This is a genomic window from Pseudarthrobacter lactosi (genome assembly GCF_055412785.1).
On record NZ_JBVAYS010000007.1, the window covers coordinates 1 to 115,343 of the forward strand.

Annotated in this window: 88 protein-coding genes and 3 pseudogenes (1 of these 91 running past the window's edge); 53 read left to right on the plus strand and 38 right to left on the minus strand. The window is 61.4% G+C overall.

Features of this window, described 5'->3' with window-relative positions; translation table 11 throughout:
* The 13 genes from ACZY0Q_RS19740 to ACZY0Q_RS19800 all read left to right on the plus strand — a co-directional run.
* On the plus strand, positions 1-915 hold a 915-nt coding region (locus ACZY0Q_RS19740), incomplete at its 5' end, for a hypothetical protein (RefSeq protein WP_463919406.1).
* Positions 912-2,018, plus strand: a complete 1,107-nt coding sequence (gene menC, locus ACZY0Q_RS19745; RefSeq protein ID WP_463919408.1) for an o-succinylbenzoate synthase — start codon at positions 912-914, stop codon at positions 2,016-2,018. The genes ACZY0Q_RS19740 and menC, both read left to right, overlap by 4 nt.
* Positions 2,019-2,121: 103 nt before the next feature.
* On the plus strand, positions 2,122-3,774 hold the full coding sequence (locus ACZY0Q_RS19750) for a PucR family transcriptional regulator (RefSeq protein ID WP_463919410.1): 1,653 nt from the start codon (positions 2,122-2,124) through the stop codon (positions 3,772-3,774).
* 301 nt (positions 3,775-4,075) lie between these two features.
* Positions 4,076-5,065, plus strand: coding sequence for an ABC transporter permease (locus ACZY0Q_RS19755; protein ID WP_463919411.1), 990 nt, complete (start codon positions 4,076-4,078; stop codon positions 5,063-5,065).
* Between the two features lie 2 nt (positions 5,066-5,067).
* Positions 5,068-6,996, plus strand: a complete 1,929-nt coding sequence (locus tag ACZY0Q_RS19760) for a dipeptide/oligopeptide/nickel ABC transporter permease/ATP-binding protein (protein ID WP_463919414.1) — start codon at positions 5,068-5,070, stop codon at positions 6,994-6,996.
* Positions 6,993-7,757 carry an ABC transporter ATP-binding protein gene (locus tag ACZY0Q_RS19765; protein ID WP_463919415.1) on the plus strand — a complete coding sequence of 255 codons (765 nt, stop codon included), beginning with the start codon at positions 6,993-6,995 and terminating at the stop codon, positions 7,755-7,757. Before ACZY0Q_RS19760 ends, ACZY0Q_RS19765 begins: the two co-directional genes overlap by 4 nt.
* A 400-nt stretch (positions 7,758-8,157) precedes the next feature.
* A complete protein-coding gene (locus ACZY0Q_RS19770; protein ID WP_463919416.1) occupies positions 8,158-9,744 on the plus strand; it encodes an ABC transporter substrate-binding protein in 1,587 nt (528 codons plus the stop codon).
* 8 nt (positions 9,745-9,752) lie between these two features.
* Positions 9,753-11,027, plus strand: coding sequence for a type III PLP-dependent enzyme domain-containing protein (locus tag ACZY0Q_RS19775; protein ID WP_463919419.1), 1,275 nt, complete (start codon positions 9,753-9,755; stop codon positions 11,025-11,027).
* Positions 11,028-11,548: 521 nt separating this feature from the next.
* Positions 11,549-12,649 carry a histidinol-phosphate transaminase gene (hisC, locus tag ACZY0Q_RS19780; protein WP_463919421.1) on the plus strand — a complete coding sequence of 367 codons (1,101 nt, stop codon included), beginning with the start codon at positions 11,549-11,551 and terminating at the stop codon, positions 12,647-12,649.
* 1 nt (position 12,650) lies between these two features.
* On the plus strand, positions 12,651-14,306 hold the full coding sequence (locus ACZY0Q_RS19785) for a thiamine pyrophosphate-binding protein (RefSeq protein WP_463919424.1): 1,656 nt from the start codon (positions 12,651-12,653) through the stop codon (positions 14,304-14,306).
* A 67-nt stretch (positions 14,307-14,373) separates the two neighbouring features.
* Positions 14,374-14,628: a hypothetical protein gene (locus ACZY0Q_RS19790; RefSeq protein WP_463919426.1), complete on the plus strand. Its 255-nt coding sequence runs from the start codon at positions 14,374-14,376 to the stop codon at positions 14,626-14,628.
* 497 nt (positions 14,629-15,125) lie between these two features.
* Positions 15,126-16,709, plus strand: a complete 1,584-nt coding sequence (locus ACZY0Q_RS19795) for a serine hydrolase domain-containing protein (RefSeq protein WP_463919428.1) — start codon at positions 15,126-15,128, stop codon at positions 16,707-16,709.
* A gap of 517 nt (positions 16,710-17,226) precedes the next feature.
* Positions 17,227-18,738 (plus strand): amidohydrolase family protein, encoded by a 1,512-nt coding sequence (locus ACZY0Q_RS19800; protein WP_463919430.1) that lies wholly within the window; start codon positions 17,227-17,229, stop codon positions 18,736-18,738.
* 199 nt (positions 18,739-18,937) lie between these two features.
* Here ACZY0Q_RS19800 and ACZY0Q_RS19805 read toward each other — a convergent pair whose 3' ends face one another.
* Positions 18,938-19,171, minus strand: a complete 234-nt coding sequence (locus ACZY0Q_RS19805; protein WP_463919432.1) for a hypothetical protein — start codon at positions 19,169-19,171, stop codon at positions 18,938-18,940.
* Between the two features lie 182 nt (positions 19,172-19,353).
* On the opposite strand from ACZY0Q_RS19805, the gene ACZY0Q_RS19810 reads away from it, so the two are divergent.
* The 23 genes and pseudogenes from ACZY0Q_RS19810 to ACZY0Q_RS19920 all read left to right on the plus strand — a co-directional run.
* The gene (locus ACZY0Q_RS19810; protein WP_463919434.1) at positions 19,354-21,315 is read left to right on the plus strand and encodes an FAD-binding monooxygenase; all 1,962 of its coding nucleotides are present in this window, start codon (positions 19,354-19,356) and stop codon (positions 21,313-21,315) included.
* Positions 21,316-21,682: 367 nt separating this feature from the next.
* Positions 21,683-22,129 carry an SCO6880 family protein gene (locus ACZY0Q_RS19815; RefSeq protein ID WP_463919435.1) on the plus strand — a complete coding sequence of 149 codons (447 nt, stop codon included), beginning with the start codon at positions 21,683-21,685 and terminating at the stop codon, positions 22,127-22,129.
* A gap of 243 nt (positions 22,130-22,372) precedes the next feature.
* Positions 22,373-22,543: a hypothetical protein gene (locus tag ACZY0Q_RS19820; RefSeq protein ID WP_463919436.1), complete on the plus strand. Its 171-nt coding sequence runs from the start codon at positions 22,373-22,375 to the stop codon at positions 22,541-22,543.
* An 11-nt stretch (positions 22,544-22,554) separates the two neighbouring features.
* Positions 22,555-23,001, plus strand: a complete 447-nt coding sequence (locus tag ACZY0Q_RS19825) for a DUF4913 domain-containing protein (RefSeq protein WP_463919438.1) — start codon at positions 22,555-22,557, stop codon at positions 22,999-23,001.
* Positions 23,002-23,331: 330 nt separating this feature from the next.
* Positions 23,332-23,613: pseudogene (locus ACZY0Q_RS19830) on the plus strand (DUF4913 domain-containing protein); the annotation flags it as partial.
* A gap of 588 nt (positions 23,614-24,201) precedes the next feature.
* Positions 24,202-25,692 (plus strand): purine-cytosine permease family protein, encoded by a 1,491-nt coding sequence (locus ACZY0Q_RS19835; RefSeq protein WP_463919440.1) that lies wholly within the window; start codon positions 24,202-24,204, stop codon positions 25,690-25,692.
* Positions 25,693-25,805: 113 nt separating this feature from the next.
* Complete coding sequence (locus ACZY0Q_RS19840) at positions 25,806-28,457, plus strand: LuxR C-terminal-related transcriptional regulator (RefSeq protein ID WP_463919443.1); 2,652 nt, start codon at positions 25,806-25,808, stop codon at positions 28,455-28,457.
* Between the two features lie 1,129 nt (positions 28,458-29,586).
* Positions 29,587-30,612, plus strand: coding sequence for a Rieske 2Fe-2S domain-containing protein (locus ACZY0Q_RS19845; RefSeq protein WP_463919445.1), 1,026 nt, complete (start codon positions 29,587-29,589; stop codon positions 30,610-30,612).
* Between the two features lie 50 nt (positions 30,613-30,662).
* Entirely contained in the window at positions 30,663-31,688 is a 1,026-nt protein-coding gene (locus ACZY0Q_RS19850; RefSeq protein ID WP_463919447.1) for a PDR/VanB family oxidoreductase, read from the plus strand.
* 174 nt (positions 31,689-31,862) lie between these two features.
* Complete coding sequence (locus tag ACZY0Q_RS19855) at positions 31,863-33,050, plus strand: cytochrome P450 (RefSeq protein ID WP_463919449.1); 1,188 nt, start codon at positions 31,863-31,865, stop codon at positions 33,048-33,050.
* 27 nt (positions 33,051-33,077) lie between these two features.
* On the plus strand, positions 33,078-34,265 hold the full coding sequence (locus ACZY0Q_RS19860; RefSeq protein ID WP_463919451.1) for a M24 family metallopeptidase: 1,188 nt from the start codon (positions 33,078-33,080) through the stop codon (positions 34,263-34,265).
* A 5-nt stretch (positions 34,266-34,270) separates the two neighbouring features.
* Positions 34,271-35,092 (plus strand): nitrilase-related carbon-nitrogen hydrolase, encoded by an 822-nt coding sequence (locus ACZY0Q_RS19865; RefSeq protein ID WP_463919454.1) that lies wholly within the window; start codon positions 34,271-34,273, stop codon positions 35,090-35,092.
* A gap of 108 nt (positions 35,093-35,200) precedes the next feature.
* Positions 35,201-35,563, plus strand: coding sequence for a RidA family protein (locus ACZY0Q_RS19870; protein ID WP_463919456.1), 363 nt, complete (start codon positions 35,201-35,203; stop codon positions 35,561-35,563).
* Positions 35,564-35,700: 137 nt separating this feature from the next.
* The gene (hxlB, locus tag ACZY0Q_RS19875) at positions 35,701-36,303 is read left to right on the plus strand and encodes a 6-phospho-3-hexuloisomerase (protein ID WP_463919458.1); all 603 of its coding nucleotides are present in this window, start codon (positions 35,701-35,703) and stop codon (positions 36,301-36,303) included.
* 63 nt (positions 36,304-36,366) lie between these two features.
* On the plus strand, positions 36,367-36,990 hold the full coding sequence (hxlA, locus tag ACZY0Q_RS19880) for a 3-hexulose-6-phosphate synthase (RefSeq protein WP_463919460.1): 624 nt from the start codon (positions 36,367-36,369) through the stop codon (positions 36,988-36,990).
* A 305-nt stretch (positions 36,991-37,295) separates the two neighbouring features.
* Positions 37,296-37,664, plus strand: coding sequence for a hypothetical protein (locus tag ACZY0Q_RS19885; RefSeq protein WP_463919463.1), 369 nt, complete (start codon positions 37,296-37,298; stop codon positions 37,662-37,664).
* 10 nt (positions 37,665-37,674) lie between these two features.
* Complete coding sequence (locus tag ACZY0Q_RS19890) at positions 37,675-37,881, plus strand: hypothetical protein (RefSeq protein ID WP_463919466.1); 207 nt, start codon at positions 37,675-37,677, stop codon at positions 37,879-37,881.
* Positions 37,882-38,053: 172 nt separating this feature from the next.
* Positions 38,054-38,455 (plus strand): RidA family protein, encoded by a 402-nt coding sequence (locus ACZY0Q_RS19895; protein WP_463919469.1) that lies wholly within the window; start codon positions 38,054-38,056, stop codon positions 38,453-38,455.
* A 154-nt stretch (positions 38,456-38,609) separates the two neighbouring features.
* Positions 38,610-40,172: a glucose-6-phosphate dehydrogenase gene (gene zwf / locus ACZY0Q_RS19900; protein ID WP_463919471.1), complete on the plus strand. Its 1,563-nt coding sequence runs from the start codon at positions 38,610-38,612 to the stop codon at positions 40,170-40,172.
* A pseudogene (locus tag ACZY0Q_RS19905) lies at positions 40,169-41,086 on the plus strand (glucose-6-phosphate dehydrogenase assembly protein OpcA); the annotation flags it as partial. The gene zwf and the pseudogene ACZY0Q_RS19905, both read left to right, overlap by 4 nt.
* A gap of 410 nt (positions 41,087-41,496) precedes the next feature.
* Entirely contained in the window at positions 41,497-42,672 is a 1,176-nt protein-coding gene (locus tag ACZY0Q_RS19910; RefSeq protein ID WP_463919474.1) for a bifunctional 2-methylcitrate synthase/citrate synthase, read from the plus strand.
* On the plus strand, positions 42,669-43,448 hold the full coding sequence (locus ACZY0Q_RS19915; RefSeq protein ID WP_463919477.1) for an enoyl-CoA hydratase: 780 nt from the start codon (positions 42,669-42,671) through the stop codon (positions 43,446-43,448). Before ACZY0Q_RS19910 ends, ACZY0Q_RS19915 begins: the two co-directional genes overlap by 4 nt.
* Before the next feature lie 583 nt (positions 43,449-44,031).
* Positions 44,032-44,850, plus strand: a pseudogene (locus tag ACZY0Q_RS19920) (IS481 family transposase); the annotation flags it as partial.
* Between the two features lie 151 nt (positions 44,851-45,001).
* Here the strand turns inward: ACZY0Q_RS19920 and ACZY0Q_RS19925 are convergent.
* The 5 genes from ACZY0Q_RS19925 to ACZY0Q_RS19945 form a co-directional block, all read right to left on the minus strand.
* Positions 45,002-45,163 carry a hypothetical protein gene (locus tag ACZY0Q_RS19925; RefSeq protein WP_463919596.1) on the minus strand — a complete coding sequence of 54 codons (162 nt, stop codon included), beginning with the start codon at positions 45,161-45,163 and terminating at the stop codon, positions 45,002-45,004.
* Positions 45,164-45,577: 414 nt separating this feature from the next.
* The gene (locus ACZY0Q_RS19930; protein ID WP_463919478.1) at positions 45,578-46,051 is read right to left on the minus strand and encodes an Lrp/AsnC family transcriptional regulator; all 474 of its coding nucleotides are present in this window, start codon (positions 46,049-46,051) and stop codon (positions 45,578-45,580) included.
* A gap of 53 nt (positions 46,052-46,104) precedes the next feature.
* Entirely contained in the window at positions 46,105-47,439 is a 1,335-nt protein-coding gene (locus ACZY0Q_RS19935; RefSeq protein ID WP_463919479.1) for a dihydrolipoamide acetyltransferase family protein, read from the minus strand.
* Positions 47,440-47,448: 9 nt separating this feature from the next.
* Positions 47,449-48,435, minus strand: coding sequence for an alpha-ketoacid dehydrogenase subunit beta (locus ACZY0Q_RS19940; protein WP_463919481.1), 987 nt, complete (start codon positions 48,433-48,435; stop codon positions 47,449-47,451).
* Positions 48,432-49,580 carry a thiamine pyrophosphate-dependent enzyme gene (locus ACZY0Q_RS19945; RefSeq protein ID WP_463919482.1) on the minus strand — a complete coding sequence of 383 codons (1,149 nt, stop codon included), beginning with the start codon at positions 49,578-49,580 and terminating at the stop codon, positions 48,432-48,434. Before ACZY0Q_RS19945 ends, ACZY0Q_RS19940 begins: the two co-directional genes overlap by 4 nt.
* Positions 49,581-49,990: 410 nt before the next feature.
* Here ACZY0Q_RS19945 and ACZY0Q_RS19950 point away from each other — a divergent pair, with 410 nt between their 5' ends.
* The 4 genes from ACZY0Q_RS19950 to ACZY0Q_RS19965 all read left to right on the plus strand — a co-directional run bounded on the left by ACZY0Q_RS19950 (position 49,991) and on the right by ACZY0Q_RS19965 (position 54,933).
* Positions 49,991-51,490 (plus strand): CoA-acylating methylmalonate-semialdehyde dehydrogenase, encoded by a 1,500-nt coding sequence (locus ACZY0Q_RS19950; RefSeq protein WP_463919484.1) that lies wholly within the window; start codon positions 49,991-49,993, stop codon positions 51,488-51,490.
* On the plus strand, positions 51,490-52,572 hold the full coding sequence (locus ACZY0Q_RS19955) for an enoyl-CoA hydratase/isomerase family protein (RefSeq protein WP_463919486.1): 1,083 nt from the start codon (positions 51,490-51,492) through the stop codon (positions 52,570-52,572). Before ACZY0Q_RS19950 ends, ACZY0Q_RS19955 begins: the two co-directional genes overlap by 1 nt.
* Entirely contained in the window at positions 52,565-53,512 is a 948-nt protein-coding gene (gene mmsB / locus ACZY0Q_RS19960; protein WP_463919488.1) for a 3-hydroxyisobutyrate dehydrogenase, read from the plus strand. The genes ACZY0Q_RS19955 and mmsB overlap by 8 nt, the downstream gene beginning before the upstream one ends.
* Before the next feature lie 287 nt (positions 53,513-53,799).
* On the plus strand, positions 53,800-54,933 hold the full coding sequence (locus ACZY0Q_RS19965) for an acyl-CoA dehydrogenase family protein (protein ID WP_463919592.1): 1,134 nt from the start codon (positions 53,800-53,802) through the stop codon (positions 54,931-54,933).
* Between the two features lie 760 nt (positions 54,934-55,693).
* Here ACZY0Q_RS19965 and ACZY0Q_RS19970 read toward each other — a convergent pair.
* Both ACZY0Q_RS19970 and ACZY0Q_RS19975 read right to left on the minus strand, forming a co-directional pair.
* The gene (locus ACZY0Q_RS19970) at positions 55,694-56,971 is read right to left on the minus strand and encodes a Zn-dependent hydrolase (RefSeq protein WP_463919490.1); all 1,278 of its coding nucleotides are present in this window, start codon (positions 56,969-56,971) and stop codon (positions 55,694-55,696) included.
* A 33-nt stretch (positions 56,972-57,004) separates the two neighbouring features.
* Entirely contained in the window at positions 57,005-58,123 is a 1,119-nt protein-coding gene (locus ACZY0Q_RS19975; protein ID WP_463919493.1) for a diaminopropionate ammonia-lyase, read from the minus strand.
* Between the two features lie 593 nt (positions 58,124-58,716).
* Here ACZY0Q_RS19975 and ACZY0Q_RS19980 point away from each other — a divergent pair.
* Complete coding sequence (locus tag ACZY0Q_RS19980) at positions 58,717-59,511, plus strand: GntR family transcriptional regulator (RefSeq protein ID WP_463919496.1); 795 nt, start codon at positions 58,717-58,719, stop codon at positions 59,509-59,511.
* Between the two features lie 814 nt (positions 59,512-60,325).
* On the opposite strand, the gene ACZY0Q_RS19985 is transcribed toward ACZY0Q_RS19980, so the two are convergent.
* From ACZY0Q_RS19985 to ACZY0Q_RS20005, 5 genes are all read right to left on the minus strand, one after another.
* Positions 60,326-61,081 carry an SDR family NAD(P)-dependent oxidoreductase gene (locus ACZY0Q_RS19985; protein WP_463919498.1) on the minus strand — a complete coding sequence of 252 codons (756 nt, stop codon included), beginning with the start codon at positions 61,079-61,081 and terminating at the stop codon, positions 60,326-60,328.
* 104 nt (positions 61,082-61,185) lie between these two features.
* Positions 61,186-62,394 (minus strand): acyl-CoA dehydrogenase family protein, encoded by a 1,209-nt coding sequence (locus ACZY0Q_RS19990; protein ID WP_463919593.1) that lies wholly within the window; start codon positions 62,392-62,394, stop codon positions 61,186-61,188.
* A gap of 47 nt (positions 62,395-62,441) precedes the next feature.
* Entirely contained in the window at positions 62,442-63,755 is a 1,314-nt protein-coding gene (locus ACZY0Q_RS19995; protein WP_463919500.1) for a dihydrolipoamide acetyltransferase family protein, read from the minus strand.
* 12 nt (positions 63,756-63,767) lie between these two features.
* Positions 63,768-64,754 (minus strand): alpha-ketoacid dehydrogenase subunit beta, encoded by a 987-nt coding sequence (locus ACZY0Q_RS20000; protein WP_463919502.1) that lies wholly within the window; start codon positions 64,752-64,754, stop codon positions 63,768-63,770.
* Complete coding sequence (locus ACZY0Q_RS20005) at positions 64,751-65,833, minus strand: thiamine pyrophosphate-dependent dehydrogenase E1 component subunit alpha (protein ID WP_463919504.1); 1,083 nt, start codon at positions 65,831-65,833, stop codon at positions 64,751-64,753. The genes ACZY0Q_RS20000 and ACZY0Q_RS20005 overlap by 4 nt, the downstream gene beginning before the upstream one ends.
* Positions 65,834-66,049: 216 nt before the next feature.
* On the opposite strand from ACZY0Q_RS20005, the gene ACZY0Q_RS20010 reads away from it, so the two are divergent.
* From ACZY0Q_RS20010 to ACZY0Q_RS20050, 9 genes are all read left to right on the plus strand, one after another.
* Positions 66,050-66,553 (plus strand): Lrp/AsnC family transcriptional regulator, encoded by a 504-nt coding sequence (locus tag ACZY0Q_RS20010; RefSeq protein ID WP_463919507.1) that lies wholly within the window; start codon positions 66,050-66,052, stop codon positions 66,551-66,553.
* 754 nt (positions 66,554-67,307) lie between these two features.
* Positions 67,308-68,894, plus strand: a complete 1,587-nt coding sequence (locus ACZY0Q_RS20015; RefSeq protein ID WP_463919509.1) for a peptide ABC transporter substrate-binding protein — start codon at positions 67,308-67,310, stop codon at positions 68,892-68,894.
* 4 nt (positions 68,895-68,898) lie between these two features.
* Positions 68,899-70,290 (plus strand): M14 family zinc carboxypeptidase, encoded by a 1,392-nt coding sequence (locus ACZY0Q_RS20020; protein WP_463919511.1) that lies wholly within the window; start codon positions 68,899-68,901, stop codon positions 70,288-70,290.
* Positions 70,290-71,231, plus strand: coding sequence for an ABC transporter permease (locus ACZY0Q_RS20025; protein WP_463919512.1), 942 nt, complete (start codon positions 70,290-70,292; stop codon positions 71,229-71,231). Before ACZY0Q_RS20020 ends, ACZY0Q_RS20025 begins: the two co-directional genes overlap by 1 nt.
* Positions 71,228-72,094 carry an ABC transporter permease gene (locus ACZY0Q_RS20030; protein WP_463919514.1) on the plus strand — a complete coding sequence of 289 codons (867 nt, stop codon included), beginning with the start codon at positions 71,228-71,230 and terminating at the stop codon, positions 72,092-72,094. The genes ACZY0Q_RS20025 and ACZY0Q_RS20030 overlap by 4 nt, the downstream gene beginning before the upstream one ends.
* Before the next feature lie 102 nt (positions 72,095-72,196).
* Positions 72,197-72,742: a GbsR/MarR family transcriptional regulator gene (locus ACZY0Q_RS20035; protein ID WP_463919516.1), complete on the plus strand. Its 546-nt coding sequence runs from the start codon at positions 72,197-72,199 to the stop codon at positions 72,740-72,742.
* Between the two features lie 16 nt (positions 72,743-72,758).
* Positions 72,759-74,408, plus strand: coding sequence for an ABC transporter ATP-binding protein (locus tag ACZY0Q_RS20040; protein ID WP_463919518.1), 1,650 nt, complete (start codon positions 72,759-72,761; stop codon positions 74,406-74,408).
* Positions 74,409-74,832: 424 nt separating this feature from the next.
* Positions 74,833-78,207 (plus strand): serine hydrolase, encoded by a 3,375-nt coding sequence (locus ACZY0Q_RS20045; RefSeq protein ID WP_463919521.1) that lies wholly within the window; start codon positions 74,833-74,835, stop codon positions 78,205-78,207.
* 724 nt (positions 78,208-78,931) lie between these two features.
* On the plus strand, positions 78,932-79,276 hold the full coding sequence (locus ACZY0Q_RS20050) for a hypothetical protein (protein WP_463919522.1): 345 nt from the start codon (positions 78,932-78,934) through the stop codon (positions 79,274-79,276).
* A 530-nt stretch (positions 79,277-79,806) separates the two neighbouring features.
* Here the strand turns inward: ACZY0Q_RS20050 and ACZY0Q_RS20055 are convergent.
* The 7 genes from ACZY0Q_RS20055 to ACZY0Q_RS20085 form a co-directional block, all read right to left on the minus strand.
* A complete protein-coding gene (locus ACZY0Q_RS20055) occupies positions 79,807-81,072 on the minus strand; it encodes a type II restriction endonuclease (protein WP_463919525.1) in 1,266 nt (421 codons plus the stop codon).
* A gap of 3 nt (positions 81,073-81,075) precedes the next feature.
* On the minus strand, positions 81,076-82,383 hold the full coding sequence (gene dcm / locus ACZY0Q_RS20060) for a DNA (cytosine-5-)-methyltransferase (protein ID WP_463919528.1): 1,308 nt from the start codon (positions 82,381-82,383) through the stop codon (positions 81,076-81,078).
* A gap of 80 nt (positions 82,384-82,463) precedes the next feature.
* The gene (locus tag ACZY0Q_RS20065; RefSeq protein WP_463919530.1) at positions 82,464-84,101 is read right to left on the minus strand and encodes a hypothetical protein; all 1,638 of its coding nucleotides are present in this window, start codon (positions 84,099-84,101) and stop codon (positions 82,464-82,466) included.
* 97 nt (positions 84,102-84,198) lie between these two features.
* Positions 84,199-92,010, minus strand: coding sequence for a DEAD/DEAH box helicase family protein (locus tag ACZY0Q_RS20070; RefSeq protein WP_463919532.1), 7,812 nt, complete (start codon positions 92,008-92,010; stop codon positions 84,199-84,201).
* Between the two features lie 83 nt (positions 92,011-92,093).
* Complete coding sequence (locus ACZY0Q_RS20075) at positions 92,094-92,567, minus strand: hypothetical protein (RefSeq protein WP_463919535.1); 474 nt, start codon at positions 92,565-92,567, stop codon at positions 92,094-92,096.
* A gap of 234 nt (positions 92,568-92,801) precedes the next feature.
* Positions 92,802-93,266, minus strand: coding sequence for a single-stranded DNA-binding protein (locus ACZY0Q_RS20080; protein ID WP_069953159.1), 465 nt, complete (start codon positions 93,264-93,266; stop codon positions 92,802-92,804).
* A 292-nt stretch (positions 93,267-93,558) separates the two neighbouring features.
* Entirely contained in the window at positions 93,559-95,088 is a 1,530-nt protein-coding gene (locus tag ACZY0Q_RS20085; RefSeq protein WP_463919539.1) for a hypothetical protein, read from the minus strand.
* A 271-nt stretch (positions 95,089-95,359) separates the two neighbouring features.
* Here ACZY0Q_RS20085 and ACZY0Q_RS20090 point away from each other — a divergent pair, with 271 nt between their 5' ends.
* The gene (locus ACZY0Q_RS20090; RefSeq protein WP_463919540.1) at positions 95,360-95,536 is read left to right on the plus strand and encodes a hypothetical protein; all 177 of its coding nucleotides are present in this window, start codon (positions 95,360-95,362) and stop codon (positions 95,534-95,536) included.
* Positions 95,533-97,983 carry an AAA family ATPase gene (locus ACZY0Q_RS20095; protein ID WP_463919542.1) on the plus strand — a complete coding sequence of 817 codons (2,451 nt, stop codon included), beginning with the start codon at positions 95,533-95,535 and terminating at the stop codon, positions 97,981-97,983. The genes ACZY0Q_RS20090 and ACZY0Q_RS20095 overlap by 4 nt, the downstream gene beginning before the upstream one ends.
* An 88-nt stretch (positions 97,984-98,071) precedes the next feature.
* Here ACZY0Q_RS20095 and ACZY0Q_RS20100 read toward each other — a convergent pair whose 3' ends face one another.
* From ACZY0Q_RS20100 to ACZY0Q_RS20180, 17 genes are all read right to left on the minus strand, one after another.
* On the minus strand, positions 98,072-98,974 hold the full coding sequence (locus ACZY0Q_RS20100) for a hypothetical protein (RefSeq protein WP_463919543.1): 903 nt from the start codon (positions 98,972-98,974) through the stop codon (positions 98,072-98,074).
* Positions 98,971-99,261, minus strand: coding sequence for a hypothetical protein (locus ACZY0Q_RS20105; protein ID WP_078107874.1), 291 nt, complete (start codon positions 99,259-99,261; stop codon positions 98,971-98,973). The genes ACZY0Q_RS20100 and ACZY0Q_RS20105 overlap by 4 nt, the downstream gene beginning before the upstream one ends.
* The gene (locus ACZY0Q_RS20110; RefSeq protein ID WP_463919545.1) at positions 99,258-99,656 is read right to left on the minus strand and encodes a hypothetical protein; all 399 of its coding nucleotides are present in this window, start codon (positions 99,654-99,656) and stop codon (positions 99,258-99,260) included. The genes ACZY0Q_RS20105 and ACZY0Q_RS20110 overlap by 4 nt, the downstream gene beginning before the upstream one ends.
* Before the next feature lie 3 nt (positions 99,657-99,659).
* Positions 99,660-101,486, minus strand: a complete 1,827-nt coding sequence (locus tag ACZY0Q_RS20115) for a type IV secretory system conjugative DNA transfer family protein (RefSeq protein WP_463919546.1) — start codon at positions 101,484-101,486, stop codon at positions 99,660-99,662.
* The gene (locus ACZY0Q_RS20120) at positions 101,483-103,006 is read right to left on the minus strand and encodes a conjugal transfer protein TraC (RefSeq protein WP_463919549.1); all 1,524 of its coding nucleotides are present in this window, start codon (positions 103,004-103,006) and stop codon (positions 101,483-101,485) included. The genes ACZY0Q_RS20115 and ACZY0Q_RS20120 overlap by 4 nt, the downstream gene beginning before the upstream one ends.
* Positions 103,003-104,652: an SCO6880 family protein gene (locus ACZY0Q_RS20125; protein ID WP_463919550.1), complete on the minus strand. Its 1,650-nt coding sequence runs from the start codon at positions 104,650-104,652 to the stop codon at positions 103,003-103,005. Before ACZY0Q_RS20125 ends, ACZY0Q_RS20120 begins: the two co-directional genes overlap by 4 nt.
* A 40-nt stretch (positions 104,653-104,692) precedes the next feature.
* On the minus strand, positions 104,693-105,610 hold the full coding sequence (locus tag ACZY0Q_RS20130; protein ID WP_463919552.1) for a hypothetical protein: 918 nt from the start codon (positions 105,608-105,610) through the stop codon (positions 104,693-104,695).
* A 154-nt stretch (positions 105,611-105,764) separates the two neighbouring features.
* Positions 105,765-106,121 (minus strand): hypothetical protein, encoded by a 357-nt coding sequence (locus ACZY0Q_RS20135; RefSeq protein ID WP_157357194.1) that lies wholly within the window; start codon positions 106,119-106,121, stop codon positions 105,765-105,767.
* Positions 106,122-106,139: 18 nt separating this feature from the next.
* Entirely contained in the window at positions 106,140-106,805 is a 666-nt protein-coding gene (locus ACZY0Q_RS20140; RefSeq protein ID WP_069953142.1) for a hypothetical protein, read from the minus strand.
* A gap of 169 nt (positions 106,806-106,974) precedes the next feature.
* Positions 106,975-107,607 carry a hypothetical protein gene (locus ACZY0Q_RS20145; protein WP_171983507.1) on the minus strand — a complete coding sequence of 211 codons (633 nt, stop codon included), beginning with the start codon at positions 107,605-107,607 and terminating at the stop codon, positions 106,975-106,977.
* 28 nt (positions 107,608-107,635) lie between these two features.
* Positions 107,636-108,787 (minus strand): CHAP domain-containing protein, encoded by a 1,152-nt coding sequence (locus ACZY0Q_RS20150; protein ID WP_463919555.1) that lies wholly within the window; start codon positions 108,785-108,787, stop codon positions 107,636-107,638.
* Entirely contained in the window at positions 108,784-109,122 is a 339-nt protein-coding gene (locus ACZY0Q_RS20155; protein WP_463919557.1) for a hypothetical protein, read from the minus strand. Before ACZY0Q_RS20155 ends, ACZY0Q_RS20150 begins: the two co-directional genes overlap by 4 nt.
* Before the next feature lie 56 nt (positions 109,123-109,178).
* The gene (locus tag ACZY0Q_RS20160) at positions 109,179-109,976 is read right to left on the minus strand and encodes an RNA polymerase sigma factor (RefSeq protein WP_463919559.1); all 798 of its coding nucleotides are present in this window, start codon (positions 109,974-109,976) and stop codon (positions 109,179-109,181) included.
* Positions 109,977-110,008: 32 nt separating this feature from the next.
* Positions 110,009-111,184: a helix-turn-helix domain-containing protein gene (locus ACZY0Q_RS20165; RefSeq protein WP_463919562.1), complete on the minus strand. Its 1,176-nt coding sequence runs from the start codon at positions 111,182-111,184 to the stop codon at positions 110,009-110,011.
* A complete protein-coding gene (locus ACZY0Q_RS20170) occupies positions 111,099-111,497 on the minus strand; it encodes a hypothetical protein (RefSeq protein WP_463919564.1) in 399 nt (132 codons plus the stop codon). Before ACZY0Q_RS20170 ends, ACZY0Q_RS20165 begins: the two co-directional genes overlap by 86 nt.
* Complete coding sequence (locus ACZY0Q_RS20175; protein ID WP_463919567.1) at positions 111,494-112,465, minus strand: DUF2637 domain-containing protein; 972 nt, start codon at positions 112,463-112,465, stop codon at positions 111,494-111,496. The genes ACZY0Q_RS20170 and ACZY0Q_RS20175 overlap by 4 nt, the downstream gene beginning before the upstream one ends.
* Before the next feature lie 159 nt (positions 112,466-112,624).
* Complete coding sequence (locus tag ACZY0Q_RS20180) at positions 112,625-113,602, minus strand: hypothetical protein (RefSeq protein WP_463919568.1); 978 nt, start codon at positions 113,600-113,602, stop codon at positions 112,625-112,627.
* 177 nt (positions 113,603-113,779) lie between these two features.
* Between ACZY0Q_RS20180 and ACZY0Q_RS20185 the strand changes: the two genes are divergently transcribed.
* The gene (locus ACZY0Q_RS20185; protein WP_078107858.1) at positions 113,780-114,931 is read left to right on the plus strand and encodes an alpha/beta hydrolase family protein; all 1,152 of its coding nucleotides are present in this window, start codon (positions 113,780-113,782) and stop codon (positions 114,929-114,931) included.
* Here the strand turns inward: ACZY0Q_RS20185 and ACZY0Q_RS20190 are convergent.
* Positions 114,928-115,343 carry the end of a hypothetical protein gene (locus ACZY0Q_RS20190; protein ID WP_463919569.1) on the minus strand. It continues 442 nt past the right edge of the window, so the window shows 416 of its 858 coding nt (coding positions 443-858); its start codon lies beyond the right edge, outside the window; it ends in the stop codon at positions 114,928-114,930. The two genes, ACZY0Q_RS20185 and ACZY0Q_RS20190, sit on opposite strands and share 4 nt — an antisense overlap.

Genomic DNA, 115,343 nt, shown 5'->3' on the forward strand with positions numbered 1-115,343 from the left:
GACGGGAGCATCGTTGTCCGCGATGCTCGGAGAGTGACTCCAATCATTCCTAACCTCAGCGGCCGTCCGTGTGAGGATCTGTGCCGGAACGCTTCAGACAACAGCGCCGCAGCAGCAGCACGCTCCGGCGTCGTTATTCGTCAACTCACGGTTAATGCGGAACTTCGCGCGTGCGTTGATATGTTCGATGCCATTTGGCAACCCGGAGACCGCGCATCAGTCATCAGTATGGAGGTGTTGCAGGCGCTCACGACATCCGGCAGTTATGTTGCCGGAGCCTTCAGTGAAGGCCACCTGCTAGGGGCATGCGTCGGATTCTGGGGTCCGCCGGACAGCCGTACGATGTACAGCCACGTTGCGGGCGTCGCCGCTGACGCGCGCGGCCGGAATCTGGGGTTTGCCTTGAAACTCAACCAGCGCGCCTGGGCCTTGGCCCAAGGGGTAGATATGATTTCGTGGACTTTTGACCCGCTTGTGCGCAGGAACGCGCACTTCAACGTCAGCAAACTCGGTGGGCGCTCCCGGACTTACTTGGTCAACCACTATGGGTCCATGCGGGATGCGATCAACTCTGGTGACGAGTCCGACAGGCTGCTCCTTGAATGGGAGCTCTCAAGTTCGAGAACCGTCCGCTGTTGCTCGGCTCCTTCGACCGGCGTGACGAGTTCATCGATTCCTCTTGCCTTGTGGCAGGATGCGGCCGGCGGCCCGGTGGTAACAGATGTACTTGCTCCGAAAGTCGCGGTTGCCGTCCCAGCCGACATTGAGGACACGCGGCGACGAGATCCCCAGCTAGCCTCGATGTGGCGGTTCGCAGTACGGGACGTATTGGGCGGTCTGTTGGATTCCGGTGGTCGGATCGAAGGCTTTGACCGAGACAAGGGATATATCGTGAATACTGGAGAACTGTCGTGAAAATACAAAGTGTTGAGCTCGTCCGGATCCAGTTGCCGCTGGTAGCCCCCTTTCGAACATCGTTTGCCGTTCAGACTGTGCGGGACGCCTTGCTGGTGCGTGTTCGAACCCCAGAAGCCGAGGGCTGGGGCGAATGCGTTGCAATGTCTGATCCTCTTTACTCGTCGGAATACGTCGACGCAGCCGAGCATGTCCTAGCCAAGTACCTCGTGCCAGACCTGATGACCATGCAGGATGTGACTGCAAATCTTGTTGGGCCGCAACTGGCGAAATACAGGGGGCATCGCATGGCCAAGGCCGCCATCGAAATGGCGGTCATGGACGCGGAATTGCGCGGCCAGGGCGTTTCTTTCGCACAAAGCCTCGGAGCCGTGAAGGACCATGTCCTCAGCGGCGTCTCGGTGGGGATAATGGACTCGATCCCTGAACTCCTTGATACGGTCGGGCGGTATCTGGGCGAGGGCTATGCGCGAATCAAGTTGAAGATCGAGCCTGGCTGGGACATCGACCCCGTCCGCGCCGTCCGCGAGCGGTTTGGTGATGACATCCTTTTGCAGGTAGATGCAAATACGGCTTACACACTCGGGGATGCCAGCCAGCTGGCCAAGCTGGATTCGTTCGGGCTGCTCCTTATTGAGCAACCGCTGGAGGAAGAAGACCTGCTCGGGCACGCTCAGTTGGCAACCCGGATCAGAACTCCCATTTGCCTCGATGAGTCCATCGTCTCGGCCCGCTCCGCGGCGGACGCGATCACCCTCGGTGCATGCCAGATCGTGAACATTAAACCGGGCCGTGTAGGAGGTTACCTCGAAGCGCGTCGGATCCACGACGTCTGCGCGGCCCACGGTGTGCCGGTCTGGTGTGGGGGCATGCTTGAGACCGGTCTGGGCCGGGCCGCTAATCTCGCCCTTGCTGCAATGCCCGGGTTTACCCTGCCGGGAGACGTTTCGGCATCTGATCGTTTCTTCAAAACTGACATTACCGAACCATTCGTTCTCCAGAACGGCGGTCTCCGTGTGCCGTCAGGGCCGGGACTTGGGGTGACGCCCTCAGAGGAATTGCTTCGCGAAGTGGCGACGGGCTCCACGGAAGTGGGTCGCTAGCACGAAGCCCTGGGTAATACGACATATCACGTCCCGAAGATTGGTAGAATCATACCAATGGGTTTCGGCTGATTCCCGTAATCTTCAAAGGGTGCTGACTCCAATGTCGTTGAAACCTCGCGCTAGTCTGTCCCGGGTCGTCGATGACCTCGGCGATACGCTCCTGGAGGTCATCGCCGGCGACGTCGGGAAGGCGACCAACATCGCCGGCGTCGTCATCCACGACACTGCCGACGATGGCGCCATGCCATCCCAAGCCGTCGTTCTGGGTGTGGGCATTCACGATGCCGCCCGCATCAACGAGTTGCTTTTCGAGCTTGGCCGGCTTGGCGCAGCGGCGTTGATCATCCGCGCCCCAGTCGATGACACGCCTGAGGTGCTCCGAGCTGTCCGTAGGTCCGGCGTGGTCCTTCTTGCCCTCGCTAAGGGGGCCTCATGGTTGCAACTTGCAGCGATGCTTCGCAACATCCTGGCTGAGAATGATGTCGGCGACGAGGCGGCCAGCACACTTGGTGGGATGCCCTCTGGGGATCTGTTTGCTTTGGCCAACGCAATCGCGGCGCTGCTCGATGCACCGGTGACGATAGAGGACCGCAGCTTCAACGTCCTCGCCTATTCAAGTGGACAGGACGCCGCCGACGCCTCGCGCGTGGAGACAATCCTGGGCCGCCGGGTCCCCGAGCGGCTGACGAAGGCGCTGGAAAGTTCAGGCTCCATCGCAGCCCTATACAGGAGCGACCGTGAAATCTATCTTCAGCGGGAGGCGCTCGACTTCGATGAGAAGGTCATGCTCCGGGTCGCCGTGGCGGTACGGGCCGGGGATGAGATCCTAGGCTCGATTTGGGCCGCAGTCCCACAGCATCTGAATGAGGAACGTACACGCGCTTTCTTGGACGCCGCCAAACTCGTTGCCCTGCACATGCTGCGAATGCGCGCCGGTGCGGACGTCAAACGCCGGTTGCGAGCCGACCTGGTTGCAACAGCCCTCGAAGGTGGGCCCGGGTCCCCGGACGCCTTGGGCCGGCTGGGACTATTTGGACATGCGGTGGCCGTGGTCGCACTGGGTGTCCTATCCGAGAACTCTGACGCGGCGGACCCCGTTTCGCACTCTCGCTTCGTCGCTGAGCGGCAACGATTGTCAGATGCCCTCGCCGTACATCTCGGGGCAGTGGCTCCACGATCGGCCGTTACTCTGATAGGTGACGTCACCTATGGGCTTCTGCCCTTCTCCCCCGCTGTCAATGATGGGGAGGATCGCGCGAAACGCATTCTGACCAGTTTCTTCGGACGGCTTGGATCCAAGGTGCCGGCGGTCGTCGGTGTGGGGTCCGTCGCCAAGGACGCCAGCAGCCTTATCCAATCGCGCACAGGTGCCGACCGAGCACTACGTGTCATGCTCGACCGGGCAGAGCCGGGGGCGGTCGCGGCCATTCGTGAGGTCCAGATTGGAGCACTCCTCCTGGAACTCGGCGACATGGCCCTGGCCCGAGGCGACCAGCTCAGCGGACCGATCGCCAGACTCGAGGACTACGACGCTGAGCACAACGGCCGCTTGCTCGAAACACTCGAATGCTGGTTGAACGCATTCGGGGACGTCGCGGAAGCTGCGGCAGCTGCCTTCGTCCACACGAATACATTCCGATACCGGCTGAAGCGGGTCGCGGAGGTGGGCCAGATCGATCTGGCGTCCACCAACGATCGCTTCGAAGCCATGCTCCAGATCCGCCTTATGGCGAAGTCCCACGTCAAGGACTAACGCTCTCTGAAGCATCCGTGCCACCGTATCGCGCTCCTGTCCATCAGCCGGGAGCCGTTACGGACGTTTGCGGACGGCGTCATTCGTGTGGAGTCTGAGGGTCCACCTATGAGCTGGTTTGGTGATGAGCCAGGGATTCCGTGGCCAAGCCTAGTTCGCTAGGGCCGCCACGGCAGCCGGGTGTAATTGGTATAAAGGGACGAACTCTTGGCCCGGCTCCTGTTCTATCATCCAGTTCCTGACGGCCGCGGATAGTTCATGATGGGTGAGACAGTTCACACGAAGGCGATAGGAGCCTGCAATGACAGTGGTCACTTCATCATTGGGGGGGTTGCAGCGGCGGCGGGTTCCGCAGCTCGCTTTCGCCGCCCGCAGGGCCACCCGGTTCCTCGTTTCGTTGTGGGTACTGATGACGGCTGCCTTTCTGATGATCCACCTCATTCCAGGCGATCCCGTACGTCTTGCACTTGGCCGAAGCGCCCCAGCGGAAATAGTTGCATTGCGACGAGCCGAACTCGGTCTCGATGACCCTTTGCCCGTCCAGTACTTCCACTATTTTAAGAGCACCTTCTCCGGCGACTTCGGTACGTCCATGATCACCGGCTCACCGGTCTCGGACGTCATCAGCACCCGACTTCCCGCAACGCTCGCACTGGTCCTGAGTGCCTTCGTCTTGATCGTCTTAGTGACGATTCCCCTCGGAACGCTCGCGGCGATTCTGACCCGGGGCGGCCGGCGACCCCGCGTCGAATTGGGCTTCGTATCGAGCACCGTCACCATCGCCGCTGTTCCCTCGTTTCTAACGGCAACCGTTCTGATTTCGGTCTTCGCCGTGGGGCTCGGCTGGCTCCCCGCAGCCGGATGGGACGGAGTACCCTCAATGGTCTTACCCGCCATCGCGCTTGCCGCGGCGCCTATCGCCGTCCTCGCCCGCGTGCTGCGCGTCGAACTCCTGGCCGTCCTCGACAAAGACTTCATACGCACAGCCCGCGCGAAGCGTCTTCGTCAAGCGCATATCTACCTCAGACACGCACTGCCAAACGCTTGCACAGCGACTCTGACGCTTGCCGGCCTCATTTTTTCCAGCATGGTCGCAGGAACCGTGCTGATTGAAAACGTGTTCGCCTGGCCGGGGCTTGGATCAACCATCGTCTCGGCAATACAGCAGAGGGACTATCCGCTTGTCCAGGCGATAGTGCTTATGTTCGGCGGAATCGTCCTCGTTACCAACCTTGTGGTCGACGGCCTGCTGACCCTGTTGGATCCACGATCACTGATAAAAGGAGCATGAGGATGGCATCCTCAGAAGTAACCTCTTCGCCCTGGCGTTCACTCGTCCGCAGCCCGCTGGGCGCGGTTTCACTCATATTGCTGGGGGCATTCTTCATCCTGGCGGTCTTCGCCCCGGTTTGGCTTGGTGATCTTGCCGGACAGCAGGATATCGGGGCGATCCAGCAAGGCCCCTCCGCCGAGCACATCTTCGGCACCGACGCCCTCGGCCGGGATCTGTTGATGCGAACGCTTGTAGCGGCCCGCCTATCCATTTTCCTGGCGCTCCTGGCGACATTCATCGGGGTTATCTTTGGCCTGATTTTAGGCCTGGCGCCTTCGGTGCTGCCCCGCCGGTTGGGTCGCCTGATCGTTTCCTCCATAGACATCGCGGTCGCTTTTCCGCCCCTGCTTCTCGCCCTCTTCTTCGCCATTATCTTCGGCGTGGGGATGACCGGCGCGGTACTGGCGATCGCTGCGGCGATCGCGCCCGGTTTCGCGCGCCTCTCACACACTTTGGCGACATCCGTGGAGGGCCTGGATTTCGTAGCAGCAGCCAGAGTCTCCGGAGTCGGGCGCTTCGGGGCCCTTTCCCGGCATGTTCTCCCGAATATTGGTGACCCTCTGGTCGTCAACATGACAATGATCGCCGGTGACGCCTTGCTGGCGTTCGCGTCGTTGTCCTTCCTGGGAATCGGCGTCCAAGCACCCGAGTACGACTGGGGCCGGATCTTCAACGAGGGCCTGGCCCTGTTATACGTCAACCCCATGGCCGCCCTTGGGCCAGGCCTGGCCATACTTCTGGCCGGTCTTGCCTTCAACCTCCTGGGAGAAGCCGCGGCGCAGGTCATCGGGGGGCGCACCAAACGATTTACGCCTCATCCACACCGAAAGGAACTCGCGGCCCCCTCGCCCGTTGCTGCCGAACCCGACAAGAGCCTGACCGTGCGGATCTCGAATCTCCGGGTCGCGCTGCCCCAACGAGACGGGTGGCTGTGGCCAGTGCGCGGCGTAAGCTTTTCAATCCGCCAAGGTGAGTCTGTGGGACTCGTCGGCGAATCCGGATCAGGCAAGAGCATGACGGCCATGGCACTATCGCAACTGATCGAGGAACCCATTCGCGTCACGGCCGATGCTTTGGAGTTCTCGGGAACTTCGCTGAAGGATTGCAGTCCAAGGGTCCAACGGGCATTGCTGGGCACACGGCTGGCGGTCGTCTTCCAGGACCCCATGACCTCCTTCAACCCGTCCCAACGCATGGGCAAACAACTCGCGGAAGTCTCCCGCGAGCACGCTGGCCTCTCGCGCCGTAAAGCGTGGGACCGGGCCGTCAGCAGGCTCGGAGCAGTCAAGATCAATCAACCGGAAGAGCGGGCTTCGCAGTACCCGCACCAGTTCTCCGGAGGAATGCGGCAGCGCGCCATGATTGCGATGGGTCTCATGGGCGAGCCCACCACGATCGTGGCCGACGAACCCACCACTGCGCTGGATGTCACTGTCCAGCAGCAGATCCTGAATCTGCTGGAAGAGGCGAAAGCAGCACGGGAAGCCTCGCTCCTCCTGATCTCGCACGACATAGATCTAGTCGCTGGCCACTGTGATCGGGTAATGGTCATGTATGCAGGTCGCGTGATCGAAGATCTACCCGCGGCGGATCTGGCCGCCCAATCCAGGCACCCATACACCCGTGGCCTCCAGGCCTCAGTGCCGAACTTTACAACTGACAGGGAGCAGCCGCTTCCGGTTATTCCCGGCAGGCCTCCCCGCTTGACCGAAGTAGGTGCGGGCTGCGCGTTCGCCCCCCGGTGCATCAACGCCACCGAGAAGTGTTGGCAGACGGACCCGGATCTTGCCCCGATCGGGCCCCAGCACCGCGTCGCGTGCTGGAACCCCGTCGACGTCGAAAGCAGCTCCTATGAACACGACCTTGTAAGGCTGAGTGAGACCCGATGACTTCTCTTCAGTTCGAGAACGTAAGTCTCCGCTATGGCGATGCCAAGTCTAGTCCGGCCATCGTCTCCTCGACCAGTCTGACGGTGCCGTTTGGCCGGATCGTGGGACTTGTCGGTGAGTCCGGTTCGGGTAAGTCGACTCTGGCAAAAGCAGCGGTGGGCCTCGTTGAGCCGTTTGAGGGTCGAGTGACCCTCAGCGGGGTGGACATCCTGGCACTGCCCCGGGGTGCGCGACCGGTACACATGGTATTTCAAGACCCGTTCTCCTCGCTTAACCCAAGAATGAGCGTGGGGAGCTCGATCGCCGAAGCCATCCCCCGTGCGGTCAGGCAGAAGACCGAGCGAATGGTTGAGGTTCAGCGACTGCTCGAACTTGTCCAGCTGGATCCCAGGCAGGCCTACGCGCTTCCGCACGAAATGTCAGGGGGACAACGCCAACGCGTGGCCCTCGCTCGTGCACTAGCGGGCAAGCCAAACGTAATCGTGGCCGACGAAATGACATCAGCCCTTGACGTGTCCGTGCAAGGCGCGATGCTCAACCTCATCAAAGAACTGAGAGCATCCCTCGACCTCGGCATTCTGTTCATATCGCACGATCTGGCAGTCGTGCGATACGTCTGCGATGACGTGGCGGTCATGCATGAAGGCACTCTCGTCGAACACGGCGTTGTTGACGACATCATCAACAAACCCCAGCACCCCTACACACAGGCCCTGCTCGCCGCTTCCCGGCGGGGTCCCAGACCTACGGTAACCAGGTAGAGAACATGTACACAGAGATCAGGAACACGCAAACGTACGGCACCGACGCAGAGGATGGCATGACGCAGACAACGTCTCCGTCCCTGGAAAGAAGATGAAGAACTTCCTTACCAGCACCTCAAAACGCACACAAGAAAGTGAAGTCCGAAACAGTTGCTGCCGGGCCGGCCATCTCGTGCAGGCCGAACGGCCTTGCTGAGAAGAGTCGGACACTCCCATCGGCATCGAGATGGTAGCAAGTACAAGGCGGCCCGTGTGCGCCGACGCACACGATGCCGGTTGGTGGATCCAGACAAGAACCTCAACGATACGTCGGTCAAAGCGACTAAGTATCGGCACCCGGGCGGCAATAGTGTTGCGTCAATTCCCCGGAACCCAACCACAAGATTCGGAGTACCAAGTGAAGAAGATAACCGCTGTCGCGGCTATGGGCTGCATCGCCCTGCTAGCGTCTGCCTGTACCGGTCCGTCGGTAAGCAGTGAGGGCGACGCACTCTTGAATGGACAGACGTTCTCCATGGCTCTCTCGGGCGACCCAGGGACGCTTGATCCGTCCCTGTCCGTTTTGAGTGGCGCAATCCAGATGAACCGATTCCTCTACGACACTCTCACAACGATCAACGCAAGCGGCCAGGAAGAACCCTACCTCGCCGAGAAATGGGAAGCCACCACGACAAAAGCCACATTCACCCTTCGAAAAGGCATCACGTGCAGTGACGGCACGGCGCTGAAAGCTTCGACGGTGGCCAAGAACTTCGACTTCATCGGCGATGAGAAGAATGCGTCCCCGTTTCTAGGGTTAGCCGTTCAGCCCGGCACCACAGCCGTCGGAGACGACACGTCTGGAATCGTTACGGTGACCAGTGGTTCCCCTGACCCGTTCCTGGTGAGAAATCTCAGCCTGGTCGCAATCGTTTGTGACAAAGGCTTGGCCAACAGGCAATCATTGCAGGCAGGTGCGGACGGCACCGGGATGTTCACTCTGACAAAGACTGCTGCCAATGATCGCTACACGCTCACACGGCGCAGCGATTACACCTGGGGCCCGGGGGATTGGAACCCCAAGCAGGACGGACTCCCCGACACCGTCACCATACGGATCATCGAGAATGAGGGCACGGCGGCAAACCTGCTGATGTCAGGAGAGCTTAACGCGGCTCGTATCAGCGGTGCTGACTCCGCACGTCTCAATTCGGCGAAATTGTTCAAAACCACCTTTCCGTTAGAGGCCGGTCAGATGTTCTTCAACGAGGCCACGGGACGCGCTGCGCAGGACGAAGCAGTGAGAAAAGCACTCGTCGCCGGAGTCAACCTCGATGATCTTCGCAACGTGATCACCGGAGGCGCTGGCTCCCGAAGCAAGGGCCTGATCCTGGCCGAACCGCAGGTCTGCCCCGGAGACCACACGGACGGAGTTTTTCCAACCTTCAATCCCGAAACCGCGAAGGCTGAACTGGATGGCGCGGGCTGGGTCGAAAGCCCTGACAAAGTTCGGACGAAGGACGGAAAGACGCTTACTCTCAAGGTTCTCTACCCCGCCTCGGCAGGGGCCCAAATGGCGGCCGCGATGGAACTGGTACAGACCTCGTGGAAGACGCTGGGCATGGACGTACAGCTCGTTGCAGCCAGCGACGCGCAGATCGGGCAAGTTCTCGATGAGACCGGTGACTGGGACGTCTCCTTTGTCAGTCTCGGGTTGCTTGTGCCGAGTCAATGGGTTCCATTCGTCTCGGGACCGGCGAGCCCGAATGGCTTCAATAGCGGCAGCGTAGACAACGCTGACTACGTAAAATACGCCGACAGCGCCCGAAACAAGTTGGGAGCGGACGGATGTTCAGACTGGAATGAAGCAGAAAATGCTCTCTACAAACGCGTTGACGTCGTACCGTTTGCACAGAAGGACGTCCCCTGGTTCGGTAAGAAGGCCACGTTCGACTTGGAGGTTGGTCACCTTGAGCCATCGTCAATTCGGATGCGAGCAAACTGACTTCATACGTGGATAGCGATCCGGTAAACGGAGATTGGAGGTGGGCGATGGGGCCGGGTCTAACAGGAAGTACATCCTTAGAGGGAGAGAGGGTTGGGCAGCCACGCGGAAGCGGAAACGCGCTACGAGATCTCGACCTCCCAGTGATGCTCTTAAGCGACGATGCGGTGCGCTCGAACGTAGTCCTTATGGCGGAGTACTGCAGCTCACGAGGCGTCATGTTGGCTCCGCACGCCAAGACCTCGATGACGTCGTACATCTCGGACCTCCAGGTAGACGCCGGTGCCTGGGGCCTTACGGCAGCGTCGATCGTCCAGGCGCGGGGCCTCTACGCCATGGGACACCGCCGGATCCTGATGGCCAACGTTCTCGTGGAGGACCGGGGGATTAGCTGGGTCGCGGACCATTTTCTGGGTGAGACAGAAGAAGCCTCGGATTTTCTTCTCTACGTTGACTCCATGGCAGGTCTTCGCATTCTGGAGGCCCACCTTGCTGTTCGGGAGCCTGCCAAGCGGTTGGGGGTGCTCGTGGAACTCGGCTACGCCGGCGGACGTACAGGTGCCCGCTCGGTTGAGGCCGCCCGGGAGCTGGCGCGTAGGACGGCGTCCTCGCCCTGGCTTGAATTGCGGGGAGTGGCTGGCTACGAGGGACTGATGCCGCGGTGTGGAGGTTCGAAACCCCCGGGGCTGGAAAAGTACCTCAGGTCGCTACACCGAACGCTCACGGAGTTTCATCGGGAGCAGCTGTTTGATCGAGTGCCGATCATCACTGCCGGGGGAAGTTCGTTCTTCGACAGCGTGGTGGCAGAGCTGGCTCCTACGCGGTTCGGCTTTCCAGTTGAGACGATTCTTCGAAGCGGCTGCTACGCCACGCACGATCACGGGCTGTACCAGGAGACATCGCCACTCGACGGGAGGCTAAAGGACGGTGGCGACCGGTTCACGCCCGCCCTTGAACTTGTCGCTGTCGTCTGGTCGCGTCCGGAGCCAGAACTTGTCATTGCTGGTTTCGGACGCCGTGACGTACCGACCGATGAGCGCCTTCCCGTGGTCCTCGGCAGATTCTCTTCCGATGGCGTTCTTCACGTCGAGGCGGGCGCTGAGGTGATAGGAGTCAACGATCAGCACGCTTTCGTCTCGGTCAACCCTGATTCATCACTCAAGCCAGGCGACCTCATTAGTCTCGGCATTAGCCATCCATGTGGCGCCTTCGATCGATGGCGTGCGCTCCCTATTGTTGACGCGGCACGGAACATCCTCTCAACGGCCGCGCCGCAGCTCTAAGTAGATGTGATAGACGGTGCCCGTCCTGCAGCCTCCGGGCATCTAAGCTTTCATGTAATGAAAACCCCTTCCCACCGTTGCTTTCGGTGGTGGAGGCCGTCGTTCTCTATTAGAAACGCTGGGGGCTGGTCCAAGACTGTACGACAATGCGATCCGAACAACAAGCGTTCTAAAAAGGGTCGCGACGGGGCTGAGCTAGCGGTCCTCGCGCATGGCGCCAACCGAGCCAGCCTGCAGAACGTGTAGATAGTCTTCGTCCAACTCCTGCGTCCGTCTGCCCCAGAGGATGGTGCCGCCTCAGTCACTGCGTCACCTCGGACTCATTCAGAGCCGCCCACACATTTCTGCTCCAAGCCCGGTGCAGGGCTCCTTTCCAGCTCACTGCAGGGCCTTGGCAGGCGCAGCACGAAGACGCGCCAACAAGCAGGCCTGACCGGCCGAGGGGTGCACTTTGTAAGGTAATTGACCAAACCTACCGTTCTTCTGTACAGCTTGTGCAGCCATATTGTGAAGGAGGAACAATGGAAATCCCACAGCGTGCGGGACTCGAAAATTTCCCACCCTATCGGCAGGGCAAGGGGCCCCGGAGCGCCAGCGGGCGAAAGCCGTTTAAGCTCTCTTCGAATGAGAATCCGTACCCACCCTTGCCGTCGGTGGGTGCTGCTGTCATGGACGCGCTGCCGAGCATCAACCTATACCCGGATATGACCGCGATAGAACTTACCCGGAACATAGCCGAGCGCTGGGGCGTTTCCCCGGAGAACGTAGGACTTGGCGCCGGTTCCGTGGAAGTGGCCTCACAGCTCATCCACGCAGTCACTAATCCGGGAGACCTCGTGATGTTCGCCTGGCGCTCTTTCGAAGCCTATCCGCTTCTTGCTACTGCGGCAGGGGCCTCACCGCAACCGATCGCCCTCGCCGCGGACGGTAGCCATGATCTTGCTGCTATGGCCCAGGCGGTAACTCCAAAGACCAGAGTGATTTTCCTGTGCAACCCGAACAACCCCAACGGTGCCGTGTTGGAGGCTGAAGCTGTCGAAGCCTTCATCGAATCAATTCCCTCAGACACTGTCGTTGTGCTGGACGAGGCCTACATCCAGTTCAACTGTGCTCCCGACACCGCAGTCGGGATCGACCTATTCCGCAAGTACGCGAACGTGGCTGTCTTGCATACATTCTCTAAGGCATACGGGCTGGCAGGGTTGCGGATTGGATATGCCATCGCCGCCCCAGAATTGATTGTCAACCTGCGAAAGGTAGCTGTGCCTTTTGCCGTGACAGCCCTCGCTCAACAGGCGGCCATAGCTTCGTTGCGCGCAGAATCAGAGCTACAGGTACGTGTCGAAATCCTGATATCCGAGCGTAGACGGGTTCGCGCCGCACTGCTGGACCTCGGACTTCCAGTCCTTCCGTCCGAGGCCAACTTCCTGTGGATAGACAGCGGTGAACACACTGACGCTCTCGCGCAGCTCTTTGAGGACAACTCAGTGTCAATCCGCGCTTTTCCCGGAGAAGGAATTCGCATCACCATAGGAACACCCGAAGGCAACGACAGAATTCTGGAGGTGGCAGCACAAGCGGCCTTCCTCTTTGGGCACTCGGCCCGGACGTTAAGGAACTGAAATGTCAAAGTACCAGAACGTATCTGACGTCGTTGCGGATGTCTGCGCGCGGCACACCAAGGCAATATTCGGCCTCATGGGCAATGGGAATGCCTTTTTCATCAGCAATCTAACCCGCCGGGGGGTGCCTTACATCAGCGCCCGGCACGAGGCGGGGACAGTTGCCATGGCAGACGCCTACTACCGAGCATCCGGCCTGATCTCCGTGGCCACAGTGACCTACGGAGCCGGCTTCACCAACTCCTTGACGGCCCTGACCGAGGCAGCCAAAGCGCAGACACCGATGGTGGTCGTTGTCGGTGAAGCCCCGACGACCGGCGCCCGGCCGTGGGACATTGATCAACTGATGGTCGCGCAAGGCCTGGGTGTACTAACCCTCACAGTCTCAGCAGGGAACGCAGAACGCATCGCCGAAGAGGCCTGGTCCACTGCCCGACGCGAGCGCTGCCCTGTTGTCCTGTCGATTCCCTATGACGTTTCCAGCCAGGTAGCCGGTCGTCAGGAGCCAGCAGCAGCGGAAGCAGCGGCATCCCCATCAGCACCTGATGACGTGGTGGTTCAACGAATCGCGGCAAAGCTCACGGAAGCAAAGCGCCCCTTGATTCTGGCCGGGCACGGCGCCGTCGTCTCCGGGGCGGGGCCAAGACTGGTGGAGCTCGGGGACAGTATTGGAGCGTTCTTCGCGACCTCCGTCAGGGCAAGCAACTACCTCGATTCTCCTTGGAACTTGGGCATAGCGGGTGGGTTCGCGAAAGCTGGACCATTGGACCTCATGCGTACGGCAGACGTCGTACTGGTGGCCGGGGCCAGCCTCAATGCCTTCCAGACGCGCTACGGCTCACTGTTTGCAGAAGACGCCGAGGTAATCCAAATAGACGAACTTGAGGAGGCCACAAACTCTCGCGTCACGTGCTTCGTTCAGGCGGATGTAGCGGTAGTTGCGCAGTCGCTAGCCGAAGTCATCTCGCCGCTTTCTGATGGATGGCGCACCCGCCACCCCGAAGCGGTCACCGATGCATTCTCGCGATCCGAGGGCGCCGAGGAATTCGCAGGGGACGGCCGGCTGAACCCGCGTGCTGTTGCACAGCATTTGGATACGCTTCTTCCGGCCCAGCGCACCATTGTCCAGGACGGCGGTCACTTCTGCGGCTGGGTCCCTATGTATTGCCAGGCCCCGGATCCTGAGGGTCTGATGATGGTCGGAACTGCCTTCCAGTCCATAGGCCTAGGGCTCCCAGCTGCCGTCGGGGCGGCCGTGGCACGACCTGACCGGATCACCGTCCTGATCTCGGGTGATGGCGGCGCCCTGATGGCACTGGCTGATCTCGATTCAGCAGTTCGAGCCATTCCAAGCGGGGTGATGGTGGTCTTCAACGACGCAGCCTACGGCGCTGAAATCCACCAGTATGCAGCTCGCGGCCTGGATGACACAGCCATGCAGATTGAGGAAGTCGACTTTAGCGCCGTTGGCCGCGCAATGGGTGCCGAAGGCGTGAAGATGCGGGCACTGGCTGACCTCCAGTATCTCAGCGAGTGGCTGGCCGACGGCGCGAAAGGTCTCTTCATCCTCGATGTTGCGATCTCACAGAGCGAGGTAGCGGAATACATGCAGGAGAGTATGGCCTCCGTCTTGGCCTTGGAGACGGACATAGCCTAGGTTCTCGGCCGGCACCTGTAAAACGGAGCATCACGTGTTAGGGAACAGTAGCTTCCCAAGACCGAACATGGAGAACCAGGACAAGCAGATGATCACCACAATAGAGCCAGGACGTATCTATCACGTAACAGGCGGCGACCCGGACGGCATTCAGAACGACCTCACAGCCGCGGTCAACGCCCTCATAGAACAAGGCATCAATGACGGTCGGCACGGAATCCAGGTGACAAGGCACGACAGTGCATTCTTCGTTGTCGCACTCAACGCAGACGTTCCCTACGGACTGATACGCGAGCATGCCACCAAGACCAATCGGATTTGAGGGCCACCGGGACGCATCTGGCTGTACTGGAGCACGTTGATCCGCCGCACGTCGCACCATTTCCGTGCACTCTCGATGACTGTCGCCAGCGCATCGGATTTCAGCAGCTTGCCGCTTTCATGCCGGATGCGCGCTTGGATCGCGGCTTCGATGATCCGGGCACCAGGTCTTCCCGGCTTCCTGCAAGGATCGCGCCGTCGCCGCTGTAAGCGCTGGTCACCTCAACGGCCAATTGGCCATTATCGATCTGTTGACCATCGCTAGAGACCTCGCCCTGGATGCGAGGTCGCCGCTGCTGATGACGTCGATTTCGTCGCATTGCTCATCGGACTGATCTCCCGGATGATCGGGTTGAGGCTCAGGGGCACCGGGGTAGGGGGTTCTAGATGTCAGGAATTGACCCGGGGGCGACATGAACTCTCCACGAACCATTACCCGTCAGCCCTTGTTCCATCACACGAAATCGAGCGTTGAAACGTGTGCTGAAGGACGAACTCATGAGCCGCCGCCTTTGTAGTATGGGAACGGAGTCCATGTTTCCTCCGTCGCCGGGCACCGGCGCACACCTGGATGAACGCTCCAACGCGCCCCTGCTGCCGCAGGTCACAATGTTTACTCCTCCATCCTTTCGAGAGAGGCTCCAAGTGCTTTCAGATGCGGTACCGTCAGCGGCTCTTCCAAATGACCTGTTGAAGACGCCCCAGTGGCAGCGGCGGCTTGATTCGCTCGCCTCAAAGCATCACGTCCCCGGCGCGCAGATCGGGGTTATCTCTCTCGCGTCGGACGAAAACGTGGACGCTCGAGTCCTCGCAACGGGGGTGACTAGCCAGGCTACAGGAGTCGACGTCACCGACGAGACTCTGTTCCAGTATGGGTCGATCAGCAAGGTCTGGACTGCAACCCTGATCATGCAGCTCATCGACGAAGACAAACTGAGCCTGGACACACGCGTAGTAGAGGTGTTGCCGGAATTCAGACTTTCGACAGCCGAGTACGCCGATCAGGTCACCGTTCGACACCTGCTGACACACACGAGCGGGATCGAAGGGGATTTGGCTACTGATACCGGAGACGGCGACGATTGCATCGAGCGATATGTCGCTGGCCTTTCCAGCAGTGTCAGTATCACAGCCCCTGGCGGGCACCTGAGCTACTGCAATTCCGGATTCGTGGTAGCCGGACGGATCATTGAGGTGCTGCGGGGGAAGGCCTGGGATGACGTGCTCGTCGACCATATCTATCAGCCGCTGGGGCTTGCCCACGTTATCACTCGGGCAAAGGAGGCCCCCCTGTTCCGGACCGCTGTCGGACACCTGGTAAGCCCTGACCAGAAAGTGGTGCCCACCAGTCGATGGATGATCCCGCGGTCCATGGGTCCGGCCGGCATAATCACCGGATCGGTCGGAGATCTGCTTGTCTTTGCTGCCGCGCATTTGCGCGATGGCCTGGGACTGAACAATGTCCGCATACTTTCGCCGGAGTCATCTCGGATGATGCGTGAACAGCAGGTTTCGCTGCGAGCGGTTTCCTCGACTGAAATCGGCTGGGGCCTTGGATGGTGCTTGGACGACTGGGGCGCTGAAACCTCCGCCACTCACGACGGGGGGACGATCGGTCAGATTTCCGACCTTCACATCTTTCCGCAGTCCATGTTGGCCATCGCAATACTCACGAACTCCAGCGGCGGCGGCGCCTTCATCAAGGAGTTGGAGGAACTGATCGGGTCCGAGCTGGGCCTTACGATGCCCCGGCCAAAACTCTCGGCCGACGTTGATCAGTTCGATATCACTGCGATGGCCGGCACATACTCAAACAACCTGTCCACCTATCGCCTCGAGCGTGACAGCGACGGCGTCAGTCGCCTTACGATGCGAATGGCGTCCTTGACCGGAGACCCCGATCGCGGAGCCCAGATCGTAACCCCCCTCGGCACCAATCGGTTTCTCGTCGGTACCGAAGGAGACCAGATTGAGATTGCCCACCTCCGGGATTCAGACCGCGAATATCTCTACGCCGGCCGGTTGCTTCAACGTGAAGCCGAAGAAGGATCAGATCTGGCGACCGCACCCCCTGCCGGTTGACCGACGCCACGACGCTGGGCCCCGGTGTGCCGCACCAGATATCTCCGTACGCGACGACAAGTCCCGGACGGTCCGCGGCTGGGCATTTGCGTGAGCTGGCCAGCTAACAATTTGCGCGCCAATTTCCCGACCTCATCAGAGTCATCCAGGACGACGAATGGCGTGCGAAGAAAAGGTAGAGATAGATCAATTCGACCGATCTGTTTCCCGCCAGTATGGTTCCAACAATATTCCTTGATGCTACGAACAGGAAGCGATTAATGATGCAGGAACCAATTGGATACTTCCTCGAAAGAGTGCCGGGCGAACTTCGTTCGAGCCCACCCCGCGTGCTTCTCATGACGCAGGAACACAAATCCCCTTCCAGTACCAGAGGCCTTCGCTGCGGGCGACAAATCGCGAAACGCAGCCTCGTCGAGTGCATCGCCGCCTATGGCCCAGTCTGGCCCCGAGAGTCCCTGGGGCGCCCGCCCTTCTCACCTGCCCCGGCCGACACGTGCACCACGGGATGATGGACTTGGACCGCCCAACCGCTGATAACGTCCGGCACGGCGTAAGTGCTTCGGAGAGCCACGACATCGTCCTGACCGGGGGCCGTGTGATCGACCCAGAGACGGGGCTGGACGGTATTCGAAACGTTGGCATTACCAAGGGATCTATCACTGCGGTCACCCACGACACCCTTCGCGGTATCAAATTGATTGACGCAACCGGCCTAGTTATTGCTCCGGGTTGGATCGACCTGCACAGTCACGCACAATCCGTCGCCGGTGGACGATTACAGGCTCGAGACGGCGTCACAACCGCCCTGGACCTCGAGGGCGGCCTTTCCGGGGTCGCCGCCCACTATGAACGTGCAGCAAACGAAGGCCGGGCAATCAACTACGGCTACTCAACCTCGTGGCAGCAAGCGAGGATGGCCGAAGTGGCCGGCCTAACTACCGGCGAGCTGGTGGACGTTCTGACCCACTTTGGGAACCCCGCCTGGAAAGCCACCGCCTCCCCGCGTCAAATCAGTGCCATGGTGGCGCGGCTCGGCCAGGATCTCGACGACGGCGCTATTGGTCTCGGGCTCCTCATCGGATACGCCCCCCGTGTCGACTCCTCGGAGTACCTCAGGATGGCCCAGCTTGCGGCGGACACCGGAACGGCAACCTTCACCCACGCGAGGGACCTCGTCGAGGACGTGCCGGACGCGGTAATTGACGGCGCCGAAGAGATTGTCCATGCAGCGCAGGAAACAGGAGCGCGATCCCACTATTGCCACATCAACAGCACGTCGTTGTGGCATATCGACCGCGTGCACCAACTGATTGAGCGCGCTCAAACTGAGATAACGACCGAGGCCTACCCTTACGGTGCCGGTGCCACGTCCATCAGCGCGGACTTCCTTTCCCCAGAACGCTTGCACGAGCGCCGTCTCACACCACAATCCATCGTGTACACGCCCACAGGCCAGCGTGTCACGGACGACATTATGCTGGCGGAACTCCAGCAAAACGATCCAGGAGCGGTTGCGATTGTTCATTATCTGAACGAGGCCGCGCCACTGGACCAAGCGGTACTCGACCGAGCGCTGCTCTTCCCCGGCACAGTCATAGGCTCGGACGCCATGCCCTTGATCTGGCCAGAAGTGCGACGGGATCCATATGCATGGCCTCCGTCGGGCGTGACAGTTCACCCCAGAGGGGCTGGTACCTTCTCCCGATTCCTCCGGCGCTACGTGCGCGAGCTGGGCTCCATTTCGCTCACCGAAGCCGTCAGCCGTTGCAGTCTGGGCCCGGCAAGGGTGCTCGAATCGTTCGTCCCGGCGATGCGCCGCAAAGGCAGAGTCCAGCCGGGTTGTGATGCCGATTTGGTGGTATTCAACCCAGAAGTTGTCACCGACCGGGCGACCTACGGTGCCGGTACTCTGCCCTCTACCGGGTACGCCTACGTGTTAGTGGGGGGCGAGGTCCTGGTCGAGCACGACCGGCTGCGCCTTGATGTTCTCCCCGGACGCCCCGTGAAGGCCAACGGCCGAGTATAAGGGTGAAGCCGGGACAGCCATGACTCACCGCGGCAACGGACCTGCTTGGCTTCCCCGACCGAATGACCAACGAACGTGGCATCTCACCAACTCCTGAGTGCATTGCACCTTTGCATAGCCCACGAGCTTCTCCTACAGAAGGCAACCGATCAGATACTCCATAGCCGGGTGCCCTTTCGCCGTCGTTGTCGCAGGCCTCCTATTCAAAGGCCTGCGCGGAGTTTTCCGCTGGCCACGGCCAGTGCGGAAGGAAGATGACCTGCAGGGTTTCGAGGCTGAAGGGTTCATTCGCGATGAAGAGGGACGGCAGAGACTCGGGCAGGTCACCTTTGTCCCCGACTGTTGGGACTGCCAGTGAAGCCAGCAAAGTGATCACGGTGATGACCGCGATCGCGACCAGCGGTGCCGGAAGAATCTTGATCAGCTTCGGCACGCCGGACACCATGCACCTTCCCCATGCCAAGAACTACAAGCGGGTAGACCAACCAAGGGACCGCTATCAATTAGGGGACCTGAGACATGAAGGTCAGGGTCGCCAAGCCGTTGACGAACACAAATTCGCATATAGAACACCATGCATGGTGATCGATACCCACAGTGAAGTGAGGAAAGCCCGTGCAGTTCCACCACCACGGATATGTATCCGGTGATCCGCGGGTTCAACCCGCCGCCGGTGTTGGCATCAACCGGCCCGCAGAGCTTCCCGACGAAATAGACGTGCTCATCGTTGGCACGGGACCTGCCGGCATGATTGCGGCAGCACAGCTGTCCCAGTTCCCGAACGTCACCACGAGGATCGTGGAGCGCCGCCCAGGGAGGCTCGCCATCGGCCAGGCCGATGGCATCCAGGCCCGGAGCGTTGAGACATTCCAGGCCTTTGGCTTCGCCGAGCGGATCATCGCGGAGGCCTACGCGATAACCGAAATGGCATTCTGGAAGCCTGACGTCTCGGACCCCTCACGCATCATCCGGACCGCCCGTACCCCGGATGACCCGGCGGGCATCAGCGAGTTCCCGCACCTCATCGTCAACCAGGCCCGCGTGCTCGACTACTTCGCCGAATACATGGCCAACGCGCCCACCCGCATGTCGCCCGACTACGGCTACGAGTTCCTTTCCCTCAGCGTCACGGATGGGGAGGAGTACCCCGTCACGGTGACGCTGCTGCATACGTCCGGACCCAACGAAGGCCAGGAACGCATCGTCCGGGCAAAGTACGTCGTCGGAGCCGATGGGGCCCGCAGCAAAGTACGGCAGGCAATCGGCTGCACCCTCGCTGGTGACGCCGCCAATCATGCCTGGGGCGTCATGGACGCTCTCGCCGTCACCGACTTCCCGGATATCCGCACCAAGTGCGCTATCCAGTCCGGCTCGGGTGGCAGCATCCTGCTGATCCCGCGCGAAGGGGGCCATCTCTTCCGCATGTATGTTGACCTCGGCGAAGTGGATCCCAACGACAAGGGCGCTGTGCGCAACACCACCATCGAGGAAATTATCCAGAAGGCCAACGACATCCTCCACCCTTACACCCTGGACGTGCGCGACGTTGCGTGGCACAGCGTCTATGAGGTGGGTCACCGGCTTACCGACCGGTTCGACGATGTCCTGCCCGACCAGCGCGGCACGCGCACGCCACGGGTGTTCATCACCGGCGACGCCTGCCACACGCACAGCGCCAAGGCCGGCCAAGGCATGAACGTCTCCATGCAGGACGGCTTCAACATCGCGTGGAAGCTGGGACACGTGCTTGAGGGCCGCAGCCCGGAAAGTCTGTTGTCCACCTACTCGGCGGAGCGCCAGGTCATTGCCAAGAACCTCATTGACTTCGATAAAGAGTGGTCCACTCTGATGGCGAAGAGGCCTGAGGAGTTCGAGGATCCTTCGGAGCTGGAGGACTTCTACGTCAGCACCGCCGAGTTCCCCGCCGGATTCATGACCCAGTACGCGCCGTCGGTACTTGTCTCTGGCGCGGATCACCAAGACCTGGCGACCGGCTTCCCGGTAGGCAAGCGATTCAAGTCCGCGCCCGTTGTCCGGGTCGGCGACACCAACCCGGTACAGCTCGGCCACCATGCCACGGCGGACGGCCGCTGGCGGATTTATGTCTTCGCGGACGCGACGCTTCCGGGGGCAACCTCGCCCACGGAACAGTTCGCGGAGTGGATCGCGAACTCGCCGGAATCGCCGCTGGCCGCGACGCCGGCGGGCGCCGATCCTGACGCGTGGTTCGATGTGAAGGTGATCTACCAGCAGGATCACCCAAGCATCGATTTCGGCGCCGTCCCCGCAGTGTTCAAACCCCAGGTTGGCCCGTTCAAGCTCACCGATTATGAGAAGGTTTACGCCACAGACCCCGCCGCGGACATCTTCGAACTGCGCGGCCTGGACCGGGCCGGTGCCGTCGTTGTGGTGCGGCCGGACCAGTACGTGGCGAACGTCCTCCCACTCACGGCAACCGCCGAACTGGGAGCGTTCTTCGCACCCCTCCTGCCGAACAAGCAGGCCATAGCGGTCCCATCGGCGACGCCGCAGGACGTGCCCGGCGCACAGTCATCCCTCGTCAGCAACGGAGCATAACGGCCAAGGCGGTTCTCCTGAGCCGGGCCCCCCTCCGGCAAGGCAACCAAAATTCCCGTGTGGGACTGCTCGTTCTGTCCTGTGGCCAAGGCGCCTTCTGCAGGTCCACGAAGAGGGGCCGAGCCAGGACGGCCAGGAGGAGAGCGGCGGTATCCCTGCTGTTAATGCGGCGACATTGCATGGTGGCAGGATCACGGCGGGCTGCCGGTCCGGGGATTGCCGGTGGGTCGTATCTGGGGACCCTTTCCGCGATCGGGTCTGGTTGCGCCGACAGAGATGGTAAGCACGGTGACACGGTGACGAAGACCTTTTCCAGTGGGATGGCAGCACGGGCGCTGGGCCTCCGTCAGCGGCCGCTCAAATAGATGTGCACTCCTCGGTCCTGTCACGGTTGCTGGCCCCGCACGGGGACATTGACCTTAAACGGATTTCACTGCTGTACCGCCCGATGAATTCCGCCCGCGCAGCTGCCGTGGTCGAGCGGGACCAGAACAACGCCAACGTCCGCATCACCTCCGGGACCCGGCCATCCGCCCGCGCCCTGGTCGACGCCCGCTCCGCTGTTCAAACTGCCCAGGAGGAAGCCCAGGGTGCCGGGCTGGTGAACTTCGGGATGGTCGTCACGGCCACCGTGACCGATAGGGGACGGCTCGCTGATGCCGTCGCGGCCATTGAACAGACCTCCGGTACTGCCCGGGTGCTGTTGCGCCGTGCCTACGGAGCGCAGGACACCGCGTTCGCGGCATCCCTCCCGCTGGGTCTGGTCTTGCCCAAGCACAGCCTGCTGCCTTCCGAAGTCAAGGATGCACTGTAATGGCCCGTCTGAAGATGTTCACGCGTTCCTCCAGGAAGGCAGCCGAGCCGGTCACGGCTGTACCGACGAAGGCTGAGCGCCGGCCGCGCGAGGCCGGGCCGGGCTCCCGTGGGTGGACGGGACGCGGCGGGGGAATGGCCGCTCTCGTCCCGTCCGTGACGGAGTACCGCGGAACGACAGTCCAGGTCTGCGGTCTGTGGCCGTTTCCTCCGGGGCGTCCTCGCCCATGACCGTGGCCGCGCCGTGGTCCTGGCGTCCGGTGCACCGGCCACGCTGGTCCGGACCATGCCCTGGTACACCGGCCCGCACAAGGAAGGTGTAGAGGCGTCCATCAAGACCTACAGCCCCCGTCCTGAGGAACCGGCTGTACCGGTGGCAGCTGAGCCGGTGGCAAATCCCTGGGTCACGACGTAGGAGGTTCTGAGATGAACAGCGATATCGGACGATTTAGCACAGCTCCCAGCACCAGCGAGACTGCGGCGCCTGCCGAAAGGCCGGCGGAAGAGCCGAAGCCTGCTGAACTGGTCTACGGCTCAGCCGAGGAGTTCCTGCACGAGCAGCTGCTGCCGACCTACGTCCGCGAAGTCGACGGCCGCTCCGCGAAATGGTGCATCGAGTGGCATTTCCACCCCGAAGCACTATCCCGCGTGGAAGCACTGTGGCGGGCCTGGGAACACCTCAGGCGGGACGGAGCCACGGGCATCAGTGTCTGGTGGAGAGATCACGCGGACCACCACATGAGCGTGCTCCTGGACCCCCGAGGCCCGTTCTACAAATGCGATATGCAAAAGCACCGGGACCCCGAACACCTTGAACCGAAGAAAGCCCCGGAAGGTTGGTTCCCTGACGTACGCCTAGAGGCTCCTCGGTAAGGTACATGCCAGCTGGCCCTCAGCCAAGCGCCTCGAAGCCGCCAGGGCAGGTCCTGTGAAGGACGTGGGCGGAGTCGCCTTCGTCCTCATGCGGGCGCCAGACCTGTAGCCTTCGGCCTTTCCACCAGCCATCGGTTGCATACGCCTTGTTTGGGCCAACCAGAGAATGGTTCCGTCCGAGGTTTCATTGTCGATCACACCCGTCCGGATTGGATGTCCGTTGAAGCGAATCTCGGCATATTGCCCACGATCGGCCGCCAAGCATGTTGAAGATCAGATTCATCATCGCTCAATACACGATGATGACGTCGAGGCGGCGGGGTCCGTGGACCCACCTACGTCCGCGACGTCGATGACAGAAGCGCCAAGTGGTGCATGGAATGGTACTTCCATCCCGAGGCCAGTCTCGCCTAGAGGCCCTATGGCGGGCCTGGGAACAGCGGCATCACGTGTTGGTGGCGTGACCACGCCGACCACAACACGCGCATCCTCCTGGATCCCCGCGGCCCCTTCTGCAACTGCGACAAATCCGGCCACCGAGACCCAGAACACCTGGAACCCAAGAAGGCGCCTGCCGGCTGGTTTCCCGATACGAGGCTGGGCCCTTCCTGACGGGCCCCGGAATCTTGGAGCCCGAGACCCTTGATGACTAGCGACAGCAGATTTCGCTTCATTTCTTGGTATCGACCGTGGATTTTCAGCCCATGGGAGAAGAAGTTTAGCCAGACGCTCTTGCAACGCGAGGGGTACGAGAGGCCTCGCCCGCGACCAAACAGCACTGCAAAAAACAGAGTTCGGCGGGGGTGCAGATTGTTCCTGCAATTTTCGCCTCCCGAAGTCACCAACTTCAACCGTGGTGCCTTTGCTTGGCAGAGCTCCACAATAGAGGTATCTGTCAGTGCGGATTTTATTGCTGTGCTCGTGGGACTCACGCCCATACGCACCCGAGGCGACCACGCAGGCTGTATTTGGCCCAGCGCAGCACCGAGGGCCTCGTCGACGATCATCTGACCCTCGAGTGGTTACGGCTGGCGGGTGGCCGACGGCGGCTTTGCGGGTTCGTGTCCAAAAACGAGCCTGGTTTGAGTTAAAACTACCCGGAACGGGTCATGTGTAGGTGTCCGGCAACGTGAAGACTTGCGAGATACTGCGCATGAGCGCATACAGGGGGCCCCACCTAGGAACAGCCAGGAGTTCAGGATGGTCAATGAAACACCACTACCGCAGTCGACGATGAAGTCGAACGCGGTAAGCGCCACAATTTCGAAAGGCGCCGAGGTTAGATCGATCGATTACGTACCGCCTGGCGAGCGCCATGGCACTGTTCTTAAGCAGAGCCCGTTTTGGTTCATCGGGAACTTTCAATTCAGCACGGTGGCACTGGGCCTCATCGGCCCGGCCTTGGGGCTGAGCCTGGAGTGGTCGATCCTGGCGGGCACCGCAGGCCTGCTCTTCGGGACAATTTTCATGTCGATGCACGCCTCCCAAGGGCCCGTTCTCGGACTTCCGCAGATGATTCAGTCAAGGGCGCAGTTCGGCTATCGGGGTGCGGTTCTTCCCTTAAGCGCGACCCTTCTCGTGTTCGCCCTCGGAAGCATCGTGAGCACAATGCTCATCAGTTCGGGACTGAACAGCCTGTTCGGATGGGACCGCAGCATCATTGCGATCATCGTGGTCTTAGGTTCCGGTGTACTTGCGGTCTACGGGCACGAGTGGCTGCACAAGGCGTTCCAGATCATACTGTTCGTTTCGGCGCCCTTCTACCTGGTTCTCACGATTGCGGTCCTCACGGGCAACGCCGGAGGCGCTGCCACATCAGAGGGGGGATTTGATCTCACGAGCTTCATGACGGTTTTCGCAATCGGTGCCGGCTACAACATCGGCTTCGCTCCCTACGTTTCGGACTACTCTCGCTATCTTCCCGAGACGACGCGGGCCCGTGGCCTCGTCTTCAGCGTTTTCGCGGGCGCAGCAGGATCCGGCATCTGGTTGATGGCGCTGGGCTCTTGGCTGGCCAGTAATTTGGGCGTTTTTGACGTCTTTTCTGGGCTGCAGCAGGCCGGAGATACCGCGTTCGGAGGCCTGGGGACGGTCATCGTAGTGCTGTCTGGCGTGAGTCTCATCGGGACATTGGCCATCAACAACTACAGTGCGTCTCTGTCTGTCTTGACGATCCTCGACAGCTTCCGCTCGATCAAGCCCACTCGGGCCCTGCGTATCGGGACCAACGTGGGCTACGCGGCACTCGTTCTGGCCGCGGCCTTGGCTGTTCCGCTGTCCTATCTGGACACATTGAGCAATGGTGTCCTGTTCATCTTGTACCTCCTTATTCCTTGGACGGCGATCAACCTAGTTGATTTCTTCTTTGTGCGTCGTGGCCACTACGCCATTACAGATCTGTTCCGTGGGGACGGCTTGTACCCGATGTACGCATGGCGCGGCATGCTGGCATACATCGTGGGCTTTGCCGCGATGGTCCCCTTCGTCAATTTGACGTTCTTCACAGGCCCGGCGGCCGAGGCCCTGGGCGGGGTCGACTACGCCTTCGCGGTGGGCCTTTCCGTCTCCGGTGCGTTGTACTACGTAACCGCACGCTCACTCGATCTCAAGGGCGAGGCTGCTGTCGTAGAACAGAGCAACGAGGAATTGAAGGCCTCCTTCGTGCCGAAAGCCGAGTCACTCCAAGACTGACCCTTCCTGTCTGTCCGGCGGCGTGTTTCAAGGCAGGAGTGTCACATCGGTGTGATGTGACACTCCTGCCTTCATCGCGCCACTAGCCCGGTCTCCAACTCCTACCATTAGATATGGCAGACGTGCAGCCTCTCATCGCCAGCAAACTTGAGCCGCCTCTGAGCGGTGCCATTGTCGTCACGCGCCCACGTTTGTTCACACGCCTAAACACCGCCGTGCAGTCCCGTTTGACGTCCCTGACATCACCGGCGGGATGGGGCAAGACGCAGCTCCTTTCATCATGGATCGAATCCGGTGCCGCCCCATACCGCACGGCATGGGTGTCGTTGGACGCCGCAGAGAATGATCCCGTGCGCTTCTGGAACTACGTGATCGCTGCCCTCCGTACGACCGTCAAGGATCATGGCGCCGGGCTGGAGAACATGTCAGGCTCATTGGTCTCAACACTGGACTGGCGCGTGTTCCTCGCCACGATCGTCAATGCCCTTGGAGAGCTTGAGAATCCGGTGGTTCTCGTCCTCGAGGACTCGGACCAGCTTCGCGATCCCGTCGTGCTGGAACAACTCGACTTCTTCATACTTCACGCGCCCAAGATGCTTCGGATCATTCTGACGGGGCGGTCGTTACCTGTTCTCTCAGCGGAAGCACTCCGTCTGCGGGGCCACGCAGCCGAGCTGCAGCCCCGGACCCTCGCCTTCAGTTCAATGGAAACGTCACAGCTTCTCAACTCCTACGGCATAGCCCTCGACCCGGAGGCCGAAAAATCGCTATGTCAGAAGACCCACGGGTGGATCTCCGGACTGCAAATGGCAGTCCTGTCCGCGATGGACTCGCCCCAACCTAGCTCCTACCTGTCCGAATTTGTCGGTGATGAGCCCCTCGTGGCCGAGTACCTCCTGTCCGAGGTTTTGAGCAACCAAACACCCGGCGTCCAGCGATTCCTGCTGCGCAGTTCGATTGTGTCGTCTTTGACTCCGGCGCTTGCCACCGTACTGACCGGCCGGTCAGATGCCAGGGAAATTCTTGAAGGTCTCGAACGCAAGAATCTATTTACTGCCGCGACTTCTCCCGGGAGGGACGAGTTCGCCTACAGCCCAGTGTTTCGGGCTTTTCTCCTCAGTCATCTCGTTCAAGCGTACGAGCAAGATATAGGCTCACTTCATCTCGCCGCGAGCCGGTGGTACAAAGCAGAAGGGCGGGTCGTCGAGTCGATCGAACACGCTGTGCAGGCCGGCGACAGACAGGGCCTTCTGACCATGTTCGGCGCCGGATGGCTCGCACTCTACTTCGACGGGGAATACGGAACACTTCAACGTCTCCTGGACAGCATGGATCCGGACGTGACGGCATCGAGTGCTGAAATCCTTGCGGTCCGTACACTGGTGGACCTCGCTAGCGGGGAAGGCGTTGGTGGTAGTCAGCAAAACGATCTTGCGAGCCCTAGGCGGTCACATGGTGAGGTGGAGACGCCGGGCTTGATCGCCGCAACTTCGTTGATCGGTTTGCACAATGCGCGGGCGGCTGTGGATGCACCCGCCGCCCGAAAAGAATGGGAGAGGCTTGCCGAGTTCCCAGGAATCACAAACCTAGAGTTGTCGCATGACCTCCGGGCCCTGGCACTCCTGCATCTCGGTGCCACCGAGTTTTCTGCGGGCGAATGGACGGAAGCAGAAGTTCACCTCGCGGAGGCCCTGCCGCTCGCCAGACGGACTGGCCGGGAATACATCGTACTGGGGTGCCTCAGTCAGCTCGCCCAGCTCGCAACAGGAAAGAATCAACTCTCACGCGGCGCTCGGTTGGGCCAGGATGCCCTCGAGATCGCCGAGCGCCGCGGCTGGACCCATACATCCGAGGCTGCAGCAACCTGGCAAATCCTTGCATGGATCCACCAGCTCAGGGGAGAACTCGATGAGGCTGATCAGTGCCTGGACCACGCAGATGATGCTTCCCGCCGAAACCAGCCCGTCATCAGCGCCATAGTTCACTGCGACCAAGGTCTGGTGCTCGCGCTCAGAGGTGACAAGGGCGCAGCCCTACCCGCCCTCCGAGACGCGGCTGAATCCTTGCAAAACGTACAGTCAAGGTTTGTCTTCTGGACATTCATCTGCGCAGAACAGGTTCGATTGCTTTCATCGCTTGGAGATTCGGACGGCGCGCAGAAACTACTCAACGAGATAGCACCAGTCGTTCCGCGCACCATGCAGATCGTTCTTGCCGAATCGCAGATTCTGCTCGATACCGGCAGGGAAGACGAAGCCCTCGCAACGCTGGAACCGGCCCTGACCGGGCGCACCGAAGGGCCGCACGAGGACAGGATGCAAGCGCTGCTCATGGCAGCAGCCATCAATTACAAACGCGGTCACATGGTGAGTGCGCGCAGATACATCCACGCCGCGGTGCAGCTCGGCCGCCGAGAGCGGCTCCGCCAGCCGTTTATGCGGATGGACGACCTGGTAGCCCCAATCTTTCGTCGGTATATGGCCGATCCGTTCACCGGCCCCGTGGACGAATACATCGAGTCAATTCTGGCGGTACTTTCGCAAAATATCAGACCTGTAGACGGGCCGTTGCATGAACCTCTGTCCGATCGGGAACTCGAAGTCCTCCGGAACCTTCCAGAGCTCATGACGGTCCCTGAGCTCGCCGCCGAATTGTTCATTTCGGTCAACACCGTCAAGGCCCACTTGAAGAGCATCTATCGCAAGCTCGGCGCGCCCAACCGGCGGAGTGCAGTCAAGATCGGACGCAGCCTCGGGCTACTCTAGCCCGCCACCGATTCAGCATCCATGACGCCGCCGGGCCCGAACCTGTCTCTGGCCGCCGGAATCGAACCACCCGTTTCGGGGCATGTGAGCAGCACAACCTAACTGCAATTCTTGAGGGAGAAGGCCCGGAGGTCGGCCCATCCATTCAACATACTGAAACTCAAGGAAGCTTGCCATGAAGCGCATGGCCCTGGTGAACAGCAGATGGCACAGGCCATCCACAGAGTGCTCGCAGTCACTGCGAACTGTCCCGGCATTGCAAAATGAGGACTGTGTAGTCTGCAGCTCCGCCCTTGACTTCCTCGACTGCCCGTTCTGCCGAGGCGTCGGGCCGGAGTCACTCCAGCCAGCGCACCCCCGAGCGTGAAGCGGACGAAGAGAGTCGCTCACGGTTTCGACCCATAGACCTTGTGGGACGAATCCCATGCTGCGTGACCAGGATGTCGTGGCGGTCTGCGCGGATGCAATTCGGGCGGACAGTTTCTACGATGGTGGCCAGTTTGCTCTTCTCGTTACTTCCAGAACCGGGTCCGGGTAGTGAGTGATCATCGAGTTGCCAAATCCTGCGGCGCCAGGCCATTCCATGTTCAAGCGCTTCACGCCACGTAGGCGTAGGTGCCCGGCAGGATAACGTCTTCGAAGATCCGTTTTCAGGACGAAGTGCGGAGTCGTCCGGTTCGTGATTGTAGATCACGAATTGCCCGACCTGGAGATTTCGGACCACCCTTTGCATTGTCGCCGATACCTCCACCGGCCTCGAGGACTGATCCTTCGAGTCAATCCAGGCGGTACTTTCACATATCAGGCCTAGACAGGCCCCTTGCAAGAACCTCTGTCGAAGCGGGAGCTCGAAGTCCTCCGGACCTTCCAAGGCTCATGACGGTCCCGAGTTCGCCGCCGAATATGTTCATTTCGGTGAACACCTTCAAGGCACTTGCAGAGCATCTCAAGATCGGACGCAGCCGCGGCCTTCTCTAGCCGGCCACGATTCAGCATCCATGACGCCGGAGGGCCAGAGTCACCCTCGGGGCCGACGAACTCGAACTACCCGTTTCGGGGCATGTGAGCAGCGCCACGTCGCTGACATTCTTGAGGGAGATTCGAAACCACCACCGAAAAGAGAACTTCCATGGACACCGAGATTCAGTCGTTGACGCCGACCGAAGAATCCCACGAGCCGTCGCCCCTTTACGAGAACGGCGTAGTCCCCAAGGAGGGGGAGAAAGGGCTCTACTCCCAGACATGGTTCCCCGTCGCCCGTTCGGAAGAAGTACCCCAAGGAAAAGTGCTCGGCAAGGAGTTCCTGGGCGGACGAGTCACCGTCTTCCGCGGCGAAGACGGCACCGCATCGGTCGTCTCCTCATACTGCCCTCACATGGGAGCCGATCTGTCCGGTGGTGACGTCCTGGACAACGCCATCCGGTGCCCCTTCCATTACTGGCGTTTCGAACGTGACGGGCGTTGCACTAAGACCGGCAGCGGCGACGCTGTGCCGCAAGGCGCCAGAGTCTTCGCCTTCCCCACCCAGGAGCGGTTCGGTGTGATCTTCGCATTCAACGGCGAGGAACCTCTGTTCGATCTGCCCGGATTCAGCGTGCCGGACAACGATCTCGAAGTAGTAGGCATCACCGAGTTCGAAATCAGTGGTGATGGCTGGGAATACATGTGCAACACCTTCGACTTCAACCACATCATCTGGGTCCACGGCCTCGAGTTCGACCCCCCACCCATGGACGGCATCACCTGGGACCAGTGGAGCGGCTCGTACCACATGACCGGGAACGACCATGGCTATGATCTCGAACTGGATCTCACCATCATCGCGACGAACTTCTTCCGATCGGAAGACATGTCCGGAGATCGTCTCGGGTACACCATGTACGCGTGCAAAACCACCAAACCCGGCCATCATGTGGGCTATCAGATCGTCGCGACGACCAAGGGCGACGGCTCGGCCGAACAGAAGGCCGAGATCGAAGCGTGGGCCACGGAAGCTATGGCATGGAACGAGAAGATCGTCGGTGAGGACGCGCCGATCCTCAACACGATGCGATTCCGCCCGCTCCGCCTGATCAAAGCAGACGCGCATCTGCGTCGCTATCTGCGCCTGCTCAGGGATTTCCCTCGCGCGCATCCGTCCCGTGACTTCATCTGACATTCATTCGCAGAAGCATTTCAACATCCCAGCCCAAAGAAAGTGCCATCATGTCGGACACCGCAGTACAGCCCGCGAACATAGAGAACCCTAGGGCTCTCGCCACCCGCGCGGTCTCAGATACGTATGAGCTTGTAGTGAGCTCACGAACGGAACTCGCCGACGGAGTCCTGGGGCTTGAGCTAGTTGACCCCAACGGTGAGCCTCTTCCCTGGTGGGACCCGGGAGCGCATGTTGATGTCACCACACCGGATGGCGTTGTCAGGCAGTACTCAATGTGCGGTGACTTCGGAATCGCAAAGTCGTGGCGCATCGGTGTTCTCCGTGCGCCCGACAGCCGCGGAGGTTCGGAGTCGTTGCATCTGAAGGTTCAGGCCGGTGACCGGCTGGTCGTCGGCAACCCCCGCAACAACTTTCCTCTGGCACCGGCCAGTTCTTACCTCTTTATCGCCGGCGGTATCGGGATCACGCCAATCTTGAGCATGATGAGGGCCGCGAAACGACGCGGCGCCGCCCGGCACTTGCTTTACAGCGGAAGGCGCCGGGACTCGATGGCCTTCCTTGATGAGCTCGCGGAGTTTGACGCCGGCGAGTATTCTCTCGTCTTCTCCGACGAGGCCGGCCATCCGGATTTGGAAGCCCTGTTGGATGGCTGCGACGCCGGCACTCAGATTTACTGCTGTGGCCCGTCGGGGATGATCCAGGGATTGAACGACGCTGCGGCGAAGTATCCGCTGCTCGGAGTCCATGTGGAGCGCTTCGGGGCCCTCATCGATCCTGCGCTCGAAGCCGTTCCCAACGAGCCGTTCGAGGTCGTTCTCGGCTCAACGGGGGAGGTATTGCCTGTCGCGGCCGATGAAACCCTTCTCGAAGTCCTCGAACGCCGGGGTGTGGCCACCGTGTCCAGCTGCCTTGAAGGGCTGTGCGGCACGTGCGAAATCGGGGTCCTTGCGGGAACACCGCTGCACCGGGATTCCATCCTCACAGAGGAAGAACGCGAAACATGCAAGTGGATGATGCCGTGCGTGTCCAGGTGTAAGGGCAAGAGCCTGACAATCGACGTCATTGTCCCTTAGCCACCAACTGCCGCCCGGTCGAGGTCTCGCAGGATCCCCGCGACCCTCTGGCTGAATCATCGCCCGGCCGCTATCTTCCCTATCCAGGAGCCTACTGACTGGCTCCACCCGTCTGGCCACCAATTACCCAAAGTGGGCGATGTGTGGCGGGAGACTACTCGAGAGTATTAGATCATGACAACGCAGCCTTCGTGGATCGATGAGATCACGCTTGAAGAAATGGAAGTCGACCCCTACCCGGTCTATGCCCGCCTCAGGACTGAAGCGCCCATCGCGTTCGTTCCGGCATTCGACGCGTGGTTCGTCACCAGACGTGACGATATTGTCGCTGCGCGTCGAATGAGTGAGATTGGCGTCGCCAAGAACGCCGAATCGATCGGGCGTGCAGTGGGCCGGCCAAATATTCTTCAATCGGATGGCGAGGAACACCGGGACCTTCGATCGGGAATCGACCCGCCCTTGCTGCCCAAAGCCGTCCCCACCTATGTGGAGGGAATGGTTCGGCCAATCGCTAAGGCAATAGTGGACGCCCTTCCGGACAGCGGTGAGATCGATTTGCTGGAGGCCCTTGAAACGATCAGCGGACTTTCGCTGGCCAGGCTGCTCGGATTGGATGTGGATGCGTCGACAATGCGCCGATGGTTCCACGGGCTGGGTGCCGGAGCTGGGAACGTCACGATGAATCCGGAACTCTTCGAAATCTCCGACGGGGTGCTGGATGAGGTCAAGGAAATCGTTGACCCGCTTCTTGCAAAGTTCGAACACGAACCCAACTCGGGGCTGCTGTCGCATATGATCCACAGTGGCAGGGAGCAGGGCTGCCCGCGAACACGGAACCTCATTTATCCGTCGATCCTGATCGCGATTGCTGGCGGAGCCCAGGAACCCGGTCACCTCGCCGCAAGCACCGTCAGCGGACTTCTGACACGGCCCGAGCAGATGGAGCGCGTCCTCAAAGACAACACGCTGGTCAAGGCGGGCATCAACGAAGGGTTACGGTGGCAACCTCCCTTCACCCTCGTGGACCGCGGCGCAAACCAGGACTTTACCTTCCACGGCCGAGAAATCGTGGAAGGGGCAGTGATCGAATTGGCCATCGGCTCGGCAAACCGGGACGAAAAGCACTTCGAGAACCCGGACTTGTACGACCTCGACCGTCAAGGTCCTCCCCACCTCTCCTTCGGATACGGCCCCCACATCTGCGCCGGACGCAACTTCGGGAGCGAAGTCGCCCGGATGACGCTCGAGGAACTCTTCGCACGGTACTCAACCATCACGGGTGTGGAGGGGAAACCAGTCCTGACGCGTGGATTCCTCTCCCGCGCTCCCAAGACCCTGCACGTCATGCTGTCCACAGAATGAACCACGTCGGAGCCGGAGGGCCGTACTGTGTACTTTTTACAATCTGAATATCAGCAGCGGTGGACGAACGCACAGTCTGTCCTGGTGGAACGTCAGCTGGATTTCGCACTCGTCTGGGGTCGCAGCGCCGGCACACATGATCGCTGCGCCAACGTCGTCTACTTGACCAACTACTACTCCGTGCAGCCCGGAAATGACGAAGACGGTGAACTCTGGGAAGGCGTCGGCCAGTCGGCGGTGATCCTCTCATCAACCGGGGATGCACCCACTCTCGTTTGCGACATGCCCGAACCGACGGACATCGCCACTGATGATGTGGTCTACGACTGGATCATCACCCGAGGTGTAGCCTCGGCCTTCAAACGCAGGGGGGTTCAAGGAAGGGTGGGACTCGTCGGATATTCGCTGATGCCTGCCAAGTATCTAGACAAACTGCGCGCGCAGTTCCCCGCAGTTTCATTCGTTCCTGCCGATGATGTGCTGGACGCCGTCCGCCGGCAGAAGAGCCCGGCCGAGTTGGACTGCCTCCGCGAGGGAGGAGAAATCTTCACTAAGGCCATGACTGCCATGCTGGCGGCGGCCGTAAGGGGCGGATGCTCACAGGCCGAAGCGGCGGCAGCCGGCCACAGCATTGCAGTTAGCCACGGAGCAGTTGCCTTCACGCCAATTGGCAGCGGTCGGGCACCCTACCGCTGGTCCGAAGACGTCCGCACGGGAGCCTCTCCCCACATTCCGCTCGTCGAAGGAGACACATTCCGATCCTGGATGTACGGTCCTGCGTTTCAAGGATATTGGCTGGACCCCGGGCGCACGGTCGTGGTGGGCGGCAAGCCCTCCTCGCTGCAGAAAGAAGGCATCGAAAGCGCCGCCGCCATCGTCGACTCCCTTGCGGCCGCCGCCAGGCCCGGAACCAAGGTCCGAGACCTGATCGCCTTGGGCAAAAAACTACGCGCTGCGACCGGAACCGCAGAGGACCAGGCAAGCTCGGCGTGGCCGGTATTCGGCCACGGCGTCGGGCTCTTCTGGGAAGGCCCCAACCTCGCGGCCGAAGCGGACGTCGAGGACAACGAAGATGTGATCCGCGAGGGCGACGCGCTTGGACTGGAAGTCTTTCTCTACTGGCCCGATATCGGCAGCGTAGCCATGGAAAACAACATAATCGTGGGGGCCACCGGCCCCGAACTAATTACTCCAATTGAGGTGGAATGGTGGTAAACACAATGACAAACGTGGCAGTGTGCCAGCTGGCGCTGGTCTTTGGCGATGTAGAGGCAAACCTTGAGATTACAAGGCGGGCGGTCCTCGAAGCGACAGCAAACGGAGCCCAGGTGGTGGTACTTCCCGAGCTCGCTAACACCGGTTATCACTTCCAGAACAGGCACGAGGCCCAAATCTTGGCCGAACGCATTGATGGTGCAACAGTGTCCGCCTGGTGTGAACTGGCAGCCGACACCGGCGCAGTCATCGTCGGTGGTCTATGTGAACTCGACCTCGAGGGCAAGGTTCGCAACAGTTCAGTCGTTGTCGACAAGACGGGTGTCCGCGATGTCTACCGCAAGACTCATTTGTGGGACCAGGAGCTGGCCATCTTCGAACCTGGCCATGAACAGCCCAGGGTGATTGACACGCCCCACGGACGTATCGCGACTCTCATCTGCTACGACATTGAATTTTCGGAATGGGTACGGCTCGCGGCACTCGACGGTGCAGACCTCATTGCTGTGCCAACCAACTGGCCGCGAATGCAGGCGCCGGCAGGAGAACGTCCGTTTGTTGTTGCAATTGTTCAGAGCATGGCCGAAACCAATGGGGTGTTCATCGCCGTTTCCGACCGCGCCAGAAATGCGGAACGAGGACACGAATTTTCCGGGGCAAGCGTCGTGATTGGGCCGGACGGATATCCGATGGCGCCGCTTATCCTGTCCGGTGAGCCTGGCACGACTATGGTCTCGTGCGATCTGAATTCGGCTCGAGACAAGGTCGTCGGGCCGTTCAATAATGTGCTCGGTGATCGGCGGGTCGACCTCTATGAACGCCTCTGAGACGAATTCGGTATTGACCGTGTCCGGCAGACCCCGAGAGTCATGACGCACAGGCGCCTGAATCCACGGAGCCTGCCACCACATGAACCCGGCATCAACTCACAGATCGTGGCGTTCTCTCAGGGCACAGGCTACCGATTTAGCGGTTTCACCTCGCAGGATTCGACGGGAACATTAGTCGGTACGGGCGATATGGCTAGACAGGTCGAGCAGGTCTACCTCAACGTGGCTGCGGCCCTGCAAGCGGTAGGCATTACGTGGCGGGAAGTCACCCACCTAGCCGTCTACACGACCGATATCAGCAGTTATGTCGCCTGCGAGGCTCTCATCGTGAAACCCCTATTCGGAAGCTGCCCGCCTGCCTCGACAGTCGTCGAAGTCGTTCGTCTGATCGATACTCGCTGGCTAGTGGAGGTTCAGGTCGATGCAGTCGACTCCGCCTCGAACGCGAACATCCCACTCGGCATTTGACGTTTCGCGCGAGTCCACCGCTCCTGGCCGAACGAATAGTCGGGAGGGTCCTCCTGACACGGATTGATATCCGTGCACCACGGACCTCGCGGCAACCACCACTAGTTCTAACCAATTTGTAGCCAAGAGGAGTAAATATGAATCTAAGAGTCGACGCGGGCCCCCATGCCCTTGAAAACAGGAGCGAAGACGTAGCAGCACGGCTGATCCTGATCTCCAACGAGATCTCGGAAACAGCATTCAGGGTTGATGAGCGACAGCTGGCCGTCCTGGCAAGCCACATGCAGCTGGCCAACCGGGTATTCGTTGCTGGAGCAGGACGCAGCGGATTGGTCCTCCGGATGGCGGCTATGAGGCTGATGCATCTTGGTCTGATCGTCCATGTCGCAGGTGAGACCACCACCCCGGCAATCCGACGGGGCGACCTTCTGTTAGTCGCATCCGGATCCGGGACTACTGCCAGTGTTGTCCAGTCGGCACGGGCGGCTGCAAAGGCGGGGGCCACCGTCATCGCGATCACGACGGCATCTGAATCCCCCTTGGCAGCCTTAGCAGATGCGTTGGTGCTTGTACCTGCCGTGCAAAAAACCGACCACGGGTCCGCGGCGTCTAGACAATACTCCGGAAGTCTTTTCGAACAGGTGTCCTTCGTTGTCCTGGAGTCCGTCTTTCAGTGCCTGTGGGACGAGGATGCACAGTCGGCCGAAGAGCTATGGCTGCGGCACGCCAACCTGGAATAAGAGACGCATCACTTCAAGCCAGATCATTCCCAAAAATAATCCCTATGGAAAGTGACAAACAGTATGAAACTTCAAGTTGCTATGGACGTACTCACTCTTGACGACGCCTTGGAACTGGCCGGCAAGGTCGCCGAGTATGTAGACATCATCGAACTCGGAACACCACTGATCAAGAGTGCCGGTCTCTCCGCTGTGACCGTCATCAAAACAGCCCACCCGAACAAGATCGTATTCGCAGACATGAAGACAATGGACGCCGGCGAACTCGAGGCAGACATCGCGTTCAAAGCCGGCGCCGACCTGGTCTCAGTACTTGGCAGCGCCGACGACTCCACGATTTCCGGTGCAGTGAGGGCAGCTCAAGCACACAACAAGGGCATCGTTGTCGATTTGATCGGAGTCGCCGACAAGGTTTCACGGGCCAAGGAAGTATGCGCACTCGGAGCGGAGTTCGTAGAGTTTCATGCAGGTCTGGACGAGCAGGCCCAGCCTGGCTACGACTTGAAAGGCCTCCTTAGAGCCGGAGAAGCCGCGCGGGTGCCGTTCTCCGTCGCAGGTGGTGTGAACTTGTTGACCATCGATGCAGTGCAGCGCTCCGGCGCTGACGTTGCTGTTGTCGGTGGGTCAATCTACGGTGCTGCCGACCCTGGATTGGCCGCCAAGGAGCTTAAGGCTGCGATCGGCTAAGACCCCACCCCTGTATGTGCAGACGCGGCGTCCAAGAAGTCGGCCGCCGCGTCTGCACGTCGAGGCCAACTAGTTTATCCAGACCGCGAAGACCTCCGGGTGAAAAAGAATCCCTCCAGAGGCTAAATGAGCTCGAGGGGCTTCGTCACATCCCAGTCTGCGCCGGTCACGCTTCCGGAAAAGTGGTCGTGGGGGAGTACCCCTTCGGGTCATGTGAATTCATTCAATAAATTCAAAAAATTTGCATCCAATGCGTTTTGCACTGGCGGATCAGATGGTCCCCGAGGTGATCAAAGGAGTGAAGCATGGCAAATGATACATATCTGTCGAGCGTTGCTAGCGTCGAGAATTATTTGAGGCGGCTCTTCAACGAACCTGACATCGAAAACGGCCCTCCGGCAGGAGAGTTCAGTCTGCCGGTGGAGGCACTTTCAGGCCAGACGCCTCATATGCCACATCGAATTGAAGTCACGGGGGCAAGAGCCTCCGACCTCTCCGCGTGGCTGAACGATGCCGTTACTTTGGCGCAGGCTGCAGCGATGCAGCTGGGCTCGCACGGTGTCCTCGTCCGTCGGCACGATTTCGACCGATTCACTGTGGAAGTGAGTCCTGAGGTTCCTTTTGGAATGACCATGGAAAGGGACGAGCTCGACCGTCCACCTGGCGATGGGTGACAAGAAGACTGTGTCCGAGCCACTGGTCATCGGCGGCTGGGTCCACCTCAGAAAATTTGACGCGGTGGCGATACAGCGAAGCGGAGAGTATCCCGCCACGGGTCTGATCGATGACATCGGGAGCGACGCGAAAGTCTTCTGGGTCAGTTTGGATCAGGGGCTGGGTCGGATCCTGGTGCATGAAAGTGACGATGTAGAGGTGCGGCTCGTCATCTAACTCGAGAACGCGTTGGCACTACCGGCAAGAAGACTAATGAAGTCCGTCACCCCTCGCCTCTCGGAGTATTAGGAGGCAGGCACTCGCTCCGCCCCTGTGAGAAAGACAACCGGAAACGATGCCTGATCCTCGGCTAGAGTCGGCAAAAAAGCGACAGAAGGAGTACCGGGCCATGACAGTCCAACGAATAAACCCTGCGACACTTTGTCTTCCTGCAGAGGACGCGTACGCACAGATCACACGAAGCACGGGGTCGGTGAACTACCGCATCAGCGGCCAAGTGGCCGTCGACGTGGATGGATCAGATCTCTTCATTAGCGACATGGAGGGCCAGACCAGGGCCTGCTACGAGTCAGTGGGACGGGCGCTCTCCCACGTGAACCTTGGGTGGGAAGATGTCACACACCTGCTCACATTCACGACAGATCTCGATGCCTATTCCGCGATCGAGTCGAAGGTCGTCTCAGACTACTTCGGCAAACTTCCCCCCGCAGCGACGGTCGTTGAAGTGTCTCGACTGTTTAGCCGATCTTGGCTCATCGAGGTTCAAGCTGACGCAGTCGGCGATGTTTAGGCCATCCAGCGCCGGATTTTGGCCGGTACCCAAAACGCGATCGTGACGAACCAAATGATCGTTCACCACAGAAAATTTCAGGGATGTCGAAAAGCGATCACCCTGATGTAACAGGCAGCACCCCTCCACCAAAAGCTAAGGCACCCACGCAACCATGCCAGGAACACTCACCGGCGGCCGCAAGTCCGCGGGCCGGGGCCGTAATCCGCTCCGGGATCCGCGTGACCGCCGTTTGAACCGTATTGCCGGTCCGTCCTCGTTGGTCCTCTTTGGAGTGACCGGGGATCTTGCCCGTAAGAAGCTCATGCCGGCCGTGTATGACCTGGCGAACCGGGGGTTGTTGCCGCCCAGCTTCGCGTTGGTGGGCTTCGGCCGGCGTCCGTGGTCGGATGCGGAGTTCGCGGCCGAGGTGAAGGCTTCGGTGAAAGCGTCTGCGCGTACGCCTTTTGATGAGGCGGTGTGGAACCAGCTCGCTGAGGGTATCCGCTTTGTGCAGGGCGAGTTCGACGACGATGACGCCTTTGAGCGGCTCGGTGAGGTCATCGATGAGCTCGATGAGCAGCGCGGAACGCGGGGTAACCACGCGTTCTACCTCTCGATCCCGCCGAAGGCGTTCGAGCAGGTCTGCCGCCAGCTGTCCAAGCACGGCCTCGCGCAGGCCGACGGGGACAAATGGCGGCGGGTGGTGATCGAGAAGCCGTTCGGGCATGACCTGGAGTCAGCCCGGCAGCTGAACGACATTGTCGAATCGGTGTTCCCGCCGGATGCGGTGTTCCGGATCGACCACTACCTGGGCAAGGAAACGGTCCAGAACATCCTGGCACTGCGTTTCGCGAACCAGCTGTTCGAACCGTTGTGGAACGCGAACTACGTGGACCACGTCCAGATCACCATGGCCGAGGACATCGGCACGGGCGGCCGGGCCGGGTATTACGACGGTGTGGGCGCGGCACGCGACGTGATCCAGAACCACCTCCTGCAGCTCCTTGCGCTCACGGCGATGGAGGAGCCCATCTCCTTCAACGCGGACGACCTGCGTGCGGAGAAGGAAAAGGTCCTCGCAGCCGTCAAGCTGCCGGAGGACCTCTCCACGCACTCCGCCCGCGGCCAGTTCACGGGCGGCTGGCAGGGCGGCGAACAGGTCCAGGGCTACCTGGACGAGGACGGCATCCCGGCCGACTCCAAGACGGAAACCTTCGCAGCGATCCGCGTGGACATCAACACGCGCCGCTGGGCCGGTGTGCCGTTCTACCTGCGCGCCGGCAAACGCCTGGGCCGGCGCGTCACGGAAATCGCGGTGGTGTTCAAGCGCGCCCCTAACCTGCTGTTCCGTGACCACGGCGAGGACGATTTCGGCCAGAACGCCGTGGTGATCCGGGTCCAGCCCGATGAGGGTGCCACCATCCGCTTCGGGTCCAAGGTCCCGGGCACGCAGATGGAAGTCCGCGACGTGACCATGGACTTCGGCTACGGCCACTCCTTCACGGAGTCCAGCCCCGAAGCCTATGAGCGGCTGATCCTGGACGTCCTCCTGGGCGAGCCGCCGCTGTTCCCGCGGCACGCCGAGGTGGAGCTGTCCTGGAAGATCCTTGACCCGTTCGAGGAATACTGGGCCGGGCTGACTGAGCAGCCGCAGCCGTACGCTCCCGGGTCCTGGGGCCCTGCCTCGGCTGACGAACTGCTGGCCCGCGACGGACGAACCTGGAGAAGGCCATGATTGTAGATTTGCCGGACACCACCACCTCGAAGATCTCCAAGAAGATCACGGCCCTGCGCGAGCAGGGCGGCGTGATCGCCCTGGGCCGCGTGCTCACCCTTGTGGTGGTCACCAAGTCCGGCTTGGAGGAGGAGGCGATCGAGGCCGCCAACGAGGCCAGCCGCGAACACCCCTGCCGGATCATCGTCCTCGCCGACGCCGGGGCCGAAGCCCCGGACCGCCTGGACGCCCAGATCCGGGTAGGCGGCGACGCCGGTGCCTCCGAAGTGATCGTGCTCCGCGGCTTCGGCCAGCTGGCCCACGAAAGTGAATCGCTCGTGGCCGCGCTGCTGCTTCCGGACGCACCGATCGTGGCCTGGTGGCCGCACGGCGCGCCGGAAAGTGCCTGCGAGACCTCGATCGGACGCATCGCGCACCGCCGGATCACCGATTCCGCCAACGAGGCGGACCCGGCCCTGGCGCTGGAAAGAATCCGTTCCACGTACAAGGCCGGGGACACCGACCTTGCCTGGACGCGCCTGACGAACTGGCGCATGCAGCTGGCTGCGGTCTTCGACCAGATGGACGGAGACCCGGTCTCGGCCATCGCCGTCGAGGGTGCCTCGGACTCCCCCAGCACCCTGCTCCTTGCAGCATGGCTCACCCGGGCCCTGCAAGCACCTGTCACGATCGTGGCCGATCCCGCGGGCACCGGCATCCGCCGCGTCCGGCTCACCCGCTCCAGCGGCGACGTCCAGCTGTTCCGGCCCGGACTGTCCGTGGCGGAACTGACCCAGCCCGGCCAGCCGGCGCAGCGGATCTCCCTGCCGCGCCGCAGCCTCAAGGACTGCCTCGCCGAAGAATTCCGCCGCCTCGACCCCGACGAAGTCTTCGGCGACGTTATTCAGTCTCGCTTGAGCCCGAAACGAGTCCGCTTCCGTCGGCTCCTGGGTGGGCATTGGGGCGGGCCGAACCGACGCCATTCCCCGACGCGACGAAGAACCTATCAGTCAGAGTTCCTGGCCCTCCGGTACATGGAGGACGTCCCGAGCCGGGACAAATGACCGAATCCGGCAACAACCCTTCGTTCACCGCGGGACGAGCTTCGAGACGAGACCGTTAACATGGCGATATCCGCTGGGCCTGCTCGTCAGAGCCATGGCAGCCGCGGAATGTGTTCTCGAAGCGCGGAAGAGCCAGTGCAGCCTGTAGGGGCAGTTGGAAGGGCTTTGTGCGACTTCGTTCACTACCCGGCCTGCAACCGCTTCGACACCAGAGGCCTGAACTTTCAGATACCCGGACTCGCTGATCGACCCGGAACTACAACTCAAGACAAGGACGTCATATGAATCCTGAAATCATCGAAATACGCAAAGGACTGGCCGGAGTCGTGGTGGATTACACCGCCATCTCCATGGTCAACGCCGAAACCAACTCTCTGCTGTACCGCGGCTATCCGGTCCAGGAACTCGCAGCAAAGTGCAGCTTCGAGGAGGTCGCCTTCCTACTCTGGAACGGCGAGCTCCCCGATCCGAGGCAGATTGAAGAGTTTGCGGCAAAAGAACGCCCCCGCCGCCGACTGGACCCCTTGGTGAAGAGCGTCATTGACTCGCTTCCGTTGACCAGCCATCCCATGGACGTATGCCGAACGGCTGTCTCAGTCATGGGCGCATCTCATGAACTATCGGAAGATTCCTCCCGGGAGGCCAACCTAGCCAAGGCCCTCGACCTATTTGCCGCGATGCCAGCTGTCGTGGCTTACGACCAGCGCCGACGGCGCGGCCAGGAGCTAATCGAACCCCGTGAAGATCTGGACTACTCCGCCAATTTCTTGTGGATGACCTTCGGGGCGGAACAGGCGCCGGAGGTCGTTGAGGCCTTCAACGTCTCGATGATCCTGTACGCGGAGCACTCCTTCAACGCCTCAACGTTTACTGGCCGGGTCATTACGTCTTCCCTTTCCGATCTTCACTCGGCAGTGACCGGCGCGATCGGCGCGCTCAAGGGCCCGTTGCACGGGGGCGCCAACGAAGCTGTCATGCATACCTTCGACGAGATCGGCATCCGTCCAGAGGAATCCCTCGAGGAGGCCGCGGCCCGGGCCAAGGCGTGGATGGAAAATGCACTGGCACAAAAAAAGAAGGTGATGGGCTTCGGCCACCGTGTCTACAAGCACGGTGATTCCCGCGTGCCTACCATGAAGTCCGCCTTGGACAAGATGATTGCCCACTACGGCCGCCCCGAACTTCTGGGCCTGTACAACGGTCTCGAATCCGCGATGGATGAGACCAAGGCCATTAAGGCCAACCTCGATTACCCAACAGGACCGACCTATCATCTGATGGGCTTCGACACCCCCACGTTCACACCGATCTTCGTCGCCAGCCGAATCACTGGCTGGACCGCACACATTATGGAGGAGCTCGACTCGAGCTCGCTGATCCGACCGCTGAGCGCATACAACGGAGTAAGCGAACGTCATGTGGCTGAAACAATCATCGAAGGAAAGGTACGGAAATGACCGAAGGTGCAAGGAATATTCTCGTGGAGCTTCGAGGGCGCGTCGGACTGGTGACCCTGCATCGTCCGGAGGCGCTGAACGCTCTCAACCATGCCACCATGGTTGAGCTTGTCGCCGCTGTCAGCTCCATGGATGCGGATCCAGGCGTAGGCGCGGTTGTTATCACCGGTTCCGAAAAGGCATTTGCCGCCGGAGCGGACATCAAGGAGATGGCCGCGAAGGGGTACATGGACATGTATGCAACGGATTGGTTCCGCGGCTGGGAGGAGTTAACCCGGCTACGCATCCCCGTCGTTGCAGCTGTCAATGGCTTCGCTCTGGGCGGAGGCTGCGAGCTTGCCATGATGTGTGACTTCATCATTGCCGGCGACAATGCCAAGTTCGGTCAGCCTGAGATCAACCTCGGCGTGCTGCCAGGTATGGGAGGTTCTCAACGACTCACCCGGGCCGTGGGGAAGGCAAAAGCCATGGATATGCTCCTGACTGGGCGTTTCATGGACGCAGAAGAGGCCGAGCGTTCCGGGATCGTGTCTAGGGTGGTCCCGGTTTCCGACGTAGTTGAAGAAGCGCTCAAAGCAGCAGAGATCATCGCCTCCAAGTCCAAGCCCGTGGCGATGATGGCGAAAGAAGCCGCCAACGCTGCCTTCGAAATGGGCCTGGCCCAAGGTGTGATCTTTGAACGGCGACTTTTCCACTCGTTGTTCGCCAATGAGGACCAAAAAGAGGGCATGACAGCGTTCATGCAAAAGCGCCAGCCTGCGTTTAAGCATCTTTAGTCAGCGATGCTCGCTTTGGGCACCGGCTGGAGGCTGCAGCGGGCAACGAAGCTAGCGATTTCACCGGACACAGCCCCCGGCGCAAAGCTTGGCATGTTCATACGGCGCTCGTGAGGATGTGGAGCGAGCGGTGATAGGCACGCAGCGCCCTGCCGGCGTGTCAGCGATGGTCGATGACCGAGACCTCGCCGCGGCTCAGTCTTCGACCATCACCAACCATACCCACTGGGGTAGGCCCACCGGTCAGAAGAACCACTTCCCCTGGCTGGCCGGCTAGGCAGCCAACCCGCCTTAGTGCGTGCCTCCCATTGGAAGCCATAGGCAGCAGGGCCAGACTGCGGGCAGGAACCTTCTGACCCACATCCTCTGGAGGCAGACACGGCAAGGCCACAGGCTGTCAGCGCTGGTCGAAAAGTGAGCCATTTCGTGGGTTGAAAAGTGAGCCACGTTGACGTTGGTTATTTGTGTGGTCCGGACACATGGCTGACAGTCCGTTAGCGGGACATCGCTGACACTCTTTATCAGATGAGAGTGATGAGCGTGAACGATCGTTGGCTCGAAATCCTGTTGGCCCCGGCCCGTGATGGCATCTCCGTGGCGGAAGCGTGCCCGCCGATACGGCATTTCGCGACAGAGCTTCTACGAATACCGCCGGCGGTTGTGGGCAGAGGGAACCTCGGGGCTCCAGCCTCGTTCTCGGCGTCCCACAAACTCTCCTGGGCAAACTGCCGGCGAGGTCGAGTCGCTGATCGTCCGGCTGCGAGTAGACAACCCGCGTTGGGGCGCCCGGATTCTGCAGACCAAACTCAAACAGGCGGGGCTGGATCCGGTACCTGCCGTATCAACAGTCCATCGGGTCCTCAGCCGCCACGGACTGGTCAGCCGGCAAGAGCAACGGACGCCGAAGGCATGGAAACGGTTCGAGCGGCACGCCCCGAACGACCTGTGGCAGATTGACGGCACTCAGGTTGCCTTGGCTGATGGTTCCAAGGCCTGGATTGTGGATCTGATCGATGACCACGCACGGTTCGCCATCGGCGCCCACGCAGTCCGTCGCTTCACGGCACAGGCCGCCTGGGCGGCGATGGAGACGGCCGTGCTGGAGCACGGGGCGCCGCGACAGTTGATCAGCGACAACGGGCTGCAGTTCCGCTCCCGCAAAGGACACAAACCGGTCCACTTCCAGGAACGACTGGCGGCCCTGGGCGTTAGCCAGCTGAACTCCCGGCCCCGCCATCCGCAGACCTGCGGGAAGCTTGAACGCTACCACCGCACATTCAAGGAGTACTACGCCGACCACGGCCCGGCGCCAGGCATCGAGGCCCTGCAACATCTGTGTGACGCCTTCCGGTGGCACTACAACCACGAAAGGCCGCACCGGTCTCTGGAACAACAGACGCCGGCCGCCGTCTACACCGTGTCCAGGAAGGCTTCGCCGACCGATGGCCGCCGCGTCAGCTCTGCCCCGCGGGTCCTGAAGGTCTCCTCAGCCGGATCGGTGAACTTCCGCAGACGCAAAATCAATATCGGTCAGGCATACAGCGGCGAACACGTCAGGGGTCATCGACGGCCCGGACAATGTCATGATCCAGCACGCCAGCACCGGCGAAATCCTGCGCCAGCTTGTACTGGGACCCGTCGGCACCTACCACGGCAGCGGTGCCAAACGAGGGCGTCCCTCCAAACCGTCTACCGAGGGTTAGACTGTCAGCCATCTCCCGACAACACAGTGTCAGGGATGTCCCCGGACCACACACAATCGTTTGGAAAAGGTGGCTCAGTTTTCAACCGTCACAAGGGCTCAGTTTTCGACCGTCACCGACACAGGCGCTGATCGCAGCTCGTATAGCAAAGGGAGGGACGTTGCGACCCAGCCCTCACCGAGATGGGCCACCGCAGGGCGCAGGGGCGGCGGGCGGCAATCAGGCGCGGGATGAGGGCCGGCAATGCAGCTGCGATCTTTGTCGACAGCAAGACGGCCCGAGTAGCACGCCGCCGCCAACCACCTTAAAGTAACCAACCCGAGATGCTGGGTCCCTCTCGGATGACGGACGTGCGGCTCTGTACTGAGAGAGTCGCACATCTTGTTACTGCGTGGCCCTCAGAGCGGGCGCGTTGGACGACGCTGCCTACACCGGGTCCCGTGTGCTGTTGTGTGCTTCAAGCACAATCATCGATTCGCTGCGCCGGAAGTCAGGGATACTCCAAATGCGATTCAGCAATATATCCCGCAGATGCGCCTGATCGCGCAGGATGAGCCGCACGGAAAGATCCCATCGGCCGGACACCATATCTACCTGGGTGACTTCTGGTACTGCTAAGAGATCGGATACGGTCTCGCTCATTGGTCGGCTTTGAGCCAATTCAATGCCAATGATGACCTGCATCCCGTAACCGAATGCTGCCGGATCGACCTCCACCCGATATCCCCGAATAACCCCGCGGGCTTCGAGCCTCTCAAGCCGCTCGCTGACAGGTCCTGCCGACATGCCGATTTCGCGTCCCAGGGCGCGGATGGACGTTCGGGCATCCGCATGCAGCAGTCGAAGCAATTTCCGGTCGACTTCGTCGAGGGACGCTGGGGGACTAATTTCATCCGACATGGCCATCACCTCTTTCTGCTGTTCACCGGGCGCAGTCAGCCTAGCATCCCCGTTTAGGCGTACAGGATGACGTCCTGCGGCCGTTCCATAATCGCAGCAACATCGGACAGGAAGCGTGCACCCGTTTGCCCGTCGACGAGTCGGTGGTCGATGGAGAGCGACAATTGTGCGACGTGTCGTACAGTCAGTTCCCCCTCCACAACCCAAGGCATCTGTCTTGTGGCACCGAAGGCCAGGATGGCCGCCTCACCAGGGTTCAGAATCGGCGTGGCCCCTTCCATTCCAAATACCCCGATATTAGTGATGGTTATGGTGCCATCCACTAGATCGTCACGGCTTGTCTTGCCGTCTCGGGCAGCAATCACCAAGTCATTCAGCGCTTCAGCCAGCTCTATCAGTCCAAGTCCATCTGCGCCCTTAACGTTGGGCACCAGAAGCCCACGAGGTGTGGCAGCGGCTATCCCGAGGTTCACGGTGTGTTTGACGACAATCTCTTGACGTGATTCGTCCCAGCTTGAGTTGAGCAGTGGATTGCGCCGGGTCGCCAGCACGAGTGCCTTCGCTAAGATCAGCATCGGCGTGACGCGGAGGTGCTCCCACCCCTTGGCGGATCGAAGCCTTTGGACTAGATCCAGAGTCGAGGTCATGTCTACGCTCAGCCACAGGGTGGCATGAGGTGCCGTGAACGCAGAACGAACCATGGCATCAGCCATTGCTCGTTGGACACCCTTGATGGGATATCGGGTCACCCGGTCGGTGCCTGTTCCCTGTGCCGTGCTAATCGAGGGGGTTATTGACTCGTCAACTGATGGGGCCGCTTGGACGCTTGCCTGGACGGAGGCTGCCTTCTTGACTTGGCCGCGAGTGACAAGACCCTCAGATCCCGCGGCAATAGAGGCTAGGTCGACCCCCAATCTCTTGGCCAGTTGACGAACTGGAGGCTTCGCTGGCTGTGATCGTGATGAAGGATGATTAGTTATTACTGCAGAGGCACCTGCCGACGTGGAATTGCGGAGTTTGCGTCGACGCCCGGCTGCTGCCCCTGGACCGTAGCCTACGAGAACGGACGGCTTGGACTCAGCTTGGGCTTCCTCGGGAGCGTTGGCCGGGAGGACGCCGCCCTCGGAGATTTCGGTTGCCGCCGCGGTCGATGCGATCGCGATAAGTGCCGTTCCGACGGGGACCGTTTCACCCGCCATGACGAGAATCTGTTCGACGGTGCCGGCGAAAGGTGAGGGCAATTCCACTATAGACTTGGCTGTCTCGATTTCGAGGAGAACGTCGTTTATCTTAATTGGATCACCGACAGCGACCCGCCAGGTCACAACTTCGGCTTCGGTCAGTCCCTCGCCAACGTCCGGCAGGGAGAACGTTAAATTATCCGACATGGTGGCCTTTCATCGAAATGATAGGGATCGGTCGACTGCGTCGAGGACCCGGTCAATGCTGGGGAGGAATTCGTCTTCAACCCTGCTGGGCGGATAGGGCATGTCGTAGCTTCCGACGCGAAGTACGGGAGCTTTGAGGGAGTAATAGCAGCTTTCTGAGACTGAGGCGGCGATTTCTGAGCCGAGCCCCAGAAAAGTCGATGCTTCGTGGACAACGACCAAGCGACCCGTAATTTCCGCACATTGCCTCAGCGTTTCCAAGTCAAGAGGGGAGATGGAGCGAAGATCAACTACCTGCAGTGACACTCCGTCTTCGGCCGCGGCCTCTGCTGTCTGGAGTGCGGTTTTAACACTTGGTCCATACGCTACTAAAGTGCAGTCTGTTCCTTCGCGCAGGATGCGGGCGTGCCCCATCGAACGCAGCTGGTCCAGGCCCAAAGAGCTGTCCACTTCGGCTTTGTCCCAGTAGCGTCGTTTGGGTTCGTAGAACAGTACGGGATCCTCGCAGGCAATTGCCTGGCGGATGAGATCGTTGGCGTCCTGAGGGTTGGAGCAGGCGACCACGCGCAGCCCGGCGGTGTGCGCGAAGAGCGCTTCATTTGATTCGCTGTGATGCTCGACTGCGCCGATTCCGCCACCCACCGGGACACGGATGACCACCGGGAGTTTTATGGTTCCTCCCGAGCGTGCCCTCATTTTTGCCAGTTGGCTGACAATTTGGTCAAAGGCGGGATAGATGAACCCGTCGAACTGGATTTCGCATACGGGCCTGAATCCTCGTAGGGCGAGTCCGATTGCGGTTCCGATGATTCCGGATTCCGCGAGCGGGGTGTCTATCACCCGCTCTTTGCCGAATTGTTTCTGCAGGCCGTCGGTTACTCTGAAGACGCCCCCCAGAGTGCCTATGTCCTCTCCCATCATGAGGACCTTGGGGTCTTCTTCCATAGCCTGGCGCAGTCCAGCGTTGATGGACCCGGCAAGTGTCAGGGTTTTCATGCTGGGACCTCATTTTCCAGGGAGCTTATGAATGCTTCATACTCTTGGGCCTGCTGCTCCAGCATGCTGTGAGGTTCGGCGTAAACGCGGTCGAAGAGTTCCGGCAGATTTGGCTCCTCGAGGGCCCTGCAAGCGCGTCGGGTCTCGTCGGCGAGGGCATTGCCCTCATCTTCCAGCTGACTGAAGAAAGCTTCCGGCGTGCCGGAGGATTCAAGCAGCGTCTTCAGCCGCAGAATCGGATCTCGGCGGCGCCAGCTTTCCACTTCGCGGTCCTCCCGATATTTGCCGGGATCATCGGATGTGCTGTGTCCCGCCATCCGGTACGTTTCAGCCTCGATGAACGCCGGACCCTGACCGTTGCGTACTCGTTCCGCAGCAATGTGGGTGACTGCGTGGACCGCCATCGCGTCATTCCCGTCGACCAGGTAAGAGGTGAGCCCGAAGCCCGATGCTCGTTGATGCAACGCGGTACGGCTCTGCATACTGCTGGGTGTCGAAATCGCCCACTGATTGTTTTGGCAAAAGAAAATCAAGGGCACCGACGCTGTTGCGGCCCAGTTCAGTGCTTCGTTGACGTCCCCCTGACTACTGGCACCATCGCCGAAGTAGACCATTACTATTTCGTCGCTTTGCTCCCGCGCAATACCCATGGCATACCCAGTGGCGTGAAGTGTCTGGGCGCCCAGGACGAGTGAGTTAATGTGGAAACGATAGTCGTCCGGGTTCCAGCCCGTGTGCGAGATACCACGCCACTGGGCGAGGAGTTGGTGGGGGGTCAGACCTCGGGCCAAAGCTGCGGCTTGTTCCCTGTAGCTGGGGAATACATGATCATCGGCGCGGAGTGCGCGGATTGAGCCGACCTGAGCTGCTTCCTGACCGAGACTCATGAGCCAGAGTCCCAATTCCCCTTGTCGTTGAAGGGCCAGTGCTGCGTTATCGAGGCTGCGGGCAAGATACATGTCTCGGAAGAGTCCCTGAGCCAGGTCAAGATCGAAACCGTAGTCTTTGCCCTGTTCGGTGAGTTTCCCCTCAGGTGTCACAAATTGCACAGGTTCCCTGACGCCCTTTGGAGGCTCGAAGCTGTGGATTACACCAGCACCTCGAGGCGGGTAAGCCTCGGTCTCTAGAACGATTGGTTGTGTCATGACGCTCCTTGCCTTCTGGCAAACCATTCAGGCCGGGATGGAACAGGTCTATGTTCCGGACAGGCCTTGTTGAAGTTCGGACGACGGCTGTGTCGTGCGAATGTGAAGTGTATTAACGATTCTGCTGCACGTCTGACCAGAAATCAAGCCATAATGGAAGCGCATGGCAGGATATTTTCTCGATCTTCCTAACATTTGCGGACAAAAGTCTTGTATCTCAGTCAGATTCCCGTACGGTGGATAACCTACGACGCACAGTCTTTCCATCCCCACTCCAGCGACAGGCGTCTGTCAGCACAAGGTGGGAAAGTCCTAAAACCTAGCGGCCGACAGGCATCCAGGGCTCGTCGGCCCTCGGGTGCATTGGAACGGCCCTGTAGAACTAACCATCACTGCGAAGGAGCATTTCCGTGATTCGCCAAATTTCCCATTACATCGACGGCCAACGGGTGGACGGCACATCGGGCCGCTTCAGCGACGTCTACGATCCCTGCACAGGCGAGGTCCAGGCCAGGGTCCCGCTGGCCAGCACCGAGGAAGTCCGCAACGTAATCTCCAACGCGGAAAAGGGCCAGGTCGAATGGGCTGCCATGAACCCGCAGCGCCGCGGCCGGATCCTGCTCAAATTCGTCGACCTGGTCAACCAGAACATGGACGAACTCGCCACCCTATTGTCCTCGGAACACGGCAAGACCTTCCCCGATGCGAAGGGTGACATCCAGCGCGGCATCGAGGTCGTGGAATTCGCCGCCGGCGCCCCGCACCTGCTCAAGGGCGAATTCTCGGACAGCGCCGGAACCGGCATCGACGTCCACTCCCTGCGCCAGCCCCTCGGCGTCGTCGCCGGCATCACCCCATTCAACTTCCCGGCCATGATTCCGCTCTGGAAGTCCGGGCCGGCCCTCGCCGCGGGCAACTCCTTCATCCTCAAGCCGTCCGAACGTGATCCCTCCGTGCCGCTGCGCCTCGCCGAGCTCTTCACCGAGGCCGGCCTGCCGGATGGCGTCTTCAACGTCGTCAACGGCGACAAGGAAGCAGTGGATGCCCTGCTGGAGGACCCCCGCGTCCAAGCCATCGGCTTCGTCGGCTCCACCCCCATCGCGCAGTACATCTACGCCACCGCAGCCGCGAACGGCAAGCGCGCCCAGTGCTTCGGTGGTGCCAAGAACCACATGGTGATCATGCCGGACGCCGACCTTGACATGGCGGCGGACGCCCTGATGGGCGCCGGCTTCGGCTCCGCAGGCGAACGCTGTATGGCGATCTCCGTGGCCGTACCGGTCGGCAAGGCCACCGGCGACGCGCTCGTCGCCAAGCTGGAGGAACGGATCGCGGGCCTAAAGGTGGGCCACAGCCTCGCCAAGGACTCAGACTTCGGCCCCGTGGTGGCCGCCTCCGCCAAGGAACGAATCGAAGGCTACATCCAGGCCGGCGTCGACGAGGGCGCCACCCTGCTGACCGACGGCCGCGGCCTCAAGTTCGAAGGCTACGAAGGCGGCTTCTGGGTCGGCCCGACGCTCTTTGACAACGTCACCAAGGACATGACGATCTACAAGGAAGAGATCTTCGGCCCGGTGCTGAGTGTGCTCCGCGCAGAGGACTACGACGAGGCACTGCGCCTGTGCAGCGAGCACGAGTTCGGCAACGGCGTGGCCATCTTCACCCGCGACGGCGACTCCGCCCGTGACTTCGCCAGCCGCGTCCAGGTGGGCATGGTGGGTATCAACGTGCCCATCCCGGTACCGATCGCTTACTACACCTTCGGCGGCTGGAAAGCCTCCGGGTTCGGCGACCTCAACCAGCACGGCGCGGACGCCTTCCGCTTCTACACCAAAACCAAGACAGTAACCACGCGCTGGCCCTCCGGGATCCGGAAAGGCGCCAGCTTCGTGATGCCGGAAGGAAGCTGATGACGGAGCAGGCCGTCCCGGAAAACACCGAGCCAGCCGCTGAGGTCCTGTTCGAGCGCCTCGGCCGGCTGGGCGTGGTCACACTTAACCGGCCCAATGCCGTCAACGCGCTCACCGCCGGCATGGTATCGGCCCTGCTGGAGCAGCTCACCCTGTGGGCCGACGACGACGCCGTCGCCACGGTGCTGGTCCGCGGCGCCGGTGACCGGGGCCTCTGCGCTGGAGGCGACATCGTGGCCATCTACCGTGACATGCTCGACGGCGGCCATGCGACCGCTGACTTCTGGGCGGAGGAGTACCGGCTGAACTCCCTCATCTCCGCATATCCGAAACCATATGTGGTGTTCATGGACGGACTGGTCCTCGGCGGCGGGGTGGGGATCTCCGCGCATGGCTCGGTCCGGATCGTCACCGAACGCACCCGGATGGGCATGCCGGAGACCACAATCGGTTTTGTCCCCGACGTCGGCGGGACCCTGTTACTCTCCCGCTCACCGGGGGAGACCGGCACCCACGCAGCTCTCACCGGGGCGCACCTGGGAGGCTCCGACGCGCTGTTTTTGGGGCTCGCAGACCACTTCGTGCAGTCCGCAAGCCTGGCCGAACTGGAAGCGGCGCTGAAGAGCGAGCCGGCGGACGTCGCCGTCGCCCGTTTCGCCGAAGAGGCCCCGGGCTCCGTACTCGGGGCGCAGCGGGAATGGATTGACGCCTGCTACTTGAGCGACGACGCCGAGGAGATCTTGCGCCGGCTGCGAACCGTGGGCGGAGAAGCGTCCGATGTCGCCGACACGATCGAGGCGAAGTCGCCGACGGCCGTGAAAGTGGCGCTGGAGTCTCTGCGTCGGGTCAAAAGCCTGAGCCTTGAGGAAGCACTGGAGCAGGAATACCGGGTGGGACTGAGGTTCCTGGCCGGCCCCGACTTCCGCGAAGGCATCCGCGCGCAGGTGGTGGACAAGGACCGCAATCCGCACTGGCAGCCTGCCACCCCGGCGGAGGTCAGCCGTGACGACGTCGAATCCTATTTTGCGCCGCTGGGCGATCGAGAACTGAAGCTGGCTGTAAGGGAGTCGCACAATGCATGAGCAAAATCTTAGAATCGGAACCGTCGCCTTTCTGGGACTTGGTCACATGGGCGGGCCGATGGCCGCAAATCTTGTGAACGCGGGGTTCAGGGTATCCGGCTTCGACGTGATGCCCGCAGCTTTGGAGGAGGCTCGGGCGAATGGGATCTCCACTGCCGAAACGGCGCAAGAGGCCGTGAGTGGCGCCGACATTGTTCTGACGATGCTGCCGAGTGGAAAGCACCTATTGGACGCCTACCGCGGTGACCCCTCCACTCAGGGCCAACAGGGCCTGCTTAACGTGGCCAAGAAGGGCACGCTGTTCGTGGATTGCTCCACCATCAACGTGGACGAGGCCAAGGAAGCATCATCTCTTGCCATCAAGGCTGGTCACCGCGCCATAGACGCACCGGTTTCCGGAGGGGTCGTTGGTGCGGCAGCAGGGACACTCACATTCATGGTGGGAGCTCTGCCTGAAGATTTTGACTACGCGAAGCCGTTGTTGGACGTGATGGGCAAGCGCATCGTTCACTGCGGTGGGCATGGAGCTGGCCAGGCTGCCAAAATCTGCAACAACATGATTCTTGGCGTATCAATGATCGCGGTGAGTGAGGCCTTTGTACTCGGTGAGAAGTTGGGTCTGACCCATCAGGCCTTGTTCGACGTCGCCTCCGCCGCTTCCGGGCAGTGCTGGGCTCTGACTACAAATTGCCCTGTTCCAGGGCCCGTGCCGGCAAGCCCGGCTAACGATGGCTATCTGCCCGGCTTTGCCGGTGCCTTGATGGCCAAGGATCTCAAACTGGCACTGAACGCAGTGGAAGCGACGGGAGTGGCCGCCCGACTGGGTCCCCTCGCCTCGGAAATTTACGATACCTATGCGAACCAAGGCGGTGCCGGCCGTGATTTCTCCGGCATCATCACCCAGATTCGGGACAAGTCGGCCTTAGCGAATCCGAGCTAGGTGTCGCCCGGACACAGATGATGAAGGCGGTTGCCTTGTCCCTACGTCATTACAGGGCGTGGGCACCAGCTGCACTTGCTGAGAAAGTCGGCCCGCTGGCGCTAATCGGGATCGGACCAGAATGTTGCCCTAATGAGCATGAGCCCAAAGCGGATGTAGAGGCCTCAACGGGTCGATACCCGCGTGAACTTACGGAAGGACTAGCTGTGCAGACAATAGACCGTGACAGGGAAGAAGCCACCCTGGCACAGATAACTGCGTCCCCGCCTTTTCCTGATGCAGATCTGATGTACATCGTGGACCTTTTGCCGCCGGCAGAGCAGGCCCGGTACCAGGAGGTGCGGGACTTCCTGCAGTCCCGGATCCGGGCGGCATCGATCGAGTACTGGAACCGCGAGGAATTCCCCTTCGGCCTGCTCGACGCACTCGGCAAGTACGGCCTCGGCGGCCTGCAGACGGACGGTACGTCCAAGCTGTTCAAGGGGCTGATGTACGTCGAGGTGGCCCGTGCCGACGTCTCGCTCTCGGCCCTGGTGGGGATCCACAACGAGCTGATCGTCGGGATGATCGATCAGCTCGGCTCGGAAGAGCAGAAGGCGCGCTGGCTGCCAGGCCTCACGGCCTTTACCCAGCTTGGCGCCTTTGCCCTCACCGAACCGGACCACGGCTCGGACATCGCCGGCGGACTGGCCACCACCGCGCGGCTGGAGGACGGGGAGTGGGTGATCAACGGAGCCAAACGCTGGATCGGCGCCGGCACCATTGCCGACTTCGCCCTGGTATGGGCGCGGGACGTCGCGGACCAGCAGATCAAGGGCTTCATCGTCGAGACGGACCGCCCCGGGTACATCGCCACGAAGATCGCGAACAAAATCGGGCTGCGGATCATGCAGAACGCGGACATCGTCCTCGACGAGGTGAGGATCCCGGCGTCCAACATGCTGCCAGGGGCCACCGATTTTTCCCGGGCGAACGAACTGCTGCGGGATTCGCGCGCCTGGGTGGGCTGGCAAGGCGCCGGGATCCAGCTGGCCGCGTTCGACGTCGCACGCTCCTACTCGCTGCAGCGCCGCCAGTTTGGCAAGGAGCTGGCCCGCTTCCAGCTCATCCAGCAGCAGCTGGCCGAGATCCTCGGTAACGCCACCGCCTCGCTGGCGCTGATGGCGCAGCTGGCCAGAATCCAGGAGGAGGGCAAGCTGGAGATGGTCCAGGCGGCGATGGCCAAGTCCACCACCACCCGGCTGGCCAGGGCGTCGGTGGCCATGGGCCGGTCCCTGATGGGTGGCAACGGCATCAGCAGCGACTACGAGATGGGCAAGCTCTTCGGCGACGCCGAAATCCTCTACACCTACGAGGGCAGCTACGAGATCAACTCGCTGATCGTGGCCCGAGCGGTGACGGGGAAGTCAGCCTTCGTCTAGGCCAAATGTACAAAAAACCCCCGTCCGGGCCTGCTGACCGACGCTGTCCGGAATCGGGCGCATTGCCATGATGAACGGTGCGCATCCCTAGGAGTTCGTCCGTTTGGGGCTGCGGAGACGAAGACGGCTTCGTTCCTCGGAAATTCTGCGCCCATAGCCATTAAGACCGATTCAGAACTGCACAGGGGGCGCTCCTGAGTGTCCGGTCTCATTCAAGCTGTCAGTACTGCTCCCTAAAAGCAAGAAGGAGGTTCGACGGCGAGTGGTGACGTACTTGAATAGGCGGTGAACTGGACATCCGGCAGCGTGCCTTAAAGGGGCCCTGTGTCAGGGAGCGTCCTCGCACAGCGAGGTAAGAAGCCGGCCATAGGGAATGGCAGGCAGAGGATTGACTGTCTGTCCGGATCTTTAGGGATGTTCCCCGCGGACGGGCCGGAATAGCCCCGTGCGGACAGATAGGAACTCTGTCTGCTGGATCGTTGGGCGCGGCTGCATGACGTATCTGACCGTGGCATTACCGGACCCCGCCAGCGATCCCGAACGCGGGCGCCAATCCCGAAGCGGTTATCAACAGTCCGCTTCGGGATTGGCGCGTTCTCAGCCCGAAGGAACATGCCTCCCGGCGTAGGTGCCACTGGCTAAGTCTGTAATCTGCGGCCGGTGCTGGCAGGGATGAGGAGGTCCGTATCTTCGGCTCTGACGTATTCTTCCGGACCGGGACCTGGTCCTGCACTCGTCGTTCGGGTCGGCACTTCGGGATTCAGGAATTTTCGCGATTGGCCAGCTCCACGGCGGCCTGAAGGAGAACGTTGATACCGTCCGCACAGGCCTCCGGGGTTGAGTACTCCCGGGGGTTGTGGCTGATGCCGTCGTACAGTCCGGGGATAAAGACCATCCCAGCAGGGCTGAGTGCGGCCATCTCTCCCGCGTCGTGACCGGCTCCGGAAATTATCTCCGAGTGACTGAAACCTAGGTCGGCTGCGGTCTTGGCTACAAGTTCCTGCATTTCCTGAGGGAAGGCGACGGGCAAGGTCTTAGCTGTGGTCCGCGAGGTGATGGTGACTCCCGTGACGCGCTCCACCTCCTCCCAGTATTCTTCGAGGTCCGCTTCTGCACTCTGCATAGCGTCAAGGTCGGGATTGCGGAGGTCCACAGTCATCAGGACATTGGACGGAACGATGTTGATCAGATTCGGGTACAGGTCCTGACGCCCGACGGTCGCCAGCATCTGCCCGTATTGCTCGGACTCCACCATCTCGTTGAGACGAATGGTGACCATTGCTGCCGCGAGACCTGCGTTCCTTCGCAGGGAATGTGGGGTCGCGCCAGCGTGTGCTGCCCTGCCCGTGATCTGGAGCTCCTTCCACGTAATGGCCTGAATGCCCCGGACGACGCCAATCTGCGTGTTGCCCGCGGCGAGGACAGGGCCCTGCTCGATGTGACACTCGAGATAGGCATACGGGGGCGCAATAGGTACCTCCAGTTCGCCGATGAATCCCTGGCGCTTCAGCTCGGACCCCACGCTGATTCCGTCCCTGTCCTTCGTCTCCAGAGCGTCCTGCAACCGAATCCGCCCGGCGGCCACCGCGCTGCCGAGCATGTCCGTGCCGAAGCGCACCCCTTCCTCTTCTGTGAAGATCGCCAGTTCAATCGGGCGCAGGGTGGAAATGCCGTTGTCATTCAGGGTGCGCATGACCTCGAGGCCGCCAAGGACACCGAGGCAGCCGTCGAACTTACCGGCAGTCCCCACGCTGTCGATATGGGAGCCCATCATGACGGACGGCAGTGCTTCCTCGGCGCCGGCACGCCGGGCATAGACATTGCCCATCTGGTCAACCCGGATGGACAGACCTGCAGTTTCCATCCAGTCAAGGACTAGGCGTCGGCCCTCTATGTCCTCGTCGGTCAGGGCGAGCCGGCGCACACCGAGGAGCCCGGTTTCCTCATCGAGGTACGCGCCGATTTCTCCGAGCTCCTGCAGGGAGTTCCAGAGTCGGTCTTGGTTCACACGGACGTGCGAAACGGTGGGGTGGGACATGGTGTACCTCCAGGATCGGGTGTTCTGTTTGCGTCAAGAGAGTTCGGTACCGCAGATGCGGTTGAAGCTGGCCAGGTCGGTGGCTCCTTCGGTGGAGAAGACGAACACGTCGTCGTCCGGACCCAGGCCGAGCCCGGCTGCGTGGGTCATGACTCCGGCGAGACCGGCTGCGCCGCTTTCCCCTGACACGACCCCATCGGCGTGGAGTGCGCGCATGGCGTCTGCCGCATCGTCGTCGGTGACGGTCGAGAAGAAATCGAAGCCCTGTGAAACGTCGGGCCAGGCAATAAGCGACGGGGTTCCGCAATTGAGGCCGGCCATGATCGATTGCTGCGGCCCGGCAATGGTGATGATCCGCTGCTGCTCCACACTCACGATGACGCAGTCCGCCTCCGTGGGTTCCACGCCGATTAGCCGTGTTCCTTCAAAGCCACCGAATCCACGGGCGACCGCCGCGGCAAACGCGCCGACGCCGATCTGCGCGGCAACGCAGGTCGGACGCGGGATCGCGCCGGTCCCGATCTCCTGCAGCACTTCGGAAATCATGGTGGAGTAGCCATCGATGACCCACGAGGGTGGGTCCGAGTAGCCCTCCCAAGAGGTGTCAGAAATGACCAGGGTCCGTTCATTGGCGAGCTCCGCGCTGCGGGCGACCGCGTCGTCGTAGCCGCCGTCGATCACTTCCACTGTGGCACCCTCGCCGCGGATAGCTTCGATCCGCTCCTGGACCATGTCATACGGGACGACGATGTGCGCCGGCAAGCCTAGCAGGGACGCCATTCTGGCCACTGCTCGGCCGTGGTTACCGTCTGTTGCCGCCGTCAAGGAGATGCCCGAGCCTCCTGACAGGCGGTGTTTAAGCTCCTCAAGAGGCGGCTGGGCGGCCAATTCAAGACCGAGGTGATCCACAAGCACCCGGTAAGTCGCCCACGAAGCACCAAGAATCTTGAAGGAGGGCATGCCCAGGCGGACCGATTCGTCCTTCACATGGAGTGAACGCACGCCCAACTTCCGGGCCACACCCGGGAGGGATCTGATAGGGGTCGGTTCGTAGCCGGGCAGCGATTGGTGAAAACTGAGGCACTCTTCGACGAGGAAGCCGGTACCAGCCTTGTTGAGCAGCGGGTTGGCGACGAGTCGCGGGTGTGTCATGAGGGCTCCTCCGGATAACGACGTTGTTGTGAAACACACTATTCATTTGTATGACAACTGTCAACTAACAACAGAGATGAATCCTGCACCACGCCCAGAGAAGTCCCGGACGCCGCCCAGCAGCTCGTCCGAAACGGCTGAGCATGTCAACGTCCGGCCGTGACTTCCACTCCCGGAACGCGGGTCCGTCCGCGCGGCCGATTGTGAGTGGCTTCCGCCTCTTCACGGTCGTGGACCATAAAGCCGGAACTGGCCCGCCTCCGGAGTACCGCCAGTCGAGCGCCGGATTGGACGGCCTCCAACAGCCCGCGAAGCCCTGTCAGCGCGACCGCATTTACCGTCGCCTCCACCCAGACGGACCCCGTTCTGGGTTAGCCGCGTTATCGGGGCCGGAAGACGACACTCCGGCGCGAATGCGCAGTGACGTTTGTTTTCATTGGGGGACATTGCGAAGTCCTCCGTTCACGAACAGAGACGGGCGCCAGAACGGAACGGGGCGTCACAGTGGGGTCTATATTGCCATTCACGATTCTGCGAATTTGTCAGTCAACCTACAACAGTCATATGTAAAATTCGTGTGACATGATTAGGGTATGCATATCTCAGCCGATGCCAGTCAGCCAGTTGTCGGCCGCAGATCCCCCCTGCCGCCCACATCGGTCCGCGGTCCACGGCAGACGCTGGCAGACGAGGTGCGAACCGCCATCCTCCAGGAACTCATCCTCTCCGGGGCAGTGCGTGCGGGCGAACACCTGCCCACAGAGTCGGATTTGTGCACGAGATACCAGGTTTCACGCATCACGGTGCGTTCAGCGCTTTCGAGCCTGCAGGATGCCGGGTACATCCACCGGCGCCAGGGTAGGGGGTCTCTGGTTCTGCCCCGGCCCCAGACGCTGGCATCGGGGTTGCTGAAACTGCAGTCCTTCGAGAAATTAGCCTCTGACCAGGGCGCGGAAGTCACCTCGCTGGATCTGCGGATTTACGAGACGGAGCTCGATGCGGATAGCGCCGCGAAGATGGACCGTCCGGAGGGCAGCACAGCACTCGTCATCGAACGGGTGAAGGCCTATGGCCAGGACAGAGTTGGATGGATCGTGGACGTAGTACCCTACGACGTTCTGCCGCCGGCAACCGTGCGGACCGCTTTCAACGGATCAGTCCTGGACATCCTGCTGGACCATGAGGAACTCGAGGTAGCCTACAGCGACTGCGAAGTCGCTGCGGTGCCGCTCGACGCCGCGACCGCCGCGCATCTCCAGATCCCGGCGGGCAGCCCTGCGTTCTACATGGACGAACTGACAAGGTCTGACGAGGGGCGGATCGTCAACTGGAGCCAGGCCTGGATGCTGAGCGACTACTTCCAGTTTACGATGCGGCGGATGCGCTGAGCGCAGGCCCCCTTCCTGGAGATAGTTCAGCAGATGCTCTCTGCAAGCTCCGAACAGTAAACTCCCACCACCCCCGACAGGTCTATGTCCCATCTCGCCTAAGTTGTCGCATGCTTTTGTCCACAAACCCTTCCTAGCGCGGGTCAGAAGTCTGCGACCGCATGCGGATTGTTCGAGCTGTGACGACTAAAGTGAGACAAGCTGGCCCGGCTGTTTCAGGTTAGTTGTCCACATCCCACGTCAGAAGCATCATGATGCCCGCTTAGTTGAGACAGGATATCGCTTACGGATGCCTGGTCGCTGAAGTCCGGGCCGTTACAAAGATTCTGAGGCCACTACTCAAAAGGACCTCCCACCGAAGCTTTCGAAGTCGTTGGCGGCCCCGGGGCGCCGGGCCCCTAGTGTGAAGAGGTGAAGAGGCCGAGTCTAGGCATCGCAGAGGCGGCGGATCTTCCGCCGCCTGAAGCGTTACGAGTAAGGAAGCCGATTGCTCGGCGGTACCTTCGAACAAAGTGAAGGCGCCGGCGGTATGGATTGGCGAGTAAGGCGGCGACGTTGGAGGCTTTGGCTGGAGCCGCGGCGCACAGCTACGCTTCTTGCCTTGGCCCGCACGTGAACGCCGTTGCAGCCGGGACTTGTTCGACTTGTTGATGGCTACCCAGCTGATCAATCCCGCACAGGCGGCGGCGAATTCCGATCGCTTCGCGTCGCTGCCGCCTCTGGAGAAGGCTTCAAGGACCTTGGCATTAGTGAATCGTACGTTGGTGGCCGCCTTGGATGCCGTGGCCGAGAGCGGTTCCGGATTGGATGTCGCCTATCTCGGGGACATTCGAAGGGCACCGTCCATGCGTATTGTTTCCCCGTTGAGGTAGTCGTGATCAATGATGGCCAGGACAAGTTGGGAAAATTCGTCCGGGCGTGCCAGTCGTTTGGGGAAGGGCACACCGGCGGCGAGCCCCTCCCGGAATTCTTCGCTAACGCCGGCCAACATGGGAGTTTCCACCACGCCGGGGGCAATGGAGTTCACCCTAATGCCGTATTGGGCAAGGTCCCTGGCCGCAGGGAGCGTCATGCCGACGACGCCGGCCTTCGACGATGCGTACGCGATCTGCCCGACCTGCCCTTCAAAAGCGGCGATCGAGGCAGTATTGATGATGACCCCACGCTGGCCGTGCTCGTCCGGTTCAGTTCTTGCGATTGCCGCTGCCGATGCGGCGAGGACGTTGAAGGATCCCACGAGGTTAATTTCGATAACCTTTGCGAACACACCGAGGTCGTGGATCGCGCCCTTGCTGAGCACGCGCACTGAGGGCAGGATGCCCGCGCAATTGACCACGGTGCGCAGCGGCAAATCAGTCGAGGCGACGGCGACGGCCTGGAGCACGTCCTCTGCACTGGTAACGTCAGCCACCTGGTATGTGACCCCGTCGATTCTTTCAGCTCGGTCGATGGACGGGCCGAGGTCCATGGCCAGAACCTGTGCTCCTTGTTTTGCCAGCGCGCGGGCCGTTGCCGCGCCCAGGCCTGATGCTCCTCCGGTGACTATTGCGGATGTATCTTCTAGCTTCAACGCAACTCCTGGTTCTTAGGGCTCATATGTGATTGTGGGTCAGGTCGAACGGCTCTGCGGCGTCGGAACTGCGCGACACCGCTGTCTCCGGAGAAGTTGAACGCTCAAGAGAACGCCGAGAATCCGGTAACCGCCCGCCCCACAACAAGCGTGTTGACTTGCTGGCTTCCTTCGTAGGAGTAGATGGCTTCGGCGTCGGCGAAGATCTTGGCCATTTCAAAATCCGTACTGATTCCGTTTCCGCCCAGAATGGAGCGGCCCAGTGCCACTGACTCACGCATCCGCTCGGTGCACACCGCTTTCGCCAACGCCGCGTGTGTCATTTCCAGGCGTCCTGACTCCTGGAGCCTGGCAAGTTGGATCATCGTGGACAGCGACATCATCGCGTTGCCCAGTATCCGGACCAGCTGGTCTTGGATTAGCTGGAACGATGCGATCGGCCGGCCAAATTGCTGCCTCCTGAGCGCGTATGCGCGGGCAACGTCGAAGGTTGCGAGTTGCTGGCCAACTGCCTGCCAACTCACCCAGACCCTTGATTTCAGCAGCAGCGCGTTGGTGTCCTGGAAGGTTTTTGTTCCCGGCAGCCAGTTGGCCGCCGGGATCCTGACACTATTCAACGTGATGTTGGCGTTTTGCACGATGCGGACCGAAATCTTGTTGACAATCGCTTCGGTGTGAAATCCTTCGCACCCCTTCTCAACAATGAAGCCCTTGATCTGACCGTCGTTTGTGTCGCGGGCCCAGATGAGGACGTAGTCCGCGAACGTTCCATTGCCGATCCACCGCTTGGATCCATTGAGTACCCACTCGTCGCCATCTCGGGTGGCCGTTGTTTCCATCGCCCTGGAAATGTCCGAGCCGTGGAGCGGTTCAGTCAACCCAAAGGCACCAATCTTCTTCAAGGAAAGCAGATCAGGTAGCAGTGTTTTCCGCTGGGCGTCGGAACCGAGCTGCTCAACCGCTTCCGCGAAAAGTTCGTGGTGGACGCCAAAAAAGGTGGAGATGGAAGTATCTGCCCGAGTGAGTTCCATCTGAATCAGCCCGGCCAGCAAGGGGCGTGTATTCGCCCGCGTGTTGATGTCTTGGGCTGCCAGTTTTGGCAGAATCGAAAATGGAAATTCAGCCCTGTTCCAATAGCCTGTGGCGATGGGACGGATTTCCTTTTGGAAGAACGTCCGGGCCGCTGCCAACCGCTCGCGTTCCGATTCGGTCAACAGGTCATTGAGGAAGAACAGATCGGCGTCCGGGTACGGTGTTGCATCGGCCACGCCCTCGGCCGCATTGATGGATGTCTCGTCTTCAATGAGAGGCATGGACATTGTTCCGTTCCTTGTAGCTGGTCGCATGGCAGTAGTTGGGGTCAGAGAATTGCAAGGCCGGGCTCGCGCAGAAGTGCTGCAGTGTCAGCCAAAAGCTGCGAACCTTGCTGTCCGTCCATTACTCGGTGGTCAAAGGACAACGCGAGCTGCATGACGGATCGCACCTCGATCCGTTCACCCTCTTCGTCAGACACGACCCAGGGCATTCGGCGGACGGCACCGACGGCGAGAATCGCGGCTTCCCCCGGGTTGAGGATCGGTGTTCCGGAGTCAATGCCGAAGACACCGATGTTAGTGACCGTGATGGTGCCATTTGCCATCGCTGAAACCTCCGTCTTTCCCTCCCGTGCGGTCGCCGCAAGGCTGCTGATCGCCGTTGCAAGCTCAACGAGCGGCATGCTCTGTGCACTCTTGATGTTGGGCACCACAAGGCCTCGTGGTGTTGCCGCCGCTATTCCAAGGTTGACCTCGCGCAACTGCACTATTTCCTGTGCTTCTTCCTCCCACCGGGAATTTGCCTGCGGGGTCCGTTCCACGGCTTTGAGGAAGGCTCGGCATACGAAGGCTAGGGGGCTGAGCTTGATGTCCTTGAATTCTCGACGTCTGCCCACTTCCGCGCGCAGGCCCATCATGCGGGAGACATCCACCGTGACGAACTCCGTCACGTGGGGTGCCGTGAATGCGGATGCCACCATGGCCGCCGCGGTGTGCTTGCGGATGCCTTTTACCGGGATGCGGATGTCGCCTTTCGGTTCCGGGTAGGGGTTTGCCTGCGGCTTGGGTTGGCCGGACGCCTCAGTAGCCACGGCGGATGCCCTGAGGACATCTTGGCGCGTCACTACGCAGTTGGGTCCAGTAGGCGTAACACTGGGAAGGTTCACACCGAGGTCCTTGGCGAGTTTGCGCACCGGTGGTGTTGCCTTTGGGGACCCGGACAGCGTCGATGGCGTGACGTCGGGGACCGGCGCATTGGCAGGGACTGATCTACGTCGTCGGCGCTGGGTGCCGGATTCACGGGCTCCATAGCCAACCAGAAGTTTCGGCTCGTCGTCACGCGCGGACCCCGTACTGGCCGGGGCAGGCGCATAGGCAACGGAATCGGAGCTAAGCGTTGCTCCGGTCTCGACGCTGATGATCGGGCGGCCCACCTCTACCGTTTCCCCTTGTTCTGCATGGAGGGCCGCTACCGCACCGGCGAAAGGGCTCGGTAGTTCCACGATGGATTTCGCGGTCTCGATTTCCACGATGGCTTGGTTGACTTCGACAACGTCGCCGGGTGAAACCAGCCAATTGACGATTTCTGCCTCAGTAAGGCCTTCCCCTACATCCGGGAGGGCGAACTCTTTGATGGTCATGGTGTTTCCCTCCTAGTAGGTGAAGCTGCGGTCGACGGCGTCGAGGATGCGGTCCAGCCCGGGAAGCCACTCTTCCTCGAGGCGGCTGGGTGGGTACGGCGTGTCGTATCCGGTCACGCGGAACACGGGAGCCTGAAGGTAGTGGAACGCCATGTCCTGCACCCGGGAGGCGATTTCGGCCCCGAGGCCGGCCGTCCTGGACGCTTCGTGGGCGACAACAAGTCGTCCGGTGCGTTGCACCGACGCGAGGATGGTGGCGTCGTCAATCGGCGACAGTGATCGCAGGTCGATAACTTCAATGCTTCGACCCTCTTCTTGGCACACATCGGCGACCTTGAGTGCCACAGGGACGAGGGCTCCGTAGGTAACGAGGGTCAGGTCCCTCCCCGCCCTGGCGATGACTGCGTTCTCCAGTAGATCCGGCGCACGGTTCTGGTCGACTTCTCCCTTGAGCCAATATGAGCGCTTTGGTTCAAGGAAGACGACTGGGTCATCGCTATGGATGGCGAGCCGGATCATGTCGTAGGCCTGCTGTGCAGACGATGGACTAACGACCCTAAGGCCGGCGGTATGTGCGAAGTATGCCTCCGGCGACTCGGAATGGTGCTCGATAGCGCCGATTCCTCCGCCAACGGGTATACGGATGACAACAGGGACGGTGATCAGGCCTTCTGACCTGTGCCGGTACTTTGCCAGCTGGGTAATGATCTGATTCATTGCAGGAAAGACAAAACCATCAAACTGGATCTCGCACACCGGCCGGTATCCAGCCATGGCGAGACCGATTGCGCTGCCGACGATAGCCGCCTCTCCCAGCGGGGAATCAACTACACGTAGGTCGCCAAAACTCTTCTGCAGCCCATCAGTCACACGGAATACCCCGCCGAGCTGTCCGATGTCCTCGCCTATGAGGACAACCTTGTCATTGGCTTCCATCGCGTGGCGCAGACCAAGATTCAGCGCGTGTGCAATGGGCATTCGGGTTACGGTTTCGTTCATTCGCCGGCCTCCACAAATTCGATGTGCTCGGTCATTTGCTTCTCCAGTTCGGCGGGAAGGTCAACAAAGGTGTTACGGAACGAGGAGTCAGGTCTCGGATCAGGTAGCGAGCGGCATCCTGTGCGCAAACGCTCTGCCAGCACCCGCTCCTCTTTGTCGAGTTCATCCACGAAAGCCTCGTCGATCCTGCCCGATACCTCCAGATAGCGCCGAACGCGGTCGATGGGATCGAGTGCTTCCCACTCGTCGTTCTCCGCGCCGGTGCGGTAGCGTCCGTCGTCGTCGGAGGTCGTGTGCGGGTTACGGCGGTAAGTAAGTGCCTCAATGAGTGTCGGGCCACTGCCGCTCCGAGCTACGGCGAGGGCCTCGCGGGTGGCGGCCAGACAGGCGAGGACGTCGTTCCCATCCACACGGATCCCTCTGAAACCGAACCCCTCGGCGCGCTGTGCGACGGACACGCGGCTCTGTACAGAGTAGGGAGCCGAGATCGCCCATTGGTTGTTCTGGCAATAGAAAACGACCGGCAGGTTTTGCGCTGCTGCCCAAACGAACGCTTCGTTGGTCTCTCCCTCGCTGAGCGCCCCGTCTCCGAGGAAGACCAGTACAGCACGGTCTCGGGCCGGATCGCCGGTTCCCACGTCGCCGTCCCGGACGATGCCCATGGCATATCCAACGGCATGGAGTGTCTGCGCGCCGATGACGAGTGTGTAGAGGTTGAAGTTGTTGGCGCTCGGATCCCACCCACCCAAAGTGGTACCTCGAAAAAGCCCTAAAAGGTTGACGGGGTCCACACCGCGGCACCAGGCGACGCCGTGTTCGCGGTAGGTGGGGAATGCAACGTCCCTCGGGCCCATGGCACGGGCTGCACCCACCTGGGCTGCTTCCTGTCCGAGCAAAGATGGCCACAGACCGAGTTCTCCCTGACGCTGGAGTGCAATGGCCTCTGTATCGACGCGCCGGCTCAGGACCATATCTCGGTAAAGGCCGGGAACGTCAACACTGACAGGATCAATCGGCAAGGTTTCGTTGGCACGGAACTTTCCGTCCTGCCCCAACATGGAAATCGGCTCAGTTGTCATGAACGACGTCCTGCCTGGATGCCGTCCGTTCTCCCATAGAAGTCGTCGATCGACGTCGTCCGCATGCTGCCTCCCAGAAGTTTCATTTCGTGATGGATTGGTGACTGATTTGATTTCCTAACAGTGAGGGAGCTTTTTGATATGATCAACTTATTGGTGAACAACTAGACATTCTGCTCACATCGCTAGGAATCTTGGAAGATGCAGGTACACGAAATGATCACCATCGACCGGCTGGACTCGGAGCTTCTCAAGAGACTCAACAGCAATGCCCGCGCCGGAGTGGCTGAGCTTGCGGCGCAACTCGGCATCTCACGGAATACTGTTCAGGCGAGACTGCACCGGCTCGAAAAGGCTGGAGTCCTTAAGGGATTTCGACCCGTAATAGACCTGGAAGCGGCAGGCATTGCTGTGCAGGCACTCGTTGGCCTGGAGCTCGACCAGCGTCTGCTCGACCAGGTGGTCGAAACTCTCAGGCAGGTTCCCGAGGTTCTGGAGGTCATTACCCAGGCCGGACGCGAGGACCTTATGGTCAGAGTTGCGGCGGTCACTCTCTCGGCACTACAGGAGGCTGTCGGACGCATGATCAACATCCCGGGCGTGCGGCACACCAACACCAACCTGACGGTCTCAACCCCAGTGCCCTTCAGAGTCCAGCCGCTCCTCGCCCATCTAACCCAAGACTCCGGCTGGGGCAGGTCGACTCCGCTCCCGGAATAGGCCACTCGTGATGGCGCGCGCTTGGGGGAGGGCTTGTTGGACCCGCCCCATCTCTTTGAAGGCGGGCTGACTTGACTAGAGGTTCGTTTCGGCTTCATCTGGCGGGTTATGCCCAGGTTCCCCGTGGAGCCGGCGGTGGTGTAGCCGTCGATGCACTCGGCTACGGCGGCCTTCTGCGGAACTTCACTGCGGAACGGATGTCCCGACGCTTGACCGCTGGGGTGCTGTCGCCGGCGGCGAGCAGGCCCGCAGAGAACACGATCTGGCCGAAATGATCACGACGAGGACGGCACCAGTCATTTCCGTCGTCGAGGAATTGAGCGCATCGAATCCAGCTGGCGCCTGACCGCCACCTTGCTCAGCATAAAGCCCCGCTAGTTGGCTCATAGCTGACGCTGATCAGTGCGAGCACTTCTGACGCGGCGTATGCATGTGGTGTCGAACGGCACAACTGCTGACGTGCTCGGAACCGGACACGCCAAGAGCGAACTCAACGGCCAAGGGCATCGACTCGGGCGAGGCGGCGTACAACATTGAGCTCCGCTTCCGCGCGCTAACAGCTGCACAGATCCTCCTCAAACCAGTATCAAGGCGCCACATCAGCCAATTTACTGAACTTTCAGAAGTTTTTGAACTTTCCCTATCTTTAACATGTTGTCTGGATTACGCTTGATCCCACGGGGAGCGGCAGCGCCGCCAGCTCCCGCCTAGAACGGCCACAGCTGAACTCACTGATGGCCGTGAGGAGGAATTTGTGAAGCTACCAAAATTGGTACTCATTTCCGGCCTGGCCCTCGTGGCCATGACGGCATGTTCTACCCCGGGCCCCGCGCCCGCTTCCGGCAGTAAAGCGACAATCGTCGTCGCCACGATCGAGCCCGATCATCTGACTCCCGGCCGCCAAACTGTTGCCTACAAGCAGGTCACCAGCCTTTTCGCACCGCTGGTCACGGTCTCGGAAAACAATGACATCGCCTATGCTCAAGCGGAATCGGTGACATCACCGGATGCGAAAACGTGGACCATCAAGCTCAAAGAAGGACTCACCTTCCAGAACGGCGAGGCCGTAACTTCGCAGAGCTACGTGGATGCTTGGAACTACACAGCCTACGGTCCGAACGCCTGGTCCGGCAGCGGCCAGTTGTCGGGCATCATCGGCTATGAGGATCTAAACCCCAAGTCCGGCGCGCCCACAACGGACAAAATGAGCGGCTTGGTCATTGTGGATGAAAGAACATTCACAGTCGCCTTGGCCCGCCCGGACAGCCAGTTCCCGCTGCAACTGAGCACGAACCAGACCGCGTTTTACCCCATGCCTTCGGCAGCTTACAAAGACATGGAAGCGTACGACCGCCAGCCGATCGGTAATGGGCCGTTCGCCATGGAAAAGCCTTGGGTGGCAAATGAGGAATTCACCGTCAAGGCTTTTGACGGTTACAAAGGCGAGAAGCCATCCGTCGGCGCAGTAACATTTCGCAGCTACACGGATGTGGGTACTGCCTACACTGACGTCCAGGCGGGCAATGCCGACATAGCCGACGTGCCGTCATCGAAAATGACTAACGCAAAGTCGGACTTCGGTGACCGCCTGCACGTCTTCGCTGCCCCTGGTGTGGACTTCCTCGGGTTCCCGATCGGCGATCCCCGCTACGAAAACATCAAACTGCGCCAAGCCATCTCCATGGCAATCGACAGGAACGCAATAAACACGGCCATTTATGGTGGACTGTTTGAACCGGCGACATCCCTGACAGCGCCGGCTATGGCGGGGAACCCTGCTGATGCCTGTGGAAAGTACTGTGAGTTCAATCCTCAAGAGGCCAAATCCTCTTTGGCAGCTGCTGGCGGCTTCAGCGGTCAGATGCAGCTCATCTACCCGGGCGGCGTGGGCATGGATGCCCTTTACCAGGCCTACGCCAACCAGATCCGGCAGAATCTTGGAATTGAAGATGTTGTCGCCAAACCCACCACGGACTGGCCGGCCTTCTACAGCAGCATGATGAATAAGACCCTTGAAGGCCCGCATTTCGGTCACTGGGGTGCACTCTATCCAAGTCAGCAAGATACCTTGCGTACCCTGTTTACTGAGACCGGAGCCTGCTACCTCTGTACTGGATACAGCAGTCCCGAAGTGGACGCCCTGCTGGCCAAAGCCGGCGCAGCGCCAAGCCTGGAAGAAGCCTACGCACGCTATGCCGACGTCCAAAAGATAGTCCTGGCTGACTTCCCGACCGTGCCCACGTTCTCGAATACGTACGTATTCGCCACGAGTGAAAAGATTGCGAAGCTTCCGGCCGTGTCCGGCGCCGTTGATTTCACCCGCGTGGAAGTAAAGGAATAAACAGATGCCCCTGGCCACTACTGAGCATCCCGTGGGCTCGTTGGAAGACATCATCCAACGCGTAGATGCAATCGAAGAGTTTCATACCTTTCCCCGGATAGACGAGCTTCACGCGCGATTCGAGAAACTGCGCGAGCGGTTCCCCGGCCTGGTGACGGTCATTCGGATCGGCAGCAGCCGATTGGGTGAACCGCTTTGGATGTACACGATCGGCCAGGGGCGCCTCTCCCATTTGGTAGTCGGAGGTGTACACCCCAACGAACCAATAGGGTCTTGGACGGCCATCCACCTTGCCGAAGAATTGTGCAACGATTCCAGGCTGCTGGCAGGCCTGGACGCGACCTGGCACATCGTTCCGTGCATCGACCCGGACGGCGCACGGCTCAACGAAGGCTGGTACGGCAACCCCGGCGACCGGAACTTCTACTCCAGGCACTTCTACCGGCCCACGGCAGACAAACAAGTCGAGTGGACTTTCCCCACCGCCTACAAGGACGCCTACTTCGATCAAGTGCTTCCAGAGTCACTTGCCTTGATGCGGGTGATCGACACCGTAGAACCCGATCTGTACGTGAGCCTTCACAACGGTGAAATGGGCGGGGTCTACTACTACCTGTCCCGTCCTGAACCGGCCCTGCAGCAGATCCTGCACCGGATACCGGAACATTTGGGCCTGCCATTGGCCACCGGCGAACCTGAAGCACCTTACCTGGACAGCTTCGCGCCAGCGATCTTCGGCATGGCTGACGTGGCCAGTGTCTATGACTACTACACCCACCTGGGCTTGGAAGCGCACAAACTTGTGGGCGGATCCAGCTCCGTCGAATATGCCAACAAATACGGCACCCTGTCCCTGATAGCGGAGCTCCCATACTGGTCGCACCCGGAGGCGAATGATCAGTCCATTATCGACGAAAGCTACGCAGACCTGGTGGGCCGCGCGGCTGCGGGAATGCGGGAGACCTACCTGCGCCTGCACTCCTTCCTGGAACGCGCCGAGCCCTACCTCGGTCTCGAAACTCCCTTCCTGGAAGGATCCCGAGGCATCATCCCCAGCCTCGGTCACGCTGCGGACGTAGACGAAGCCCGCTCTCGGCAAGTCGGGAATGAACGCCCTGCCACCATGGCCGAGAGGTTCGATTGCGAAGACCGCGTCTATTCCTCCAGGTCCCGCTTCGGCGGAATGCTCTTGCGGGCATTTGAAGCCGAAGTCCGTGCAGGCACCGCCCCATTTGAACTACGCAGGCTCCATGCGGAGCTTGAAGACCTCTACGCATCCTGGCAGGCGGCGCCGCACCGGGCGGGCAACGCGACGGTAATCCCTATTTCTTCGCTGGTGGGCGTCCAGTACGGCGCCATCCTCGCTGGCGCAGCGCAACTCCTCGGGGCGCCGTGATGAGACGCGCACTATCCGTCGGGAGCCGCTTTGGCGGCGTCTTGGTGGTCTTCCTGGGGGTGACCATGCTGATCTATGCGTCGGTCTTTGCCTTGCCTGGAGATCCCATCCGGGCCCTCGGCGGCGATCGCCCACTGCCCGATTCCGTCGTGGCAACGCTGAGGGCCCGCTACCAACTTGACCTCCCGCTGTGGCAGCAGTACCTCAGCTATCTGGGCGGATTGATGCGGGGGGATTTCGGCGTCAATTTCAACGGCCAGTCCGTCGGCGCCCAAATGGCTGCCCGCTGGCCCGTCACCGTCGCTTTGGCGCTGACGGCCTGGTCACTAGAAATCATTCTCGGGATAACCCTGGGCATCGTCGCGGCCCTTCGGGCAGGAACAGTCATCGACAAGGGGATCATGGCGCTGACAGTTCTCGCCAGTGCCATTCCGGTCTTCGTGATCGGGGTGACTGCGCAGTTGGTGGTGGGGATTCGACTGAACTGGTTGCCAGTAGCAGGAACGGGAGCGGGGTGGCCAACGGCCTATATCTTGCCGGCACTCGTCATTTCCATTTTCGGGCTGGCATCAGTATCGAGGCTCATAAGGTCCTCAATTCTGGAAAATCTCCACGCGGACTACGTCCGAACCGCGAGGGCAAATGGACTTGGAGAGGTCCGTATCCTCGGGGTCCACGTCATGCGAAATTCGCTGATCCCGACCGTGACGTTCCTGGCCACTGATCTGGGCTTTCTTCTTGGCGGCACAGTGATCATTGAAGGCATTTTCAATCTTCCCGGCGTCGGCAATCTGCTCTTCAGCGCCGTGCGTCTGCATGAAGGCCCCACAGTTGTGGGTGTCGCAACCGCGCTGATCCTCATCTTCCTGGTCACCAGCCTGACCGTGGATGCCTTGCACGCCCTACTGGATCCGAGGATCCGACGGAGAGGGATCTCATGAGCACTTCAGAACACACGCGGCGCAGTCCTTGGACGAGGATCGCCCGGAGCCCCGGTTTCCTGGTCCAGGCGACTCTGTTGGCCATCATGGTGCTGATCGCAGTTGTCCCTGCGTTCTTTGCGGGCTTCTTTGGAAATGGTGACCCTCGGATCTGCGATCTAGCCTTTAGCGGCGATGCACCCTCTGCCGGACATCCATTCGGCTTCGACCTGCAAGGTTGCGACGTCTACGCAAACGTCATCTTTGGCGCTCAGTCCTCCCTCACCGTGGGAGTGCTCACCACGATCATTGCCGGTGTAGTGGCGGTCATTGTAGGAACCGTTGCGGGGTACTACGGCGGTTGGGTGGACTGGGCCCTCTCCCGGCTGACGGATGTTTTCCTTGGATTTCCGTTTCTTCTGGGGGCAATCATTTTCCTAACGAGCTTGGGAGAACGATCCGTCTTCACGGTGTCCGTGGTTCTGGCCCTCTTCGGCTGGCCCCTCATGGCCAGGCTCACCCGCGGATCAGTCAAAGGCGTCCGCCAAGCGGATTATGTCCGGGCAGCAAGGACCATGGGAATCGGGACGGGGCGCATCATTGCGCGCTACGTGCTGCCCAACGCGTTGGCTCCAGTTCTGGTGATTGCCACCATCACAGTGGGATCGGTCATTGTCGCGGAAAGTTCCCTGACCTATCTCGGCATCGGCTTGGAAGCGCCGGCCATCTCCTGGGGCCTGCAGCTGGCCACCGCCTCCGGGCAGTTCCAGGCCAGCCCGCACCTGCTGATATTCCCTGGTTTATTCCTTGCACTGACAGTCCTCTCCATTATCTCCCTGGGTGACTCGCTCAGGTCCGCATCAGACCCCCGGCGCCAGCAATGAGCGGCCCGGAGGTTCGCCTGGGTATACGGAATCAAGTACTCTGGCGCCCACATAGGGACTCCATCGACCATATGGAAAACCGTCGGGAAAGAGGAGAAAACAATGACAAACGCTCTAGGAGCAACTACTACGCACACAGAACCGGTCAGGGAAATCGATGAAGACGAGCAGCGTCGGCGGGACTTCGCAGAGGACTTCGGCTTGGTCTGGGATCAAAGCGGGAACCCCCGCATGGACGGCCGCATTCTTGGATACCTCATCATCATGCGGCAACCCTACATTTCCTCGGCGGAGCTGAGCGAGGTGCTCAGGGCCAGCGCGGGATCCGTTTCCATGTCCACCCGGCGGCTTGTGGAACTCGGTTTCATCAGGAGACACGTTTCACCGGGCGACCGGAGCCACTACTTCAAGGCCGGCGACGACCCCTGGGGAAGCTTCCTGGCCGGAGATCGCAGGGTTCTCCACGTTCAGCAGGATCTGATTCAAAAGGCGCTGAATACGTTCGCTGATGACGACGAAGCGACTCGTCGACGCCTGACCAACAGCCGAGACTACATGGTCTGGCTGGCCCAGTACCACCAAAAAGCGCTGGCCGAATGGGAAGCATACAAGACAGCGCGGGACAGAGAGGGTGCTTCGGATGGATAAAGACTGCAGAACGCTGGTGGCAGTTCGGGACCTGACGGTTGACTTTGATGTGGAAGGTGAGACCCAGAGGGCAGTCGAGGGTGTGTCCTTCGAGGTCGGGCATGGCGAGATCCTCGCGATCGTTGGCGAGTCGGGTTCCGGGAAAAGTGTTACGGCCATGGCGCTCCTTGGACTGCTGCCAGCCAACGCCGCCGTGGCAGGTTCCGCGCGTTTAGGCGGGACGGAGCTTGTCGGCATGGCTTCCCCGAGCCTTCGGAAGGTCCGTGGCACACGGTTGTCAATGATTTTCCAGGACCCCCAGGCTGCCCTGAATCCCGTGTTCACGGTGGGATTTCAGTTGGCTGAGGTGGTCCGCGCGCACAACAATTCCTTGAGCCGGGACGAGGTCCGGGGACGCGTCATTGAGCTTCTGAGCATGGTGGAAATCCCGGACCCGCAAGCCAGGCTCGCCTACTACCCCCACCAGCTCTCCGGCGGTCAATGCCAGCGGGTCGTCATCGCGATGGCCCTGGCCGGTGACCCTGAGCTGCTCATCGCCGACGAACCCACGACGGCGTTGGACGTCACGGTCCAAGCAGGAGTATTGCAGCTGTTGCGAAACCTTCGCGACAAGGTTGGCACGAGCATCCTCATCATCACCCACGACATGGGCGTCGTGGCGGATATTGCGGATCGTGTGATTGTGATGCGGGCGGGACGCCTAATAGAAGCAAACGGAGTGCTGCAGCTCTTTGCCCAGCCGCAACACGACTATACGAAGGAACTGCTGGCCGCGGTCCCTAAGTTTCACACGTCGGTGTCCGCCGCAGGTGCCGACCCCGACGAACGGCCGGCCGGACCCGCTGCGGCCGCCCCTGACACCGTGCTTGAAATCTCGAGTCTCAGCGTCGAATACAAAGGCCGGCTCCGTGGAGTGTTCCGCGCCGTCGATGACGTCAGCCTTTCGGTCCGCAAGGGCGAAATTGTTGCGCTCGTGGGGGAGTCCGGCAGCGGCAAGACAACTGTGGGGCTCTCATCCATCGGGCTGGCGCCCATCTCCCGTGGAACTATCCGTGTATCCGGCGTTGATCTGGCGCACTCCAGCCGGGCGGAACGCAAAGCCATGAGGCAGCGTGTCGGAGTCGTTTTCCAGAACCCGGCCACTTCCCTGAACCCTCGTTTCAAGATTCATGCGTCCGTGGCGGAGCCGCTGCGTGTGCACAAGGGTCTCCGTGGTTCCGAGCTTCGTGACCGTGTCGATGAACTACTTGAAAGCGTTGGGCTTGGTGGCGCATGGAGCGACCGCTATCCGCACGAACTGTCCGGCGGGCAACGCCAGCGCGTAGCCATCGCAAGGGCGGTGTCCCTGGACCCGGACCTTCTGATCGCCGACGAGCCCACCAGTGCTTTGGATGTCTCCGTTCAGGCCCGCGTGCTCGATGTGTTCAGGGAGCTTCAGTCCCGGCTCGGGTTCGCGTGCCTCTTCATCAGCCACGACCTTGCGGTCGTGGATACCCTCTGCGACACGGTCGGTGTCATGAACCACGGAAATCTGGTCGAATACGGTTCACGGGAGGACGTTCTGGGACGACCGAAGTCTGAATACACCAAGGCGTTGCTGGCCGCGGCCCCTATCGCCGACCCTGTGCTTCAGCGCGCCCGGCGCGAGAAGCTTCTGGCAGTCTAGGCGAACAAACCGACAGCCTAGTGACGCTGCTGGCGGGTGAGGCGCCTGCGAGTGGGGCGTGGCCCCGTGCTGGTTGTAGTGCTCGATGAAGTCCTTGTAGCAGGCTTGGCGTTCAGTTTCTGAGGTTCGGGGGCCGGGCGTAGGCCCATTCCTCTTATAGGGTGCGGCTGAAGCATTCGACTTTGCCACCGTGCTTCTCGGACTTTTCCGCGGCACAACCCTGGGCGGATGGGACCCTGCGGGCAACAACTTCAATCTCTACACACTCGTCATCGGCGCGCAGCCCCATCGGCCGAATATTCAACCGCTAGACGGTTGACAACGATGGCGGGGAAAACGACGCCCAGAATGTATGGATTTATGACGATTCAGCAAGACCCGATCGTCCCATCGTAACCGTCCATTCACGATCCGAAGGAGCACTGTGAAACGAACATTCCAAGCAAAGGACCTGGCTCGGCTGACCCTGCCGGTGTCACCGGCCGTCAGCCCCGACGGCTCCACCGTCGCCTACGCACGCGGAGGCATCGATGACGTCCTGAACACCGCAACATCAAGCATTTGGCTGGTTCCCTCAGAGGGCGGACGTGCCCTCCCACTGACCGCCTCCGGGTACGATTCATCGCCGGTGTGGAATCCCAACGGCACGACGATCGCCTTCCTGCGCTCCGCCTCCGGCGGACCGTCCCAACTTTGGAGCGTGCCGATCAACGGCGGCGAACCCCGGCAGCTGACTTTGGCCTCTGAGTTTCCGCACGGTGTGGGGGTCCCTGCCTGGGCCGCTGACGGCGTCACGCTTTACTTCAGCGCGCCCGTCAGTATCGGTCGTCCGAGAGATACCGCCAACGCTCCGATTGTCGCGGACCGTCTGGACTACAAGGCCGACGGCGTCGGCTACCTGGGAGCGAGTCGTCGCCACATTTTTGAGTTCAAGTGCAGCACCGGCATGTCCCGGCAGCTCACTGATGGAGACTGGGAGGCAGGGGAACCCGCACTTTCGGCAGACGGGACGAAATTGGCCTTCACAGCCTCCATGGACGCAGACCGGGACATCACCCTGGTCAGCCATGCTTGGTATTTGGAACTGGCCGACAGCACATTGGCGCTGCATAGGATCGGACAGGCCTCCGCCATTAGCGGGGCCTTGAAGTGGAGCCCTGACGGAGCTTCCGTTATTGCCACCGGCCTGGCAGAACCGGACATTCGAAATGCCGGTCTTTGGCAGCTATACGTCGATGAGACCGTGCATCACCAGGACGTGCTGCTCACCGCCGGCCTGGACCGCAATGTAATGCCGGGAGGCATCGGCTACCCCGGAGGGAGGCCCGAGCTGACCGTAGAGGGGGACATCCTTTTCTGCGTCCGCGAGGGGGGCAATACGCATCTATATCGCACGTCGGCGGACAGCGGCTGCATCCCGGTTGTGGACGGTGACCACCTCGTAGTCTCCGGCCTGTCATCGGCTGGCGGGACCATCGCGGTCGTCCTGGCCACCCAGGAACACTTCGGCGAGATCGCCATAGTTGGTGCAGGCGGGGGGCTCCACTTCCTGACATCTCACACGACCGATTCCCTGCCCGATGTGACCCTGTACAAACCCGAACCACGGAGCTTCAGCCTATCCGACGGCGGTACTGTGGCCGGCTGGCTGATTCGCGACGAAGCGGCACAATCCGGCCCGGCCCCACTGCTGCTCGACGTGCACGGCGGCCCGCATAACGCGTGGACAGGCGTAGCGGATCATGTCCATCCCTATCATCAGATGCTGGCGGCCAAGGGCTGGAGCGTGCTTGTCCTGAACCCGCGCGGAAGCGATGGCTACGGCGAGGATTTCATGCGCGGTGTCTTGGATCAGTGGGGGGTCGCTGACCTTATCGACTTCATGGAACCGATCGACGAATTGGTGGCCGAGGGATTGGCTGATCCGGACCGGTTGGCCATCACCGGCTACAGCTACGGCGGGTTCGCCACATGCGCGCTAACGAGTGTCGACAACCGTTTCGCGGCAGCCGTAGCCGGCGGTCTGGTGTGCGACCTTCGCCATCTCCCGGGCGCCTCCGATGAGGGCGTCTTCCTGGCCAATTCCGAGTTGGGCGGCACGGCGGAATCAGCGGCGACTCTCTCGCCGATCACCCGGGCGGGCAACGTCAAAACACCAACGCTGATCCTGCACGGGGCGGATGACCTGCGATGCCCTGTCAACCAGGCCGAACAGTGGTTCGCGGCCCTTCGTCTAAACGGGGTGGACACCAGGATGGTGCTTTATCCCGGAGAGAGTCATGCGTTGATCTTTGACGGGAAATTGCACCACCGAATCGACTACAGCACCCGCCTGGTCGACTGGCTGGAACGGCACGTGCCGGCAACGCCCGTCGCTCAAGTAGCTGCCGCCCGTGTACTCGACGCCGCCTACTGGCAGCACCGGCTGGAAACCTTGGCCGCCAAGTACCGTGTACCGGGCGCCGTGTTCGGCATCTTGCGCACAGACGCCGCGGCGTCCGGAACCGGACGAGAAGAACGATGCGTGGCGGCGACCGGCGTCACCAATATCAACACCGGCGAGCCGGTCACCCGGGACACTCTTTTCCAGCTCGGGTCCATCGGTAAGACGTGGACCACCACTCTGGTCCTGCAACTCGTCGCCGAAGGGAAACTGGACCTCGACGCGCCCATCCGGGCGGTGCTGCCAGCATTCCGGCTGGCCGACGAGGACGCATCGGCCAAAGTGACCATGCGCCACCTCCTCACGCACACCAGCGGAATCGATGGGGACATCTTCACGGACACCGGGCGGGGCGACGACTGTTTGCTCAAATTCGTGGATTCCCTGCACACCGCCGCACAGTTGTTCGCGCCGGGCGAAACCTGGTCCTACTGCAACACCGGGTTCGTCATTGCCGGGCGAGTAGTTGAAGTGCTTCGAGACATGACGTGGGACGCCGCCTTGGCGGAGCATATTTATGCCCCCCTGGCACTTAAGCGGACCACTACCTTGCCTGAGCAAACAGCACTCCACCGCTTCGCCGTCGGGCATCTGGACGTGGATGGAAAGACCGCGCTCAGCCCGGTCTTCCTCGTCCCGCGCAGTACTGGACCGTCCGGTCAGGTCACGGCGTCGGCCGACGACACGATGACCTATGCGCGGTCTTTCCTACCAAGCGGAAATGCCCTGCTGCCCCAGGACGAGCTACATCAGATGCTCGCCGCCCAATTCCCGATGAGCCACGCCTGCACCTTGGCCGACGAGTGGGCCCTCGGCTGGTGCCGCCAAGACTGGGGCGGCGTGCCGACCATTAACCACAACGGGGCCACGTTCGGCCAATACTCCTACCTCCGTCTCTTTCCGGAACAGGGCGTTGTACTTTTCCTGTCTGTCAACGGCGGTGATTCCGAGAAAATCCAACGCGAGCTCTTCGCCGAGGCCGCCCACACGCTGGCTGGCGCAACCATGCCGCCAGCCTTTGCACCGGGTGAACAGGCCACGGATATGGGACCTGCCCCCGTGCGTGACTACACCGGGGTGTATGAGGCCGCAGGCCAGCGGCTCCAAATCAGGGCTGCCGAGAATTCGTCCGGGCAGCACATCGCCCAGTGGCAGATGGTGGTCAACGACACCAGCGGCTTGCCGGTTGCGAGCGAGCCGAAGGTTCTTGATCTGGTCTCCGCCGGGTCACTGTACCTGGGAGCCGCTCCCCAGGGTACTTCCGACTGGGTCCGCATCAGTTTTGAGACCCTCGGGGACGCCCCGTTGCTGCACTTCGGCACTCGAGCCTATCCCCGGACAGTAGCCAATGACTAGCGTCGGCTCAGCGGCACGCACTCACCTGCACGCCGCGCGGAACGAAGGCTGCCCCGCATGGTGGCAGACGTCCGTAGCACTGTCGTCGTGGAATCGCCATCGTTCTCAACCGTCGAAGAGGGCCGACGCCGAAGCAGCCTTGGGCGAATCACTGTCGGGTTTCGCCCCAGAAAAGGATAACGGCCGATGGAGCCCGCCCCTGCACTTGCGGTGCAGCGGCGGGCTACGCCCGACATCCCTAAAAGGCCCAGCCTATTCATCCCGCAATCAAGCCGGAGGATCTCGACGGCTTCAAGGATGTCACCAGCGCTGTGATGGAGGTCGGCTATCTTGGGGCGGTCCAGCTTCGGGCTGATCGCGGGGTCTCCGGGCCGTTCGAAGACAGCCCATAGTTGAAGGTCATCACCGTGCCCGAAGGCAAAGGTGACACCGTCGACTGCGGTTGTTTCGTAGGGCCACGCTGCGATGGCCTGGGTCAGTTGCCGGGGTCTGGCATCCTTCAACGCCGCAGAGTCAAAGTCTGCCATCCCGAGGCTCAAGGCCGTGCCGATGAAGTGCGAGGACAGGGCGGCCACGGCTTGGGAGGCGGTGATGTGCAGAGCTTTCACTGCTGACCGTCTCGTAACTACTTCAGACCCCGTCGTTTTAACGCCGATAATGGATATTATGTCAAGTAAAGATTATTTAGTTAGATAAAGAAATATCATCTGACTACAATTGCATCATGACGAAGAAGCTTACGCAAGACCAGAAGGCCCTCGCGTCCTACGTGTGGATGCTCAGCCGCCACCGCGAGGCCCTGGCCCGGCAGCTGGCCGACGTGGAGCAATTCGAGCGGGACGCCGTGGCGGCCGCCGGCCAGTTCGGCGTCAAACAGACGCTACTCGCGACGCTGACCGGCCGAAGCCCGGGCCGCATCTCCCAGATCATCAGCGCGACCCCCACCGATTTCGACGCCGCGCCACAGGAAATCAGGGAACAATGGCGCCAGGCACTCGACAATCCGGCCGGACATCTGGAGCGTTACGCCTCGATCGGCCCAACGCCGGAAGAGCTCGATGAGGACTAAACCCACGCAGGGATCCCTCCATTGGCGACTACACCAGGTAGTGGCCAGAGGTGCCGAAAGGCGCCAGGAATGCGGCCGGCCGTCGGGTCCCCGGTGTCCAGCGAAATTTCCAGCCGTGGGCCCGCTGGAAACACAGGTACCCCTGCGCTGTTGTGCCAGTCTTTCGTGAAGCTCCGATCAAATAGCGGTTGACGGGAGCTTCGGTTCATTATGCGTAGCTGAACCTTGGGGCTTGCTGGGAAGTGCGCCGATCAACACTTTGTCTCGGCGGCCCGGGCCGCCGGGCTGATCGGTCCTCCTCGCGTAACGTCGCGACGTCGACTGCTGCATAGATCCTGGCGGTCGCCAGCGAGGAATGACCCATCAAGTCGGCGATCTGTGGCAGCCCAGCGCCGTGCTCAAGCAGCCAGAATCGAGCTTCCCGACCAGAAATAACGGAACCTACATTCATGTCAGGAGAGCCCCTTTTGGCAAGAAATACCGGCGCTGCTTCCTTCTGTGTCTCCGGGTGCGTGCTTCGGGCAGGGCGGTCAGAAGAGGTGATCTACCGTGGCCGGCGCCTGTTGTTCCCTGTGTTTGATTTCGTTCATGAAGTCATCGAGACCCATCAGCCACTGCTGTTGGGCTTCGGTGAAGCCAGGGCTATGGAGTTGCTTCGGGATCACCAGCTGGAGTCGTTCGGCTCGCATCTCGGCTGTCTGGTCCTCTGAAATGGCGGGTTGAAGCGTCAGAAGGTGCTTGTCCGGGATGCGGTCAGCCTCGTTGAGTACCTGCCGCCACCGGTCTTTCAGGGTCGTCTTGGATCCGAGCATGGTCAGCAACGCGGGCGGGAACCGCGGATCGTCGTAGTCCCGTTTGGAGGGGAAGAGGAAGTCAGGTTCCTTTTTGCCCTCCGTTTTGGCCTTCTTCACGAACCGGACTCCGTGGGCGGTGAACACGGCTGCGATGTGTTCTTCCAGCGACAGCCCGGCACGGGACTTCCTGCGGTTATGAACGGAGAGGGACAGCTTCAGGAATGCGTCGACGTCCACGTTGCCGTCCGGGCCAAGGAAGCCGTTGGAAATGCTTTCGCTTATCCGGTGTTTTTCCAGCGTCCGGAAGAGCCGGTGTTCCATGCCGACCCAGCTCATGAGCGTGCCGTCAGGGTCTGTAACGGGGTCGGCGTCCTTGACCATTGATCGGGCAAAAGCGGCGAAGTGCGGAGTCGATGGCCACAGCTCGCTGTGGAATTTTCGCAGGATTGCCTCCAGCAGCCGGTCATCGCCCAGGTCCACCTCGATGCCCAGCAGCGCCAGAAGTTCCTCGCTGGCCATTTCCTCGCGTTCGGGCTGGCGTTCCATGCTGGTGGTGACGAACACCGTCTCGGTGGTGTTCTGGACATCGAAGATCCATTGAAGCTGCCGCAGGATCGTTGAGCCCTGTTTGGCGATCACAAGAATGAGGCTCCCGCCGTCTTCCTTGGCGAGGAACATCGTGTCACCGGCGTTGGCCCGGTAGATGATGTGCTCTGCTGCGGAGAGGTACAGCAGCCGGTACTCCGGACCGCGCGTCTCCTTCTTCTCGCGGCTGTCGTACCACGTCAGCGACGTTTCGAACAGCTCCGGCATTTCCTCCAGATCATCATCGAGGTATGCCATCTTCGTCGGTAAGTGCATCTTTCCGACGGGAGTGCCTAGCAGGTCCCGGAAAGCTTTGCTTCCGTTGAACTCGTGCTGGTTCGATGTCAGTTTGTTGACGTCAACGTCAGCCAGGACTTTGGTTGCGAAGCCCTGGAAATAGTCCCCAATCCGGATCATGGCTTAGGCGGCCGCGTCCGCCATGGCGGGCGTTTCCTGCAGCACCGCTTCGGCGCCTTCTGCTACTTCCTTTTCCGCCGCGATCGTTGCCTTGACCTGCAGCAGGTGCGGCTTCATGATGCGGGCCACCTCCTGGAATACCGGCATGACGACGCTGTTGCCGAACTGACGGTACGCCTGGGTATCGCTGACCGGGATGACAAAGCTGTCGTCAAAACCCATGAGGCGGGCACATTCGCGCGGCGTGAGCCTGCGCGGACGCTGCCCGGGCTGTTCGACCAGGATCTCTGATCCGTCCTTGTGGTACCGGGCCGACAGCGTGCGGGTCCGGCCCTCAGCGTTGACCAGCCCGAAACCAAAACCGTTACCGGCGGCTTTGTGCTTCTTGGCGTAGTTCTGCAGGTATGTCCACAGGTTCTCGGTGAGGGTGAACTTGTCGTTGACCTTCTTCTGTTCGTGGTCGAAGTACTTATCCCCGTCGTGGGCGAGGACCGGTTCCGTTCCGTCGGTGCGGTGGAGAATATCGCCGAGCTTGTGGCTGGTTTTCTCCGGCAGCACGAGGTCCCCCCACGTGAAGTCCGTCTTCCGGGCGAAGCCGACGATGATGATCCGCTCACGATGCTGGGGCGTGAAGTGCCCGCCGTCGATGACCTTCTCGTGGACGTCGTAGCCGAGCTCTTCCCGCAAAACCTGCATGATGATTTTGAAGGTGTTGCCCTTGTCATGGCTCTTGAGGTTCTTCACATTCTCCAGAACGAATGCCGCCGGCTGGGTGGTCTTGATGATCTCCTTGATTTCGAAGAACAGGGTGCCTTGGGTCGGGTCGTCGAAGCCGTGCGGGCGCCCGAGCGAGTTCTTCTTGCTCACTCCTGCGATGGAGAACGGCTGGCACGGGAAACCTCCAAGGAGGACGTCGTGGACCGGGACGTTGTTCTGCTGCCCGACAATGTCGCCGATGAACTGGTGTCCGCTGCCGAAGTTCACGGTGTAGGTCTTCTTCGAGAACGCGTTCCATTCCGAGGTGAATACGCAGTCGCCGCCATGCTTCTCGAAGCCCTGGCGGATCCCGCCGATTCCGGCGAACAGGTCGATGAAGGTAAACTCGGGATCTTCATGCTTCTGGATGGACCGTGGTGTTAACAGTGACTCCAGAGCGGCCCCGACGAAGGTCTTCGGAGTGTATTCCCCCGCCGACCAGCGGCTCACGGTCCGCGTGTCCACTCCGAGTGCTGAAGCCAGTTCGGCCTTGGTGAAGCGCTCCAGCGCCTGGGTCAAAAGGCCGGTAACCTGCTCCGGTGAATGTGTCGTCATCGTGACATCCTGTCATCTTTTTGACCCAGCTCCGGGCGGCGCGCCGTATACGGGAAGTGAACGTCCATCTTGGCGGGTAGCTACGACAGTGACGGTCCGTCGTGGGGATTGTGAGCTAATTCGAGGACGGGGCCGGCTTGTTGCGGGGCCGCCACCAACTCGGCACCAGCGGGTAGCTGCAAGAAATGTTTGTCCGGGGCAACGGTGAGCTTCCCCAGCTGCTCGTGTTCGTTTCTCACACGCAGGTGGACGTCGTCGCCGCTACGAAGGACTCGCTCCACTTTCGCGACCGCTCCGGCGTCGTTGACGATCAGTGAGCTTTTCTTCAACCCGAGAACGCTGACCCGTGTGGCCTCCGGACGTTCGGTCCTGACCTCTGCCCTAACCGCCGCCGGAGGTTGCTCTGGGTCCAGCGGCAGGGACGGAAGGACGGCACGCCCTGTTGCAAGGTCTTCAAAGTACCCGGTGCCTTTGCGCAGCTCACCGCCTGAGATATGGGCAAGCTCTGCGCTTGCAATCGGACTGCTTCTCCAGTTCTCGTAGTTCGCCCACACCTTCATCTCAGTCTTGATCCACGCCACGTTCACGTTTTCGCTGTGCATGACAGCGCCGACGGGGAGTTGGTCAAGTTCTTGCTCTGCCCACAGGTGTGCGCCCGAGGGATGCTCCCCCACCCCGGCCAGTGCTCCGGGCATTGCGCCCACGTGGGTGCTGGCCGGGCCGAGAAGGGTTTCGTTTTCCTCGGATGTGAGCTCCGGTGTGACCTCCAGCCATGTGAATCCGCTTCCGAGCTCATGGCACCGGCTGCCGTTGATTTCTTTTGTCCGGCAGTCGGCGCGGTAGCCCTCTTCCGGGTCAATCTCTTGCCAGACGTCTCGGGCGGCATCGTAGTCGTACTGCGCAGTTTCACCGGCGGAGATTTGGTGCGAGGCGAGCCGGATGCATTCCTCCTGTCCAAAGTAAGGCTTCGCCCAGCCATTCCAACGGTTTTCGTCAATGAACGCTGCTTTGTAATTATTTGCCGGATCTTGGCTGTCATCCCACGTCACCAATGTCTCCGGCGTCAGAGGAGGTTCCGCGGACACGGTGTCCCAGTCAGTACCCCCTGAACCGTTGCTCTCCGGCTTCGCGCGCTGTTCCCCACGCTCGAGGACGTCCCAGAGTGTGGGAACGGGTGGTGTGCCGGGGAGAACCCATGCCTTGGCGTTGGAGAGTTCAATGGCGGCATCGACGAGGAGTTGCTGTTCCCCATCATCTGTTGCCAGGGCGACAAGGACTTGGCGATCCGGTGCCGGGTACAAACCTTGGATCGTGCCCATGAGTGTTTGCCTGACCGGGTCAACCAGCCCATAGGGTGAACGCCTGACACCGGTGATGAGGACATTCCCGCCGGGCAGGTTCCACCTGTCACTGAGGTCAAGTAACTGCAACCGTGGTGCAGGCACCACGGGGATTTCAAGGCCTGGTTCGGGTGGCTCGATCATGATGATCTGCTGCTCGTTCGGGACAATCAACCAGTCCGTCGAGCTTCCATGATCGACGTGGATCATCGTTGAGCCGGTGAAGTATGCGTAGGAGCGCCCCAGGAGGCGGACCTCGCCGTAGATGCTTGTCCTGTACTTTTCGTCTGTGACGAGATCGTACGGACTTCCCTCGACGTCTATCACGGCGCCGAGCGGCACGTCCTCGATGTGGTTGAAGCTCACTTCTGCTGCCATGGTTATCGGCCTCTCTCGTTGACTGGCGCTGTTGTTAAACAGTTCGGCCCGGCTGCGGCGGACGATGTGTCCGCCGCCGCCGGGCCGAATAGTGGAATCAGAGGAATGGTCCTACCTCGGGGGCTGGGCCGATCACAGGGACCGGGTCGGGCGCTGCATTGCCCGGTTCAGGCTTCGGTTTTTCGACGATAAAGGGACGATCCTTCTCTGCTTTGATGACGCCCTTTTCGCCGCTGCCGGTCGTGACCATGACCTCCGTCAGTTCGCCCGCCGGCCGTGTGGCCACGACCGTCGCACGTTCTCCGCTGGCGTTGACCAGAATGTCTCCGGGGCTGAGCTGCGCCGCGCTCACAGACCGCGTGGCCTCGTCCACCGGCGGAACCCCGCCTTGTGTGGTGCCGCTGACCATGGTGGTGACTTCGGGCAGGTACCCGCCGGGCCCTTGCCGGAGGGTGACAGGGCCCCTCCTGGTGTCGATGGTGAGGTCATAGTCCGTGTCGTTGACCCTGGCTATGGCCGCGAGGGTGCCGCTGGCGCTGACGATCTCTTCGATGCGCGTGTTCACCGTTGAGCTCCGGATACCGGTGGCGGCTACCTTCTCGCCTGTAGTGACGTCCCGCAGCGGGTCCCGGCGGAAGCGCGGAGGCGCAAAATGTGTCTCGTGCACCGGTTCGGTGGCGATCACAGGGACCCTTTCCATGGCGGTGGCTTCCACCCACAGCCGGTCCGCTCCCCTGTCCAGCAGCAGATACTGCACGGACTGCACGGGTCCGGGTTCCACGGCGAGGACGAGGGCGTCATCGAAGCGTTCCCGCTGGAAGGACTGGAGGGCCTCCAGCGTGAGGGCCTTTCCGCTGACGCTGATCCGCTGCCCGGGTTCAACCTCGCAGACTCTCCTGCCGGCGATCCTGTCCAGGGTCATGTGCACCTCGTCCGGCGGTGACGGTGCCGTCTCGGGGCTGTCCATCACTTCCAGTGCCCCGGATTCGCCGCTGATCTCGAAGGTGTGCACCTTGCCTGCGACGGTCACCTCGACCGGCACGCGGTGCTGTCCCGGGTTCGCCCCGACCTTGCCGACCATGGCGGGGAAGTCTTTGACGGCGGTGGGCATTCCGAAGGCGTCGATGCCGTGGATGGTCGCTGTTCCGGGCCGGATGCTGACCCAGTCCCCTGTTTTCAGGATCGCCATGCGACGCGCCCCTTCCGCTTCGTTGAGGCTGATGGGTTCCCCGAGACGCCCGGCCGCGGAGAGCAGCTGGCGGACATTCATGTCCCGGGTGGATGTCTTGTAGTTCCTGGGTAGGTACCAGAACTCCTGGCGGCGGGAGAACTTGAATCCGGAGTCCTTAAGCGCGCCGTGGAGCGCCTTGTTCTCCCTGCCCACCCCTGTCAGGGTCGTTCCTTCTGCACTGTGCTCCAAGACGGGAGCGCCCTCTGGTGGATCGATGGCCGGGGTTGCTTCCGCCGGGGCCTTCGCTGCCGGCAGGTCCACGGTGGAGATGATGAGATGGTCCTCGAACCCGGTAGCGAGTACCTCGATGATGTCCGCGGGTGCCGCCGGCGGTGACGTGACAGGCACGGGTGCCATGTCCAGGGAGACGCCGCTGAAGTCCAACGGGGTCTCCGGCAGTTCACCGTCCCAGAGCAGTGTCGTGGTGTTGCCCTGTGCGGCCCAGCTGCTGCGCGTCCCGCCGGGTGCTTCGATCTGAAGCCGCAGGGTGGGTCCGCTTCGGGCATCCGGAGCAGGGATCCTCTCCGCTTCTATGAGGCGGCCGAGAACGATCTCGGACTTGTTCCACGCAGGCACCGTCCCGGGGCTGGCACTGAGGCGCACCCACTGGCCAACGTGCTCGCGCGTCAGGAGCGCGGCCGCTTGTTCGCGGACTTTCCCCGGCGCCTGCAGCAGCGCGTTTTCGAACGTCGTCAGCGCGCCGTAGCGTCGGGCGTGGACGGTGATGCTCTGGTCGGTGCGGCGCCGGCACGCACCTGTCGCCCCGTCATCGAAGCGGTAGCGGAAGTCAACCATCGTCCCGGAGTTCCGGCCGGTCACTGTCACGTTTCCGCGCCTGGACTGGTTGCGGTCCAGTTCATGGACGGAGACGATATCGCCCGGGCGGAGGTCCCCCACGGTGTCCCCGAAACCGTCCGGGAACAACTGGGCGGTTTCTTCTGTGGTCAGCAGCCTACCTGGCTGGTATGACACGGCGGCCGGCACATAACGGTCGGTGTTCTTGCGTTCCATGCCCATGTCGGGGTCGATGAACTTGGTTCCCGAGTACAGGGTGGCTCCGGTGGCGACGTCGCCGCGCAGCCCGAGCCCCGTTACGTCCTCCAGCAGGACGTCTCCGGGCAGGAAATCCTGGGCGCTCATCGTCGCCGCTGCCGAAGCGGCACTCGCTGCTTCTTTCGCTACCGCGTCGGGGGCGATGACATCATGGCGCAGCACCGGTGTCAGGGCAGCCCATGAGGAGCGGCGGAAGCGGTGACTGGATCCGGCGTCGTCGGTGACACGCCATTCACCCTCGGCCACTTCCACGGTGCCGGTGACCATCATGACCTTGCCTGTTTCGGTCCGTGTTTCCGGGTCCAGTGTCCGCCTCTCGACGGTGATCCGTTCGCCGTTGCGGACGTCCGTGTCTTTGGTGGCCACGGCGTCGGTGTCCTTCACGGAGAGGAAGACCCGCTCGAACCGGGTCAGGGTTCTCTGGGGCCGGTTGACCAGTTCCACGTCGCGGAAGTAGGCGATGTGCGCGTCGTCGCTGCGCTCATCGGCGTCACCGAGCGGGCGCAGCACCGCGCCGTCCCCGGCCTTGACTGATTCGACCTGGAACAGCTGTTGGCCGCGGCCTTGGATGCCGGTGACGACGTCGCCGTCGCGCAGGCCGGAGACCGCGAACTTGTCCGTGTTTCCGGCGAGCAGCCGCAGTGTGTCGCCCGCGACAGGTGGCGTTTCGGCGGTTTGTTCGTCTTCGTCCTGGTTCAGGCCCATGTCCGTCATCAGGTCACTGATTTTCTGCTGCAGGCCGGTCAGTTCGGCGGCGTGTTCAAACGGCATTGCCAGCGTCTCTTCCAGTGATGGTATTGCCTGCCGGTACGTGGTCTGCCGCTCCAGGAGATCCTGGTGGATCCGGGGCAACGCGGCCGCCGTGTTCTCCAGCCGGCGGACAAGTCCCAGCGGTTCGGCCTTGATGAACTCGGCCCACACCACACGCACGAGCGCGTGTCCGGAACCGGCGAGCATGAGCTCGAGGGTGCCGTTGTTGTAGCGGCCTTCCACCGGAAGGGATGCGACAGTGCCGAGGCGGACGTAGGGACCGGCCCCGGCCGGAAGCGCAGTGACCGAGGCCAGGACGGTGCGGTGCAGCGCCCCGGCCGCGCCCACTCGTTCCCGATACTCCTGTGCGCCGACGGTCATGGTGAACGCCTCGCCGCGGGTGTCAGTCAGGCCCGGCAGTGCAGCGGCCAGAACGGGCAGGTCCCGTTCCATGGTGCCCAGTGCCGAGTGCGCGATCGTCAGCTCACCTTTGCTGCGGCGCTTCGCGTCCGTGTAGGAGCGGAAGAGTGACTGGAGTTTCGATTCCTCCATCTGCATGGATGCCAGCTGCTCCAGCCTGGGATCTCCGGACAACGCCGCAGCCGCCTGCCCGGCGGACAGTTCAAGATCGCCGAAGCCGTCATCCATGCTCCGGCCCTGCACGCCCCCGGTTTTGAGCTGGTTGATGAACTTGGCTTTGCGGGCCACCATGTCCCACATGTAGACGTCGAAGGTCTGTGCCGTGGCGTAGGAGCGGATCGTCGTCTCATCGTTCTGGTTTCCCTGTCGCAGCACCCGCCCTTCACGCTGTTCAAGGTCAGCCGGGCGCCACGGCACATCGACGTGGTGCAGCGCGACGGCCCGGGCCTGGACGTTCGTTCCCGTCCCCATGCGCTCCGTCGAACCGATCAGAACACTGACCCGGCCGTCCCTGCATTTGTCGAACAATTCCGCCCGGGCGATGTCGTTCGGGGCGTCATGGATGAACGCGATCAACTCCCGCTCCATGCCGTGCTCGACAAGGTTGTCCCGGATCGCGTCATACATGCTGAACCGGCCCGCATTGTTGGGCACCGCGCGGTCACAGAAGAGCAGCTGTAGCCCGCCGGTGACCGGGGAGGGGTTGCCGTCAGGGGCCGTGTAGACGGTGTCTTTCGTGCGTTCGTGGATAGCCCACACTTCGACAGCAACCTGCGCCGGCCTTCCACCGTCGGCATCCGCTGTCAGGCCTTTGAGCCGCGGATCCAGCGCGACCATGCGCCCGTCGTTGGTGATCTTGGGCATGTTGTCATCCCGCGGATCAACGCCTGAAAGGTTTTTGGCCCGCTGTCCGAGATCTTCCACATAATCCGCCACCGCGAGGGATGGTTCCCGTGAGATGAGCCGCCGCTCCCCGCCGGTCAGGACCGGGAGTTTCGCGGTGATGTCCGAGACTGTGATGACGTCGGAGAACTGGGCGGTGAGGCCCACGAGCTCGGGGACGTTGATGTATTTGTTGATCCGCTCGACCTGGTCGTATCCGCCGCCTGCAGGAGAGATGCGCAGCACCGTGGACCGTTCGGTGAACTGGTTGGCCCACGAGTTCACGTCCACCAGGCCAGCCCTGTCCAGCAGGTCCGGGCGCAGGTAGTGCTGCATGACCCACATCTCGGACATGGAGTTCGCCACCGGCGTTCCGGTGGCGAACGTGGCCACCGCCGGCAGGTACCCGTCCCGGTGGTAGCCGCCACGGCGGGCGTCCTCGACCTTGGTCTCCCGCAAGGCCCGGAGTTTGAAGTCCAGATCCGAGGCCCGGTCCGAGCCGGTGCACGCCAGTTCGTAGGAGTCGGACTGTCGGAACAGGTTCTTGTAGTGGTGGGCTTCATCCACGAACAGGTAGTCGATGCCCGTCTCTTCGAACGTGACTCCGGTGTCCTTGCCGGTGGTGATTTTCCCGTGCCGTTCCTCGATACGTTTGATGGCCTTTTCGACGGCTTTGATCCGGGATTTCTCCTCGCTGGACATGCCGGCCTTGGCCTCGCGGAGTTCGACAATCTGTTCCTCCAGCCACACCTGGGTGCGGGCCGGATCGACCTGGATTTTCCCGAACACCGTGGACGGGATGACCACGGCGTCCCAGTCTCCTGTTGCTGCGGCTGCCACCCAGAAGGCGCGTTCGTTGGCGTTGATGCCGGTAGGGATCGCTAGGACGTTCGCGGACGGGTACCACTGGATGAATTCCCGGCTCACCTGGTCCACCAGATGGTTGGGGACGACGATGGCCGGCTTCTGTGCGATGCCGGTGCGGCGCAGTTCCATCGCCGACATGACCATGGTGCCGGTCTTGCCTGCACCCACGACATGATCCAGCAGCACGGTCGGTTCGTTTACGACCCGGGCGACCGCGCTGCGTTGGTAGGCGTGCGGGGTAATCGAAGCGTCCAGTCCGGGCAGGGAGAGGCCCTCCCCGATCGCTTTGTAGTCCGTGGAGACGTGGGAGTTGAACATGACGTTGTACGCCTCGGTCACCCGGACGGCGCGTGCGGCGTCACGGAAGAGCCAGCTGCCGAACTTGTCGGCGATTTTTGCTGCCTTGTCGCGTGCCTCCAGTGTGGCTTTGACGTCTTTGACCTGGCGTTCGGCGCCGTTCTCGTCGTGGATGGTGCGGCGGATCGTGATGGTGCGGTTATTCATCAGGGACTGCAGCAGCGCCACCGGTGTCCGGTCAGGGGTTGCGTAGTCGAACCGGACGGCCGGTGAGTACTTCGCTGCCCCGGCCGTTCCGCGCAGCTCCCATGTCCCGTCGGTGGGTGAGATCGACACGGTGACGGGGACATCGAATGTTTCGGCGATGAACGTCTCATAGTCGGTCGGTTCGGCGTAGCGGACGCCGGGTTTGGCGATAATGTCCATTGCCGAGACCTGCTCGGGCAGGACGCCTTCCAGTGCTTCAACGTTGGCCAGGAAGGACCCGTCCACCTCTGCCGCTGCCCGCGCGGTGGCCAGTTTTGCCCGGACGTCGCCGGACAGGTACTTCACGGCAGGGATCAGCGCTCCGGTGCCCGGTTCCGGGAAGACGGTCGAGCCGAGCATTTCCCGTGCCTGGGAGGTTTCGACGCCCAGAAGTCCTGCGATCCGATCCAGATCAACAGAGCGGGTTTCATCCAGTGAGATCGCCAGCGCATCGGCCGCCGTCTCGGCACGTTCGGGCCGCTCCCGGAATGCCAGTACGTCGCGTTCGAACACGGCGGCTTTCGTTGTCGTCCCGGACGCTTCGTCAAAGACCTCCAGCGCCAGCACCAGTCCCAGTGACGGGTCCCCCCGCAGGATTTTCAGGTGTTCCTGGGTGCGCGTCGCCGGTCGGGACTGTTCGGCCTGCTCCCGCCATACGTCCTTCACTTCGGCGGGCACGATCGATGAGCCCGGCTCAATGGATCCGTCGATGGGAAGTGCGGCCCGCCATTCCCGCTCCAAAGTGGCCATGCGCGCTGCAATGTCCGCTGCTGAACGCGGCCTCGCTTCCGTCACCACGGCCCGGTTCAGCGGCCCGTACGCGGAAACATAGGCGTCATAGCGCGCAGTCAGTTCCTCGCGCAACGTTACTCGCTCATTCTCCGGGGCAGCGGCCCGCTGGGAGTCGATGACGTTCCGGACGGTGTCGCGGATCCCCAGAAGCGCCAGTGATTCCTGGACCCGCGTTTTAGGGCATGTTGCGGATACCCACGCGCGTCCGGCGTTGAACCGTTCAAACGAGCCGGTGGCGGCGTCATAGCGGACGTGACCGGTGACGGCTTCGGCGGCGCCGGCCGGGAACTGCAGACCCGATGTGAAGGTGCCCTCGGGTACCGTGATCGGCTCAGGCGCATAGCCGAGCCCGGCCTCGGCCGCTTCGGCCAGTTGTGCGCCGAGGTTTTCCCGGATCAGGTCCGCGAGCTGGTGCCCTGCCGGTCCGCTGAGTTCCAGCGCGGAGTCGTTATACATGCCCTGCCCGACGGAGAGCACCCCCAGCAGTGCGTCGTCATTGTCGGCGAAGTGGCCGCCGACGGAGACTTTGGTGGGCTGTCCGGTTTCGCGGTGCTGCGCCCACGTCGTGGACACGGCCACCCACCCCCGGATCCGGTCCTCGTCGGGTTTTTCCGCATCTTTGCGGCGGCGAAAGACCAGCAGGTCGGTCATGACCTCGGTGCCGGCCACAGCCTTGAACGCATTTGTCGGCAGCCGCACGGCACCCACAAGGTCACCGTACTTGGCGATCTGCCGGCGGGCTTTGGCCGACTGCGCATCCATCGTGTACGTGGAGGTGAGCACCGCAACGTAGCCGCCCGGCGCGGTCAGGCGCAGGCTCTTGGCAATGAAGTAATTGTGGATGCTCAGCCGGGACGTGTTGTACCGGGCATCGTGGACAACGAAGTCCCCAAACGGGACGTTGCCGACAACGGCGGACACTGCCCCCTCCGGGATCGGGGACTGCTCAAAGCCCTCCGCCCGTACCTGGGCGGAGGGATACAGCAGCGAGGCAATCCGGGCAGTGGTGGAGTCCAGCTCAACACCAGCCATAACCGCCGAGTCCGGGGCCAGCCCGATAAACGTCCCGGCACCGCAACCGGGTTCCAGCACCGTGCCGCCGGCGAAACCGGCTCCCTCCAGGCTGTCCCAGACGGCTTTGACGACGGCCGGATCCGTGTAGTGCGCGTTGATCGTTGTCGCGGACGCCTGCGCGTATTCGGCCGGCGTCAGTAACTCTTTGAGTTCTGCACGTTCATTCGCCCAGTCCTCACGGTGGTCCTCGAAAACCTGCGGCACCGCACCCCATGAGGACCATCGGGCCAGGGTTTCCTGCTCGGCGGCCGTCGCGTACCGGTCCTGCGTGCGCAGATCCTGCAGCAGACGCAGCACCCCCAGGTTCGCCGCCGCACGGGCTTTCGCACCCGCCGGCGGCCGGACGTCCGTTCCCGGCCGGAAATCGACCGGGAGCCCGCTTAGTCCTCCAGCAGGTCCATCATCCTCTGCGGTCCCGGCTGGACGAGCCACTGGGTCCAGCCCGGAATCGGTTCCTTGCCCTGGGAGATCATCCAGTCGAACACGGTCCGCAGGATTTCGTTCATCCGGTCCATTGTCACCGCTACGTCCGTCTCCGGCAGAGCGCGCAGCTCGTGGGAATCCGCCGTCAATGGTAGAGAAGGATCGCCATCCCTGACCAGCTGAGCCCAACGCGCTTTCACGAGGTCGACGAACTCCGGACTCGCTTCCCCGAGTTCCCCCTTCAGCCCCTCCAGCAGGCTCTGGTCCACGTACAGGTCCCTGAACTGGTCCACCAGCGGCACCATCCTGGGCGCTGCGTAGTGCGGATCCTTCCAGGCGTCGGGATCGTTCTCCCAGTCCTCGGTTGCTTGGTCCTCCCACTCGTCCGATGGCGCTTCCGACATCACCTCGCGCAACATCTGCCTGCTCACCATGTCCTCCATCGCTGACCTCCGGTTCCTCAATGTCTCCCAGAAGGTCAAACAGACTCGTCTGGTTCGGATCAAAATTTCGTCGCGCCATGTGCACGGCCTTTCAGGTTTACATAACGTGGGCATTCCCAACGGGATGTCAAGTCCAGGGAAAACGGGGACCGCTCAGAACGGCCGCAAGCCCGTCACAACGCGAACGCCATGACGGGCCGGAAAATAACGAGGTATGCGGACTTAGACGAGGCCCCATTCGCGGTCAACCGTGGCCTGTTCAACATCGACCGGAGCGACTTGGGCGTCCATCGCCTTGGCCCAGAGACCCGGTTTCGGGTTCTGGGCGATCTCCACCGTGGCGAACTCCAGCGAAGCAGACACTTCATCAGCCCAGACTCTGTGGTTCAGGCCAGGGCTGCCTTCCTTGTTCACATACGGGACGGCCTCATAGTTGCCCGTGACCGTTGCCCGGTTACCTTTCGCGAGGGAGCCCACGACGTTCTCCCCCAATCGGACGCTCTTCACGGCGACGTCGTAGAAGACCGCTTCGCCGTCCTTCCATTCGTTGGCCTCACGGTCAAAGACCCGGGGTGTGTCCGCCAGACGGAAAGTGACGAGCTTCGATCCGTTTACCTCGCGTGTTACCGGATCATCGACGAGGTTCCCCGTTGCTGTGTGCTTATCGAGCCTTGGACGTCCAGCCATGTCAGGTGCTCCCTCAGTCGGTGGGTACCAACCTGTTTGGTGCCCGCTACCGCACTGTTCGCTCCGGGGATCCCGAACGGTGTGTGACATACGCTCACCCATGTAAACCGGCTCGAACGCGAACCCGGATGAGTCGGCACCGACCGAATCCAGGCAGACGAAAAGGCCTCACCCTGGCCAAAGCACGCGGAGCAAACCGCGGACGCAGGAAAGCACTCTCGCCGGCGCCGAGCAGTGGGGGAGTGTCCCCTCGGTAGTGTCCAGATTCCAAGGAACTGGGATGGTGGCAGTCTCAATCTTGTTTTGTGCGGCGAGTCTTGCTTTCGTTGATTTTCCGCAGCAGCTCGAACTTCGCTAGTTTTTCAGGATGTGCCACGAGGTCGAGGATGTGTAGCCACGCCACGTCCGCGAAATCGCCTGGAATGACTCCATCGTGGGCAGCTAAGAGTGCCCTGTCGCGCCTACTTGGCTGCTGGTCGAAGCCGTGGAGGCTGTTCCGGACGAGTTGGAGCCATTCTGTTACTGCGTTTCTTCGTTCAGTCGGGACGCGAGATCCGTTTTTGTCGGGCAGAACGACAGGGCACGCAGGGTCCTCTCCTGCCGCGAAGAAGCCATTCTCCAGAGATTTCACTGCCCGAACTGCTCGCTCAGCGCGTCCGAGGAATACATCGTGAAGTTCTACCGGTACATCCGTCTGCAGTTTTTCCACAATGCTTTCAAGGGCGTTGTGGCCGACGACGGCCTTCCAGTTGTAGCTAGGAATGAGTCCCTGGAGTCTCTTAAGTAGGGTGAAAGTTAACGTAGTTCTGGCATGGTCATCGCGAGTCTGGGTGAGGATGGATTGACAGTCTCGGAACATCTGCTCGACGCTTAACAGCCTCTCGGTGGCCTCCGCCGGGTCGTACAGCTCGCCTTCGACGTAGTTTGCTGGTTCGGTAATTATTGAAAAGAGAGTGCTGAGTTGGGTGACCCACCAGTTGGCAGCACGGACGTAGACCTCCGGACTGGAGGTGGGTTGCCGATGATTTTCCGCGGCCAGGCGGTCCGGTGCGAGCAATTGGATCTTGTCCCTGGCGGATGATTCCTGTCCTGCCATGGCATCACCGAATAGCAACAGCACCACACCTCCGGGCCGGCCTATGGGATATGCCCAGACCAGTGGACTGAGGCTTGCGCACATGCAGGCGAAATAGGCGTCAAGACCCATCGAGGTGTCTGAGAATAGGCCCCTGGACGACCGGGAAATCATGTCCGTTGCTTTGAATGATTCTGCCGTGACCTCGTCCTTGGTGGCCAGGAGCGTCCTCGCGGCGGTGTATCGGTAGCCCAAGGTGTCCGATATTTCTACCAAGTGGACAGAGGGGTTGGCTGCAACAGGTAGAAGATACTCGGTGAAAGTCCGTTGAGTAATGTTCGCAGCTTCGGCTGCTGTTCTGGAGGCTGTGATGAGCATTCGCATGCTGAGTAACATGGTCGCGGACTCTTCCGGGTAGAGCTTCACGAGTCTGCTGTGGGCGTTCCTGGCTATGTTCCAGAGATCATCGCCGGCTATTCCGTCATGGCGCTTAAGCCTGTGCATCCGAGTGTAAGCATCTGCGAGATGACCGTTCTTCCGGTCGGCCAACTTCGATATGCGGAGGAGATTACTCGTGGTTCCGTGAACACCCTCGTGGCTCCCCATAAGCCAAAGGCCAGGTTCTTCCGTGCCCTCAACTGTCCATCCGCAGACATCTGCGATCTTTTGAGGGTCTCCGCCCATTATCCATTCAGGAAGTTTGACCTTGACCGGTTTTGCCTTGGGGCGTACTCGTTTACGTGGCATCAAGGTCTGGGTGCGTGGGGCGTTCGTCGTGTGCAAACCATCTGGTTGAGGTACGTTCGCTTCATTCCTGCACCGTACCTAAAGTTGGTTCCCTCCGAGGGGCACACACGCGTGGGCAATGCAAACAGAATTAGCAGTTCGACTAAGCCATGCATATAAAGGGTGTCCCAGTTCTCAACCTAGGGTAGAAGCCGACGTAAAGTCTGATGAGCTGACTCTTGAATTGGCTGCGGACGAGTGGGCGTCACTTAGTGGGGGGAAACAAGATTTAATGGCAAGCATCGAAGATGACGTGGTCGAGGAATTCTTGCGTCAACTCACGGAAAACGAAGCGTGTGACCTCCAGGTGGTGGATATCTTGACGAAGGCCTTCCATGGGAATGGACTGCCCACAGCCGAGACTCTGGCCCAGCTGATCTCCCTAGCTACGAGCGAGGTCGCTTCGTGATTCAGATCGACAGCATTTCCATCACTGAATTCCGGGGCATCCGCGCATTGACTCTCGACCTGGATGCCAAGCCCTATCTAGTTTGGGGACCAAACGGCTCCGGCAAGAGCGGTGTCGTGGATGCCATTGACTTTGTCCTGACAGGGAATGTTAACAGGCTATCTGGCAGCGGCTTGGGAGCTATCACTGTTCTCAAGCATGGGCCGCACGTCCTTCGGAGAGATGATCCAGCGTCCTCCGTCGTTTCAGCAACGGTGCGTGACACCTTGAGCGGAAAGGCCGCAGTTCTCTCACGCTGCGTCAAGACCTTGGCTCAGTTCACGTTGACGCCTGACATCCCCGAAGTACGTGCAGCAGTCGAACGCGCTCAGGCTCATCCCGAAATCGCCCTCTCCCGGCGGGACATCATCAAGTACATCGTCGCCCAACCGACTAACCGAGCCCAGCAGGTGCAGTCGCTGCTCAAGCTCGAGCAGACAACGCAAATTCGCAAACTTCTCAAGACGATTCAGGGAAAACTCAGCGCGGATCAGAAGACAGCCCAAGCAAACGTCAAAACGGTCGAGGACGCCATGCGACGGCATGTTGATGCCCCTGACTTGCAGACGAATACTTTGCTTGGCGCGGTAAACCATCGCCGTCGGATTCTGGGTCTTCCGGACCTGACAGCGATCGATCGAGACACTGCCCTAAACGAGGGCGTTGACACAGAATCCTCCTCAACCACCTTTAACAAGTCCTCTGCGTTGCGGGACATTTCAGCACTGCATGATTGGCTCGCCGATCTGACAACCATAAAGCGCCATGCTGCCGCTCTCGATGCGGCGTTGGGAACGCTGGAAGAAGACCCGAACGTACTTGACGCTTTGAAGCAGCGCAGCCTGGTGGCAGACGGCCTCAAACAAGTAGTTGATCTCTGCTGCCCCCTCTGCGACTCAGAATGGCCCAATGAGGATGAGCTACGTGCGCATCTTAAGGAGAAGCTCAAACGCTCGGACACCGCGGGCGACATACAGAAGGAAATTAGCGACCAAGCAACCAGTTTGACAACCGAATTGCGGAGTTTGCGTGGACTTTTGAAGACGGCAAAACCTCTTACGGTGTCCCATGGGCAGAGCGGATTTTCGACGACGATTGATGATTGGAGCGAAAGCTTGGTCGTGTTTGAAACGAGGCTCGAATCGATCGCATTGGCCCTTGGGCAACGTGCTCGTCTTCTGGGAGACATCTTGGTAAAGCCCGCCGGGATGGATGCCCGCCTGGCTGAGACTGTTGCCGCCATTGAGGCCGAGCCCGACCTAAGTACTACGGCCACGGCGCGCAGTTTCCTGATACTCGCCCAGGAACGATGGCAGAACGTCAAGAATGCACGCAAGCAGTTCGTCCAGAGCGACAGGGCCTTGAAGGCTGCGCAAATGATCTACCAGACGTACTGCGACGTGGCCGACTCCGCCCTGACCAAGCTCTATCGGGACGTGGAAGTGGACTTCAGTAACTTCTACCGCTTCATCAATGGGGAGGACGAGAAGTCCTTCAAAGCCGAGTTCACGCCTAGTGCAGGAAAGCTCGATCTAAGCGTCGATTTTTATGGGATCGGGCAATTCCCACCTTCCGCCTACCACAGCGAAGGACACCAGGATGGAATGGGCGTCTGTCTATACCTTGCCCTCATCAAGAGACTTCTAGGGGCGGACTTCAGATTTGCCGTGCTCGATGACGTTGTTATGTCGGTAGATGTCAATCATCGCCGGCAGTTCTGTGAGCTCCTCAAAGCGGAGTTCCCAGACGTTCAGTTCATCATCACGACACACGACGAGGTGTGGGCTAGGCAGATGCAGAAGTCCGGACTCGTCGCTAAGAAAAATCAAGCGCGCTTCCATGGATGGACCGTGGGGGATGGACCGGCCTACGAAGATGGGATCGATTTCTGGGACAAGATCGAAGCCGACCTGTCCAGCGGAGACGTACCAAGCGCGGCGGCCAAGCTTCGCAGAAATTTGGAGGCGATTCTCACCGATCTTACGTCGGTCCTCAAGGGACAAGTCGTGTACCAGAGTGACGCCAGGTATGAATTGGGTGAGCTCCTCACTTCCGTCAAAGCTCAACACAATAAGCTCCTCGGCGTCGCGGCCAGTGCGGCGAACTCGTGGGCTAGCGCAGCTGACGTTGCTCGGACAAAGGCCCTTCAAGACGAACGCAAGGCAGCGACGCTATCCCAAGACAACGAGTCATGGGCTATCAATCCAGCTGTTCACTTCAACGACTGGGCGTCGTTCTCCTCGGCAGATTTTCGTCCTGTTGTTCAAGCCTGGAGGGCCTTCCTGGACCTTTTCCTTTGCGCCAACGATCAATGCACGGACTGGATCTATCTGGTAGAGAATGGGTCGACCAAAGAGGAGCTGCGCTGCCGGTGCGGCGGCTACAACCTCAACCTTCGTAAGAAGTAGAGAATGCCCCACCCGCGGCCGCCCCACTACCAAGGTTCTCTCGAGGTCCGACGGGACTCCGGCAAGGAACAGACCTCGTTTGTGCAGGTCAGGCGTCGTCGGGCGCCACTCTGACGTGGGCCACAGGTGTGGTCCTAGTGATTACAGCCGTCGGAGCTTCTGGGTCCGTGTGGCGGGTCCAGCCGTCTTGCCTGCCGGGTCCGGTGGTGTGTTCCCAGTAGGATTCAGCGGCAGCACCCATGGTGGTGTGTCGTAGCTGCACACTCTCCGCTGCGGCCCCGGAGAGGAGGGTTGTCCCGGTGATCTGGTCAGCCTCCACAGCGGCGGCAGGGCCGACGAGGATTTCCCGTCCAGCGATGACTTCCCCGCCACCGGCAACGGCGATGGGCCGCCAGCGCCGGTTGATCCCTTCGCGCGGTACTTCCACGGTTGTGGTGATCCCGTCGCGGATCCGTGCCCACCGGTCCTGGTTGTAGGTGAAAGTCAGGTCGGCGGGGTCGTTCTGGTGTCCGGTGATGTGGCATTGCCTTTTATCGACCATGGCGGCGAGCCGGGCCGTCATCGCCTGGACGTGCGGGTGCCACGTTGTCATCGCGCCAAGGCCCGGCGTCCCTTCTTCCCAGATCTTGTATTCGGCGCATATCCCGGCGTAGAGCTCCGCGACGATGTCGGAATGTTCAAACCAGCACTCGGTGATCTGGGAGGTGTTCAGCTGGTACTCGCGGACGAACCAGTCCACCCATTGCCGCAGGGCAGTCCACGCAGCGGGTTTGTGTTCGGCACTGATCTCGCGCCAGCGGATCCCCATCCATTCCGGCGGGCCTGCGCCGAGTTCCGCTTCAATATCCGGGTCCAGAAATGCGGGCAGCCCGCCTCCCCCGCCCCCCGCTGGAGTGCCGGCGTCTTGCGTCCAGGTGTCCGGGGCGTCTTCGTCGGCGTTGAACGGCTCGACGGTCCAGTCGGTTGCTGACGGTTCGGTGCTCGTGCTCATGGCTCCTCTTTCCGCGGTTCGGGCAGCAGTGCGTTGGTGAATCGGTAGAAGATCGCGTCGAGGGCGTCGGCGGCCGCGTGCGTGCCGGGCCTGCCGTTGGAGCGCATCCATTTGTGCACGGCGACGTGGCACATCGGGCAGAGGTCAACGCTGACTCCTTCGGCTCCGTTGCAGGCGGCGAGTTCGTAGTGGTCGTGGTCAACGACGTGGCTTTCGATGCGGTTGCTTTGTTGTGCACAGAGCCAGCAGGTCCCCAGGGTGCCGGTGGTGGTGCGAGGATCGGTCATGGTGTCCTTTGGTGATGTTTACGGGTCAGGATCCGGGTGACGACGGCGGTCGCGCGCCGGCGGTTCCAGCCCCAGTAATCGCCTCGTCGTTCATCAAGGATCCTGTGTAAGTCCTGGTGGTGTTCCCTGCAATACGGCAGCAGATCGGTGTCCGGCTCTTCGGCCCGGTAGCTGCCGTCGTCGTTGATGTAGACGCCGTCATAGCTGGTGTGGTGCAGATCCAGCGTCCCCGCCACGGCCAGGGTTGTGCCGCAGACCTGGCAGGCCGGTTCGGCCCCGGCGGAGCGGCAGTCCCTGAACCAGCGCGTGCGGCGCCACGCCCAGGCACCGGAACGCAGGTATCCAGTGTAGGCGCGGCGCCGGGCCCCGGACTTCCGGGCCAGAGAGAAACCCATGGCTTATCCAGGGACTTCTTCGCTGATGCGCTCTTGCGTTCCTGCGGCCGTGGAGTCGGTCAGTTCAACCAGCAGTGAGCTGCTGAACTTCTTGATGCCGGCCTTGATCTGCGGGGCGTCGGGCCGGTCGATCCAGCGCGTCATTTTCAGCAGGAAAGGCCTGCCGTTGCGCCCGACGAACAGGCCATAGCCGAACGGCAGCCGGCGCAGCTCCGAGACGGTCATGACGTCCTTCTCCCGCTTGGAGGTGCTGGATGAATACCCGTCGGAGGTGTGCGTGACAGAGCCTTCCTCCACAGCCCTGGTGCCGAGGAGCTTGACGAACGATTCGAGGTCTTTTTCGTTGCCCGAGCCGCCGAGCTGTATTTTCACCGTCGCGGAGTCGAACACGGCCTGCGCTTCTTCCGCTCCCCAGCCGCCGCGGGCCTGCGCGAGGGACTGCAGGACAACGAGCGGGCTGATCCCCAAACCGCCGCCGTCCGACATCAGCGTTACGAGCCCTGGCCAGGAGCTGGACATGTTCGCGATCTCGTCCAGCACCAGCGACAGCGGCGGATCGAGCCGGTTTCCCGGCAGCCGGATGGCCATTTCGCGGGCGGTTTCGGTGATTTCGTCCATCATCGCAATCAGGAACGGCGCCATGGCCCCGCCGCCGGACTTCGTCCCGATCAGGTACAGGGTGCCCCTATCGCTGATGAATTTCGCCGGAACCAGTTCTTCGGCCGGGCTGGCCGGTTTCAGGGTTTCACGCACGAGCGGCACGGCAAGGCCGGCCAGTGCCCCTTCGACGCCGAACCAGCGGCTGCCGAGCATCTTCGGGTCCCCGTCAAGGATGGACTTGAGCGACTGGCCCCAGCCGAATGCGGCGTCCGGGTGTTCGAGCAGGATCTTCTGCGCGGTCCGCGCGGTCGTCGGAGCGGTCCCCCACAGGTACAGCTCGTCAACGCTGTGCCCGCCGAGGGCTGCGGCGTGCAGGAGTGACTGGAGGATGGAGATCGCTGCGCCGGCCCATTCCTGGTTGGACCCGGACTTCCCCAGCCCGGAGGAGCCGATCAGTGAGGAGGCCCGGCGGGCTGCGACCTCGGGCCGCTCGCACCCGGTGATCGGGGACCACTTCAGCGAGGACTTCGCCCCGGTGAGTCCCTGCGGATCAAACAGCGTGCAGGGCCCGCCGTTTGAGCGCAGCTCGTGGGTGGCCGCGTAGTTGTCCGCCCTGGTCGAGGTGGTGATGCAGGATCCCGGGGCATCCAGGATTGCCGAGATCAGCAGGTGGAAGCCCTTACCTGACCGGGGTGGGCCGACTAGGACGATTGATTCCTCACAGGAGACAAGGACTGCTTGGGAGAGGACGTGCCCGATGCGGATGGATGCGTCTTCCACTGACGGCCGGCCCAGGGTGGGGCGGATGCTTTTGGCGCGTTCGAGGATTTTCTTCTCCCCGACCGTGTTCTTGATTTCCTTGATCTTGGCCAGCCCGTCACGGCCCATGACGTCCTTGACGAAGTACTCGTCCGAGAGTTTCCAGTCGTGCACCAGCTTCCATACGGTCACGCCGGCGCCGACGGCCAGGACGACGAGCAGGACCATCCATACGATGACTGCCCCGCTCTCCGGTCCGCAGCCGGCTGCCGTGGTCCCGTAGACGGAGGCGTCGGCGGGGCTGGACGGGTTCAGGAATCCGAGCGGCTGGAGGATCGAGGGCAGGGTGGTGAAGGATCCGCAGCGGAAGGACGCGGCGATCTGCCCCGGCAGGTACAGCGCATAGAGCACCAGTGCGATCAGGCCCAGGGCAAGGACCGCCATCTGGGTCCCTTTATCCATCGCTTTCATGCCGCACCCTCCCCGCCCCTGTTGGAGCGCATTTTGCCGTCGGTATCAAATACCGGCACTTCGGCCGTGGTGCGCTGGTTTCTCACGCTCACCGTCCGGTAGGGGCCGACTTTCCAGAGCCCTGTGCCCTGGGCGGAACGGTTTACGTCTTCGCGCTCGGCCCGGGTCAGGCCGAGTTCCCGCTCGGTCACGGCAAGGTTGGCTGTTTCCTGCCGGTAGATGACTTTCACCGTGGTATCGCCCAGCAGGGAGCGTGCCATCGCGGCCATTTTCGATCCGACGTCCCCGGCAATGTCCAGGTCCCCGAGTTTGTGGATGATCAGGACGTTGAAGATGTTGTAGTCACGGGCGAGTTTCCACGCCTCCATCATCCGGGTCAGGGATGCTTCGTCGCTGACTGAGTCCCAGCCCTCTTCGTAGACGCAGAGCCTTTGTCCGGAGTCGGAGTTGGTGACCATGGATTCAGCCCATGACCCGGTGCAGGCGTAGGCGATTTTCCGTGCTTCTTTCGATGCGCCGACGAGTGCCTTGGTGTTGACCGTGATGATCGGCAGGTCAGGGTCGAAGTTAGCTGTGGTTTCACCGTCGAACATGCCCTTCAGGTCCCCTTGGGTGCAGCGGGAAAAGGCGTGCAGAAGCCGTTCGGCGGCTTCGGCTACGGAGCGTGAACCATCGGTGGAAACGCTCATCTGCCGCAGGTGCTCGATGAAGCCTGGCAGCGTCGGCACACCGGGCGCGGAGGAGTCGACGCTCAGATCCAGTGCCATGGACAGGGCTGTGTGTTCGGCGCCCTGCACGGCCCTGTCCAGCAGGATTTCACCGATGGTCTGGAGCAGATTCAATCGCCTGGCGCGCACCATCGCCGCCCAGCGCAGATCAGTCATCGGTTCCCCGTCCGGAGTCACCGAGGGGCGGATGCCCTCATCGAGCGGGTTGACCCGGTCCGGCTGGCCGGGGCCGACCTTGATGGTGTGGCCGCCCAGGAACTGCGCGACGACATCCCATTCGCCCTTGCGGTCCGCGAGGATCAGCGCCTTGCGTCCCAGCATCACCAGGCGGCAGACCAATGATTTCGCGCACGTGGACTTTCCGGAGCCGACGGCGCCCATCAGGATCATCGACATGCCGGTGATGATTTTCGCCTCGTACAGCTCCCACGGGTCAAAGACGAAGGCCCCGCCGCCGTAGACGTCCTCGCCGATGTAGGCGCCCTGGTGCCCGAGGTTCGCGCCGGCCAGGAACGGGTACGCCGTCGCAAAGGAAAACGCCGTCTCGCTGAACGGGCGCTGGCGGAGCCGGAAGCTGCCGCGAAGATTGTTGATGTGCTGCTTCCCGCCGGTAGGGAATGCCTGCTGCGGAAAGCCGTCATCCCCGCCAGCTGTCTCAACCGACGCAGCCGCGACGGCACGGGCCCTGGTCAGGCGTTGCTGCGCCCTTGCCTGCCGGGATCCATTGGAGATATCCAGCATGACCGGGACCAGCCCGGACAGCCGGTTCGATTTTCCTCCGATGTGCTTCACAGCAGTCCCCTGCCCAGCGGCATGGCCGAGGCGACGAAGCCTTCGGCCTGTTGCCCGTACAGGCACCGGAGCTCCACCTGTGCGGCCGCGGCCGCGTTGCGCAGTTTGGTGTTGTTCACTTCCAGTTCCGTCGCGTCCGATGCCGAGAGCGTGACGTAGCCGCCGATCTTCAAGGCCCCGAAGCCGTCGGTGAGCTGCATTTCCCGGAACTCAAGATCAGTTCCTTCCAGCCGTTGCGCCCGGGAAACCGGCCGGCCCAGCCGGTGCTGAATATCGAGCCCGGAATCGTGATCGGCGAGGGAGGTGGTGATGTCCTTCATGGCCTTACTGACCGGGTATGGCTTGGCAATGAGGGTCACGGAGTGCCGGAAGTCACCGGCGAACACCAGTTTGGACATGAACCCGAGGCTGGCCTTCTTCCGTGGCCACTCCGAAACCCACCAGGTGCGGTGAATGCCCGTGTCCGTCTGGAGCGTGGACCACTCCGGCAGCATGACCATCGGCCCGGCAGAGGCCGGTGCGACACCGGCAAACGCTCCGGTCCGCTCCGAGATCTCCACCGCGGAGGCAGGGTCGGTTGCGCGCCGGATGCAGGCTGAGAGTTCCCGGGCGTTCATCCAGAACCGCACCATCGTCCCTGTCGGCGTCAGCGACTCCGTCACCGAGGAAATGGTGCCCGCCGCGAGGCTCATGAACCCGGCGAGCCCGCCGCCGTGGGCCGTGATCGATTTCTCCAGTTTCTTCCGGCTCAACACGACCACAACCCAGCCTTCGTGGTGCATGATGCCGCGCCCGTTGGATACTAGGTCCTCATAGGCGTGGGACGCGAACGAGTTGATGTTCGCGCCCGAGAGCGGCACCAGTTCCCCGTCCCGGACCACCCGGGGAGCCTGCGCGCCCTTGGTTTTGTAGTAGTCCCGGATCTTCGCCCCTGATACCACCGACGTCTGATCGGTCAGCTGCAGGTACTCGACGCCTTCCTGGGTGGAGAGCGCGGTCAAAACGGATGAGAAAGCCTCGGTGCGGTTGATCTGCTCGTCTTCGGACTCAAGTGCGAAAGCGTTCATGGATTCGACCTGGGCGGCGATGATGCCGTACTTGTTCACCGGGTCATAGACGAACGCTTCCCCGCCGGGCAGCTCATAGCAGAGCAGTTCGTTCAGTTCCCCCGGCAGCATGAACCGCACCGGTGTTCCCGGCACGATCTGGCCCTTCTTGCCGATCGTTGAACGGTAGGCCGGAGGCTCCCCATCTGGTTCCGGGGCTGCATGGAGTGCACCGTGGGTGTGTACCGGCGCGGGGGCAAGGTCCAACGGTGTTTCGGTGCGGGTCGCCCGAAGGTACTTCCCCTGGCCCGTGCCCTTGCTCCACCGTCCGCCGACCCACCGGAGCCCCCACTGCAGCGTGGAGGTCCCGTGGAACCTCGTGCAGCACACCGGCCCGGTGATCAGCAGCATGGTCCCGCCGATCAGCCAGCCGAGCGGGAAGCCAAACACCAGGACCGTGACTACGATGGCCACCATCGCGATACCGAAGGTGATGAGCTGGTGCATTTCCAGCCCGAGCACGACTCCCCTCTTGGTTTCGCGCCCGAACCGCACATCGTGCCAGCCGAGCTCCTCTTCCATTACTACGCCTGCGCTCATCAGCGAAGCACCTCTCCCCGAAAATCGTTGGTTGTATTCATTACCTGCCGCGCCCGATCCGGGCCGGCATCCGCGCGATCCTGGAACTCATTTGCCGTGTGCTGCGCAATGCACTGCCGCCGTGGCGTTCGAAGCGGTGCCCGGCTTCGGACCCGATCCCGGCGCCGCCGCCGATGATCCCGTCCCCTGCCCCGCCGGTCAGGAACGCCATGAACTTCATCGTCAGCACGGGCATGACAGCGGCCATGAGCAGGCACAGGATCCCGGCCAGAAACTGGAACGTCGTGTTCGACGTCGCCGAGATCACGAACCCCATCTTCAGCACCAGTGCAGACAATGGTTTGGCTATCAACAACGCCAGAGCCGTCGTGCCGAAGCCCTTGAAAATGCCCTTCGCTGCTTCCAGCGGCTGGCTCATCGCCGCGATCGGCAGCAACGAGGCCAGCACGATCAAACCCAGCATCCGGAACACCATGAACGCCGCCAGCAAAAGCGCAATGATCCAGATCACGAAGATCAGGATGACCGGGACGAGAATCGCTCCCGGGTTGTTCTGGTCTTTCGCCAGAGCCCATTGCTGGTAGTTCTCATCCAGCACCACGGACTTTGCGGCCGGATCCCAGGAGAGGCCAAACAACGCCAGCACCGTGGTGGTGACCGCGTCCTCGCCGTCGTTGTTCCCGGCAGCCAGGATGTACACGGAGATGTTGTCCATCACCTGGATCAGGGTGAACATGATCCCGGCCAGAATGTAGGTCGCCGGGATCGCGAACACCGCGACGGCGCCGGCCCGGATCAGGCCGACAGTGGAAGAGCGGAAGAGACTGACAACAACCTGCGCGGCAACAAGAATGACCATCACCGGGGCCATGACCTGCACCAAAAGCGTCAACATGCCGGGATACACCACCGTGGTGACCTGGCCACCGACATGGGTGTTGACCGTCCCGCCGATCACAGAGACCCACCAGTTCGAGTTCATGTCCGTCGAACTGAAAGCGCCCTTGATCACATCGAAAACGCTCGCCGCGAAACCCTGGATCCCGCCGTCGAAAAACTTCTGGATATCCTCTGCCGGCCCCATCGGTGCCAGCGCCGCGAACCTCACCGGATCAGCCCAGCCCCAGCAAAGCACCGGCGGCCGCCGCGACAGGTGCCGGCGCCAGGGAATTCGTTGTAGCCCAGAACACCAGCCCGCTGACGGAGCCGATCACCGCGGCGCCCAGCAAACCCCAAACCAGGATCATGAAGCCCGTGGACTGCGCACCGGACATCGAACCCAGCTTTCCCGCCACCAGCAGAACGACACCGATAATCAGCACGATCACTAGCAAAACGATGCAGGTCACCATCACACCACCGGCAATGTCACGCAGCACCGGCAACCACGGAGCCGTGTTATTGGCAGTGACCTTAGGATCAATCCCCTCTGCCGCAACGGAAGTAAAAACACTCTTCAGAACGCTCATCGGATACATACCCTTCAATCAGTTCTTGCACTCGGATGTGGTGCGCGGTTTGTAGTCTTTTTCAACATCCCTACTCCCCAGGACCTTGACGTCTTGGCAGGGGTCAGGGGTGAGATTGTTCGAGGTGCAGTCCGGTCCTGTGGGCGTCCACCGGAATCCTGTGACCCGTATTTGGCCCGCCCCGTTCTTGTCGGCGTTGATGATCGGTGTGGCATCGGCTTCGGTCAGGAGCGCCGTCGCGTACCGCTTGATGTCGTCGTCGGAGAGATTATTGGGAAATATTGGGCCCAGCTTTTCGACGGTGTTCGTGCACGTGGATTTGGCGGGTTTTTTGGTGATCTCGACGGTTGGTTGTTGCGCCTGGGCGGGCATGAGGTTGAACTTCCCGAGACCTGAGCCCCAGAAGATCAGGCCGCCGACGGATCCGATGATCGCGGCACCGAGGAAGATCCTGCCGGACCACATCAGTGACTTGGACTGGGCGTTGGATAACGCTGTCATCTTGCCGATCACGAACAAGGTCACTGACACGATCGCGGAGATGACGACCAGCACGATACAGCCGGTCAGGAACTGTCCCGCGAAATCCCGGAGCCCCGCCAGATAATCCGGCCCCTGGTCCGGGTTCACCGGTTCCGGTGCCAGCGGAAGCCGGCTGAAGCCGGTGGCGATCTTCTCAAACATTGGTTTCCCTTCCGCCGGCAAACTGTTGTGCTGCCGGCATGTCTATCGAAGGTTCATTGCCCTGTCCTGCAGGCGTGTGTCAGAGCACAAGAGAAGACGGCCCCTGCACCGGCGGCTAAATGCGCCAGGTGCAGAGACCGTCCGTGGAGGATGGGGTGTGAAGCGGGTCTCAGCGTTTGAGCTGCAGCGGCCTGATCATGTCTCCCAGCCACGGTGCGCCCGGTTCGAGGCGGTTCAGGTGTACCCGGTAGTCGCCGTCGTTTGTCGGGACGCTCGCCCATACGAAGTACGGGTTGGACCGGTCCTCATCCAGCCGCGGCTGGCCGGTAACCGAGGTGGCCGTGAAGTACTTCAGATCAGCGCGGGACCATGCCTGCTGTGCCCGGGGGGTCAGCAACGGTTTGATCCGTGCCTGCCACTGGGATGAGGTCAGGGTGGTGGCGGTGAACGCACGCATCACATCATCGGCCGCGACCAGCGCGGCACGTTCGGCATCAGCGTTCCATGCCGGCTGGGCCGTCTCGACACCCTGCCCCTGCATCGGCGGGGCCGGATTGCCGGTAAACGGCGGCGATACAGACGCAGACGCCGACCCGTTGCCCGGCGCCGGTTCCCCGGTGGTCCCCGTTACCGTTCCGGTGGGCTGCGCGGCAGTTTCCGGAGGTGAGGTGACGTCCACGACCGGCCCGCCCCCGCAGCCGGTCAGGAACACCAGCGCCAGGGCTGCGCCGAGCACGGCAGCTGGCATTGCCCAACGGTCGGGCTTCCGGGCGGCTGTGGTTTCGTTCGTCATCATGGTCATGTCCGTTCCGTGTTCATCCGGCTTGGGTTCAGCCGGCTTTGGGCAGGTGCAGGAAATTATCGGGTGCACTGTTGGCCCGTTTGATCGTGTAGTACTTGTGATCGTCCGGCGGGAACCCGAAGTTATAGCCTTCCTCGATGAAGGAACCGTCCTTGAGGACTTCCTTCACAATGGCAACGTGCCCGTAGCCTGCGGAGGAGGCATTCGCGTTCGAGGGCCCGTACCAGACCACGGCACCGACAGTGGGTGTCTTATCCACCGGCCAGCCCTTGTTCTCCCACGCTGCCCTGTAGTCACGCGCATCACCCAGGACGTTCCCGTCCGGACGGAAGTTGCCGTTCATGATCTTCCACGGCGCTTTGACCACACCGAACTGCTGATTCAGCCGCCACATCACAAAGTCCACACACTCACCGTGGAAGGCGTTGAACTCGGACTGGGACCCCGCCGGGCAGCCGGCGTAGCCGCCATTGGCGTTCAGGACGCAGTGCGGCAGGTCCTTGAAGGGGTAATCATCATTCCCGCTGGAAGTGCCGGTGGCAAGATCACACTCCCCCGAGCCCTTGTCCTCGCCGGCAGTGACAGCGTCGGTGCCGTCCTTGGCCGCGAACTCGTTCGCGAACTGCCTGATCCGCGTCACGTACTGGGCGGTTTCACCGTTGTCCGGGATCCCGCCGACAGCGGTCACCCCGCCCCAGCCCGCGTTGTAGCCGGCCAGGGCAAGATCCACCGGGTCCCCGGCGAACCCCGAGGCCTTCGCCTGCTTCAGCAGCTCCCCCATGAACTTCCCCTGGGCGCTGATGCCGGCCTGCGGGTCGGACGGGTCTTTTCCCTGCCCGTAGCTCGCCCATGTGCCCGGCATGAACTGGGCGATGCCGCGGGCCCCGGCATGGGAGACGGCCTTGGGGTTGAAGTTGCTTTCCTGCCGCAGCTGCCCGGCAAGGATCGGCGCCGGGATACCCGAGGCCTTCGCGGCTTCCCTGATCGCCTCGACGTACTCCGCTGGGACCTTACCGGCGGCCAGGCCGGCCCCGGGCAGAGGTGCCACGCACGAGGACGGGTCCGTCGAGGCGCCAGCCCTCCCGCCGGATACCGCGCCGAGGACGACAGCGACCAGCAGCGACGCCGCGAACAGGATCGTGATGAACAACGCGCCCCCGGCCCGGCTAAGCATCTTCATCGGTTGCCGCCCAACACCACAACGCACCACGTCAAAATGACGGCGGTCACGGCGATACCCAGCACGGCCCGTGTCAGGGCATTGCGTGAAAACCACGCCGCCGCCCTGCCCCTGACCGTTGTCCGGTCAAAGCCCGTGGCACCATCCTGCGGCGCCGCGGCGTCCACCGTGTCCTGCATGGCCCCGAGGATCCTCTGACGCGCCGCACGCCGGGCCAGACGCTTCTGCTCACGCTTGCCCGGCTGCTGGGCGGACATCATCTCCTCCAACTGCGCACGCTGCCCGGGACTGAATCCGTCCTCCTGCCGTCCGGTGCCGTCCATGTTGAAAGTCATTGTCTCCCCGTTGCCTGATGCCGGTGTTGTCAATGGTGGTTCGCTTCCGGACCCGCTCAAGCTGTCTCAATACCTTCCAGGACGGTCCGGGCGACCTGCAGGAGCCAGTGCGCCTCGACGACGTACTGCCGGCAGGTGTTCAGCGAGTACCCGGTCACCTCCGCCATCGATGCGGCAGTGACCTTCCCGAACCCGCCGCCACGGACCACAGCGACGGACAACGCACGCGCCCACGACCCATCCTCGTTGCCCTCCACCGGCAGACACCCCAGCAGCGTCCCGACGGTCACGGGGTCCCCGGCGGACCGGGCTGCCACGGCCTTGCGGACGACGTGGGCGCACCGGACGACTTCCCGGCGGGAATCCCGGAGCGCCTCCTGCGAGATGCCCAGCGCCGCAGAGGCTTTCGGCACGCTGCCCTGGTAGACCATCCACAACGCCGCGACCCGGCGGAACGAATCCGGATTAGCCACCAGCTTCTCCGTCAAAGCCAGGATCTGCCGGGACTCCGCACTGGCCGCCAACCGCTCGACAACCTCTTGGGCGAAGTCATCCTCCACGAGATTCAACGCCGGGTCAGGCCCGTCGGATTCACCCTCCAGCCGGCCCTGCAGCCGGCCTTTCGCCCCGGCCCGTTTCGCGTGGTCATAGGCCCGGCGCTTGGCGATCGTCAGCACCCAGCCCTGCACATGCCCCAGCTCCGGATCAAACGAACCAGAGGCCTTCAACGCCGACTCCGCCGTGTCCGCCACGACGTCGTCCACATCCTGCCCCAGCCCGAAACCGGCCAGAATGTTCCACACAGCGCCCCGCGTCTTCGGATGCATGACAGCCTCCGCGATTCGCGTCTCCATGCCAGTGATCCCCCTGCTCTGACCAGCCGACATCAGACCTGAACACCGCCGGAGACCGTGCGTGGACGCTCAAGAACCCGCGGCCCGCTGCGCTTCGCGGCCCTCTCGGCCCGCCACGCCGCCAGCTCATCCCCGCTCATCGGTGCCGGCTCCAAAGCCGTTTCGGCGACAAGGTTTTCCGTCCGGCACGCCGGGCAGTGATCCGCCGCGTACTGGCCATGATCCGGTTTCGTACACGGGGTATCCCCCGGCCCCAGCAAGCCCCTGGACCGCGTCACCACGGCGAACCCGGCAGCAGCCGTTGCGCCGCCGGCAGCTGGCGCCGTCAGCCCGGAAACGGCCGGTGCTGGTGCGAACCGGTCCGGGTCGTTGAGAACGCACTTGACGATGAACGCCGTCGGATTTGAAACCTTCGCCGGCGCCCTGGACAGCGCCTCATCGATGACCCAGACCAGCTTCTCGGACCGGCACGGGCCAAGGACCGGCTCCAGCCGGTGCTTGAGCCCGGCCAAGTCCACTCCCCGATGCTTCGCAGGCTCATCATCAATCACCGTCACCGGAACGACCCCAGCGGCAGGTGCCGTTTCGCGCCCGGACTGATGATGATGACTTAAGTCATCATCAGGTTCCTTAAAGGAGGCGTTTACATAATTTGCACTTAGGTCCGACGTATTTTGCACTTTGGTGGAGCCTAAGTGCAGATTCTGCACTACTGGTTTTCCGGGGTTTTTGCCCTGCCCCGTGGGCCTAAGTGCAGATTCTGCACTACTGGTTTCTTGCGGAACTTGCTCGGTCAGGTTCGCTAACGCTTCCTTGCGGAATCGCTCGGCTTGAGCCTTGCGTTCCTTTGTGGACACCGCACCCCGCCACACCGGCGACGCATGCTTCCTGTTCTCCAGAAGCAGGAAGAACAGGTTCGCCGCCCGCGAGCCGTCCTGGTGGTGGTTCCGCTCGCACACCACCAACCCCAGCTCGACCAGTTCCTTGATAGCGGCCACCAGGGAGCGTTGAGACAAGCACGTCTTGTGGGCCAGATACTCGTACGAGGGGAAGAGATAGCCGTCGTCGTCGGCCGCATCAGCCATGGTCACCAACACGAACTTGGCTCCCTGTCGAAGCTCCTTACTGAATGCCCATGTCAGGGCTTTCGAACTCACAGGATGCCTCCGATCTCTGCTCGTCTGCGGGCACGGTCTGGTTGACCTCATCAAGAAATTCTTGGGGCACCGCCCTTTCGTGGGCGGTGTTCCCCAGCTGCAGGCACAACGCCCGGTCGTGTCCGGCCTCCGCCACGGCGGCGCTGTCCGGCAAGGACGTGCTTTTCACCAGGCCCTTCACCATCAGCTCGGCCAGAGCGGCCTGGACCCTCCCCTGCGGCTCACCAGTCAAATGTGAGAGATACCCGTGGCTGAAGACGACAAGGCCGGCATCGTCTGCGTCATGTGCAAGCCTCAGAAGAACATTCCACGTCTCCGCGGATACCTCCTTCTCAAACGCCCATGCCATAGCTTTTGTGCTCACGCGTTGGTACCTTCCTTCAACACTGCACCGGCAAACAGGGCAGGCTGGGTGGCTTTCAAATCGTTCAGGCGGGTCCGCCCGGTCCGTTCAGAGACGTTCAGGAATTTCGCGGCGGCCTTGCCCGTCGGCTGGGTGCCGGCGCTCAGCTGGGCGCCCACCCATTGCTCCAGATCCATAGCCTTCGGCTTCCGCCCGACAACACTCAGAGAAGGCCGGGGTGAAACATTAAGGGCAGGAACAGGGGCAACATGGGACGTCAGCCCATCGCTGGAGGTTTCAGCCGGTACTGCGGGAACTGATTCCGTGGACGGCGCAGTGGCGGCACCAACAGGAACAGGCACGGCAGGCTCATCCTGTGTGACGGGCAGGGACGCCCGTACGGCCTCACCAGCTGTGCTTTCGGCGGCAAGCCATGTAGCCGGCACATGGGCCAGCTCAGGCTCGGGCAGAGGCTCACCACCGCTACCAGGGCCATCCGGTGCAGTGCCGACAGACCCTACGGTCAGTTTGGCGGCAGGCTCCCCTGCGTCCGGCCTGCCGATCACCAAACGGCCCAGCTGCTCTGTAGCTGCAAACACGGCCAGCGGAGCCAGTGAAGCAATCGCCGCACCAATGATCTGCTGACCGAAGTCCGGGTGAGGGATCGACAACGCGTGGGCCGCATTGGCCACCATGGAAAACACCGTGAACCCGCCCAAGGAAATCCAGGACGCCCACGTCCGCTCCCCGCGGTGCCGGTGGATCAACACCGCCAGCGTGTAGGCAAGGATTGCGACGTCGATGAACACCGGGACAGCCCAACGCAGCCAGACCGGCAATCCGGCCCACGCCGCGACCTCATGCAGGCCAGTAAAGGAGACCATGAACGAGGCCACAGCCAGGAACCCGACGAGGCAAACGGTCAGCCACAGAGTGGCCATGGAATCCGGATTGATCCGGTCAGTCTTACGATCTATCCCGGGCGTCATGACGCAATCCCCTTAGCCAAATATTCCGTCTCAAGGAGCGGGAACTTACTTGTCAGCTCAACCACTGCCTGTACACTGAATCCGTTGATGAAAATCTTCTGTTTCGTAGATGTTTGTTTGGAAACAGCCCCTGGGAGTCCAATCCGGGGCTGTTTCCGTTTAAGGCCTGCGCTTCCGGGAATGCAGTGCATCCAGGAACCTCCCCAGCTCATCCACCGCATCCGTGACAACGGCAGTCAACGTCACCGCATCATCGACATCGCCGGAGAGCACCTTGACGTCAATGGCCGTCAGCACGTGGGACAACGCCAGGACTCCGCGGGAAGCGTCCGCAGCCAGCTCCGTCAACGTCTCCGCGTCCGAATCCTCATCAACCGTCAGCGTCGTCGGATCCAGCGTGATCTGCCCCGCCAGCTTGATCACCAGCGGCAACGGCGAATCCATCGACCCCGTCAAACGCCGCGCAGCATCCTTACGCTCCCGCGCCGGCCGCGACGTAAACGACGACGGCGACAACGCCGCGATCCCCATCTCCGACGGCGACATATTCAACAACTCATCACTCAACGGAACATCCTCAAACGTGCCGCGCTCCGGCTTCCTGGGCCGGGCATCGGCTGCCGGGTAGGACTTGCCATCAAGGCCCACGACGTTAGCCTCTGCAGGTGGCACATATGTGCCACCTGCAGAATTGTCCGCGACTTCGATGGCTCGCCTGCTGCTGGCAATATCGCGCTCAATGGTCGTATGGCTAGCCTGAAGGGCGGAACCGATCGCCCGCGTACTCATGCCCGCCTCACGCATCGACATAACCACTGCCTGCCGCTCCTCACGGGGCGGCTGCAACGCCAAAGACCCAAACTCACCCTGGCAATACGCATCCCACGAGCTGTACCCCGTAGCAGCCCACGCTCTCCCTTGATACGCCGTAATGATCAGCGTGTAGGAATGCTCCAAAGCGACTCTGATTTGTCTTGTGAGTTCACGCGCCCTTGGGGCGTCCAGAGATGGGTTATCCGGATCAATCTCGTCGATGATTTCAACATCGTCCGCATCCAGGGCCGCCCCATCCATCCCAGCCCGCTGCTCCTCGGTCAACGAGTCTGAAAACGACGTCTGCCGTTCACTCCTGGTCATATGAATCCCCTTCAATGCTCAGGCGTCGGATGGTCCAGTCAGAACGTTACACGCCTGTAGTGAACATGTGCAACGCCTGTAGTGAGCATGGCTTATTCATTTAGCAAGTGCTGAAGGGACGTTACGATGAATTGGCTCCGTTGCTCTACCTGGATCGGCGCTGGAGGGTGAGACGTAATGCTGACAACACGGCATGGCCTGGTCTGCCTGGCGTTCCTTGTACCGACTGCCGCGCTATCTGCGTTCGCGGTTGTCATGGCCCACAAGATCGTTAAGCAGGGCCCAAAGGACTACCGCCGAGCCGAATTGACAGATGACGGACGAGGAATCCGCATCGATCTGGACGACTACACCAAGGCCCCGGGTGACTTTGGGGTGTTCGACCCTGTGGCCGCGAGCTACACGAGGGTCAGCGAAGTCATGTTGATCGATGAGGATCAAAAGTTTGTAGAGCGGCGGATCGATCCGCCTGGCTCCGGACCGGAACGGCTGGGGCCACTGGTCGACTGGACCCCCGATGTTTTCTTCGAACCGTCTGCGGTCGGCGGACGATACGAAGAGGTGGACATCCCCACCTCCTACGGTGCGGCGCCGGCCTGGCTATTCGAAGGTGAGAACACGGACGTATGGGTGATCCATATCCATGGCAGCTGGACCAGCCGCGCGATCATGTTCCGAGATGTCCAGGCTTTCAGTCCCTTGGGGTTTACCTCCCTGGTGCCCTCATTTCGCAGCGACCCGGAGGTCAGCCCGCCACAGGCCGAGTCGAGCCACCTGGGGCAAACCGAATGGCATGACGTGGAAAGCGCGGTGGCCTACGCCGTAGCTCATGGGGCCCGACGAATCATCCTCTCCGGCTGGTCAATGGGCGGGACCATTGCCCTGCTTACAGCGGAGCGCAGCGCATACCGGGAGCAGATCGCAGGGATCATTCTGGTGGGGCCCGTCACGAGCTGGCGTAAAACCATCACAGCAGGTGCGGCGCGAGCCGGCGTACCGGCGATCGGGGCCGGCCTCGTCATGCGTCTCATGCAGGTTCCCCTCTTCGCGAAGTTAATCGGTCTGGAGGAAGCAATCAATTTCGATGCGCTTGAATGGGTCGATGTACCTGACCGGGTGGCCGTCCCGACGCTGGTCTTGCACTCCAAAGCTGACCAAGAAGTTCCTTGGGAGATCTCGGCCGCGTTCCAACGGGCGAATCCTGGCACCGTCACCCTGATTCCGTTACCCGGAGCGCATCATACTCAGGAGTGGAACGCCTCGCCTCACACTTTTACCAGCCAACTGACCGGGTGGGTCAACAGGACGATCGCGACTGGCCAAAGCTAGACACGCGCGTCCAGCTTGGCTTCAACTCGAGCGATCCTGTCTTGCATCGGTTCCGGGAACGTAATCAAGTGGCCGCGCTCGTAGTTGTGCAGAACAATAAGGCTTTTGTAGATGCCGTTTTCGAGCGTCTCATTTAAAAGATCCCACGCGGGGCTGACGCGTGACCGGTCAGCATTAACTCGGATCCTTAAGGCAGTGAGCCAGAAAGCATCAGCCGTCCAGAGGCGCACCCTAGCGAGCTGCTTTGAGAGGAAGAGAATGAGCCAACCAGCAGCCGTTACAGAGAGGCCGCTATAGAACAGTCGATCCCACCAGGACCCGATATCTAGGGCTAGGGCGTGCCAGGGCGTGAAGTGGAAGAGGGCCACATAGGCGATATGGCAAGAGCATGCCGCCGCAACGACGAGCAGCC

Bases quoted from the DNA above. Each gene is read 5' to 3' on its own strand.
- ACZY0Q_RS20035 (WP_463919516.1), top strand. From the start codon at position 72,197: ATGACAAACGCTCTAGGAGCAACTACTACGCACACAGAACCGGTCAGG.
- ACZY0Q_RS20090 (WP_463919540.1), top strand. From the start codon at position 95,360: ATGGCAAGCATCGAAGATGACGTGGTCGAGGAATTCTTGCGTCAACTC.
- ACZY0Q_RS19925 (WP_463919596.1), bottom strand. From the start codon at position 45,163: ATGGCTGACAGTCTAACCCTCGGTAGACGGTTTGGAGGGACGCCCTCG.
- ACZY0Q_RS19750 (WP_463919410.1), top strand. From the start codon at position 2,122: ATGTCGTTGAAACCTCGCGCTAGTCTGTCCCGGGTCGTCGATGACCTC.
- ACZY0Q_RS19790 (WP_463919426.1), top strand. From the start codon at position 14,374: ATGGAGAACCAGGACAAGCAGATGATCACCACAATAGAGCCAGGACGT.
- ACZY0Q_RS19765 (WP_463919415.1), top strand. From the start codon at position 6,993: ATGACTTCTCTTCAGTTCGAGAACGTAAGTCTCCGCTATGGCGATGCC.
- ACZY0Q_RS20160 (WP_463919559.1), bottom strand. From the start codon at position 109,976: ATGGAGACGCGAATCGCGGAGGCTGTCATGCATCCGAAGACGCGGGGC.
- ACZY0Q_RS19990 (WP_463919593.1), bottom strand. From the start codon at position 62,394: ATGCCTCTCATTGAAGACGAGACATCCATCAATGCGGCCGAGGGCGTG.
- dcm (WP_463919528.1), bottom strand. From the start codon at position 82,383: ATGACGACACATTCACCGGAGCAGGTTACCGGCCTTTTGACCCAGGCG.
- ACZY0Q_RS20140 (WP_069953142.1), bottom strand. From the start codon at position 106,805: ATGTTTGAGAAGATCGCCACCGGCTTCAGCCGGCTTCCGCTGGCACCG.
- ACZY0Q_RS20185 (WP_078107858.1), top strand. From the start codon at position 113,780: ATGCTGACAACACGGCATGGCCTGGTCTGCCTGGCGTTCCTTGTACCG.
- ACZY0Q_RS20065 (WP_463919530.1), bottom strand. From the start codon at position 84,101: ATGGCAGCAGAAGTGAGCTTCAACCACATCGAGGACGTGCCGCTCGGC.
- ACZY0Q_RS20105 (WP_078107874.1), bottom strand. From the start codon at position 99,261: ATGACCGATCCTCGCACCACCACCGGCACCCTGGGGACCTGCTGGCTC.
- ACZY0Q_RS19850 (WP_463919447.1), top strand. From the start codon at position 30,663: ATGTCGGACACCGCAGTACAGCCCGCGAACATAGAGAACCCTAGGGCT.
- ACZY0Q_RS20150 (WP_463919555.1), bottom strand. From the start codon at position 108,787: ATGAAGATGCTTAGCCGGGCCGGGGGCGCGTTGTTCATCACGATCCTG.
- ACZY0Q_RS19755 (WP_463919411.1), top strand. From the start codon at position 4,076: ATGACAGTGGTCACTTCATCATTGGGGGGGTTGCAGCGGCGGCGGGTT.
- ACZY0Q_RS19965 (WP_463919592.1), top strand. From the start codon at position 53,800: ATGTACATCGTGGACCTTTTGCCGCCGGCAGAGCAGGCCCGGTACCAG.
- ACZY0Q_RS20080 (WP_069953159.1), bottom strand. From the start codon at position 93,266: ATGGCTGGACGTCCAAGGCTCGATAAGCACACAGCAACGGGGAACCTC.
- ACZY0Q_RS20055 (WP_463919525.1), bottom strand. From the start codon at position 81,072: ATGATCCGGATTGGGGACTATTTCCAGGGCTTCGCAACCAAAGTCCTG.
- ACZY0Q_RS20085 (WP_463919539.1), bottom strand. From the start codon at position 95,088: ATGCCACGTAAACGAGTACGCCCCAAGGCAAAACCGGTCAAGGTCAAA.
- ACZY0Q_RS19865 (WP_463919454.1), top strand. From the start codon at position 34,271: ATGACAAACGTGGCAGTGTGCCAGCTGGCGCTGGTCTTTGGCGATGTA.
- hisC (WP_463919421.1), top strand. From the start codon at position 11,549: ATGGAAATCCCACAGCGTGCGGGACTCGAAAATTTCCCACCCTATCGG.
- ACZY0Q_RS19955 (WP_463919486.1), top strand. From the start codon at position 51,490: ATGACGGAGCAGGCCGTCCCGGAAAACACCGAGCCAGCCGCTGAGGTC.
- ACZY0Q_RS20050 (WP_463919522.1), top strand. From the start codon at position 78,932: ATGACGAAGAAGCTTACGCAAGACCAGAAGGCCCTCGCGTCCTACGTG.
- ACZY0Q_RS20030 (WP_463919514.1), top strand. From the start codon at position 71,228: ATGAGCACTTCAGAACACACGCGGCGCAGTCCTTGGACGAGGATCGCC.
- ACZY0Q_RS20110 (WP_463919545.1), bottom strand. From the start codon at position 99,656: ATGGGTTTCTCTCTGGCCCGGAAGTCCGGGGCCCGGCGCCGCGCCTAC.
- ACZY0Q_RS20025 (WP_463919512.1), top strand. From the start codon at position 70,290: ATGAGACGCGCACTATCCGTCGGGAGCCGCTTTGGCGGCGTCTTGGTG.
- ACZY0Q_RS20135 (WP_157357194.1), bottom strand. From the start codon at position 106,121: ATGAGCGTTCTGAAGAGTGTTTTTACTTCCGTTGCGGCAGAGGGGATT.
- ACZY0Q_RS20010 (WP_463919507.1), top strand. From the start codon at position 66,050: ATGATCACCATCGACCGGCTGGACTCGGAGCTTCTCAAGAGACTCAAC.
- ACZY0Q_RS19995 (WP_463919500.1), bottom strand. From the start codon at position 63,755: ATGACCATCAAAGAGTTCGCCCTCCCGGATGTAGGGGAAGGCCTTACT.
- ACZY0Q_RS19915 (WP_463919477.1), top strand. From the start codon at position 42,669: ATGACCGAAGGTGCAAGGAATATTCTCGTGGAGCTTCGAGGGCGCGTC.
- ACZY0Q_RS20175 (WP_463919567.1), bottom strand. From the start codon at position 112,465: ATGACGCCCGGGATAGATCGTAAGACTGACCGGATCAATCCGGATTCC.
- ACZY0Q_RS20155 (WP_463919557.1), bottom strand. From the start codon at position 109,122: ATGACTTTCAACATGGACGGCACCGGACGGCAGGAGGACGGATTCAGT.
- zwf (WP_463919471.1), top strand. From the start codon at position 38,610: ATGCCAGGAACACTCACCGGCGGCCGCAAGTCCGCGGGCCGGGGCCGT.
- ACZY0Q_RS19885 (WP_463919463.1), top strand. From the start codon at position 37,296: ATGGCAAATGATACATATCTGTCGAGCGTTGCTAGCGTCGAGAATTAT.
- ACZY0Q_RS19760 (WP_463919414.1), top strand. From the start codon at position 5,068: ATGGCATCCTCAGAAGTAACCTCTTCGCCCTGGCGTTCACTCGTCCGC.
- ACZY0Q_RS19945 (WP_463919482.1), bottom strand. From the start codon at position 49,580: ATGACACAACCAATCGTTCTAGAGACCGAGGCTTACCCGCCTCGAGGT.
- hxlA (WP_463919460.1), top strand. From the start codon at position 36,367: ATGAAACTTCAAGTTGCTATGGACGTACTCACTCTTGACGACGCCTTG.
- ACZY0Q_RS19825 (WP_463919438.1), top strand. From the start codon at position 22,555: ATGAACAGCGATATCGGACGATTTAGCACAGCTCCCAGCACCAGCGAG.
- ACZY0Q_RS19840 (WP_463919443.1), top strand. From the start codon at position 25,806: ATGGCAGACGTGCAGCCTCTCATCGCCAGCAAACTTGAGCCGCCTCTG.
- mmsB (WP_463919488.1), top strand. From the start codon at position 52,565: ATGCATGAGCAAAATCTTAGAATCGGAACCGTCGCCTTTCTGGGACTT.
- ACZY0Q_RS20165 (WP_463919562.1), bottom strand. From the start codon at position 111,184: ATGAGGTCAACCAGACCGTGCCCGCAGACGAGCAGAGATCGGAGGCAT.
- ACZY0Q_RS20115 (WP_463919546.1), bottom strand. From the start codon at position 101,486: ATGAAAGCGATGGATAAAGGGACCCAGATGGCGGTCCTTGCCCTGGGC.
- ACZY0Q_RS20145 (WP_171983507.1), bottom strand. From the start codon at position 107,607: ATGACCATGATGACGAACGAAACCACAGCCGCCCGGAAGCCCGACCGT.
- ACZY0Q_RS19975 (WP_463919493.1), bottom strand. From the start codon at position 58,123: ATGACACACCCGCGACTCGTCGCCAACCCGCTGCTCAACAAGGCTGGT.
- ACZY0Q_RS19835 (WP_463919440.1), top strand. From the start codon at position 24,202: ATGGTCAATGAAACACCACTACCGCAGTCGACGATGAAGTCGAACGCG.
- ACZY0Q_RS19970 (WP_463919490.1), bottom strand. From the start codon at position 56,971: ATGTCCCACCCCACCGTTTCGCACGTCCGTGTGAACCAAGACCGACTC.
- ACZY0Q_RS19895 (WP_463919469.1), top strand. From the start codon at position 38,054: ATGACAGTCCAACGAATAAACCCTGCGACACTTTGTCTTCCTGCAGAG.
- ACZY0Q_RS19930 (WP_463919478.1), bottom strand. From the start codon at position 46,051: ATGTCGGATGAAATTAGTCCCCCAGCGTCCCTCGACGAAGTCGACCGG.
- ACZY0Q_RS19940 (WP_463919481.1), bottom strand. From the start codon at position 48,435: ATGAAAACCCTGACACTTGCCGGGTCCATCAACGCTGGACTGCGCCAG.
- ACZY0Q_RS20005 (WP_463919504.1), bottom strand. From the start codon at position 65,833: ATGACAACTGAGCCGATTTCCATGTTGGGGCAGGACGGAAAGTTCCGT.
- hxlB (WP_463919458.1), top strand. From the start codon at position 35,701: ATGAATCTAAGAGTCGACGCGGGCCCCCATGCCCTTGAAAACAGGAGC.
- ACZY0Q_RS19980 (WP_463919496.1), top strand. From the start codon at position 58,717: ATGCATATCTCAGCCGATGCCAGTCAGCCAGTTGTCGGCCGCAGATCC.
- ACZY0Q_RS19845 (WP_463919445.1), top strand. From the start codon at position 29,587: ATGGACACCGAGATTCAGTCGTTGACGCCGACCGAAGAATCCCACGAG.
- ACZY0Q_RS19785 (WP_463919424.1), top strand. From the start codon at position 12,651: ATGTCAAAGTACCAGAACGTATCTGACGTCGTTGCGGATGTCTGCGCG.
- ACZY0Q_RS20020 (WP_463919511.1), top strand. From the start codon at position 68,899: ATGCCCCTGGCCACTACTGAGCATCCCGTGGGCTCGTTGGAAGACATC.
- ACZY0Q_RS19855 (WP_463919449.1), top strand. From the start codon at position 31,863: ATGACAACGCAGCCTTCGTGGATCGATGAGATCACGCTTGAAGAAATG.
- ACZY0Q_RS20100 (WP_463919543.1), bottom strand. From the start codon at position 98,974: ATGAGCACGAGCACCGAACCGTCAGCAACCGACTGGACCGTCGAGCCG.
- ACZY0Q_RS19935 (WP_463919479.1), bottom strand. From the start codon at position 47,439: ATGTCGGATAATTTAACGTTCTCCCTGCCGGACGTTGGCGAGGGACTG.
- ACZY0Q_RS20000 (WP_463919502.1), bottom strand. From the start codon at position 64,754: ATGAACGAAACCGTAACCCGAATGCCCATTGCACACGCGCTGAATCTT.
- ACZY0Q_RS19910 (WP_463919474.1), top strand. From the start codon at position 41,497: ATGAATCCTGAAATCATCGAAATACGCAAAGGACTGGCCGGAGTCGTG.
- ACZY0Q_RS20125 (WP_463919550.1), bottom strand. From the start codon at position 104,652: ATGAGCGCAGGCGTAGTAATGGAAGAGGAGCTCGGCTGGCACGATGTG.
- ACZY0Q_RS19795 (WP_463919428.1), top strand. From the start codon at position 15,126: ATGAGCCGCCGCCTTTGTAGTATGGGAACGGAGTCCATGTTTCCTCCG.
- ACZY0Q_RS20180 (WP_463919568.1), bottom strand. From the start codon at position 113,602: ATGACCAGGAGTGAACGGCAGACGTCGTTTTCAGACTCGTTGACCGAG.